Genomic DNA, 80,907 nt, shown 5'->3' on the forward strand with positions numbered 1-80,907 from the left:
CACGCGAACTTCTCACTGTTAGCATGCCACTTGCCGTCGGTGTCGTTGACGCCTTCCGGGCCCTTCTCCAAGGACGTGAGACCGACCTGGACGGGGATCCCGGGACGGCCACCGACCTTGATCAGGAACTTTCCCCGGCCCGGAGGTTCAACGTCGACGCCGCGTGAGTCCCACGCGGGCGGGTCTTGCCAGCCAATGAGCTTCTGCTGCTCCTGCCGGGACAGCGGAATGGCCGAGGTCAGCAGCGGCATTTCAGAGGCGGGGAGGCCGCCGCAGATGACCATGCCGGAGCGTTCGACGAAGCCGCGGGCTTTCATCCGGTCCTCTTCTGCCGGCAGGGCCAGCAGGTCAGACATGGTGTGGGAAATCATGATCTGCCCAACACCTACGGAGCGGTTCAACCGGGTCAGAGCGTCCACACGGTCCACCATGCCCTTACCGGCGCGAAGCGCCCGCCACAGCTCGTCCAGGACCACGAAGTAGTTCCGGCGCGGTTCCAGACCGGCGTCCGCGAGAGCGTTGGCAACGTTGACCGTGCCAAAACCGTAGGACCAGCACGCAAGCAGGACGGCTGCCTGCAGGTCTGTCTCGGTCTCGTCAATGCTGGAGACGTCGAAGACCACGGCACGGTCTCGCTTCATGGGCTGGCTGGTCTGGCGGGAGAAGATTTCCCCCAGCTTCCCGCCACCGGTCAGACCGAGCAGGGTTGCCTCCAACGCTCTGGTTTCCTGCAGGTAGATGTTCATGTCTCCCCGGTCCAGTGCGACCTGCCGGAGCTCGTCCGGAGCGGAGACGATCACGTCCAGAAGGTCCTTCAACACCGGGATGCCCTCAAAACGCTCATCGAGGACCCGCAAGGCCCGGTCCAGGATTGTCTGCTCCTGATCGGTGGGCGGGTTGTTGCGGCTGATCGTGATCAGCGAAACGACCATCGTCAGGCGGCGGCCGTGCGCGTCGGCACGGACGCGTGCGGCGTCCTCAGGGTGGCCGTTGTCTTCAAGGAGCTGGGCGGCTTCAACGGCTTGGCCCGGGTCGAGGATGTTCAGGTACCCGACACCGCGGCCGAGCCGGATGACCTGCCCGCCGAGGGCCCGGACGGCTTTGACGTGCTCGCCCTTGAGGTCACCGAGGATCAAGGGATGAACGCCTTGGGCAGAGAGCCCGATGAACATCCGACGCACGACGGTGGACTTTCCCAAACCGGGCTTTCCGAGGATGAAGGCCGAGGGGTTGGAAATCAGCCGGGCGCGCTGGAACCAGCTGATCGGGTCGCAGCAGACCGTGGCCTGTGTTTCCTCGTGGCGCCCCAGCGGGACACCGATCATGGGCGAGGACGCTCCGGAGGAGAACGGCCACAGCCCGCAGACCTGAACAGTTGTTCCCCGGTACTGCTTCACGGAGGGGACGAGCTGGGCCATGCCGCCGCCGCGACCGGGCCAGCCACGGGCACCAGGACCGGCAGGGCGGGGCTGCTTTTCAGCCTTCTTCGGCTCAGCTTTGACCCGAGTAGTGCTGTGTTTCGAGGAACGGGGGAAGAGTTTCGGGAGGGTCATTACAGTGCATCCTTAATCTCGGACGGGACCATGCTGTGCTCGGGCAGCACCAAGCCCAGAGGCAGGGACGCGGCGAACACCGTGTCCTGCGCACCGTAAGCGGGACGCAGCAACAACCTGGCGCTACCGGAACTCTGTTCCACAGCAGCCACAGCGTCTGGAAGACGTTCCCGATCCGTCACGGTGGCCGTGACGACCACACCGAAGTTCACCAACCCGGCCCCTTGTGCTTCTTCCTGCGCGGTCTGCGCCGCTGATCGCGCATCAACCAAGGCGCGGGCGGACGGGCGGGTTCCGGAGGTGATACGAACGTTGGCGTTGTTCTGATCCTGTTCCACCACGGCAGCGGCCCGAGCCGAATCCATCGGACGGTACAGCAGGGACACGCGCTTGCGGTCAACGTCCCCGTGCGGGGCCAGCAACCGGGACAGGACCGAGGAATTCACCGATCCACGCGGGGCACCTGTCATGGTCCAGGACGCCGAGAACGCGGAATCGTGCCGGTAGTTCTCCCAGTTGGACTGGTGCGCGGTGGGTCCGACCTCGCCCCAGGTCAGGGACACCGGGGACCCGGCAGCATGGGCTTCATCGATGATCAGCGCTGCGGGAGGATCGTAGGCGATCCGTACAACCTCGCAGAGTTCCTGCGCGGTTGTCGGGCGGGCGATCCCGGCCCCGGTGGACTGCAGCCGTGCCGAAAGGCCGGGGATCCGGGAGGCCAGGTCACGGGCGACTTCTTCAGGCGTCCGCTTCTTCGCACCTGTACGGATCGCGGCGTTGAACGTCAACGAAACCCAGGCGCGGACCGTTGCCGATCCTTCCGGGTAGGTGGCCACAACCTCGTTCAGCATCTCCCGGGCGAACGCGGGTGCTTCCGGGTCGATGTTCATCAGTACTTCGTTCCGCAGCCGGTACCCCGAGTCCGGGGCGGTCTCGATCGTGACAGCTGCGGCGTCCAGCCCGGCCTCATCGGCCAGTCCGGCGAGCCAGCCGCCCCAGTTCGCGACCCACGCATCGACTTGCTCAGGGTCAACCAGTGATGCCCCGTCAGGTTCGGTGGAGAAGATCACGGTGAAGTGGCCCGTGGTGGGTACGTGCAGCAGGGCGAACGGGCGCTTGTAGGAATCAGTGAACTCGTACAGGGTCGACTTCGCAGCCAACCCGGGGAGCTGGTACATGCCCCACGGCGTTACGCCGAGCGGGCCGGAACGGTAGAGATTCGTCCCCGAGGAACGGGAGATCTTGAAAGCCAAACGAGTGCCGGCACGGTCAACAACGGACTGGCCATGCTTGTCCTTGACTGTCAGCAACAGCAAGCTGAGACCGGCAAAGGCAAGGACGCCCAGGCCGACGAACAGGCCCCAAATAGCGAAGCTGATAATGCCCGCCAACAACCCGCCAAAGAAGATGACTGTACTGAGCGCGCTGAGGTTGGCCAGCCCGGCTGAGCGCGGTACGCGCCAGTTGCCGTAGGACGGTTCTTTGTATTCGGTGTTAATTGCTGCCACTGGGGCCCTCCCCGGTTGAATCCTGCGCGGTCTTTTCGATTGCCTGTGACGTCGCGGACGCCACCTTTGCTCCTGTAGCTACAGCCACACCAGCCGGGCCAGCTGCCGCTGCTCCCCCACTGGCTGCGGCCGTCCCTGCACTGGCACCAGTTGCCGCTCCTGCGGATCCAGCGGTTCCTGCCGTGCCTGCCTTGGCTGCTCCAGCAGTTCCAGCAGCTCCGCCCGGTCCCGTAGCGCCCGGGGTAGGTTGCCCTCCCCCTCCTCGTGGGCCGGATGTTCCATCGCTGCCCTTGGGCGAGCTGCCGGTTTGCGTGCTCTGGGTGTTCGATGTGCTTGTTGACGATGAAGGGGTTGGGGACGCGTTGCCCCTGCCACTGCCCCCGCGTCCAAGGGAGACGGCCCCTGTGGCAATGGCACCGACGGCTGCTCCCGCACCGGCACCTCCGCCGGAGGCTACGGCCCCGACCATGGGAGTAACGAATCGCATCAGAGCAGGCAGCGCGAACAACGCCACGATCATCAACGTGAAACCAGTGATGGAGCCGATCAAGGCGTCCTGGCCCTTGCCGCCCATGAGCAGGAATGCGACGGAGTAGACGATGGCTGCGGCTGGTTTGTAGAGGATGAAAGCGATGGTCCAGCCCACTGCTTTCTGGAACCACTGCCTTCCCATCTCCGTATTCGTGAACGCGGATGTGGTCGGAAGAATGCCCGCCAGAATCACCAACATGCCACTGCGAACGACCATCAGTACGATCTGCACGAGAGACGCGAGCAGGCCGATGAGACCCAGAACGATCAGGATGAAAACCCCGACACCTGTCTGATTCGTCAAGATCAACAGCTGCATCGACTCGGCAAAGCCCTTGCCGTCCGTGGAACGGTTGATGATCGCGGCAGAAAAGGCATCCGCCGCGATCACCAGGATCGAAATCACTCCTAGGCCCAGGCCGGATACCAAGGTGAGCGTGACCAAGGAACGGAGCAGGTCCTTTAGGGGTGCTCCGCGCTGCTCCCAAATCAGCCTGATACCGCCGAGGATGACGGCCAGGACTGCCAGAGCCAACGTCCATGGCATCAACTCGCTGTTGACCATTGAAACAACAGGACTGGCTGTAGAGCCATCTTGGCTGGTCAGGTTCACCGTTGGAGTTGAAACCCAGAAGGTGGACAGAGTTGTGACCATCTGGCTCATGCCCTCAAGGATGGCTTTGGCCATGTTGCCCATGGCGTCATCAGTGAGACCGGAGATCCAATCTCCAACCGGGTTCCATACCGGCCTCATGCGCCGCTCCAAGGGATGAATCCTGAAAGATCGCGGATCTGGCGCGGTTCTTCCAGGGGTGCACCGTTGTCAGCGACGACGCCCTTCCAGTCCCCGTCCTGCCAGAGAAGGGTTGTACGGACGGATGCAAGAGCGCCGGTGTCAGCTTTGAATGCGAGCTCTACCACCGCTTGGTTCGCTGTGTATGAAACGTTGAACCCCGCAATCTGAACCTTTACGTTTGTCGGCGGCGCGGCCGTTTGCGAAGCCTTCATGCCTGCGTCTCGGCCAGGACCTTTAGCTGCGAGCTGGTCAGCAATGGCGCGTTCTTTTGAGGGATCGCTGCCAAGGGCCCAGAGGTTCACTGCGGCGTATAGCGCCCCTTGCGGAGAGTGGGCGAAGCAAGACCTCATGCCTTGGTCATCGGTCTTGCCCGGGCCGACTTTGGGATCTGTCGGGGCCGCCATAGTTCCAACGAGTTCCCACTTGCTCGCCGGAGCCTTCCCCAATGCCGTTTCGGCGGACGCTGGCAGTCCGCAGACACTCTTGCCGGACACGGCGGATACGCTGGGTTCAGCTGTGGCGGCACTGCTGGATTCTGCCGGGGCTGGTAGGGCGTTTCCCTGTCCTTTGGGGAGCAGGAAGATCACGACGGCTGCTGCGATCAGCGCGACCACCAGCGCGGCAGCAATGATGAAACCGGGTTTGGTGAACGGATTGCTTTCGGTGGTGCTCTCTGTTGACTGGCTCATAGTGAACCTCCCGTTGTTGGTGCTGGATTAGACGAAGGCGCGGACGATGCCTGCGGCACCGGTGATGATGATGCAGCCCAGCAGGACCCAGCCAAGCTTGGCCAGGGACTGGCCGCCTTCTCCGCGCTGGAGCTGGATGACCATGGTGATGCCGACGATGATGACGCCGAGAACACCTAGGACGAGGCCGATACCGGAGGCCCAGTTCAGGACGGTGAGCAGTCCGCCGGCTTCAGCGGGTACGACCGGTGTCGGGTTCGGGATGGTGCTGGTGGTGATTGCGGTGATCGAGTTCATGATGAGTGACCTTTCAGTGGTTGGTGCTTGGGCTGGTTTCGGTAACCAGGGCGGTTACGTCGGTGATGAAGCGTTGGTATTCGCGGGCCGTTGGTGTTGTGGTGGAGTCTCCGTGCCGCCATGCCTCGACCCAGGGAAGAGTCCAGAGACGGGGCGCTCCCCCGCCGACGATGGCCGTGAAATCGCGGAGCGCTTTGGGTGTCTTTCCCGGCGCGTCCGCGAGGACGGCGAGGCCGAGCAACTCCACAGCAGGGGCGGCACCGGAGGCCCATTGCGTCAAAGCGCTTTGAGCGGCGGTGAGGCCGCGCATGTCTGCACGACAAACCAACAGCACGCGGGGCTTGCTGCCGTCCTGCAGGACAGGCCAGCAGTGCCCGGTCGGGCGTGCTCCCTCGAGCAGGTCAGCGGTGCGGCTTTCACCGGCTCCACCATGGCTCCCGACGACCCACAGAGCGGCGGTGCCGGTGATGGTGCGGCTGGCCAGACGATCTGCGGTGTCAGGTTCGACCATGCCCTTGAGCGGTGTGCTGATCACGGCAGCCGGCGGGACGTGCACGTCAGGTGTTTCTTCTTCGATGCTCTCGGCCGGGCTGGTGACCCAGGGGTTCAGGGACAGTTGCATGGTTCCTCCTTCCTTCCGTTCGGTAGTGACTGTTTAGAAGCCTTCGGCGACGGCGGCAGCTGCGGCCAGCCATGCCCGTTGGGTTGCGGGCTGGAGGGCTTCGTAGCGGATGGGGCCGTTGACCAGGGCGGGGTCGTAGGGAATTCGGACGACTGTCCGGACGAACGGCTCAAATCCGTCAGCGATCCGTTGGGCTTCGGCCTTTGCTCGCTTGAGGGCGTCGCCGGTCATGCTGCGCTTGGCATCGGTCGATTCAGAGACGATGACGACGGCGTTGCGGGCCAGTTCAGCGTCGTGGCCACCACGGGATTCCAGAGTCTGCAGTGTCAGTCTGGCGGCCTCTGCGCGGTCCTCGATAGCGGTGACCGGAACGACCAGCTGGTTGGTGTGGTCGATCATCCGACGCCAGTTCGCAGCCCGGGCGGTGTTACCGGAGTCCATGACCACCAGCCGGTAGTAACGGGTCAGCACCTGGTGGGCGATGTCGACTTCCTCGGCGGTGACTTCGTGGTCGCCTTCTTCGTTCTCATCTGAGCGCAGCACGTCGAACTTGTCTGCCGTCTGGTGGTGCACGAACTTAGCGATTTCGGCTGCGTTCGTGGACGGGGACAGCAGTTCCGTGGAGGAATCGATCAGGTCCAGGACGCTGCGGTTGTGCGCGCCCTTTTCCGTGCGCCAGCCCAGGGTGCCTTGGGATTCGTTGTTGTCCCAGGCGACGGTGGCCGCGCCGCTGTAGCGGGCAAGGATGGCAGAGAGCATCACGACAGTGGGTGTCTTGTTTGCCCCGCCCTTGCGGTTGACCACGGCGATGGTCCGGGGACCGGGCCAGTGCTGGCTCACGGTGCGGATATCTTCGCGTTCGGACAGCTCTTCAGGAGAGGGGTCCATGCGGAAACCGAGCCGGGTCAGTGTCCCCCGCCAGCCCTGTGTGGCTGGCTCCAGGACCGGAGCGCTGACCAGGAACGAGGTTTCCTTCAAGCTGCGCCGTGTTGCCGGTTCCTCAGGACCGGTCACAGCGGCCTGCGGTTCTTTTGCATCGATGATCCGCTGCGTGGTTGAGCTGGCAGGCCCGGAGCTGACCTGGATATCCGTCGTTACATCGGCTTCTACGGGCGTGGGCGGCCACGGCTGGCGGTCCACTGCCGCTGCCGTAGCTTCGACGGTGGCGGGCTGTGCGGGAGCAGGGATCGGTTCCGGGGCCGTTACGGGGACTGTTTCAATGACGGCCGGTGATACGGTCTCGGGCGTGGTCGCGGGGGCCTGGGCCCGGCGGCGTGCCGGGCGCGGCTCGTAAGAGACGGATTCGATCTTGTTGTCCGGGTGCACGATCAGTTCGCCGTGTCCTTCGGGATCCTCGATCTGGACCCGTACCGGGCGCTGCAGCGTCTGTGCTTCGCCCACGACGAGGGCGAGGGCGTTGTTCCGGAGGTCTTGCAGGGTATCCCCGTCGGGGACGACGCGGGAGTTACCGGCGACGACGACTTCGGCGGTTCCGTTGTCGCGGACGATGGCCTTGATGTTGGGAAAGGCCAGGACCTCAGTTGATGCAGTACTCATGAACTTTCTTCCTTTACGTGTGAGAGGTGAAGAGGGGTTACCTCTAGGACGCTGGTGGTGTCAGCCGATTGATCTTCCACGGGGCGTCCTTCCCCGTGCGGAGCAGCTGCAATGTGTAGGTCCCGGCGTCGGTCGGGACAGTGGCGATGACGCCGTAGCCGTTGGCTTCATCGACGGTCAGCTTGGCCGGGCCGGTGACGCGGCTGGCTGGAATGTTCGCCGGATCCACCGCTGAGTAGTCGGCGGTGGCCTGCGGGGTGAGCCAGCGGGCAAGATCATTGGCCCACTGTTGTTCCTTGGCCGTCGGGCGGGCGAAGTCGGCCATGGCCTTCTGCGCGACGTCCACGGCCTGATCCTTGCTGGCTTGATCCCAGGAGATGCCAATGGTGGGAGGGACGGTCCCGCCCGGTGCTTGTGGGCCGCTGTCGACGCTCAATGAGACCGGAGCTGAGGGCGTGGCCGTGGTCTCCGTCGGTGCCGGTGTGGTGTTAGACGCTGGTGCGCATCCGGCGCACAGCAGAGCTACCGCTGCAATGAGGGCCAGGGGCTTTTTCACTTCTTCTCCTCTTGGTTGGGCAGGTACAGGAACGCGGAGGGAACACTGCTTTTGACGGTCCGGGTGTAGTAGTTGTGGTCATCCGGGGGCGGGTTGCCGTTGTAGCCTTCCTCGACGTAGGTCCCGTCGTCTTTGACTTCCTTGACCACGGCCACGTGGCCGAACGTCGGGTCCGATCCCCCGGTGCCCGGGGCGTACCAGACGACAGCGCCAACGCGGGGTGTCTTACCGGAGGGCCAGCCCTTGGCATCCCAGCCGGCCTTCCACGTCAAAGCAGAGCCGAGACCCTGCCCGTCCGGGCGGAAGGTCCCGTTGAGGAACTTGAACGGTGCACTGGTGGAACCCATCTGCTGGTTCACCCGCCACAAGGCGAAGTCCACGCACTCGCGGTAGAACATGCCCAAAGGCGAGGCAGCAGCTGAGCCTGCCCCGACCTGCAACCAGGTCGGAGAGTCCTTCCAGGGGTAGTCATCTCCGGCTCCGGACTTGCCCGGGATCCCGCAGTCGCTTCCTTCAACGGAGAACTTCCCGTCCGAGAGGGCCTGGACGATTTTGACCGCTTCGGGCCAGTACTTCTGATAGTGGTACGGGTCGGCGTTGCGCTGGACCTTGTTACCGGCGATGGTCGGTTCCAACAGCTCCCAGCCCGGTACAGCCTGCAGGGCCTTGATGAAGTTCGTGGCACTGATGGTCGGGTCCATGCGGTCCCTGTAGGAGCCCCACGCGCCGTTGTCGCGCTGCTGGAACAGGCCACGGGAATCCGGGCCGGGACCGTCCCCGTAGTCCAGGACACGCAGCCCCGACTCCCCCAGGGCAACCATGATGCTGATGGTCTGGCCCTTCACTGAAAGGTTCAGCGCCTTGCCTGCTCCCATGACAGCGGCGGCGTTCTTCAACTGCTCCGCTGAATACCCATCAACCTTCGTGTTGCCGTCAACGACAACCGACACCGGGCCGCAATCAGCTGCAGCAGGTTTCGCCGGTGCCAGCAGCAGGACGAATGAGAAGATCAGCCCAAAGAACAGGCTGGGGACGGCAATAAGAGCCAGGAGACCCAGCGACTTACGCCGCATCAGGGGCTCCAGCTGCAGGCATCCAGAGACGGAAGTGCTCCAGGCCGTCCTCGTCGTGTGTAAACAGCAAAGCATTCACGGTCCACACTGCACCGAACGTGTTCTTCACAATCCATCCCCTGGGTACTGCTTCCATATCTACTGCCCCCAGCTGCACTAGTAGCGCCTGTCAAACTGCCCAGTTGGGATGCCGTGGCCGGGCTTGTATTTCTTGTTCTCGTAAAGGAGCCTGGGCGCGCTTCCCATTCACTGGCATCTCTACAGCTACGCCGTCGAACGGGTGCCTGGGATCTAGCAAGTGAACAGTGGGCCGCATAACGCCTCCTTAGTGGTGAGGGCCGGAGATGAATGTGGGTGAATAGCTCCAGACTAGCGAATAGTTTAACTAACCGCTAATCTGATGAGGTCTCTTGGGTGGGGATGCGGCAAAATAAGAACCATGCCCCGCTACTCCCGCCCTAAAATCCCATCCAGTACAGAGCGGGCAATTAGCGTGTTCAGCAACTCAACAAAAGTGGCCATTGTTGGCTACCTTGCTAAATCGGGGCCGGCCACCAGGGGTGAAGTGGCCAAGGGGCTGGAAATTGGGGTCCCGACGGCACAGAACAACCTGGTGCAACTGGAGGCCGAGGGGGTACTAATGGCGGATCCGCCGGCCTCAGAAGAGCGGAATGGCCAGCGGGTCAGGTACACCGTCGACGCCGATGAGGTGGCCCGACGCTACTCCATCCTGGGTCGGGCACTTGGCCTCGACGAAGTCCAACCTGAGGACTAGCGGCGCGAGCGAATCCCAACCACAGGCAAGGCATCCGCTCGCGCGAGAGCGCCGCCCCCTGACCGCCGGGTGGGGGTAAATCAAATTGCTGGATCGTAGGCACGCCAATAGCCTACCTTGAGCATGCTCAAGATAAAAAAGCATGCTCAACATGAGTGTGCCGTGAGTGTTCTAGTCGTCTTCGTCCAGGATTCTGGCTATCGCTTGGAACTTCTCAGGTGAGACGCCCTTGAGGCTACGGGCAGCGAATTTCTTCACTCTCTTCTCGCGGAGCGTCTTTAGCGACTTGAGCTGCTTTTCGATGCGTTCGGGAATCTCGGTCTCGAAGTCGTTGAGGTACGCGGGGTTCACCCCGAAGAAGTTGGCCAAGGCCGTGAGCAGTCGTTCATCCGTCACGGTGGCTCCGGTGCCGTCACGCATGTACAGCCAGCGCGAGCGAGACAGAGTCACGCCTTGCTCTTGCAGGCCTCGCCGGATGTCTTCAAACTCGTAGGGCTCTCCCCCACTGGCCACCATCACGTCGAGCAGGAGATTCAGCCGCTCCGACAGGGTCTGACGCCAGGCGTCCCGCGCTTCGTTGAGGTTGGGCGCCACCGTTATGCTCCGAGCAACGACAGGCTAAGCAGGTATGCGAGCCATGCGACGACTCCAATGGCGCTTCCCCAGAGCGACTGGGCAACGTTCTGGCGCTTCAAGGCTGCTCGTGACCAGATAAGGGCCGGCAGCACAATCAAAGCCGCGAACCACAGTGGAGACAGCGATGTTCCGAGGCCCAGCACGATGCCGGTGAAGATGACGGTGTGCACAGAAATGTTCCACCGTGACCGGCCCAGAGCGATGAGCGTTGCTCCGACGAAGAAGGCGATGCCGTTGGCGATGAGCAGCGCAGGGGCTCCCAACAGGGCCGTCACGATCAGGCCAAGGCCAAGCACGCCCGCGCAAGCCATGAAGCTCCTCGTCTTCCTGCGCTCTTCTGGCCAGCCCAAGGACTTGCCGATCCGCGGAAAGACCAATACGCCAAGGAGGATCACGACTGCCAGTGCCGCCAGGGTGGAGACGAGGGCGGGAACGGATCCTGGAGCGCTGATGGCCGTTGCAACCGCTGCCGCCAGGAGCAAGACCGCAGGGTGGAGAATCCGGCTAACGGCTTCTGCCGCAGGTCCTGGGCTGGTTTGCTGGTCAAGCATGTGTGTTAACTTCCATCGTTCGAATTGTCGCCAGTTCGGCTTCAGAGAGTCTACCTTCTAGGGTTGCATCCGATTCAAAACAGTCACGTATTTCGACGCCCCTTCGATGCCTTCGCATGGCGGGGTCCCGGCTCATGATTTCCATCAGCCGGCCGCGGTACGGCCAGATGACGTACTGGTCAATTTCCGGTTGCAGCTTGGCCCACACCGGGCAGAGGTTCCAGAGCTCCCGCCGGGCGATGAAGTCCTTCCTGGCGGAGCCCAGCCACCGGGGAAACGTGGGGATCCCGATGGCCAAAGCGAAAACAATGGCGGCGCTGGCTGTGAAGATCCGTTCCAGCGTTCCGAGGATGTCGGGTGGGGATCCAACCAGATCGGTCAAGGTGATTGTGGCGTGGATCAGCGCGACGGCTAGGGCAAAGCCGGACCCAAGGGCTACGAATGCCAGCGACCGACGCCGGCGCAAAGACTTGAGACGCGGTCTGTAGCGCACACTCAGGCGCATCGCGGAAAAGGCCACTGTGGCAAGGTGCGCAAGCATCAGAAGGCTATAGGTGGCGACCAACGGATTGCTTTCGTATTGCCGCATACCCGAACTGCTAAACGACGGAGCTGCCAGGATGAACAGCATCACTTGGCCGCCATAGCTGGCCGCTGCTATGACGCAAGCAAAAATGACGGGACGCTTTAGTTGCGAAGGGGCCATGGCCCGCCAGATGCCTATATGCATTGAGAGCAGGGTCGCCGTCAGGAAAGCCCGCTGGGCCAAGGCAAGGTAGTTCACACCTCCCAGGGCTGCATCCACGGCATAAAAAATCGGCTCGACAAGGAAGATGGCGGTGAGCGAGCCAAAGAAGCTGCCGTAGATCCACGAACCATGCATCCGGAGACCCCGGGAAACATACATCGCCGCGGACGACAGCAGAAGAACGAAGGCGGCAATGATCAGGACAACACCAGCGAGGGTCAACCGATTACATCTCCAAAGCCCAAGATCTCTTCTTCCCTCTTTCCGGAGCGGATTTGGGCATAGAGGTGGTCCGCCAGCAGCTCCGCCTCTGCTTCGATCCCGGTCCGGAGCTTGGTGTGCCTCCATCCATGGAGCACCTTCCGCGGGTCTAGATCCGGGAAAACGACAGCCAATTCCTCCCCCGTGAGAGGCTCAGGATCATGTTGAAGCAGAACGTGCGAGATCTCGTGCAGGATGTTCATCTCGCCGGCGAATTCTGATCGGTCGCCCACATGAAATAGACGGTTTACGTCCTCGCCCTCATGCCAAAAACCTGACATGTCCACATCCAGCAGGTCATCCCTCCGCGAGAGCTGGATGGGCCTCTCCGTAACCAGTTCAACAAACCGCAGGAGCTTGTCCAGGCTTAGAGGCGACGGCAGTTCCAGTATCCGGGTGAAAGCGGATACTCTGCGGGCTGCTCGACGCCTATCCAGCCCAGAGGAGGCGAATCTCCCGAGGCGGCCAAGGTGCCGCTCTGCAAACTGACTGGATGATGCAATAGGATTTGTCTTGAGCATGATTAACTCTTAACAATCATGATCAACTTAGTATGGAAATGAGGAAGTACATATGTCACATCCTAACTACGGCAAAAGCAGGCTGGATTGACGCGTATGGGTTTGCCAGCTTTTCGAGCTAGCAGAGTGGCCACCACGCGCCGCACGCCTCACATGAAAGGCAATGGGCATGCATTGCTAGCATCAGCGATCGTCGGCGACCGCGGTTTAGTCACCGTCACGCGCTCCGGCGCATGGAAGCTGGCGGTGGCATGCCCAATGCGGGTCCGCATCCCAAGCTGTCCATCATCGGGCACGCCGACGCTCTGGCGTCATGGCAAACCTCCATGCAAGGGCTCCGCCACTTAACTCTGTTTCTTCAACACGCCGGAGGGTGTTTCTGTTTCAATGCCACTGCCAGAAGGCGCGCGATGGTAGTTTCAGTTTCAGAGATGGCCGGTTGTACAGCAGCCGCCAACTTAGGGCCAGGTGGCACTTGGTTCGACCAATCTATTGAAGTAGCGGCGGCTTCCGCGGCCCAGTTCAAAGGACAGGGATGATGGCTCCAGTTACACGTACAGGCAGACGCTCCAAAGGCGACCGCAAATTCGTCGGATTCCGCATCGCAACTCCCAAAGCGGATGCAATGGACCAGATTGCAAAGGCGGAGGGTTACCAGTATGTAAGCGACTGGCTGTCCGATTTGGTTGAGGAACGCCTGGCCAACACCAAGCTGCACGCAGTTCCCCAGCAGGAGGAGTTCCCGCTAGGGCGCTTAGCCTCATAACGAGGAAGGCCCGCACTAGGCGGGCCTTCGAAGCTAGTGATTTACATTCTGGATTGCTTCCCGGCGCTCAGATTGTAAATCGTGAAGGTTGATCCTTTCAGATCTACCTTTGTCTTGCTATGAAACCGGTCTTGGCGGGCCGGCCCTTTGTTGTCCCTCTGACAGGACCTCCTCGAAAGGATTGTTCTCATCGTACAACAGCACGCTCGCGTGCTGCCAGCAGGCAAACCTGCTGGCGTGTCCCGCGACCATTCCCTGGCCTCCGAAGCCGCCCAAGCGTGGGCCGCGCTTGCGCCTCTTCTCGCAGGTCAACCCCGTATTCGGCTGTCCCGAGACGGCGGTAAGACCTATCCCCAAAAGCACGAACGCGCGCTGACTGAGACGCTCCCCACTTTTCCTGCGGCGGTCCGGATCTTCGGAAAAGACGGCACCTGCTCGGCCATCTTCCTTGACTTCGACTCCTCTATTGCAGGAATCGACTGGGTAGAAGCGGATGTGAAGTCCCTCCAATCGTGGCTTCACAACTGTGGCGCCCGGTGGATTGAAGATCACTCCCCCAATGGTGGCCGGCACGTTTACATACCCCTGGAGACAAAGGTTTCCTTTTCCGAGGCCCGTGACGTTGTCGAGGCACTTGGCACGCGATACCGGACATTGGATAAATCACCACACCAAAACCTTCTCCACGGGTGCATGCGCACACCAGGATCACCCCACAAACGTGGCGGGCACCAAGAACTCGCCATGAGCCTCAGCATGGCGTACGACGTTGCCCGACGCCCAAACAAGGTTCAGGTCTGGGAAGCAATACGCCAAGACTTGAACGATGAAATCACCAGCGTACGGGCCCTGAGACTGGAGCGGCCGTCATCCCCGGACAATAGAGATCCGGGAGCACCGCAGATGATCGGGCGGATGTCCAGGGCAATGCAGCAGATGGCGCTGTCGGGCCTTTACGACGCGAACCGGTACGCCTCCGACTCAGAAGCCCGTCAGGCTATCCTGACAGCCGCGGCCGCCGCAGGAATGAAACTCGTCGACGTACAACGACGGGTCCTCCAAGGTGTTTGGCCCGGACTGGCATCGTTCTACGCCCGCTACACCTCCCATCACCGTCTCCCATCCTTGAAACGGGACTGGAACAACGCGGTCGACTACCTACGAAAAAACCAAGGCTCAAGGACAGGGAATAACAATGCCCGTAAATCCCCCACAAGCCAGCCAAGTACACAGCCCCCACTAGGAACCTCGACAGACTTAGATCCCGGCAGCGAGCACCGCTACTTGCGATCCTGGAGAAACGCCCTGCTACTGCGGGAGCCCGCCTACGCTAGCTCCCGAACTGGTCTGGCACGTCGAATGGTTCTAAGAGCTCTGGGAGCGGCAGCCCATATGACAGCATCCCGATTTGTTGAGTTCGGTGACCGCTCAATTGCCGTGGCGACAGGGCTGGATCATACGACCGTCGGCTCTCATTTGAGGGCTCTGCGTGCTGAGAGTGATCCGTTGGTGACGTTGGTAGAACGTGGCCGGGGAACCAAAGGTGACCTGTACATGTTGACGATCCCTGAAGGCCTCCGTGCAGCAGCCGAGGATCTAACGTGGCGAAAAGGAAAGATTCACTCGCTCAGGCCGGTTTTCAGGGAGCTGGGCTTGCCCGCAGCGTTCGTCTACGAAGCGCTGGAGAGCACGCCAGGGCTCACAACGACGGAATTGGTCGTTCAGACAAAGCTGTCCAGAACTGCCGTGAGCGAAAGCCTCGAGGTCCTGGCAGCTTGGAACATGATTTCCAGGAACGGCGCCCGAGCCTGGATGATCGTTGCCACGACCTCTCTCCAAGAGCTTGCAGAATGCTTCGGTGTGGTGGACGCTGTAGCTGCCCAACTTCAGAGATATCGTATTGAACGAATCGTTTGGCGGGAGTGGCTCTCAAAGAACGTGAACACAGTCGCGGAGTTCCTCTCCCCCACGGACGATTACCCATGGGAAACCTTTGAAGGGCCACCAGATGAGTGGAGCCTAGCCGACATGGCCTTCACGAGAGCGACGTGACGCAGGAATCGGCTCCTGTTCAGGAAAACAAGACGGTAAAGCTACTCGTACCCCAGTATTTTCGCGCCATAAGGGACGCCATAAATTCCATTGGAATGCATACCATAATCGAAGCAGGATAGAAACGTAGGCCGGTCGGCAGAGCGGGTTGTCCCTTCCCTGGCGACCGGCCATGAAGCTAGTCTTTGAGATAGAGTCTGTAGACGGTGGAAACGAGTGCACTCCTAGACGGCGCATTGAACTCGACGACCTTCTCATCAAGCCAAGCAGTCTGATGCCCATCCAGTCGCACTTGGATCTGGATACCGGCTTCCCCGCGTCGGCGAGGCACCCGGCGGGGCATGCCTGACAGCGACGGAGTAGTTTCAGGCCTGAACTCCTTAGCGATACTCGCTTCCGACACAGAGTCGAAGGCGTCCAGAAGAAGATCTGCGTATGTTGTTCGCTGTGAGTGCAAGGCTTCTTTCACGGTGGCTAGGAGATCCGGGGCCAGATATACGCCCACATTGCGCAGGGCGCCCAAAACGACCTCGGAGGCTTTGGTACCTGAACTTGATGAGACGTCCTTGCGTTGACTCGTCGAGGCCTGGCTTGTTTTGGATGCTGGTTCTTGGGTCCGGTTCATTCCTTCGATCGCACCGACATGATCCGTAGACATGAATTCCGAGGAAGGAGCGGTTGATTCGGCCTCGGACTCCTGGGCTAGTTCGGGAACTACCGAAATGCGCGTCGACTCCAGAGACCGGTCTGGAATTTCTGGCGTATCCGGAGCTTTCCGCCGCTTAGGGGCGAGGATTCCTTCGAGCTTCGCGCCGCGAGGTGCTGAGGGCGCGAATGCGCTTGCGAGGTTTGGCCGATTGCTGCTCATACGAGCTCCTCGCTTTCGATCGTGTTCAGTCGTGCCAGGATTTCGCCTGTCAGCTGCTCGAACTCTTCTGCCAGTCCCCCAGCATTACGGGAAAAGAAACCATCCGTGGGCTTCTCCCCCGCCCGGAGTGCCTTGAGGCGTTTCTTTTGAGCATCCGTAACTGCTCCCTCAAGTTCGTGGAAAAGTAACCCCTTACGCCGGGCGTCTGCACTTGCACTTTCAAGACTACGGATCCTTGTTTCGAATACTGGGGCTACTTCTCCAAGCATCTCAGCGAGGGTGTCTCTTACACTGCGCTCAAGTCTCATCGACCGTGGTCCGACGCCAAAGAGCACAATGCCGGCTAGCTGCAGCGCTGGGTTCCGGTCCCGCACGGCCATGAACCGCCGTGCGATACGTTCTACCCCGTCAATGCTGGCGTCATCTGACTTCGTTGGAATCACGACGGCGCTTGAGATGGCGAATGCTCCCTCGACCAACACCCTCTCCCCCGGTGGGGTGTCAATCAGGATAAGGTCATAATCGTCGGCCAACGGCGCCAACACTGCGTAGAGCATGTCACCGAAGTCGGCTGCGTCCGAGCGACTGGAACGGGAAACCATTAGACCCTGGATGTCTTCTAGTTCTTGACCACCCGGTATAACGTCGAGGTTCTCTCGGACGTTGTGAAGTACAAGCGGAGTGGTGCCTGCGATCAACGCTTGGAACAGCTCGCGTCCGTTCTGTCGCTCATATCCAAGGTCCCTGGCCAGATCTCCCTGCGGGTCCAGGTCCACCATTAGGACTCTTGAGCCTGCAAGCGCTACGTAGCCACCAACGTTGGCCGCGGTAGTAGTTTTGCCTACTCCCCCCTTGCCGTTGGCGAAAGAGATCACACGTTCAATTGCCCGTGCTCGATTCTGTGTGAAGTTTGCCGGTGCGTGTAGCGAAGATCGTGGCATTTGTTCTAACTCTCCTACTGGTCTGGCACTCTGCCTTCCACTCTATGGGTTGCACCCTGTTCGGCAGGGCAGTGACACACGCGTTTTACCCAGTCTGTCGTTCGGTTGTTGCTCCTGCGATGTCAAAAGCTAGCAGCACTACCTTGCATCACGTGATGCACTCCGTACTCTTACTCATTTTGTGCAACGTGGATTTATAAATGGATTCTTTAGTTGCACGACAAGCTGGTAAATCTATTCAGTTTTATGCTGTTTTTTCGGTGGGATGACATGCCGTAGAACTCGTTTTAGGGTCATCTATAGATCCCATTGCTCACCGCATAGGTTGCTGGCTGACACTAACACTTTATTTAACTGCAAGTATTTACGTTCGAGGAAAAGCGAGGGTTCCCATAAGAATTATGGCAGTCGTTATGGCATGACTGCTCATGTACACCCGGATGGCCTGCCAGGCTACGTAGTCAGTAAGGCCGCTTCGGGTGCCAGGAAGAGAGGTCTGACTCCCTAGAGACGATCCAGATCAGTCGATGGGCAAGGCAGGCCCCCGATTAGTCTGAACCTCGCTCAGGCGCGAGGCGAGCATTCCCATAGTCTTTATGGCACGTGTTATGGCATAACGGATCGGGGGCCGCTTTTCCATACCTGCCCATTAATTCTTGGGTAGTGAAAGACAGCCGTCTTCTCTCTGTGAGGATCCAACTTGGACTCAGGGGTCCGTCTTTCCCCATCTGGCGTGAGCCGACTGCCGGGTGATTTCCAGAGTGGAAGCAATTGCGGACCAAGGAAGTCCCACGGCGCGACTCTTGCTCACAGCGTTGTCCAGCCTTGCTTTGGCCGTTCGAATAGACCTTTGGGCAGCCAGCAATTCATCGATGACCGACGACGCTTCAGCGTGAGCCCGCCACTCCACCTTCATGGCATCTTCGGCGGCGACCGGGGGAGTGGCGAATCCCAGGAATGGAACGTAAGCTCTGTGATCAGCCAGATTCGCTTCCGACTTGGTCGCGACTCTCGTCCAGAACCTGCCCTTCCACCCGCAATTGCAGGACGCCTGCCATCCAACAACATGGTCGTCATCGATAACTTCATGGTCGCGCTTTTCGGCGTCTCTTGGAAACCTTCCGGTGATGCCTGAAACGAGAAGGCCAGATTCTCCCACTTCATGGGACAGACGTCCGTCTGGCGCGACCATGGAGGCCGTACCCTCGTGGCGGCCATCGCCTAAGTCCCACTGCACTGCATGTTCTCCTACTGTTGCTTGCGGTCAGGATATCCTGACAGCGACCCAAGTCTTCTCGGCGCAACGCGGGCGGACTGTTGTCTTGGAAATCTAAAGATTTCCGAGACAGCCGTAGATGCCGGGAAACGTCATCGATGAATGCCGGAAACTCAGGACGCGCTTTGTCTCTTAAAGATGCCTCACCGTGAAACGTCTTAGTTCCGCTAGGTAGGGGTATTTTCAAGGCAGAATGAGGCGCATGAGATTACTGGGGTACACGAGGGTAAGCACGGCGTCCCAGGATGCGCAGCTGCAGCTGGACTCGCTCACCGCCTCGGGTGTGCAACGACGTGACATCTTCTCTGATGTGACTTCCGGCAGCAAGAACGCAAGGGAACGGCCGGGGATGAAGAAACTCCTTGAGTACGCTCAGACTGGAGACACTGTGGTGGTGTGGCGGGTCGATCGTTTGGGGCGTTCCTTGGTGGATGTATTGAACACGGTGGATTTGCTGCGCGACAGGGGAGTGGAGCTCCGCTCGATCTCTGATGGCATCGACCCGGCAACCACTACGGGCCGGCTGATGCTGAATATGCTGGCCACTTTGGCGGAATACGAACGCGAACTGATCACCGAGCGGGTGAATGCCGGCATTGCCGCTGCCCGGGCCGGGGGGACGAGGTTCGGCCGGCCAGTGATGGACCCTGCGGTTGTGGCCGACAAGCTGGCCATCGTCAAGGAGGCCCGGGCGAAGGGTAAAACAGCTGCAGAAGCCGCTGGCCTGGTGGGGTGGAGCCGGGCGACCCTCTATCGTCACCAGCAAACAATCCAGATTGAGGCAGCTATAGCCGCGAGTGACGGGGCAGTTCGGTGACTCTCTGGGAAGAAAGGGCTCGGATGCAAGCGTTGGAAGACGCGATGGTTCCTGCGGTGACCGCAGCACTGCTTGTCGTCCTGCTGGTATGTCTGCTCTGTCTGGTTTTTCCCGCTCTCCCGGGTGCAGTCGCGACCAACTGGCGCCGCTACATCGGCAGAGCGCGTTTCGTCCGCACCGCACGCGGGGCGCTTGCACCTCCCTTAGAGGTGGCGGCAGTTGGCGCCGGAATTGAAGTCCGCCGCCCTCATGGACAGATCTCACTAGTCGTTCTTCCGAACAGGCACGCCACCCAGGTCCTTGCCCTTCTCGGGGGCGCCGATGAAATCAGAATCGACGGCGGGCAAGTATGGCGAGCAGTTCCGCCGCGCAGCAGAAGGGCTCTCTGGGACGTCGTCAATGAATACCGTCACCGGGAATGGGAAGAACAGGAAAGAACCACGCAGGAGCAACGTTTACGGTTGGTCCAGCACTCCAACGACGAGCTGCGGAGGCGGGCAGGACTCAGCTAACCGACGCAGGGTATGTCCCCGGAAGGCTCAACTTTGCCTAGGTTGGTCGGATCTTGGAGCCCAGCAGGGCCTGGGCTCGTGGTTTCAAATTCGCAGAAGACGGCGGCGTTGAATGTAGTGGCCGAAACGTGCGGGCGGCACGCCAGCGCCGGTGAGGTGCAGTAGACCACCTCCGCTGCACAAGGCTGTGCCCATTGTCCGCTCACCAGTGGTGGGACGAAGAACTCAAGGTGAGGGTGGGCTTTGGGTGCAGGCGGTCAGGTGGGTCCCATCGTCCACCTGGGTGCGGGAAAAGCCCGAAGGGTTGAGCTTTTGCCGTGCCCCTGTGGGCGAGGGGCAAGTAACCTCGCCGAGGAAGCACCGAAAGTACTCGTTCAGCATCAGCAAGCAACCGACAAATAAATGAAACCTGTGTCCGCCGTCATGGCCTATGATCTTTTCAGGCGGGTACGCGAGTTATCCGATGGCAGGGATCACCGACTGGATCCCTGACTGTGAAAGAGCTTGGCTCTGACTCGTGGCGCTGTAGCTGTGTTTGTTGTGCGCGTGTCATGTTGCCAGTAATCCCGAGTCGGCGGGGTCTACGAAGGAGCATCATGCCAGCGTCCCGGATTGCCCACATCGCCAGAATCCAATCGAAAGCCACCGGTCACAGCTACAACGCTGTTCTCCACCAACTAGTCGAGCGCAATCCCAGCTCGGGGCTATTGCCTGCTATTCCCTCCCCGGCACAGCAGGAACTGGAGGCCTTGTTCATCAACAAGCTGGAAACCATGTATGTCGAACGCAGCGAAAAGGCTTGGAATCGGCTTAATTTTGGCGTCAAGCGCCTTCACGCCGAAACCAAGCAGTTGACCGTCTTCCTTAGCCCGTCAACCAGCCTGACGCATCTCGCCGTCCAGGTTCTACCTGTGATCACCTCACCGGGCGCCGGCGCTGAGGTCCACGGGATCCCTGGACTTCGCGCTACCGCACATCCTTTGGGGCTCTGTCTCTATCGTCCCGGAATTGACGCAAGGATTGTCCTCGCTGGAATTACCGCGGAAGAGTTCGAACAAGCTCACCATGCGGGCTTTAGTGTGCCGCACAGCCAGGTGCGTTGCGCCGCCACGGCCATGCCTGATGAGTGGGCAATGGAGGAGCGCACGTTTGCGGCCTACTACGGTTCCACTCTTGGCGCTGCCTCTACCGTTGAAAGTGCCTTGCTTCGCCGTATCTGCCTCTTTGGCGTCCAAAATCCCAAGTCGGTGCGAACCTGGCACAACCTTCCGGGTGGAATTTGCGTCGAGCTCTCCTTTGAGGCGTTCTCCTTGGACCAGTTTGACGAGCTGCTGGCCATGCTTACCTCGCCATACCTAAACCCACCAATGGCTCTGCAATCGCGGCACTACAACATTGAGGACAACTGGGGCAGGATTACCCTCAGCTGCGCGGGAACGGAACAGGAAATCGAGATCCGTACAACACTGAGGTAGCCCCTAGAGGCCAGCCAACCAACGGGAACGGATACTCATCTCCCGTTTATAGTCCGGGTCGCCGCGTTCATTGGTGGAGTCAACTGGACGGCTCTGGTTATTGTCTGTGGTCCCTGAAAGACTTCCTGTCAGGAAACCCTGACAGGAAGGTGTACGCGCATGGGATGGACATCCAACGACTACAACCATGAGGGCTGGGTGGCTTTTGTCGCACCCGACGGGCGGCTCTCAGGGAGTTCGACCGGAGCAGGAGTACTTTTCCACGGGATCACCGGCGAATACCCGCATGCAGGGGAATTCAATCCTGATGAGGAGATCGTTCCTAACGACCTGATCATGAGCTGGCGCGGCGCCTGCACATGCGGCTGGCAAGGAGAGCTGTGGCAAAGAGTTCCTACGGCTGCCGACGCTGACCTTGCTACCCGCAAGGAGTACGTTCCAAGCGGCGAGTTTGCCGACGTTTCGGGCGAGGTGGAGGAAGCCGTCCGAGAGGAATGGCTCGTCCATATCGCACCGTCTGAGGCGATCCTCGGTGTTGAGGCAGCTGCGAAGGAGCACCGACAGGCCGGACTCCGCTTGGATAAGACTGTCGCGGCCGCGAAGGCAGCCGGTGCCTCCTGGACCGACATTGGCCGGGCCGCTGGGATCAGCCGCCAAGCTGCGCACGAACGCTGGGCCGCGAAGTAACCCTGCACGGTGTCGTCCGGATCTAGGGTGGGCAGTTCCATTCGGGCAGACGTGCGTTGAGTTCCCTGATGCGGTGAGGGTATTGGCGCTTCTTTGCATGGAGCCGTTGTCTGGCGACCCAACCGGCCAGTGCCCGTTCTTTGGGGTCCCAGGCGCTGCGGTGCGGGTGCCTTCCGTTCTCCTTGACCCATTCGATATAGTCGGTGGCCCGCTTTTGCCAGTGGCGTTCGACGTTGAGCGAGATGCCGTCCAGCCACCCGGGGAAGGACGCATCGAGCGTCTGAATAGCTTCTTTGGCGAGCGGGCCGCGCCTCTTGAAGCCGTCATCTGGTAGCGGCCCATTATCTCCAGCAGCGATGACACGGGCACAGTATCGCACCGGCAAGTCACGAGGATGCAGAGTTTCCTTAAAATGTCGTATGCGGCTGGCATTATGGTTCGGTGTTCCAAAAACTCGCCAGTGAACTGGTCCAAACTGTTTCTTTCAACATGCAGCTCGCGAAACTCCAACTCGACGGTTACGGTCGACGTCGGTTCCGCGCAGGGTTCGACTCCGGGTACAGCATTGGGCGTGATCATGGTTCCCGGGGACTGACGAAATCCTCGAAACCAGGGCTTGCTGGTCATCCGCAGTCGGAGATTGACGGCATTGAGGTCGACCATTTGATGGCACCCTTACTTCGAGCACTTTGGGATTTGGGGCTGGAGACGCAGTTTTCGTGCCAGGGAGACGCTGACCACTACACCGCCCACGAGCCCTTACTGAACTTCAACCGTTCCCAAATCGTATTTGCCGACTACGACCAGGCGTGCAAGTTCGTGCGGAAAACGATGGAACTGATGGACAGTGCCGCCTACAGTGAGGGAGGAATTGACATCACAACGATGGACCCGATGGATGGCGCCGCTTTTCGCGCGGCAGTATGGTTCCCTCCGCAGCTTCTCGAGCCCATCACAAGGCAGTGGGTGGAGTTCGAAAGAACCGTACCTTTGGCTGATGGGCAGCTTCCCCGGGGCTGAGCTGGCGCAAGAAGGCTAGATCTCATCTCACCTGAAGGATCTGACTATTGGGATTGTTCCGGTTTGCGGCGTAGCTTTCCTGTCTTGATTGCCCTTTGGATTTGATCGTATGTCCGGTGCTTCTTGGGATTGAAGTCGCCGTCCACGAGATCCCGCATGAACTGAAACTTCATCCGGGTCCACAGCGTGAGGATCTGCTCTCGGCCGAAGGAGGGAAACGAGTGCTCGTCATCTGTCTTTAGAGGGGACTCGCCCGCGTCTCCGCCCAGGGATTTCAGTAGACCCTTGAAGCGGCGAAGGTCTTGGGCGGAGGAGCGCAGACGTCGCACCGCTGTCTCAGCATCAGAGGCCTTGCCGGGAGCAATCTCTTTAACTTTGTTCACGAATTCTTCCAGCGGGATGGCCACTTCGATATCAACCAGATCACTCACGGCGTCCATTAGATGCCGATGCTCGTCCGGGTCGGGTTCCCAACCGAAACTCCCCGTCTTTACGTCAAATGCGAAGTCCCGGATCAGCTCGGCATGGGTCTCTCTGGCGGTTCGAAGCTGCCGCCCGACCGTTAAGAGCCGGATTGCGTCCCACCCGCTGTCGCTATAGGTGGCTTCCAAGACCAGACCGGTCACCGGCATCACCGCCGGTCCATTAACTGCGAGTTCTTCCTCCATGGCCGCACGATCGTAGCTCCACTCCGCCGGACCGTCTATGCCTGCAAACCAGTCCACGAGATCGATAGTTCTCATAGGCATAATCTCAGGCTCACCATCGCTCGAAGCTGGTACTGGTGCGAGCGGCCGCGTTACGTCAAAGAGAATAGCGACGGGGGGTACCCGCAAGGCCTTGGATAGGGCCATCAGCTCGCTAACCGTGATGTCTTCGCGCCGCCCTGTCTCGATATTGGCTATGACCGACCGGGACATTCCTGAGTCTTCTGCCAGATCTTGGGCTGATAGACCCTCTCGCCTACGGAAAGTACCGATACGCCGACCGATCCCCATCGAAATTTGTGTCATGAAAACACAATATACGGCAATATGTTTCACTGGTACACATCATGCTATTCTCGGTGGTGATTAGAAGCCTGCTGTGAGGCGGGGTGGCTGCAGCAGGGAGGGTATAAAGCGCGTGGGTGGGGTGACGGGAGGCGAATCGAAAAACATTGGGGCATGGGGAGATGAAAGTATGCGCCTTACAAAGGTGCATTCACCCATGTACTTGCTTGGTGCCGCCCTTGCGGACGAGGTGACGGCAGTTCAAGCTCGCGAGGCCATGCTAGGGATTCACAAGAAGGGTCCGAAACTCCATTGGAGAGATCTGGACCCACGAGCCAAGACGCTGTCTGTCGAAGCTGTCGCATCGCTGAGCCTGGACCATATTGTTGTTATCGCCAGCCCTCTGGATCCTCGCCGGCAGGAGCGCGCACGTGCCAAGTGCATTGAAAGGCTCTGCTGGGAGGTGGAGGACCTGGGCGGTACGAGCGTGACGTTCGAAGCGCGGACCCAATCGCTGAACCAACGCGATCGGCAACTGATCCCCAAATTGAGGGGAAAAGGCGCCCTGCCCGTCGGCTTGCGAGTCGATTGGCTTAGGGGCTCCGAGGACCCAATGCTTTGGATCGCCGATCAAGTCCTAGGTGCCATAGGGGACGCTGAAGCTGGAGAGCCCAGATACTTCAAAACCATTCTTGATGACGTCAAAATCTCGCGGATAAATCTCTAGAGAACGCGAAAGCCAGGTCCCGTTATGAACAGCGGGGGTCCTGGCTTCACTTCTTCCACCCCTCGGGATGGAAGCTCACGTTCAGTGTACAACAAACATTCCCTAACTTTCCCGTGGTCGTTGCGTGTGCGAGTTCCCTAACTTTCCTGTAGTCGTGGGGCGTATATGGAGGTGCGGCACAGCCCAGCATGCCGGCACCCCCAAGCAGGTCAAGAGCTCGACCTCATAGCCCTGGAAAGTACCCGGTCTAACATACTGAGTGGACCAGCCGCCGTCGGATATGAAGCTCGAGATCGCCGGCTGCTGTTGTGTGGCCGTTCGCATCGTAGATGGAGGTGGTGGCGCCCGCCGGTGTGGCGCCGCAGGCTCTGTTCGACATGTCCGGACGACTGTGTACCGCGAGCTCCAAAGGCGCATCATCTAGCTCTGTGAAAAGACCGCTATCTGACGGGGTATTTGGTGCAGCGGACTCCTGAAAATGACAATTCGGATGTGTGGGGGAGCGTGCCGCTGGGGGGTGTCCCACTTCTAAGGAAGTGGGACACCCGGCCGTACCAGAACTGTGGGCACGTCGCAGTGGTCATCCGTTGTGGATGTTGGTGGCGTTTTGCGGTTGCAGTATGTGTCGTGAGCGACATGCGCACCCGAGGTCAGGCCTTACGCGGGTTCGGTATTTAGCCCATGCGGCGCTCAGTTTTATCTCCGCTCTAGTGTGATCCCTTCAATTCCGGCCAGGGCACTGTCATACGGCTCTGAGGTCTGTGTGACCAGGGGAACCGCGGCGCTACGGGAGGGTAGGGTATGCAAACCTGCGTAGCGGGGTTGGTGGTCCGGTGTTTTACTTCCTATATGTCTGAATTGCTGAAGCAGCACCCGAACGAGCCCCATGACGAGAGCATTGCAGCCCGGCTGAATTGGTTGCGGGCCGGGGTTCTTGGGGCCAACGACGGAATTGTTTCAGTGGCCGCAACCGTCGTAGGCGTAGCCGGCGTGACCAATGATGTCGCGCCCATCTTGGTGGCGGGTGCCGCGGCGGTGGTGGGCGGCGCAGTTTCCATGGCTTTGGGCGAGTATGTTTCGGTCAGCAGCCAGAGTGATAGCCAACGCGCCTTGATCGAGAAGGAACGCCAAGAACTCCGGGAAGATCCCGAAGGCGAGTTGGAAGAACTGGCGGCGATTTACCGGGCAAAAGGGCTGACCGAGGGGACCGCCCGCACAGTCGCCCGGGAACTGACGGACCACGATGCTCTAAAGGCGCATTTGGACGCCGAACTCAGGATGGACGAGGAGGCAGTTGCCAGCGCCTGGCACGCAGCGTTTGCCTCCGCTACCGCTTTCACCGTAGGCGCCATTCTTCCGTTGCTGGCAATCCTTCTACTCCCTTCGGAGGTGCGTATTCCGCTGACGTTTGTGGCCGTGGTCATTGCCCTCGCGATCACCGGCTCGGTCAGCGCGAACATTGGTGGTAGTTCCAAGAGAAGAGCAACCCTACGGCTGGTTATCGGGGGTGTCCTTGCCATGACCTTCACCTATGGTGTTGGCCTGCTGCTAGGCACCACCGGGATCGTTTAACTAGGGACCAGCGAAGCTCGAACTCCACTGTTCAGGAGTGTCTCCATGATGAGATCTGCGGCCTTCCAGCCCACATCCTCCCGATCCATGGCTTTGTTGTCCTTGCGCCCCTGTCGGGGCTGATGGCAGTCGCCCTCGTGCCCTGTCGGACTAGTCGGAATTGCCTTGCGGGGCCGTTGGTGGTGCTGGCTCTGTATGGTCCTGCTGGCCGTTCTGACCGCAGAGGCAGGGAACAGTTGGAAAATGTTCGGCCAGCCTTGGAATTCAACAAAGACCATGCCAAGCAGGGCAGCTTCTTTCGGATGGTGATGCTTGTCCTCCTGTTTGTCGTGGCCGCGCAAGTCCTCGGTGCATCCTGGCCCATGCTAAGCCGGTGGTCGGCCCTTCGTGGCGTCGGACAAGCATTGCGCGCCCGTTGGCTAGTTCCTGCCACGTCCGTACTCGGAGTCCTGGCTGGGCTGTTCCTGATTTATGAATCCGTGCACAGGACACTCCGGCCCGGCGTCGGTTTGGAGCGTAACCTAACGCATCCGCCCGAGGAGGCGGTGGCCTTCGCCATTTATTCTCACCGCGAGATACGGTTCCAGCCTTTGTGCGGAGCGGAGGAAATCAAAGGGCGTCTGCGGGGCGGTAGCTCGTGCCGCCGTCGGTGGAGACGACGATCCCTTCGGGTGTGGCAGCCCAGATCCAGGGGTTCCCGTCGGCGCTCTTGAGGGCGGCTATGGCCAGTACTTCACTGTCGATTCGTCCTTTCTGTGTCCATGACTTGCCCGCGTCGGCCGAGTAGTAGGTGGTCCCGTCAGGGGCCACGCCTGCCGCCTCGTCCGGAGTGGCGAAGGCGGCGTACTGAACCACCGGGGCGGTCTTGTCCAGTGCCCACGTTGCCCCGCTGTCGGTGGAGCGCTGGATTCCCTCGGTGGTGGTGGCCAGCACGGTGTCGCCGTCGGGGTGCCCGGCCAGGACCGCCGGGGCGAACATGGCCGCCACGGTGTCCCAGGTTTTCCCGTCGGGGCTGCTGCGCAGTTGCCCGTCGAACGCGATGATCCCGGATTTTGTGGTTGTCAGGGCGTGGAAGTCGGATTCGCCTTGTCGTGAGAGTTTCTCCCAGGTTTGTCCTCCGTCGGTGGACTTGATCAGTCCGAGGGGGTTGGGCATATCGGAGCCAGGGCCAGGGTGCCCGGAGGCGTAGAAGACGCCGTCTTTGCCGGCGGTGAAACCCATCAGGTCGTTCGTGCCGCCGATCTTGCTGGCTGGTTGTTTGGTGACGTCGAACAGGCCCTCGTGGGTGGCCAACAGCACCTGGCTGGTGTCACTGTTGACATTCAACCCGTGGACGTGGCTGCCGGGCAGGGGCTTGTCCGTCTGTTCGATGGAGGGTGTTGCAGAGGTCTCCGGACTGGCCGGGGCGCAGGCAGCCAGCGTGAGGAGTATCGCGGCGCTGGCCATAACGGCTCCGGTCCGCTTTGCCGCGGTGGTGAAGAATTGCATGGGAAGCTCCAGGTTGGGGTGGAAACGGGTACGCGAAAGGCGCGCCGGCCCCCTATTCGGTTGGAGGACCGGCGCCACGGTGGGGCTGGTTAGAGAGCGGCCAGCAGCGTCTGCATTTCCTTGATCTCGGTTTCCTGGGCGCTCACGATGTCCTTGCTGAGCTGGACAGCTGCAGTGTCCTTGCCGTCCGTGGTTTCTGTCTTGGCCATGGCCACTGCACCTTGGTGGTGGACGATCATTTGGGTCAGGAACAACTTCGCGGCCTCAACACCCTGGGCGGCCTCCAGTTTGGTCATGTCGTCGGCGCCCATCATGCCGTCCATGCTGTGCCCGGTAGACATCTGGGTGGGTTCGCCCCAGCCTTTCAACCAGCCGGTCATCTTTTCGATCTCCGGTCCCTGCGCGGCCTTGATCCGGGTGGCCAGGGCTGTGACATCGGCGGGAATGTCCTGCTTCTTGAGGATCATGTCACTCATCTCGACCGCTTGGGCGTGGTGCGGGATCATCATCTGGGCGAACATCACGTCAGCGGCGTTATGGTCCGCTGCCGCGGCTGGGTTTGAAGCGCTGGAGGAGTTGCTGCCGTGGTCCATGCCCGGCATTGGCGTCCCGGAGGAACCGGAACCACCGGAGGAACCGCAGCCGGCCAGTGCGATGGCGGCGGCGATCGCTGTTGCGGCGACAGGCAAGAATTTTTTTGTATTCATCTTCATCAGGTCCTTCTAAGGATTTGGGGGCGCTAAGGCGCCCTCAGAACGGGGTGAGGTTTGTCAGGAGGGCGCTGATCAGCCGCGGCGGGGCTGGGGCGCAAAGGAAGGAATGCCCTGGGCTGGGCCCGGGCAAGCGGAACGATTACGTTCTGCTGATGGACAACTCACCCGGTGACGGACTGCCGGGGCGGTAGGACCAGGGAATGGGAGCTGCGATTGTCGAGGCTGCGGACTGGGCCGTGATGGAGACCGTGTCGTCCGGTACGGGCGCCGCCAGGGCGCCGGTCGCGACCGTGGGGATGCACGAGGCGCTCATGGAGTGCTGGCTTGAGCAATTCCCGGAGCAGGAGCACTGCGCAGGGGAGGGCGCAGCATTCACCGCGGACAGCTTTTGCAGCGCGGCAGGTCCCGATGATGGTGAGACCGAATGGCTGGCGTGCCCGGACACGGGGAGTCCGGGTGTTGGGTGTTCGGACATTGCCGGGTAGGACCCGGTCGTATCCGTCATGCCGACGGAAACCATGGCGGCCGTGTGTGCAGAGTGGGTCCCTGTCATGACGTGCATGCCAAGGATTCCCGTGATGAGGGCCAAGACCGCTGTCAGCAAAGAGGCCGTGAGCAGGGCGGAGCTCATCATGGTGCGTTGTGCGGCCATGCGGGTCTTCCTCCCTGTGGGTCTGCTGTCTTTAGGCTACCGGCACCCGGCGCCATACCTTTCCGGGGGCAGCGGTGCCGGTTCACTGTTGGGTCAACGAACTTGGCTGGGGTTCAGTTTCACCCGGCGGAGCAGCTGGGCGTTGAGGGCGACCACGATGGTGGAGATGGACATCAGGACCGCCCCGGCGGCGGGGGACAGGACGATCCCGGCGAAGGCCAGCACACCGGCGGCCAAGGGTACGGCGATGACGTTGTATCCGGTGGCCCAGACGAGGTTCTGCCACATCTTGGTGTAGCTTGCCCTGGACAGGTCCACCATGGACAGCACGGCCCTGGGGTCGTTGCCTGCAAGGATGACCCCGGCTGATTCCATGGCCACGTCGGTGCCGGCGCCGATGGCAATGCCAACCTCTGCCCGGGCCAGCGCCGGGGAGTCGTTGACGCCGTCCCCGACCATCGCCACCTTCAGGCCGCGGGCCTGCAGTTCGGCGACTTTCTTGTCCTTGTCCGCAGGCAACACTTCGGCGAAAACCTCGTCGATGTTCAGTTCCGCACCGACCGCCGTGGCTACCTGGGTGGCGTCCCCGGTGATCATCGCGACTTTCACGCCTCTGTTCTGCAAGGCTGCTACGGCTTGCCGGGACTCGGGCCGGATGGCATCCTCGAGACTGACTGCCCCCAGGATCCGGTCGCCGTCGATGACGTGCAGCACAGCTGCGCCACGGCCCATCCACTCACGGGTCGAGGCCGCCAGCGTCTCATGCTCGGTGATTCCGAGTTCGCGCAGCAGTGCAGGGCCGCCGACTTGGACGGTGCGGCCATTGATCGTGGCCCGCACGCCACGGCCCGTCATGGACGTGAAACCCGTCGCTTGCGGCAGCGTGAGGCTTTTCTCCTTCGCTGCCCGGACGATGGCCCGGGCGACAGGGTGTTCACTGTCGGATTCAACGGCTGCTGCCAGAGCCAGCAGCTCATCGGTTGTCCTGCCATCGGTGGTGGCGGTGTTCCGGAGCTCGGGTTCGCCCTTGGTCAGGGTGCCTGTCTTGTCGAACAGGACGACGTCGATGGTGCGCATCCGCTCGAGCGCGATCCTGTTCTTGATCAACACCCCGGCTTTGGCGGCCTGTTCGGTGGAGATCGCGATCACCAGCGGGATGGCCAGGCCCAGGGCGTGCGGGCAGGCAATCACGAGCACTGTAACGGTGCGGGTGACGGCTTCGGGCAGGCTACCCAAGAGAATCCATGCGATGAAGGTGATGACACCGGCGATGGTGGCGAAGTAGAACAAGAACGCCGCCGCCCGGTCCGCGAGGGCCTGGGCCTTCGAGGACGAGGCCTGCGCTTCAGCAACCAACCGCTGGATGCCGGCCAAGGCCGTGTCGTCACCGACTGCCGTGACGGCGACCCGGACGGTGTTGTCGGTGGCCACGGTCCCGGCCACGACCGGATCACCCACTGCGCGGAGCACCGTTTTGGACTCCCCGGTGATCATGGACTCATCGAACTCGGCTTGCCCGTCCGCGATGGTGCCGTCGGCGGGCATCCGCGCCCCGGACCGGACGAGAACAATATCCCCGGGGTTTAGCTCAGAGACCGGGATGGTTTCGACGCCGGCATCAGTGACGCGTTCGGCCTCGTCCGGCAGCAGAGCCGCCAGGGCGTCGAGGGCGCCCTGCGCGGAGCCGAGCGCCCGCATTTCGATCCAGTGTCCGAGCAGCATGATGGCCACCAGGAGCGCCAGCTCCCACCAGAAGTCCAGATCGAAGTTCCCGATCTTCAGGGTTGTGGCCCAGGACGCGGCGAACGCGACGGTGATGGCCATGCTGATCAGCAGCATCATGCCCGGCTGCCGGGATCTTAGTTCATTGATGCCGCCCTTGAGGAAGGGCATGCCCCCGTGGAAGAAGATCACCGTTCCCAGAACGGGCGGGATCCAGGCGGACCCCGGGAACTCCAACGGCATGTACCCCAGGAGGTGCCCGAACATCGGACTGAAATACACCACCGGGACCGAGAGAGCCAGGGTCAGCCAGAACCTGTCCTTGAACATGGCCGTGCTGTGACCGGCGTGCTGACCGTGGTTGTGCACGGCATGATCGTCCGAGGCGTTGTGTCCCTGAGCATGCGCCTGGTGCTGATGCGGTGATTCAGGCGTCCCGGGAGTCTGGTGTGGTGCTGCTTGGCCGGGGTCTGCTTCGGTGACCGGCGAAAGGTGGTGATCGTGGTGATGGGTGTGCTCTGTCATGGTGTGCTCCTCCAGGTGCGGCCCGCGGCATCGCTTGAGGCGGTGCGGACGCACGTGTTTGGGCTAGCTGTTGGTCAAGCTGTAGCCGGCTGATGTGATGGCGTCCCGGATGGCGGAAGGTCCAGCGGAGCCGGTAATGACCAGGCGGGAAACACCGCCTGGGACGAGTTCAACAGCCGCGCCGTCTACGCCATCCACGGCCTTGACGGCCTTTTCGACGCTGGCCACGCAGCTGCCGCAGGTCAGTCCTTCCACGTCGTATTCGACACCCATTTTGGCGGGCGGAGTGGCGCTGGCCTCGGTGGAGCAGCAGCTGCAGCCCGGGGAGGACGCAGAAGTAAGGGGCAGTTCGGTGCGTGAAGGTGTTTTCATGTCAGTTCCCTTATGTGCAGAAATGCGACGGGTGCTGTGGTTGAACGGTTGTAAAGAGGCCAACAATCATTTGGTCCTCCGCGACATACCACTCACTGACAACAATGAAAAGATACCCCTGGGGGGTATGCAAGTCAAGTAGTGAACCATCATCAGTTGGTCCGGATGGGGTGCGCAAAGGGTCGGTATTCGGCAGGCGGGGGAGGGGCAGTCTGCAGTTTTGGGCGTGACTGTCCGGCGTCGCGCCGGGCTACGCGTGAACCACGCCGGCAGCGACATTTCCACCACGTGGCCCATTGTCTTTCTTCCGTCAGGAGTCGATGCGATAGGGTCCAGGGCGGAGTCCGCGGGTTCAGGGCAACTGCTCCCGGTCAGAGGTCCGTAATGCCCATGCCGGCGTCGTCCAGGCAGGGCGAGCGTTTGCCAGCGGGTTTTCCCATGGACCGCAGGCAGGTGCATTGGGGTCCCTTGACCGCCGGAAGGCCGGTCCAGACGAAACGTTGCATGCGGTTGTAGTTTCCGAAGTCCAGGACTGCGCCATTGATCCGGTCAGCTAGTTCGTAGCTGACGGAGATGGTCGCCGGCCCGTGCGCCTCGGCAAGGGTTTCGAGCGTGCATCCGATGAACTTTTTTGGTCGTGTTCTGGAGAAGTAGAGTCCCTGGGTGCGGCAGCCGCCGGAACCCAGGTAGCAATGGAGGGAGCCGCCAAACACAGCAATCATTTCAAGGGCTTCGGCGGTGGCGTGGAAGCGGCCGTGTCCTGGCACCGTCACAGTTGCGAGTGCCTTCGTGGGGAAGGTGTTCATGGAGTCCTTGGGGTTTGCTCCCCGGGCAGCAGGAGCAGTGGGGCGGCCGGCGTGTGGCGGCCGGTCAGTTTTTCCATGCCTGGGAGCGTAGAAGCCGCAGGCCGTTAAGGGCGACGATGACGGTGGAGCCTTCGTGTCCGGCGACGGCCAGCGGCAGTGGCAGCCTGGAAACCAGGTCCCACGTGACGAGAACGGTGATGAAGGTGGCCGCGATGGCGAGATTCGCGATGACGAACCGGTGGGCCCGTTTTGAGATCGCGATCAGTGACGGCAGGGCCTCGAGCTCGTCGCGGACGATGATGGCGTCGGCCGTTTCCAGGGCGAGGTCGGAGCCGTGCCGTCCCATCGCGATTCCGGTGCTCGCAGCCGCAATGGCGGGGGCGTCGTTGACGCCGTCGCCGATCAGCAGAACCCGGTGGCCGACCTGTTCCAGTTTGTGCACCGCTGTCGCTTTGTCGGCGGGCAGCAGGCGTGAGCGGACGTTGTCTATGCCGGTTTCGGCGGCGATCTGGGCTGCCGCCCGGTGGTTGTCTCCGGTGAGCAGGTGAACCGGGTTGCCCGTGATCTGCCGGAGCCGTGTGACGGTTGCGGCCGCGGTCGGGCGGAGCCGGTCAGCAAGGGTGATCCGCCCTGCCGTGGCCCCGTCGATGATGACGTAAACGACGGTTCCGGCCACGGTGGCATCGGCCTCCACGGCGGGCCGTTCCACCCGGACCTGCCGTCCGTCGACGATGCCGGATACTCCTTGGCCGGGGACGGCCTTGAATTCTGCTGCTGGCTCCACGGTGAGGCCCTTTCCCGTGCGTCACGGAGGATGGCCCGTCCGAGCGGGTGCTCGCTGTACTGCTCGACGGCGGCTGCCATCCCCAGGATCTGTGCGGGGTTGGGGTCGGCGTCCAGGGATTCGGCGGACGTGACCTTCGGGGTTCCCTCGGTGAGGGTACCGGTCTTGTCGAAGGCGACGACGGTGGTGCGGCCGACCTGTTCCATCACGGTGGCGGATTTGACCAGGACGCCGTGTCGTCCGGCGTTGGCGATGGCAGCCAGAAGAGGCGGCATGGTCGACAGGACAACGGCGCACGGAGAGGCCACGATCATGAACGTGATGGCCCGCAGCAGGGCAGCCTCCAGGCTCTCGCCGAAGGACACGGGCAGGAAAAACACCAGCAGGGTAGCCACAATGACACCGACGGAGTAGCGCTGTTCGACTTTTTCAATGAACAGCTGGGTCTTGGCCTTGGTGGCGGAGGCTTCCTCCACGAGGGTCACGATGCGGCTGACCACCGAGTCCTTGGCGGCCTTGGCTACCCTGACAGACAGAGCGCCGCTACCGTTGACAGTTCCGGAGAGAACCTCGTCGCCTTCGCGCCGGATGATCGGAGTCGATTCCCCGCTCATCGCCGCCTGGTCGACCTCACTGACTCCCCGGATGACGGTGCCGTCAGCGCCGATCCGTTCACCCGGGCGCACCAGAATCATATCGCCGACCTGCAGTTCCGCGGTGTCAACCTCCTCTTCGAGGCCGGTCCCGTCCAAAATCCGGGTCGCCCGCTCGGGGGCCAGACCCAGCAGGGAGCTGACGGAGTCAGCGGTTCGTTGAGTGACCAGGGCTTCCAGGGCGCCCGAGGTTGCGAAAATGACGATCAGCAAGGACCCATCAAAAATCTGGCCGATGGCCGCGGCAGCGATTGCTGCGACGATCATCAGCAAATCCACATCCAAAGTCTTCTCCCGCAGCGCCCGCAAACCTGACAAAGCCGGTTCCCAGCCGCCGGCCACGTAGCAGGCCAAATAGAAGCACCACCACAGAAGCTCCGGCGCCCCAGCCAGCTGCGCAACCCCACCCGCCAGGAAAAGCACTAAAGCAAGCGCGGCCCACCGGACTTCAGGCAGCCGCGCGCCGGTTCGGAAGATCGACGGCGGCTTGGGCAGAAGCCTGCCCGGAGCAGCCTTGCCAGGAGAGGCAAGCACCTGGCTCACGAGCGCACCGTCGCTTCCGCGGCCGGTGTCTCCACCGTCATATCGATACGGTGATGGGCCGGCTCGCCTCCCAGAGAATGCTCGGCCTGGAACACGGCATCGGCCACCAGTTTGCGCGCGTGCTCGTTGGCCAGTCGGTAAAAGACCCTGGTGCCGTCCTGCCGTGCGCTCACCAACCTGCCCAGACGAAGCTTTGCCAGATGCTGTGAGACGGCCGTCGGGGACTTGTCGATGATGTCCGCGAGATGGTTTACGGACATTTCGCCCTCCCTGAGCGCCAGGATGATCCGCACCCGCGTAGCATCCGCGAGCATGGCAAATACCTCGACCGCAAGCTCTACATACTGGCTGTCCACACTAAGCCTGCAAGTGTTCTTATCTTCGCTCATATGAAGATTATAGCCATAGAAGCCCTTTGCCCGGATTCCCTCCGTTGAGGCGGAGGACTGAGGCGGAGCCGACCGCCGGTACTGCCGGAGGCGGGAGCTTGAAGATGACGGAAAGAGCCGCCTATTATGAGTGCATATAAGTGCACGTATGTACCTAAAGGGTGTGGTGGGATGTTATCTGTTTTGCGGGATGTTACTTATCGACGGCTGTTCGCCGCCCAGGTCGTGGCTCTCATCGGTACCGGCCTGCTCACCGTGGCTCTCGGACTGCTGGCCTACGATCTGGCCGGCCGGAACGCCGGGGCTGTGCTGGGCACCGCCCTGACGATTAAAATGCTGGCCTACGTCGGTCTGGCCCCGGTGATCAATGCCTTGGTGGCCCGACTGCCGAAAAAGCCTGTTCTGATCGGGGCTGACCTGATCCGGGCCGCGATGGCATTGTGTCTGCCGTTCATCACAGAAACCTGGCAGATCTACGTGGTGATCTTCCTGCTGCAGTCCGCTTCCGCTACTTTCACCCCGGCCTTCCAATCGCTGATTCCCACCATTTTGAAAAGTGAACGCGACTATACCCGGGCATTGTCCCTTTCAAGACTGGCCTATGACATGGAGGCCTTGATCAGTCCGGCCGCTGCGGCGCTGTTACTGACGCTGATCAGTTACAACAACCTGTTCCTCGGCACGGTTGCCGGGTTCGTGTTCTCCGCTTTCATGGTCACGATCACGGCCCTGCCCCGCCTTGCCGCCCCCGCCGGTCCAGTGAGCTCCCTGTGGCACCGGACCACCTTGGGTACACGGATCTTCTGGCGGAACCGGCGCCTGCGTTCACTGCTGGCACTGAATCTGGTTGTCGCAGCCCCCACGGCCCTGGTGCTCGTCAACACTGTGGTCTACGTCCGTGAGGTCCTGCACCGGCCCGACACCGATCTAGCCCTTGCGTTGGCCTGTTTCGGCGTCGGGTCGATGATTGTCGCGTTATCCGCGCCCGTGGTCCTGGACCGGTTCGGGGACCGGGCCGTGATGCTCACAGGTGCCGCCGTGATCCCAGCTGTGCTGGCCGGCGCGGTGTTTCTGCCTTTACTGGGGGTCGGTGGGGTGGGATGGTGGCTGCTGTTGGCGCTCTGGTTCCTGCTCGGTGCCGCGAATTCGACGATCCTCACACCCTCATCCCGGCTGCTGCGCGATGCCTCCACCGAGGAGACCAGGCCCTACGTTTTCACTGCGCAGTTTTCCCTGTCTCATGCCTGCTACATCCTCACCTACCCGCTGGCAGGGTGGATCGGTGCAGCCGCGGGACTGGGCTGGGCTGCGCTTGCTCTGACATTTATTGCGATGATAGGTAGTGCAGGTGCATTTCTGTCCTGGTCGCCGCGCACCGCCGCGGCGTTCCGACACCCAGCCACTGAGGAGCAGACCCTTGAGCAGCAGGACCGGCAGCGCGTTGAGCCCTAGCAGCATACAGGGCGCAGGTTCTGGGGAACCGTCCCTGGTCCACCCGATCACCCCGGATCCGGAGCTGCTCGAAACGGCTGCCGGTACGCTGCGGATGCTGGCCGAACCCACCCGGCTGCAGTTGCTCTGGCACCTTTCCAACGGCCCTAAGACCGTCACTGAACTGACCGGCCTCTCCGGGGCTCCACGGACCGTGGTCAGTCAGCACTTGGCCAAACTCCGGCTCAGCAAACTGGTGGACACCCGCAAGGACGGCCGCCATATCATCTATTCCCTCCATGACGGGCACCTGATCCGGCTTATCCGCGAAACCATGAACCACGCCGACCACCTGATGACCGGAGAACCGGCCCACGGTTAAGGCACCCTTCTGCCGATGACCGTTAGCGTCGCGGGCGCTGTCCACACGGCGCCTTCACAGCACGTCGGCTACATGCCCGTTGTTATCGGGGCCGGCGGTCGGCGCTGGTCAAGGTCGGGGCGCACTGCTCCCGGCAGCATGCCTGTCATTTCCGGCCCGTGGGCTCAGAGGACGGCGGATGGTGTGGTGTGCCGTGAGCGACACCGCGGACCTGAACATCCCGTACAGGACGCCCGCAGTTCCAGCCAAGGCCAAAACGATGAGGGCAGCGAGGGCTAGGAGCAGGAACATCAGAAAGGAAATGCCCAACGTCGTGCAATAAACCAAGGTGAAAGCGAACGTATCCGATCCGGTCACGAGCCTGGTTTCCCCCGCCGGGCCGGTGCGGCAGGTCCCGCATAACCGCTGGCCTGCCGGAGCGGACAGAGTTCGGCCACCAGCGCCCGGAGTTCGGTAGGGCGGAATGGTTTGATCAGGTACCCGCTGGCGCCGGCTGCAATTCCGGCGAGTTCATTTGCAGCCTCGGCGAACGCGGTAATCATGAGCAACGGCGCGGAAGACACGCTCCGCAGTTGCCGTGCTACTTCGCGGCCGTCGACGTCTGGCAGGCCAAGATCCAAGGTAATCAGCGCCAATTGCTGCCGTGAAGCGGCCAGCAGCCCCGCGCTCCCGGTTTCCACGGTGTGGACCTCGAACCCCTCAGCGGAAAGGATGAGACTGATCAATCCTTGAATATCGGCGTCGTCCTCGATGACCAGACATGCACCGCGTGTGCTCATTCCGCCCCCCATTTCCTCCGGCCATTCTAAGAGACCGTTTCTTCACCGGCGCCTCTACCCGGCATTGAGCTTCGCCGGGGTCCGGACTTCCTTGACGTTGATGCCCCGGTGGGCCACCGAACGAGGCTGTGGCCCCTGCCAGGAAGGGGCCGTAGGCTTGGCAGGTTGTTGCACCCCTTCGTTCATTTCTTCCGGCAGGATCCCATGGCTGCATTGGTCCCCACTGATTCGTTTATTCCCTCACCGACCCTCAGCGCCGTGCACCTGGGGCCGCTGACCATTCATTTCTATGCCCTATGCATCCTGGCGGGCATCATCCTGGCGATCTGGCTTACCTCCCGGCGATGGCAGCAGCGCGGCGGCCAGCCGGGCCAAGTGCTTGATATCTGTCTCTGGGCCGTGCCGGCGGGGATCATCGGCGGACGGATCTATCACGTCATCACGGACCCGGAACTCTACTTCCTTCCCGGCCGGAATCCCTGGAACGCGTTCGCGATCTGGGACGGTGGTTTGGGGATCTGGGGCGCCGTCGCCTTTGGCTGTCTCGGAGCGTGGATCGGGTGCCGCCGGCCGGGAGTATCCTTCGTGGCGTTCCTGGACGCGGTATCCCCTGGAGTCCTCTTTGCCCAGGCTCTGGGCCGGTGGGGAAATTGGTTCAACAACGAGCTCTACGGGGATCCGACAACGCTGCCGTGGAAACTTCAGATCCATCGGATGGACCCCGCGACTGCCGCGGCGGCAACGGATCCCTCCGGAGCGCCCATTGTGCTGGGGTACTTCCAACCAACGTTCCTCTATGAGTCGCTGTGGTGCCTGCTCGTCGGATTGGTCATCATGGCCGTTGATTCGCGCACGCGGCTCGGCGCCGGGAGCGTGTTCGCCCTGTACGTCGCAGGCTACTCGGCCGGACGTTTCGCCTTCGAACTGATGCGTTCCGATTACGCCAACCTGATTCTGGGGCTGCGGGTAAACACCTGGGTCGCAGGCCTGCTGGTCCTGGCCGGCGCGGCAGCCTTCGCAGTGCTGTGCCGCAGGGAACGCTCAACAGCCAACCCAAGTCCGCACCGAACGGCCGGCCTTGCCGGCGCAAAGGGCTCCGGAACCGGTTAGTGCGGGACAAGCGAAACCCTGCCCAGCAGCGCGCTGGCCCGAATGAGGTCGGCCGCGGCTGCGGATTCGTTTTCAGTGTTGGTTCAGGGGTTCCTCTCAGCTGGCTCTTATCCCTCCGGTGGGACACTCGGTCCTAACGGAAGGGAGAAGCCATGGACAGGGCAGTGAATTCACGGGTCCGGGCGCTGGATGCGGTTCGGCGGTCGACGGTGACGGCGATGGTGTTGGCAGGGCTGACGACGGCCGGTATCAGTGCCGGGCTGGCCTCCGCGCAGAATCCCTCCACCGCTCAGACGGTGAGCGTGCAACAAAACCCGGCTGCACCCGTTGTCCCGGCCCCGGGAGGGGCTTTCGGGAGCGTGGCACCGGCGCGGAACGCCCCGGCCCGCGCCCTCCCGCATACCACGACCAGGGCATCCTAGCCATGGACGCGGTCCAGGCCACATGGTTTCCCGCGATTGGCACGACTGCCGGTGTGCACGCGACGGAACCCGGAAGCTTTGACGAAGCGGTTAGGACCGCCGGGCAGTGGCTGGATCGGCTGGATCGGGCCGCTTCGCGGTTCCGACCCGATTCTGAGCTCCGGGCAATCAATACCCGCTCGGCCCGTGAACCGGTGACTGTTCTCCTGAGCCCGTTGCTCGGCGAAGTCCTTGACGCTGCGTTTCTCACGGCGGCCCTGACCGGCGGCCTGGTCGATCCCACCGTCGGCGCTGCCCTGCTTCACGCCGGTTACGACGATGACTTGGACGTCGTCCAGAACCGGGACGGGTGGACAATGGCCGGTGAACCCGAACCGGCACCGGGCTGGCGGCACATCAACTACACCCCGGAAACGAGGGTCCTGACCCTCTCCGCCGGGACGGTCCTCGATTTTGGCTCCAGCGCCAAAGCCTACGCCGCCGACTGTATCGCCGGGCTGCTGGCACAGACCCTGCCTGGCGGTTTCCTGGTCGACCTGGGTGGGGACATCGCCGTGGCCGGCACCGTACCGGAGGGCGGCTGGCAGGTCGGCATTGAATATGACGGCGGCCGCATCGCCCAGGTCATTACCCTCACGAACCAGGCACTGGCGACCTCATCCACCCGGCACCGGGTGTGGGCCAGCGGGTCCGGGACCGCACACCACATCATCGATCCCCAGACCGGAGCCCCGGCAGAGCGGATCTGGGCCGAAGTGACCTGCCTCGGAGCGACCGCCCTGGAAGCAAACGCCGCGTCCACCGCCGCAGTCATCATTGGTCTGAAAGCACCGGCGTGGCTGCGCGCTCACGGCATCGACGCCCGGCTGCACGGCATGGACGGCTCGACCGTGATGACCGGGAACTGGCCCTCGGACCACCATGTCGCCGGGGCCCGCTGATGCCTGCGGTCAACGAAGTTTTCTGGTTCCTTTCCCGCGCGAGCGGGATCACGACCTCCGTCTTATTGACCGTGACCTTCATCCTCGGAGTGATGACCTCAGGACGGCGCCGCCCAGAAGGCATCGGCAGCACCGTCGTGACTGGCCTTCACCGCAACCTGGCTTTGGGGATGATGCTCCTTCTGGTGCTCCATGTTCTCACCGCCGTGGCCGATGGCTACGTCGACATCGGATGGGTCGCGGTCCTGCTGCCCTTCACCTCCGGCTACGAACGTGCCTGGACCGGGCTCGGCGCCATCGCTTTGGATCTCCTGCTGGCCGTGACCCTGACCTCTGTGCTGCGCCACCGCATCCCGGAACGGTGGTGGGCTCCGGTCCACGCCCTGACCTACGTGCTGTGGCCTGCAGCGATCGTGCACGGCATCATGATGGGCACCGGGAGCGCATGGATCCTGCGGGGCGTTGGCCTGGCGTGCCTGATCGCAGGGGCGGCGGCCATCGCCTACCGGCTAATGAACCGGCAGCCCGACGAAACCCGCCGCGGCGCCATCGGCAGAGAACCATGGCGATGAACCTCAGGACACTGGAAGCGGCCGGCCTGACCGGGCGCAGCGGTTCGGCATTCAGCACGGCACGTAAAGTCGGTGCGGCTCGACAGAACGGTGCCGAACTAATTGTTAATGCCTGCGACGGGGAAATCAGTGCCCTGAAAGACGCCCATGTTATCCGGCACCATCTGGCATGGGTCCGGCACGGGGCTGCCCTGACCGGACTGAGGCACGTGACCTACGCAGCCCACACCGGAACAGAGACCGAGGAGCGCCTACGCGCCGCCGGTCTCTCTGTGCTGCCCGTGCCGGCCCGCTATGTCGCCTCCGAAGCCAGTGCTCTGGTATCGCTGCATCACGGGGCTCATGCCCGCCCGATGACCAAACGCCGCCGCCTGATCGAGGGAGGACGCACCCCCGATGGCAAGAGAACCCGCCCCGTTCTGGTCCTGAACGCCGAAACCGTGCTCCGGATCGCCCAGATCGAGGTCTTCGGCCCCGCCTGGTTCCGTTCCTTCGGCACCCAGGTCGAACCCGGCCCGCGCCTAATCACCATCACTGGCGCCGTCAAGGCACCGGGAGTGTATGAAACCGAATCCGGGCTGCCACTGAGCCGGGTCGTTTCACTGGCTGGAGGCCCGCTTCCGGGTGTCCTGGCGATGAACATCGGCGGACTCAGCGGCACCTGGATCGACGCATCCAGGATCGACTCTCTGAATTACAGCTCTGCATCCCTGGCCACCGTCGGCGCAACCCTCGGGCCCGGCGTCATGCACCTGCTGGACCGCTCCCGTTGCCCGGTGGATACGGTGAAGGACATGCTTGACTATGCCGCCGGGGAATCTGCCGGGCAATGCGGGCCCTGCATGTTCGGGCTCCCCGCAGTTGCCCGAGACTTCGCTGAACTGGCCGCAGGCACCGGCAGACCCAGTGCAGCAACTGCCCTGCGTCAACGGTTGGGATTCCTGGTTGGCAGAGGAGCCTGTCACTTCCCTGACGGGATCGCAGCGTTCACGCACTCCGCGCTGGAGGTCTTCACCGATCACCTCAGCGCCCATGCCGCAGGCTACTGCCCTGGCCACGAGAGCCGGGTCCGGAGATGATCCTTCGTTTCCGCCGACAGGTTCTTCCGGAGTACCCGGTTCTGGCCGTGGACCGGACCACCTGCACCGGGCACGGGGTGTGTGCGACCATGCTCTTCGAACACATCACACTCGATGACTGGGGATACCCGGTTTTGCACGGACCCATCCCGCGGGCCCACACCTCGGAACTGGCGTTGCGGTACTGCCCTGCACGGGCCCTGTACTGGCGGAACGGGAACGACTAGGGAAAAACTGACACCCACCTGGCCCGGAAGACGCCCACGCCACATTCTTGCGTGTAATCAGCGAAGCGTCCGGCCGGGTCTCATGCGTGGATGTTGGCGTTAGGTGGCGGCTTTTTGTGTTCGCTCTGTGTCGTTAGGTGCCGATGACGATGATGCTTGCTGCTGCTTCTAGGACGTCATCGGTGATGGTTTCGAGTTGGTTGGTATTGGGACCCGGGTGATCTGTCGGAATGGCCGTTCGAGGAGCCGGAAGTTGCCACGGGCAATGGATTCTACTGCGGCGATTGCCTGGGCGTCGGTGACGTCAGCCTGGTCGAGGGTGCGGGCCGAGGCGTTTCCCGTGTCGGTCCAGAACGAAGAGGAGCTCGTCTTTGACGCGCTCGACGGTCAGCTCGCTCTCATACTCGGCCAAGGTGGCGGGTAGTTCAGCATCAGCCGACCGTCGAGGTTGCCGGGTCAATACCTTCTGAGATGAATCGGACCTGGACGCCGCGTTCCCTCTGCGGGTTCACGGTGTTCAGTACGTCGATCAATGACCGGCCCAGCCGATCGACCCGCCAAACAACGACAGTGTCGCCCTCCGCGGCATACTCGAGGAACCTCTGGATCCGTTGTTTGCAAGGACACTCTAATTCGACGCTTTGCCCAGGTCGGCGAGGGCCTTCCGGAGGCGGGTGCCGGCGTCGTCGGCTACTTCTTTGATTGATGGGGCGGCGCTGAGCTGGACCATGGTCTGAGGGTCGATGGCTTCCACTGTGGTCACGTCTGCATCCTTGTTCCGGCGCACCACCACATTGCATGGCAGCAGCGCACCGATTTCCGGCTCGGCGGCGAGGGCGCGGCTGGCGAGGGCAGGGTTGCAGGCGCCGAGGATGACGTAGTTACCGACAGCGTCAGCCGCTTCGACACCTAGCTTGGTTTCGAAGGTGGAGCGGACGTTGATCTCCGTGAGGATCCCGAAGCCCTGGTCCGACAGGGCCTTCCGGGTACTTTCCAGGGCTTCGGCCCACGGAAGAGCGGTGGTCGTGCTGAGTGTGTACGTCATGGTTCTCCTTGGGGAGCTCGGAAGTGGGACGGGTCAGGCGAGGGAGAGGAAAAGCTTTTCCAGGTCCTTCTTGTCCATCGTTGCGTCTTTTTGGACTATGCACTGCTCAAGGCCCGTGGCGATGATGGCGAACCCGGCCCGGTCCAGCGCCTTCGATACGGCGGCAAGCTGAGTGACGACGTCCTTGCAGTCCCGGCCTTCTTCAAGCATGCGGGTGACAGCGGCCAACTGGCCCTGGGCTCGCTTCAGACGATTGATGACAGGGGTGAGTTCTGAGGGATTGAGTTCCACGGGATTCTCCAAGTGTCGGGGGCTTGCCCCCATCGTATACCCCCTAGGGTGTTTTGACTACCCCCGGGGGTATCTGAAATACTCGGTGGGGTATCCACCCACCCCCTTCCGAGAGGCCATCATGACTCCCCCTTCCACGGCGCCGGCCGTCACCGCACTCGCCCCTGAAACCCTCACGTCCTGGTTCAAAGAGCACCAGGACCTCGTGGTGATCGATGTCCGCTCCGCCGCCGAGTTCGAGTCCCTGCGCATCCGCGGCTCCTACAATGTGCCGCTGCCGCTTTTGTCCGAGCACACCGATGAACTCGCCGCCCGGCTGGGTCCCCGCGTTGTGCTTGTCTGCCAGTCCGGCGTGCGCGCCGAGCAGGCCCGCCAGCGCCTTGCCAAGGCCGGGATCGACACCGCCTATGTTCTGAGCGGCGGCACACCCGGCTTCGCCGCTGCTGGAGGCGACGTGGTCAAGGGCAACGACCGCTGGGACCTGGAGCGCCAGGTCCGCCTGGCCGCCGGTTCACTGGTAATGCTGGGTCTGGCAGGCGGCAAGTTTGTCTCCCCCAAGGTCCGGATGCTCGCCGGCGCCATCGGCACAGGTCTGACCTTCTCGGCCGCGACCAACACCTGCGCCATGGGTAAGGCCCTTTCGGCCATGCCGTGGAACAAGGCTGCCAAGGAGCCCACCCGCGAAAGCGCCTTCCTGCAGCTTCCCGTTCCGGCCCAACAGGACGCCGCGGCATGATCCCGGCCCTGGGTCTAGGGCTTGTCGTCGGAATCGTCCTGGGTGTGGTGGGTGGCGGTGGCTCCATCATTGCCGTTCCTGCGCTGGTGTACGGCGTGGGCATGAGCCCCGTCCAGGCCATCCCGACGTCGCTGCTGGTGGTGGGCATTTCGTCGCTGGCAGCGCTGTTTCCCCGGATCCGGGAGGGCCTGAACTGGCCCGTCATCACACTGGTAGGGGCCGCCGGCATTCCGGCGGCCTGGGCCGGCGCGGCCGTCGGCAAACTCCTGGATCCGAACGTCCTGATGCTGGCGTTTGCCGTAATCATGGTGGCCGCGGGCGTCCGGATGCTGAGCAAACCGCGCGAAATCGAGGGAATCTGCAGCACGGGACCCAACCGGGCTTTCCGGTCCTGCGCCCCGAAGGCGGTGGGCGTTGGACTGCTCGTCGGATTCCTCACCGGGCTGCTTGGCGTGGGCGGCGGCTTCCTCATCACCCCCGCGCTGACCATCTTCCTGGGCCTGCGCATGAAACAGGCCGTCGGAACGTCGCTGGCGATCATCGTCATCAACTCCGCAGCCGGATTCAGCGCTCACGCCGCCGGCTACACCATCGACTGGGCCACCACCCTGGCGTTCGCGGTCCCGGCCATCCTGGGATCCATCGTCGCGGCACGGCTTGCCCGCCGCCTGCACGACAAGCACATCCGCATCTCATTCGCGGTACTCATCTTCGCCGTCGCGGCGTGGGTCACCGCCAGCACCGTCACCGCCTGACACCACAGAACAGGAGCACACCATGGGACTGATCGAATCGCTGAAGAAGGCCTTCAGCAAGCCCTACACAACGGTCTCCATTGCACAGGCCAAGGAACTCCTGGGTTCCGGCGCCACACTCATCGACGTCAGGTCCACCCGGGAATGGCGGACCGGCCGGGCACCGCAGGCCAAGCACGTCCCCCTGGACAGACTGCAGGTCAGTACCGCGGGGATCCAGAAGTCCCGCCCCGTGATCGCCATCTGCGCCTCGGGAGTGCGGTCCGCCTCTGCCGCCAAACTCCTCGCCGCGAAGGGCTACCACGCCTACTCGGTGCGTGGAGGCATGGCCGCCTGGCGCCAAGCCGGCGAACCCGTCCGCTAGACGGCACCACCCCCAACCACCAGCCGAAACCATTTCGAAGGAGAACCACCATGGCTGAAATCACCATCACCGAAACCGCGCAGCGCCGCTCCACCGCTCGGATCCTGGACGTCCGCGAGGACTTCGAAGTCGCCGAGGCAATGATCCCGGGCGCCCTGCACATCCCCATGGGCCAGCTGCAGGCACGCCTGTCCGAATTGGACCCTGCCGTCCCCATCATTGCAGTCTGCCGGAGCGGAAACCGTTCAGCCCGCGTCGCCGACGCCCTCAACGATGCCGGTTTTTCGGCAGACACCATGGCCGGCGGCATGATCGCCTGGACCCGCGCCGGACTCCCCACCACCTGACCCCTGCAGTCCCGCCACGGCAACAGCCGGGCCATGCCCCGGCGGGCCCGCACAGTCTCCTGCAGGCTGTTCCGCAGAAGATCGGGGAAGGGGCCGCAGCCTCGTTGCAAAATACCCCCAGGGGTATCTATGCTGGACTTAGAACAACCTCCAAGCCTTATCAATCGAAGGAGATCACCAGATGCTTATCGAGCGTATTTACGATGAAGACCTCGCCCAGGCCAGCTACCTGATCGGCTGCCAAGCCAACGGCACCGCCGTGGTTGTCGACGGCCGCCGCGACATCGCCGTCTACCAGGAACTGGCCGCGAAGAACGGCATGAAGATCAGTGCCGTTACTGAAACCCACATCCACGCCGACTACCTTTCCGGCACCCGCGAACTCGCCGCCGCCACCGGCGCGAAGATCTACGTCTCCGGCGAGGGCGGCCCGGACTGGCAGTACGAATTCGACGGCGAACGCCTCTACGACGGCGACACGATCACCATCGGCAACATCAGCATCCAGGCCGTGCACACCCCGGGCCACACCCCCGAGCACCTGTCCTTCCTGGTCACCGACGGCGCGTTCAGTGACCAGCCCGGCTACCTGCTCTCCGGGGACTTCGTCTTCTCCGGAGATCTCGGCCGGCCGGACCTGCTGGACGAGGCAGCCGGCGGCATCGACACCCGCTTCGAAGGTGCAAAGCAGCTCTTCGCCAGTCTGCGGGACAAGTTCCTGACTCTGCCGGACTACGTGCAGGTCCACCCCGCTCACGGTGCCGGCAGTGCCTGCGGCAAGGCCCTGGGCGCCATCCCGTCCTCCACCGTGGGCTACGAGCGGCTCTACTCCTGGTGGGGGCCGTACCTCGCCGCGAATGACGAACAGGGCTTCATCGATGAGCTCCTCGACGGCCAGCCCGACGCGCACGCCTACTTCGGCCGGATGAAGCGGGAAAACCGTGAAGGTCCCGTCGTGATGGGTGAGCGCACGCCGCTGCCCGAACTCGCAACCGGCATCCTCGCTGCAGGCCTGGCAGAGGACACCCTGACCTTCATCGACACCCGCTCCAACAGTGAGGTCCACGAAGGCACCGTAGCCCGTTCCCTGAACGTGCCGGCAGCCAAGGCCGTGGCCAGCTACGGCGCCTGGGTAGTGAACCCGGAGACGGATAAGAACCCGCTGGTACTGCTGGCACAGGACCAGGAACAAGCTATGGACATGTGGGACCACCTGGTCCGGGTCGGCATCGACAACATCGCCGGTTACGTCACCAGCATCGAAGGGCTCCCGATGACTACGCCGAAGCTGATCCAGCCAGAAGAGCTTCAGGGTTTTGACGCCGCCATGGTCGTGGACGTCCGCAACCGCAGCGAACACATCGCCGGAAACATCCCGGGCTCGTACCAGCTCAGCGGTGGCCGTGTCATGTGGCACCTGGACAAGATCCCCACTGACGGAACCATCGTGACCTACTGCCAGTCAGGCGTCCGGAACTCTGTCGCAGCCAGTGCCCTGCGCCGGGCCGGATACGACGTCGTCGAACTCGCCGGCAGCTACGCAGCCTGGATTGCTCAGCAGAACTCAGTCGCCACGGCCTGACCAGCCGGAACACCTCAAGACCGCCCGGGCAGGGCCCCACCTGCCCGGGCACCTTTATGCCCCGGCACGAAAGGGAGTGCTCCGGAATGACCAGAAAAATGGCGGCAAACAGTGTCGCTTCCATCGATGCTGTGCTGGGCCTTCGGCAAAACCTGGCACAGTTCATGCTTCTGGTGGCAGTCAACGCCTTGGTGGGCGGCACGCTGGGCCAGGAGCGCACCGTGCTGCCCCTGCTCGCTTCCCAGACATTCAACCTGGACCTGTACACCAGTGCTCTGACTTACATCCTCGCCTTCGGCCTGTCCAAGGCCGCGACGAATTACTTCGCGGGAACGCTCTCTGACAGGTACGGCCGCAAACCCGTCCTGGTCGCGGGCTGGCTTGTAGCAATCCCAGTCCCGCTCATGCTCATCTTCGGCCCGTCGTGGGGATGGATCGTTGCGGCAAACCTGTTCCTCGGTGTCAGCCAAGGCCTGACCTGGTCCACGGCCGTGATTATGAAGATGGACCTGACCGGCCCGAAACAGCGCGGCCTTGCCATGGGTCTGAACGAAGCGGCAGGCTACCTCGGAGTCGCCGTCACTGCCCTAGCGACCGGGTATATTGCCTCCGCGTACGGGCTCCGGCCAGGCCCGTTCCTCTTCGGAGCCGCCTACATTGCCCTCGGGTTAGGCCTGTCAGTTTTGAACGTGCGCGAGACACACCACCACGCCAGGACGGAAGCCTCCCAGCACGTCAGTGCACACAGCAGTGCCCATGCCGGCCTCACCACAGGCCAGGTTTTCACCCTCACCAGCTTCAAAGACCGCTCACTCTCCGCAGCCAGCCAGGCAGGACTGGTGAACAACCTCAACGACGGCCTCGCCTGGGGCCTGTTTCCTGTCTTATTCGTCAGCTCCGGGCTAAATCTGAACCAGATAGGGATCCTTGCCGCCGTTTATCCCGCGGTCTGGGGAGCCGGGCAGCTCTTCACCGGCGCCGCCTCAGACCGGTGGGGCCGCAAATGGTTCATTGTGGCCGGCATGATCGTCCAAGCCGCGGGACTCGCGCTGGTCGCCGCCTCCCGCAGTTTCGGGCCCTGGCTCATCGCCTCAGTCCTCCTCGGGCTCGGAACGGCCATGGTCTATCCCGCACTCCTTGCCGCCATCGGGGACGTAGCCAACCCCACGTGGCGGGCCCGTTCCGTCGGCATCTACCGGCTCTGGCGTGACGGCGGCTTCGCCGTAGGGGCACTCTTGTCAGGTCTTCTCGCTGACTTGTATGGGATTCCCTCAGCCATCGCCACCGTCGCTGCACTCACAGCCGCCTCCGGCCTGGTGGTCGCCGTTCGAATGCGCGGCAAAGACCACATAATCGGGGTGGACACTGGCCCTTAGCCCGACACGTCAGCCCCGAATGACCCCTGCACGGACGGACTAGTGTCAGCGGTCAGCGGATAGGCAGTCACGACACATAGCGACAAACAAAACGCCGCCAAGCACCCCAGGCACACGCCGTGTTCTATTCTTTGGGTGCGGAGACGTCCTTGGCGGAACGGCGCCGGCGGGCGTGCCATAGAAGAAGGCCGGCAAGAACGATCACCGCCATGGCCAGCGCGGTTCCTTGCCCGGCCAGCCGGGCAATGCTCTGGTACGAGTTACCGGCGAGGAATCCCAGCATGACCGCGCCGGCTCCCCAGATGAGCCCGCCAGCTGCATTGAAGGTCAGGAACCGCAGGTAAGGCATGCGCGCCATCCCTGCCAGAGCGGGCATCACGGCGCGGAAGAACGCCGTGAAGCGGCCGATGAACACGGCCGTACCGCCCCTTCGACGCAGCAGCTCTTGGGCTTTGGCCACCTGCGGCTCCTTGCGTGCAACCATACGAAGGCGCATGATTCCAGGTCCGAAGAACCGTCCTATCTCATAGCCGACAGTGTCGCCGGTGATGGCCGCGACCACGACCAGAACGATCACCAGCCACAGCGGAAGCCGCCCGTGGCTTGCCAGGACCCCGCCGAGAATGGCCGCTGTTTCCCCCGGGATCACGAAGCCCAGGAAAAAGGCGTCCTCGGCGAAGACCAGAGCGAAAATCAACAGCGCCGCCAGCACCGGGCTGAGGTTCAGAATGCTGTCGACAAACTGGGACACCGGACGTCCTTTTCTCGTGATTTCCTCTACCTGGTTCAACGTTGGAACCGGCTGAGGTTCCCGTCCGGGGGCTGCCTGCGGCACATCTGCTTCAACCGCTGGCACCACCGTGGGAGGCCGCCTACAGCCTTTTCCCATCGGCGAAGACGCTTCGAGTGCGTGGATCATCGGCCGGGTACAGCCGCCGCTTTCGGGTCTTGGGGGTGTTGAGGCTTAGGGCTGTACGGGCTCGAGCGTGGCGGTCAGGCTCTGTTCGTGGCTGTCCCGGATGAGGGTTACGGTCACCGACGCGCCGGCGGGTTGTTCGTGCACTGCTGCAGTGAGTTCGGCGGTGTCCTGGACCGGGTGGTTGTTGATTCCTGTGATGACGTCGTCTTTCCGGATGCCTGCTTTTTCTGCTGCTGATCCGGAGGTGACTTCGGTGACGGCGGCGCCACGGGAGAACACGGAGCCCTTCGCCGCGGCGTCCGTGGTGGCTTTGATGCCGAGCTGACCATGGGTTGCGGTCCCGGATGCGATGATCTCCTGGGCGATTCTCTTGGCATTATCGATCGGGATGGCAAAGCCGATCCCGACGTTGCCTGCCTGTGTGCCGGCAGTGCCGGCGGAGGGGGATGCGATGGCGACGTTTACGCCGATGACCTCGCCCCGGGCGTTGACCAGGGCTCCGCCGGAGTTGCCCGGGTTGATGGCCGCGTCGGTTTGGATCACTTCCAGGCTGGGGTTGCTGCCGGACGCCTGTGAGGGGATTTTTGCGGTGCTTCCCGAGGCGGTTTGCGCCGGTGGTGGTGGTGCCGCGCTGATGGTCCTGTTTAGGGCCGCGACGATTCCTTTCGTCACCGTCCCGGACAGGCCCAGCGGTGTTCCGATCGCAACGGCGGTGTCGCCGACATTGATTTTTGACGAGTCTGCCAGGACTGCCGGGATCAGGGAGGGGGCCTGGATGCGGATCACGGCGAGATCCGCGAGCGGGTCCGCGCCTACCAGGGTCCCGGCGTAGACGTGGTTGTCGCTGCTGCGTACCTGAATGACCGGTGTGCTTGTGGCGCCGTCAAGAGTGACCACGTGTGCGTTCGTGAGGATGTCTCCTTTGGCGTCGAGGATGATCCCTGACCCGATGCCGCGGGTGGTGCCTGAGCTGACGGCGAGGGTGACGACGCTCGGTGTGGCCTTCTGTGCTGCCGTGGCGACGGTATCGCTGGTACCGGTGTTGTTCACCACTATCCGGGATGTTCCCGGCGAGGTGGACACCCCGGCCGTTGCCGGGCCGTCCAACAGCGCGTCGGCGCCGGCTGCGACCGTGCCACCGACGAGGGCGGCAATGACCAGTGAGGCGGCGAAGACGGGGGTGCTGCAGCGCCATTTCCTGCCGGTCGGGCCGGGAGCCGGGGGCGTCGGTGGACGGAGGTTAGTGACCGGTGGGGCGAACTGGGAGGGATCGGCATGGGCCGCGTCATCCCACGGGATGGAACCTTGACCCGGGTACACCCACGGGTCAGGGCCGGGGCCTGACTGCGCCGGATGAGGCCCACGGGGGCCAGCGGAATCTGGGGTGTGTGTCATCAAGTCCGTCCCTGTGACTGTGCTGCAGGGGATTCCCTGCAACAGGAAAGTGGGGTATCCGGCACCGGCAGGTGAAGCCGGCGTCGGGAATGGGGCAACCGGTACCCCGTCAGGTTTAGGGTCGTTATTCTCCGGAGGAAGCGGTGCGGTTCATCAGGTGCTCCAGCAGCGCTGCTTCGGGCCGGTCGGGGTTCCGGGAAACACATTCCTCCAACTGCTCCCGGTTTCGTTCGGCCCCGGCCGTGGTGTCGGCCAAGATTTCATCGATAAGTTCCCGCGCCTGCTCCTGCAATGTCGTTTTTGGGTACCTGGCGGTGGAGGAAGGAACAGAGACCGGCCCGCCCCCGCTTCCTTCCTCCACATCGTTTGGTTTCATCAATTTCCTGTGCCCGGAGGCCTTACTTGGTGCCCGGAGTACTGGTGTCCGGTGTTTCGTTGGACTCCGTTTCGGTAGTGTTTTCGGCACCCTTCTGACCGTTCTCCTGTGAGTCGGCCGTTTCGGTGGCAAGTACGGTGGCGTTGCCGGCGTCGATCTTCACTTCGTGCACGGCACCGGTGCTGTCTTTGACCGTCACTTCGTACACCAAGGATCCGTTTTCGTCACCGAGGTGGGAGGCCGTGGCAGTGGAACCGGGCAGGGAAGCCGCAGCGGCCGTTTCAGCGGCCTTGGCATCGATGGTCGCCAGTGCGGTCAGGTTCCCGGATTCTTGGGCGTCGGATTGCTCCCCTGCCGTTTCGGGGACGGTAATGGAGCCTTTGAGCTGTGGTTCCTGCTGGCCGGCATCGGACTTCCCACCATCGGCTGTGCTGCCGGTGGCCGGCGACGTGACCGGAGGCCATGGTGTGGTGCTGGCGTTGGCCGCTGAAAGCCCGACGACCGCGGTGCCGCCAACGAGTGCCAACCCGGCAAGTGCCCCGATGAGGGTCTTGCGTTTGGGTGAGGTGTTGTCCATGATCGTGCCTTTCGGAGAGTCGTAATCAACGCCGCCCGGGTCCGGGTGGTTTCTTCGGCGCCTACAGCCAGTCTCGACCGCGGGCCCTTAGAGGACGCTGAGGGGTCCTGAGAATTCCCGGCAGCCGGACACATGCGGAGAGTACTCAGGACACGCGGCCGGCAACCGCATGAGAGGCCAGGAGCGCGCTGGCTCAGTAGGAGAGGCTGGTGTCACCGCACCGTCCAGGCGGTCTCCTTTTTTGCTGCGCCGGGTACCCGTGTCGGGGCGATGTCGCCGGGATCAGAGGACGAACGCAAAGACGAGGCCGAGGATGGCAAGTGCTTCTGTCAGGGCAAGTCCGAGGAATGCGATGGGTTGAAGAATTTTTTGTGCTTCCGGCTGGCGGGCCACGCCGTTGATATAGGCCGCGAACACGAGCCCGACACCGATGCCCCCGCCGATGGCGGACAGGCCGTAGCCGACGAGGTTGAGACTGCCTTTCATGGTTCTACCTTTCAGTCGCCCGTTTTCGGACGTGGAGTTCATGGTTAGAGTGGCGGCCGGTTCTGTGCCCCGGCTCGGGAACCGTGCACCGGTTTCGTTCCGCCTGTTGCTTTGGCTGGGGCCCGGCAGGGGGCGGGTCCGGGGTTCAGGTTCAGTCTGTTTTTTCGCCGGTGCCCTGGGCTTTGGTGGCTGTTCCTTGGGCGGGGGCGTAGCCGCTGGCGGCGGCTTCGATGCTGATCTTCACTTCGTTGGCGGAGCTGCGGTAGAGGCTGTATTTGTTCTCCGGGTAGTGCCCGGTGCCGGTGCCGTTGTCGAAGTAGATGGTCGTGGCCTGTCCGGGGGTGAGGGTGAGCCCGTCAAGTTTCTGGTAGTAGGACTCCGTGGTGCCGGTGGTGGTGTCTTTCATGGTGTAGTACACCTCCAGCCCGGTCATAGGGGCGGTGCTGGTGTTGGTGAGCGTGAACTGGAGCCGGTCTGCAAGGGCTGCCTTGGTGGTGGGATCGACGTTGTTTTCGGCCATGACGTCCGTGATCGTCAGCCCGGTTTTGGTTCCCGTGGCGGTGATGGGGTTGGTGGTGACAGGCAGGACAGTGGCTGCGGAGGGGGTGGCCGAGGGCGCTGCTCCGGGCTGTGCCGGGCCGGTGATGGTGGCCTGCATGATCAGGACGGCGGCCACCAGCACCGCGACGAAGGCTCCCAGGCTGAGGAGTGCTTTTTTCATGGTCAGGTGACCTTTCTGAGTAGTTTGGTGCGGGTGGCTGCGAGGAAGGATCCTGTCAGTGCGGTGATGAAGCCGGTCATGAGCCAGAGGGTGTTGTTGAACGTCCCGGCCCAGATTAGGTTGAAGGGTTGCCCGTTGTATTGGTCTTTGATGCCGAGCCAGGCGAAGAGCGGGCGTTCGAATTGTTTGGTCATGGAGGTTTGCTCAATGAGGTCCCGGGCTGTTTCGTATCCGCTGAAGTTGGCCATGATGGCCTGTTCGTGGGTCTTATCGACCTGCAGGCTGGCGAAAAGGCCTCCGGGGATCTGGTTGTCAGGGTCCATGGTGTCCCCGATCTGGGGGATCACGAGCACCACGACGAGCCAGATGACCAGGGCCAGGATCAGGCCGGAGGCAGGGGTCCGTGTTAATGCTGCGACGGTGAATGCCAGCAGCGACCACATGGTCAGGTACAGGGCGGTATGGGCCGCGGCAACACCAAGTCTGACGTAGTCATCGCCTTGCAGGGGCGCGTTGGCCAGCAGCAGCAGAGTTGCCGTGATCACAGCGAACAAGGCCCCGGCCACCGCTGTCCAGAGGATGCCAACGGCCAGGATCTTGCCTCCGGCGAAGGTGTAGCGGCCCAGCGGGCGGCTGAAGATCAACTGCAGGGTCCCGTTGCCCCTTTCCTTCGCCACGAGCCCGTACCCGAGGATCACCGCGAACAGGCTGCCGACGATTTCCAGATATTCCATGCCGCCCCGGAGCATTTGCAGGGCCGCCAGCTGCGGCGGGGCGGTCCCGGCCGTCCCGCCGCTGCTGCGCAGCGCGGCCACATAGTTGTTGTAGTCATCGATCTTGATCCGGAAATCCGCTGCTGCGACCAGGACCGAGAGCATAACAACGGCGGCGAGGAACACGATAAGAGAGACCAGGGCGCGGCTGCGGGTGAGGTCTTTGAGTTCCTTCCCGCACAGAATCAGGGACTTAGGCATGAAGTTCGCTCCTGATCCGTTGCCGGTTCGTGGCCAACAGCACCACACACACCACGGCGAGGACGGCTCCGAGGATCAGCACCGGAGCCGCCACGGAGCCGGACACGGCCTGATCCTGGAGAATGATCGCGGCGGCGTGCTTGAACTGCTCACCCACGGACAGAGGGCCGGTGAAGCCGCTGGTGACCGCGAAGAAACCCATCGGGGTAGCAGCCGGGGCCGGGACTGGGTTCAACAAAGACACCGGCAACGCTGCGGTCCCGGCCAGAGGCAGGATGAAGATCACGATGCTCCACAGGACAATGGGGGCCAGCAGCGCCGTGGTGGTCGATGATGTGTGAAGGCCGCTGAGCATTCCCAGTACAAGGAAGGGCATCAGGAACAGCCACGCCAGGGCGTAGAGGCCCGCAAGCCGCAGGGATTCATCCCAGGTCGGCGGGGCGCCTGTGACGATGGCGATCCCGGTGAAGGTGAGGATGGCAGCTGCCGCCAACAGGAGGGCGAACAACGCCGCGAGACCGGTGAGTTTGGCCCCCAGGTAGGTGGCCGGGCTGATGTTGCGTGACAGGACCAGATCGGCGGTGCGGGCACGCCGGTCCCGGGTGGTGGACTGAACGCCGGTGATGATGGCCAGCAGCGCCCCGATCACAATGATGTAGATGACGTTGTTTCGTGCGTAGTAGAGGGCCGGCAGCCCGTCGAAGGGGTTGTGCGCCGTTGTCAGACCCTGGGCGGCGACTTCGCGGTAGACGTCGCTGACGGTGGTCTTGGCGCTTGAGCCGATGAACGCCGACGCCGCGGTCATGCCCAGAAACACCGCCAGGACACCGCGGGGCAGCCGCTCACGGGAGATCGCGGTGATTTCCTGTCGGAGAGTCACCGTCCAGATGTTCACGGCCGGGCACCGGCTTCGATGTGCAGGTAGATGTCTTCCAGCGATTCCTGGTCCGGGAAGGCATCCAAGGTCGCGGCCACGGAGTTGTGGTAGATCAGGTTGCCCGAGCTGAGGATGCCGATGCTGGTGCAGGTCTTGGTCACTTCGGCTAGTAAATGGGTGTTCATGAAAATTGTGATCCCGAATTCCCGGTTCAGGTTGATGATGATTTCACGCAGTTTCGCCACGCCCTGCGGGTCAAGGCCTGAGGTGGGTTCGTCCAGGAACAGGACCGAGGGTGTGTGCAGGATGGCCTGGGCGATCCCTGCACGTTGTCTCATTCCCTTGGAGAAGGTTCCCAGTCGCTCCCGGCCGTGACCGGTGAACTCCACGGCCTCCAGTGCCGCTGCGACCATCTGCCGTGGCCGGTCGACACCTGAGAGTCCGGCGAAGAAGAGCAGGTTCTCCTCCAAGGTGAGGTTTCCGTAGAACTGCACGTTTTCGGGTAGGTACCCGATGTTCCGGCGGACTTGGGCTGCTTCTTTGTCGATGTCATACCCACAAATCCGCCCGGACCCCGAGGACGCTGGAAGCAGCGTCGTGAGGATGTTTACCGTCGTGGTTTTGCCGGCTCCGTTATGACCCAGGAGACCGAAAATCTCGCCCTCGGGGACACGAAGGGTCAGGGGGTTCAGCGCGGTGTCCCTGCCGTACTTCTTGGTCAGTTGCGTGGTTTCGATTGCCATGTCCATGCGGCAACCGTAAAACCGGGCCGCTAAGAGCGCCCTGAGAGAACCGCAGGCCAGGGCTCAAATGCTTCCGGAGTCGAAGCGGCCCAGAGTGTGCGGGGCCGCCTCAAGATGTTCGCGCTCATCATCGACCAGCCGTTCCTCGCGGTGCAGTTCCTGCGGGAAGCCCTGCGGAATGACCGGATCAGCAGGTCCATGGGCTAGGCTTGCCGGGCCGCGGCCCCCGTTGGGGGCACGTACCGGCGCGGTCGCGGAAACCGGAGCCGCGGATGAGGCCCGGTGGTGGGAGTGTTCGGCCCCGGCGGCAGCCCCGATTCCAAGAGCCGAGACAACGGCCAGGGTCAAAGCGGCGGTCAGAGTCGCACGGAGCTTCTTCATACCCCCACCCTTTCGTGGTTTTGCTGAGAGAGGGCTGTGCGCAAGTTGTTCGAACGACGGGGGTGACCGATCCTTGGATCATGAACCAGGACAGCTCCGCGCCCGCTGCACCCGGGGACGCAGAACCCCGGAAACGGTGGGGCATTCGTAAACGCGCCACCGCAACCGCGATGGCAGTTGTTGCAGCGGCCTTGGCGGTGGGGGGAATCATTTTGCTCGTGTTGCTGCAGACCTCGTTGATCGCCGCCACGGAGAGCGCGGCCAGGCAAAAGGCCCAGGATGTGATTACCCAGATCAATGATCAGGATGTCTCCGAAGCGGCCCAATACATTGCCTCAACGGCCCATTCGGGCCAGATTGTTCAGATCCTGGACCCGGCCGGCAAAGTCCTGGCCGCCTCTGTTCCGGCGGCGACGAAAGAACCGCTGTCGGATTTACGGCCCGGCCCCGGACAAACCCTGACCCGGGACGTGACCAGCCTGCAAAGCATCGGTGATGAGGATGAATTCCTGATCATCGCCAGCGGGGCACAGGACGGCACCGGAACCTATACCGTGCTGGTGGCAGCCACCGTCCAGGTTCAGGCGGATACCGTCGCGACAGTGGGATGGTTCGTGCTCGGAGCCACCCCCGTGCTGCTCGCCGTTGTCGGCGCCGCAGTCTGGATGCTCGTGGGCCGGTCGCTGCGTCAGGTCGAGCGGATCCGGGGCCAGGTCGCAGCAATCAACGCCCAGCGCCTGGACGGACGGGTGGAGGTGCCACCGACCGGAGATGAGATCCATGCCCTGGCGTTGACGATGAACGAAATGCTTGAGCGGCTCGAAGCCTCCGACCGTGAGCAGCGCCGGTTCGTCTCCGATGCCAGCCATGAACTACGCAGTCCCTTGGCGACCTTGGGCGCCGGGGTGGAAATCGCTGCCGCCGACCCCTCCGGGGAAACGTGGAACGGAATGAAAGATGTCCTGGCCGGGGAAACAGCCCGGATGCGGTACCTGGTCGAGGATCTGCTCACCCTGGCCAAAACCAATGACGGGACGTTCTCGGCAAAGCACACCGATGTTGACCTCGATGACGTGATGGACCAGGAAATCCGGAGACTCCGTTCCACCAGCCGCCACCGGATCACCGCTCACCTGAGCCCTGCCCGGGTGAGCGGGGACGCCCGACGCCTAAGCCAGGTAGTACGCAACATACTGGACAACGCCGACCGCCACGCCCACTCCTGCATCGCCATCGGGCTGGCCGCCGGACCCGCCGGCGCCGTGCTCACTATCGACAATGACGGCCCCCCGATCCCTCTGCCGGAGCGGGAACGGGTCTTTGAGCGTTTCGTCCGACTCGATGAAAGCCGTTCCCGGGAAAGCGGCGGCAGTGGACTCGGACTGGCCATTGCCGCCGGGATCATGGCATCACATCATGGGACGGTCCGGGCCACCGAAACAACGGAGGGGAACTGCCGTTTTGAACTCACATGGCCCCCCGCGGCCGACCCTTCCGGACCCGACCCCACCCGCAGGTCCTGACTGCGGAAAGTGCCCCGAACCGCGGCGCAACGTAACCGGCACCGGGGCCGCGAACACTCAAAAGGAAACTCTCAAAAGTGGTCTGCGCCCCGCTCCGGGGCGCGTCAGGTCCCGGATGTGCCCGCTGACCTGCCGGGCTTGTCCGCGGTGATCTGGTACCCCATGCCCCGGACCGTGGTGAGGGTCTGCACGCCGAAAGGCCCGTCGATTTTGCGCCGCAGATAGCCGATGTAAACTTCCACGACGTTGTCGCCGCCCTCGAACGCGGGGTCCCAGACGTTGTCCAGGATTTCGTTTTTGGACACCACCTGATCGTGCCGGCGCATCAGGTACTGCAACAGCCCGTATTCCCGTGGCGTGAGCCCGATCAGTTCGTCGCCGCGTCGGACACTGCGGCTGACCGGGTCCAGGCTCAGCGTTCCCAGTGTGAGCACCACTGGCCGTTCCGGGGCGCCGCGGCGCATGAGCGCCCGGATCCTGGCCACCAGGACGAGGAAGCTGAAGGGCTTGGTCAGGTAATCATCGGCGCCCAGATCAAAAGCGTCCGTCTGGTCGTACTCGCCGTCCTTGGCCGTCAGCATCAGCACCGGGGTCCAAATTTTGCGTTCCCGGATTTCTTTGAGGACGTCGTAGCCGTTTTTCAGTGGAAGCATCAAATCCAGCAAGATCACGTCATAGGGGTTCTCGGTCGCTGCCCAGAGCCCGCTGACCCCGTCATGGGTGACATCGACCACGAAACCCTCGTTGGTCAAACCCCGGCGGACGGTCTCAGCCAGCATTTTTTCATCCTCTACCAGCAGGATTCGCATCTCCTGGCTCCTTTCCTCGTTGGAAGGAAGTATCACGGACCCCACCTGAGCCAAACCTGAGGAACAAACGGGGAAGGTTCTCTCAGCATCTTCTCAGCGCCGGGCCGCCAAGGTGGAGGCAACACCCTCCTACACCTCTAAGAGTCTGGATTACGCCGTGGACCTTGCCGCCTCCCGCCAACCGGGGACATCCCTGGGACTACGGTCCTGGTGGTGGATCCCCGCGGGCATCGTCATCTATGCGGCCGCCGTCGCCGGGGGACTGACCGCCAAATCCTTTGGTCCTTTCACGCCGGAGCTCGGGCTCGACATCGCCTTAAGTCATGGCCGCAGCGCCGCCCTGGTCGGCATCAGCGAACTGATCAATTTCGGGATCAGCCCGCCGGGAGCGATCATCCTGTCGTTGCTGCTGTGTTCCTGGCTTTGGTGGGGCAAAGGCAGGCCGCTGCAGGCTGCGGCGTTTGGTTCGGTCGTTGCCGTCGGATGGCTGAGTTCAACTGCCGGCAAAATCCTCGTCTCCCGCTCCCGGCCTCCTGGTGAGGCTGTGACCGCCCTTGTACCGGAAACACGGCTCGATAGCTTTCCTTCTGGTCACACGGCCTTTGCCATGGCCATGGCCCTGGCCTTTGTGATCGTTGTGGCACGCACCCGGGCCCAGAGGATCATTGCTGTTGGCCTCGGAGCAGCGGGTGTGGCTCTGGTCGCTTTCTCCCGGCTCTACCTCGGGGTCCATTATCTGAGCGATGTGGCAGGGTCCGTGGTCATCAGTACCGCAGCCATCCTGGCGTGGTTGCCGCTGTGGAACAATCTGATAGCACCACGCCTTGCCCGTACCGCGCTGATAGGTCGTCTGGAGCGTGGACGGCCCAACGGTCCATAACCGGACTCCGGGAGGAAAGCCAGTGACAACGCATCTGGATAGCCCGGACGCGGCACAGCGGAGGCGGCGTCTTTGGCGCAGGGTCCTGGGCAACGTTGCCGCGGCGCCGGTGAGCATGGGTTGCGTGCTGGTTTTCTGGGTCTCGGGGGCCGCGGTTGCGGGGTTCGCTGATGGGTCCCGGGTTTCGCTGGCCGCGACGGCCCGTTCTTTCCCGGACCATTGGTGGGTGCTGTTCAGCTCGGCTTTCTGGGCCCGGAACCTGGCGGGCTACCTGCTGGGTACTGTGCTGCTGCTGACGGTGGGGGTCCTGGTCGAAAGACGCATCGGCAGCCGGCGGTTCGCAGCGGCCGCGGTGGCTGGGCAGGTTCTCGGAGTGGCTGCTGCGACGGGCTTCGTGGCTGCCGCAGCAGGGGTTATGGGTGATTGGACCCGGCAAATGAGCGGGCACCTTTTCATGGGACCTACCGCCCTGGTTTGCGGGGCACTGATGGCCTCGACGACGTCCATGACGACGCTGTGGCGGCGCCGCGTCAGGCTTGTCGTTTTTGCGCTGCTGGGGTTGCTTGCCCTGTACAACGGCGGTTTCGCCGACCTGGTCCGGCTTTTCGCCGCGATCGCTGGTGCTCTCGTAGGACCGGTGCTCTCCGGCCGGAAGCCCCGGACACCGCATCCTGTCAGCTCCCGGCACGAGGGGCGGGTGCTGATCGCCCTGCTGGTCGCCATCACGGCCATCGGACCGGTCGTTGCCGGCCTGGCCCCTCACGCGGTCGGCCCGTTGTCGGTGCTGCGGTTTCTTTTCACGAACATCCAGCCCGTTGACCCGCAAACCCTGCAAACCCTGTGCACGGACCCAGCCCAAGCCAAAGACTGCGCGTCCGCCCAACTGCAGCTACGTGCCGGGGCGGGTGGAACGTTCATGGCAGTCCTTCCCTCATTCCTGCTCCTTCTGCTCGCTGATGGACTGCGACGTGGCCGCCGCTTTGCCTGGGCCGGGACGCTACTCATCCAAGTTGCGCTCTCAGCCATGGCCCTGGTCACCATCATCGGCGTCCTGCAACCCACTGCCCCGGACACCGCCGCCACCGAGGGCCTCGCGGCCATGGACGCCGCCGTCTACGGCCATCCCCTCACCCTGGCCCTGCCCCTGCTGGTGCCGGTCATGCTCTCGGTCCTCCTGCTGAGCAGACAAAGACTGTTCCCTGTCCACGCCCCGCACGGGACCTACCCGCGCCCGGCGGCCCTGATCGTAGCGCTGGCCCTAGTCTTGGGATTGGTCTATCTCGGGGCAGGCCTGGCCACGGCCAGGGATTTCACCCCCGCACCTGGGGCGGGCGAACTCCTGGCCGACATCCCCGACCGGTTCCTGCCCCTTGGCTATATGTTCGACCTTTCACCCGCGTTTGTTCCTCAAAGCACCGCGGCGGTGGTTCTGTATGAAGGGATTGGCATTGTTTTTTGGGCCATCACCGGAGTTGCCTTGCTCAGGACCTTCCTCCGGCCGGCCCACGACCGGTACAGCCTTGATGAAGCCCGGGCTCGGGCCATCATCAAAACCCACGAAGGCGGGTCACTGTCCTGGATGACAACGTGGCCCGGCAACAGCTACTGGTTCGCCTCCTCCGGCCAGAGCTTCCTCGCCTACCGGGTCATCGGTGGCATCGCTCTGACCCTGGGACCCCCTGTCGGCCCCGGCAGTGCACAGGAGGAGGCCTTTGACGAATTCACCGCCCATTGCGCCCTTAACGGCTGGAGCCCGTGCTTCTACTCCGTTCCACAGGAACTGAAGGATCACGCCGCCGCCAGCGGATGGGCAAGCGTTCAGGTAGCCCAAGAGACCATCCTTGACCTGGAAAACCTAAGCTTCAAAGGAAAAAAATTCCAAGACATCCGCACGGCCATGAACAACGCCACCAAGGCCGGCGTCCGGGCCGAATGGACCAGCTACCCCGCAGCAACCCTGCCGATCCAGGCACAAATCCAGGAAATCTCCGAAGAATGGGTCGCAGACAAAAAAATCCCCGAAATGGGCTTCACTCTTGGCAGCCTCGATGAACTCAACGACCCCGACATCCGCTGCCTCATCGCCATCGACAACGACAAGAGAGTCCACGCCGTGACCTCATGGTTGCCGGTCTACCGTGACGGCGCCGTTATCGGCTGGACGCTTGACTTCATTCGCCGACGCACCACCGGTCTACGCGCCAGCGCCGAATTCCTCATCGCCTCCGCGGCGATCACCCTCAAAGAAGAAGGCTGCGAATTCATCAGCCTCTCAGGAGCCCCGCTGGCACAACCACCCTACAGCGACCGCACCACCGACCCGCCACCGGCCCCGACCGGCATGGACCGGCTCCTTGACCAACTCGGCACCACCCTCGAACCCATCTACGGGTTCCGGTCCCTGCTCGGCTTCAAAGCCAAATTCCAACCCCGATACGTGCCCCTGTACATGCTCTACCCCGACCCCGCAGCTTTGCCGGCCATCGGAAACGCTGTAACCCGCGCCTACCTCCCGGAAGTGCGCTTCGGACAAGGAATCTCCCTCGCCCGGACCCTGCTCCGGATCCTACTGACCAAGACGCCAAAATCCCGGAAAAACCCCTCACCCCGGCCGTGATCTCCCCGAAGGACGCCCCGCCGGTCCCCGGGACTGCCACCTCCCTGGACGCACCTCTTGCCGGCGGCCATGAGGGAACCTGAGAATTCCACAGGAATCTCTCAGGAGCGCCGCCATAGCCTGTCCCCATGGACATCACCAGAACCATTTCCGCCCTCGGAGCCGGCCGTGTCGGGACGGGACTGCTCCCGGACTGGGCAGACCCTGCCGTCATACTTCACCAGCCCGCCCTGGCACCCTGGCTCCTGGTCATCATCGGTGGTGTCGTCTTCGCCGAATCCGGGCTGCTTGTGGGGTTCTTCCTTCCGGGGGATTCACTCCTGTTCACCGCGGGCCTGCTCGTGGCAACGGGGACCCTGAACATCAACATCTTCCTTCTGGGGATCATCGTGTTCCTGTGTGCGTTCGCAGGCGATCAAACCGGGTACCTGATCGGAAAAAGAACAGGACCAGCCCTGTACAGAAAGCCCGACGCGAAACTGTTCAAACAAGAACACCTCACCAAGGCCCACCAATTCTTCCTTCGCTACGGCGGACGCGCCGTCATCCTCGCCCGGTTCATTCCGATCGTGCGGACCTTCACCCCCGTCATCGCCGGAGCAGCGAACATGAGCTACCGGACATTTATCCTCTTCAACGCAGTTGGAGCTCTCCTCTGGGGCATGGGGATGACGCTGCTCGGATTCTGGCTCGGCCAGTACGAATGGATCGGCAAGAACATTGACATCATCTTTATCGCCGTAGTGCTCCTATCGGTGCTGCCAATGATCATCGAAATCGTCAAAACGCGCCGCCGACGTACACGGCGGCCGGCCCAGGAAAGCGACTCCCACCACCCGTAGACTGCCGCCGCTCCAAACAACCCACCTCAAGAGTACCGCAGTCGGCCCGCGACGACTTGCGTTATCAGCCTCAACTCGTCTTCTGTCCCGGGAACGCCGATCGGATTCCCGCGCACAAGCGCCACATCGGCTACGTCGCCCGGACGGCACGCTCTTCTGCACTTGACAGGCCGACAAAACACAGCCGTCGCCTGGATTCCGGAAAGCTCGACGGGCGGCCGGCAACAAACGCGTGACTGGCGCGCCTAGGCCCCCGCGACCCCGATCTATGCCCCTGGACTCGCCGTCCTCTACGCTCGGCGCGTACCTCCGAGCCGCCACCCGCCGGCCGGTAGCCACGGTGCAGCGAGAGTGGGTTCAAAAAGTTTCAAAACGGAAACGAATAGGATTCACGTAATGGACTTTTACGCATGGCTCTGCCTCTTCTTAGGACTTGTGTTGCTGCCCGCAGTAACGTGGCACGTCCGCAGGAGGAGACAACGCCTCTTAGGCCGGTTGCAAGACAGAAACCGGCGGTGGTCGGCCCGATTTCGCGAGGACGCCGCAAACTCTCATGACAAAATAGGGCGCGGGTTACGCGAGCACAGGCCCGACATCGCCAAAGAAACCGGATCTGGCACAGCTTTCATGGCCTAACAACTCAGCAAGTCACTCTGACGGGGTGCCGGCAGGGTGAAAACATCATCGCTCCCGAATACCGGCGCTTACATCTCTGCCCGAGAACGAACATCGCCACCAACTTAGCCATGCATCGCTCTGACGACCGGCCTTACTGCAATGCCCGCAGCGGCCAGGACGGACATGGCCTGGCCCAGAGGCGGCGGGTTCGAGAAGCATGGCGCCCCGGCTGCGGCCTCCAATTTGCTTGACGATGTCCAGTGAAGAAATCCGTCCCATTTGGGTTCTGAATATAGGACGCCCGGCAGTGCGCCCGGTCTGGGAAACGTCTTGACGAGTTTCGCCAGGGCAACCGCAACCGGTGGTTGCAGTGCCCGCGGGATGGACTCGTCCATGCGCCCAGCCTAAAGGATCAGGACCAGAACGGACCTTCGCTGAGCTTCGGCCTGTAAAAGCTTCTTTCTGCCTTACACGCGGGCCGGATCACAGCAGAGAGTCTTGTAGACCTCGCCATGCTTGAAATTGCCGTCGGAAATAGAATCCGGGGCGGGCGGCCACACGGCGGCACGCCCTACTGGGCATGGTTGTCCTTCGGACCTTCGGCCGTCTCGTTCATGATGCGCCCGATGGTGGCAGCGATCGCCCGCACTGCCTCAGGGTCTTCGACCCACGAGCTGCCGTTGCGGCTGCAGGCACGCAACGATGTCACCTTGGACGCCGCGGTAGTCTGCCGCAGCTCCGCCCAGGCGGCCTCCAGGTCGGCCGATTCGTCGGCGGTCAGGGTCCTTCGTTCCTCGACTGTCCGCACAGCCACGGACGGCTCCGGTGCTTTGCGGCGCCTGCTCAGAATGTTTCGCAGTCCCACGTGCCACCTCTCCTTCTGACATAAGTGTCCCGCCTGGGATTGGGGGAAACCAGGCGGGACAGGTTCACCGTACCAACCCAGTCTGACAATGCGCGGGGAGAAGCATGCTCGCGGGGCTCGCACTCCTTTTGGGCGTCCACTCCGCTTCGCTCCGTGGCCGGCTGTTGGGCCCGGTCCCGACGTCGCAGAGCTCCGCCGTGCCCGGTCCTGTTGTGTCTACGACGTTTTTTGGCTGCTGTCCTTCGGATTGCACGTGTCCGCTCCACCCCGTCTAGCCCCTCCGCAGGCTCCGGGGCCTGCGGTGCAGGAATTTCCCTCCGGCGCTCCTGCGTCGCTTATTTCCTCCGGGAATTTCCTGCACCTTGCCCAAGGGTAGACAGGCCTCCGTCGGCCACAGCTCCGCAAGCTTCGCCAGCAGCCAAAAAACAACGGAGGGAGAGGGGAACTGGCCGGTCACCATTGGCCACCCCACCCACCACCAGCAAAGGACCGAGGACAATGACCGAAAACCGCACCATCGCCAACAGCCCGGCCCAAGCCGTGGTCTTCCTCGAAACCCTCGCCGCAATCGTTGAGAAGTCCCCCGTGGCCTACAGCGCCAGCGCAGCCGAAGACCTCGCTGCACACATCCGCGGCATGGCCGAAGCCGTCAACGCCGAGGCCCACGTGAACCCAGCCGTACTGGGCACCACCCGGCAATACGCGGCGCTGGACTGGCACAACGAAGCTATAGCCGTCCTGTTCGCCGCAGAACACCGCCCAACCTTCCACTAACACCAGCCGATGGACCGTTCGCCTTTCGTGGGAGGACGGTCCCCCGGAAATCAGGAGACGAGACCATGGCTGAAAGCCTCGAAGTACAACAAACCGCCGAAGAGATCGAATGGTTTCCCGCGCGGGAACTGGTGGACGCTATGAAAACCGAAGGCCTGGAACTTCAAGTCGGACAGACCGGCGGCGGTACAGCCACCTTTTTCCTTCAGGAGGAAGGCCGCCACACCTTCCTAATCGGCCCCGGATCCTTCAACTGGAATGACCCCTTGGAATCCCAGTTCACCACGGCAGAGCTCTACTACGGACCGGATCACTACGACGACGCTGGCGAACCGATGGAGTTCGCCGACGATGAAGAGAAGACCATCACGCCGCGAACCCCGATGACGGATATCGCCGAAGAAATCGCCACCAACTTCCGTCGATTCAACACCCGAGATTCAGCCAGCGCCGCATAAGCCGGGTGGGCCGTTCGCCTGTGTGGGCGGGCGGCCCGCCGCCCAGGACGAACCACAGCAACCAATCACCAGCGGCGGACCGCCGTTCAACGCCACCAAGCACACGGCCGCCAAAAGGCGCGCCCGGCCTGCCTCCAGAAAGTCTCTGACATGGGACACCATCTGAAATCGCAGCACCGTCCTGTTGCCGACATGCGTTCCCTGGCTGAATAGTCATTCACATCAAGGGAAGGAATGTTTTGTGGCCATCGCGACCAGTCCGAGCATCAAGTACAAGTGCGGGCATACCCAAATGCAGCGGCTACTACGCGGCCCGACCGTCTGAACTTTTTCCGGAACAGGAGAATGGACGGGAGTATTGCTACTCCCGTCCAACTATTTCTATTGAAAGACTACCAACGACCTAGAGCGAAGCGTCGGTTGAATCGCTTCTCCTTTACTTGTTGGCCGTTCCCTGGGCTGCATCAATTTCTGACTGGGTTGGGGGCGTGACTGTGAAGGTTCCCACTTTGGTTTTTCCGGTTTGGTCGTAAAGGTCTATTGTCACGGTCTTGCCGGCGTTTTCCCGTTGCCATGCCACGGCCTCGTCGGGACTCTTGAATTGCGGCTGGTAGTTCAACTGCTTCGTATAGACGTAGCCTTTGGTGCCATCGTCACCGACGGCAGCGATGAGGTCGGGCTCTGTTTCTGGCGAGATGGCTTTCGCTGCTGAACCATACGTCAGGCCCGAGTCGTTGCGCGGATATTCCGGGGCCGGACCTTGCGGGAGGTCCATTCTCTGTTCGGCAGCGGTGATTGTGCCCTGTACAGCTACGGCGGCGGTGCCCCCAAGAGCTAACGATGCCAGGATTGCGGCCCCGGTTGAGATCCGGACGATATGTTGTTTTCTCATGTTGTTCCCCCTAGACTCCGTTGACCCAAGTGCTCTGAGGTGCGTAGTAGTAGTTATAGCCAGAACCGTTCCATGCGCCCGTTACTGACCATCCGTAGTAAGCGCTGGGCAGGGCACATCCGCTACCCTGCGTGACAACGGCGAAATTGCTAGACCAGCTTCCGGTGTAGATATTGCCCGTTTGCTTGCAAAGCTCACCGGTTGCCAGAAATAGCCGAGCATTGGCGGACATGTATCCGGCAGGTACCGACGAGGTTGACGTGGGGGCAACGGCTGCGACGGCGTAGGTTCTCGTCGATGCCCAGGCCTCAGACACGTTCTTGTAGCTGTATCCGTTGACTGGTCCGTAAAATCCATTCAGTCCAGTGCCTGCATTGGCCGCCGTGATACCAATTAGTCCAGCGAATCCTACAAAGAACGCGCAAGCGGCAGCAATTAGTGAATTATGCCATGGTCTTTTCATGAAAATCCCCCAAGTCGATTTGCCATCCCCATGATGGTGGCTCGAACCTATACGAAGAGAGGCTTCAACACAATGGTCAATTTGTGATCTAATTATCCGGGTGCCTCAAACGTGCCTATCTGAGTTTCGCCGTCTTGGAGAAAGACGGGAATTTGCCGTGTTGGGCGAGGCGTCGAAAAGTTCTTTGCAGCATCGGCGGGGCTTGTCGGCTGTGGCCCTTCCAAGTCCCGCGAGAGTACGTATCCGCTGGCGCCGTTTGTTGCCACAACGGCGACCAGGTCGGGTGGGATCGGACTGTCACCCTGGACTCCGTACGTCTGACCCTTCTCATTTACAGGCCACGCCGGCACGGTGGCGTAGGTGGGTGAACATGGCCCAGCCACTTGGCATGGCAGGGCGATCCAACCCAGTTGGCCTGTTGAAGCCAAAGCTCCGGCTCCAAGGGTCAGCGACCCAGCTATGACCACCCCTACGGCAACTGCCCGCGCGCTATGCCTGCGAACCTTTGCTGTGTCGTCTCGGACATTCTGGAGCAGAATGTTGCGAACGGCTTTACGTCGCGCTTCGTCAAACTGGACTTCAGGATTCATGAGAGGCTCCTAACCAAACTGATGTCGGGAGATGTTGATCCGACCATGTCGGCGAGTCGGGATTTGGCTCGATGGAGACGCGATTTCACGGTTCCGTGGGGAATCTTGAGCACCGTGCTGGCCTCCTTCGTCGTGAGGTCTTCAAGTACGCAGAGAGTTAAAATCTCTTGTTCCCTCCGGGTTAGCCGGGCGAATGAGTGTCGAACGATTCGTTCGATTGAAACGCTGGAAATTCGATCGCTAACTTCATCTGCAGGATCAGGCTCATAGTCGACCGCCGGAAGCTGAGAGAGCATCTGTTGGTGCCTTCGTCGCGATCGTTCCCAATTTCGGACTGTGTTGTTGGTAACAACCAAGAGCCAGGCAAGTATCGATTCGTTGACCATCCTGACACTCCGGCGTTTCCTCCACGCCTCCATGAAAACCAGAGCAGTCACGTCCTCGGCGTTCTCTCTCGAACCCACCACGCGAAGACTATGACGAAATACTCGACGGTAATGCCGATCGAAAACTTCCCCAAAAGCCTCGGCGTCTCCTTCTTGAGCGCGTCGCCACAGTTCCTCATCGGTACTCATACCTAATAATGTCCGGTACCACGACTTTGGTTCCAAAACAGGTGATTGTGTCAACGTGATCGGAGCCCACTAGGACGGCCCGAACGGTACCCACCCGTCGGACGTCCGGGGATGATGTTGTGAGGGTGTCTAGGGGTTCTTGGCGTGGTTTCTGGGTCTGTGAAAACACTGCCGCGGGTTGGGACGATACCCGGGGTCCCGGTTGTTGGAAGCTGGCGTCTGGCGGAGTAGTGCGTCAGAGGTAGCTGCAGATTTGTTCGGGATCGCAGCTTGCGTCGGTCCCGGACGCGGCAGTGGCGTGAAGGCCGGCGACGATGGATCGCAGCGCCATTAGTTCAGAAATCTGGTGGTCCAGTTCGGCCAGCTGGTTGGAGAGAAGGTCTTGGACGTGGGCGCAGGGGGCTTCTCCGGCGTCACGGAGGCTAAGAATTTCGCGTATTTGGGTCAGGGCGAGGCCTGCGGCCCGTCCGCGGCGGATGAATTCGAGCCTGGCCACGGAGTCGTCATGGTAGTCCCGGTAGCCGTTAGAGGATCTTTTCGCTGCCGGGAGAAGCCCGCTGTCCTCGTAGAAACGCAGCGTCTTGGTTGTCATCCCTGCCGCTGCCGCGGCCTCACCGATACGCATCATGAACTCATTTCTTAGCAGGCGGCCAGGACGGCGATTCCTTGACATTCCAGTGTAGGGGAAGGTTGAGAATGGGATGCAGAGCTGGTCTTCGGTTGAAGGCTGCACATGGCGGTCGGTTGAGCAACAGGTGTGCTGGCGGCTGCTTCCCTTCCATCTTCAGGAGTCCCTCGTGTCGGCAGCATCTTTCGATTATGACCTGGCCATTATCGGTTCCGGCGGGGCTGCTTTCGCTGCGGCCATCCGGGCAACCAGCCGTGGCAAGCGGGTGTTGATGGTGGAGCGCAGCACTGTGGGAGGCACGTGCGTGAACACGGGCTGCATCCCGTCCAAGGCCCTGCTGGCCGCCGCGGAAGCCCGCCATGTCGCCCTCGATGCTTCCGGACGGTTCCCCGGTATCAGCACCTCCGCAGAGCCGGTGGATATGCCCGAACTGGTCGCCGGGAAGCGCTCACTGGTCGAATCCATGCGGTCAGAGAAGTATGTGGATCTCGCCGCGGGCTATGGATGGAACCTGCAGCGGGGGACGGCGGTGTTCGCCGGAACCGCAGCCGCACCGGTTTTGAACATAACCGCCCCGGGCGGAACCACCGAGACAGTCAGCGCGGAACACTACCTGGTCGCGACCGGCTCCACCCCCTGGATCCCTGAAGTGCCGGGAATGGACGAGGTGGATTATCTGACGTCCACGAGTGCGATGGAGCTGCAGGACGTTCCCGCTTCGATGCTGGTGGTGGGCGGCGGGTATGTGGCGCTGGAGCAGGCGCAGCTTTTCGCCCGGCTCGGCACGGAGGTGACCATCCTGGTCCGGTCCAAGCTCGCCTCGGCCGAAGAGCCTGAAGCCGGGCATGCCCTCGCCGGTGTCTTCGCCGATGAGGGCATCCGGGTCGTCCGTCGAGCGACAGCGTCCTCGGTCCGGACCGATGAGGTGTCGGGGGACGTGGTCGTGGATGCTTCCGTCTCAGGAGGAAACGAGGAATTCAGGGCCGCGCGCCTGCTCATGGCAACAGGCCGGCGCCCGGTCACGGAGGATTTGAACCTTTGCATGGTCGGCGTTGAAACCGGGGACCGCGGGGAAGTCCTGGTCGACGGGAGCCTTCGCAGTACTAATCCGAGGATCTGGGCCGCGGGTGATGTGACGGGTCACCCGGAGTTCGTTTATGTCGCCGCCGCGCACGGGGCCCTGATGGTGGAGAACGCCTTTGAGGGTGCCGGGCGTGAGGTCGATTACCGGCACCTGCCCCGGGTCACGTTTACCAGCCCTGCCCTGGCCGCTGTCGGGATGACGGACAAGGAAGCGAACCAGGCAGGGATCCGGTGCATGTGCCGGGTTCTGCCGCTCAAATTTATCCCTCGCGCGCTGGTGAACCGTGATACCCGCGGCTTCATCAAGATCGTTGCCGACGCGGACACGGGTCGGATTGTAGGGATCACTGTCGTGGGTAAGGACGCCGGGGACATCGCCGCCGCAGGGATTTACATTCTGGAGGCCGGGATGACCGTTGATCAGGTCGCGAATCTCTGGAGCCCCTATCTGACCATGGCCGAAGGCATCAAGATAGCAGCCCAGTCCTTCACTACTGACGTCTCCAAACTGTCCTGTTGCGCGGCATGAAGTGGTCAACGACAACCTATGTGTTCGTGGGGCGGGCGGCCGCGGCTACCTTTTAGTGCGCGTTCCTTGTCAGGCTGTGGGCGAGGCGGTAGGAATCGGTGCCGGTTTCGATGATGGTGCCGTTGAACGTCAGCCGGTCAACGATCGCGGCGCAGAGGCGCGGGTCGGTGAATGTCTTGGTCCAGCCGGAGAACGACTCGTTGGAAGCGATGGCGATGGAGTTCTTCTCTTCGCGTTCGGTGAGGACCTGGAAGAGGAGTTCGGCGCCGCGCCGGTCCAGTTCCATATAGCCGAGCTCGTCAATGCAGAGCAGGTCCACTCGGCCGTATCTGGCGATGGTCTTGGCGAGGACTTTGTCGTCGGCGGCTTCGACGAGTTCGTTCACGAGCCGGGTGGCCAAAGTGTATTTGACCCGGTATCCCTTCTCCGCCGCGGCGGTGCCCAGCCCGATAAGCAGGTGGGATTTGCCGGTTCCGGAGTCCCCGATCAGGCATAGCGGTGCACCTTTTCGAATCCATTCGCCGGTAGCGAGGGTATGGATGGTAGCGGGGTTGATGTTCGTGTTCGCGTCGAAATCGAAATCACCGAGCCATTTATCCCGGGGAAAGTTCGCGGCTTTGACGCGTCGGATTGAGGAGCGACGGTCCCGGTCATCGCATTCGGCCAGCAGCAGCTCGGCCAGGAAGCCTTGGTAAGAGAGTTGTTCCTTCCCCGCGACGGTCAGAGCTTCGTCCAGAACCGCCCGGATGGTGGGCAGGCGCAATCGGCGGCATGCTTGGTCCACGGCCGCGACCGCGGCCTGCTCAGTCAGACCGCGGCGCCGTCGCAGGGTTGGGGTGATGGTGGTGGCCGGTGCGGTGGGGCTCATGAGATGTTTTCCTTCGACGCGGTTCCTGCGGAGTGTTCGGTGCGTTTGGCCAGCAGCTCGTCATAGGCGCTGATCGCCGGGAGCGGCCGCTTGTCTGGAGGGAGCCCGGCGATGACCGCCGCCGGGTCCATCAGCCGGCGCTGGGTCAGGCTGACAACTCGTTGCACTTTCGCTTCAGCATGAGCACCGCGATGACGGTCAGGACGGGACCCACCAGCAGGGATGCTGGAGGCATGTCGGCGGCCTTCAACCGCCACGACGTCGGCACTGACGGCACCTACTCCAAGGGCTGCGGTGATCCCTGCCTCGATGTCTTCGGCTTCCATCGATCGGTGCAGCAGCAGGACGTCAATCAGTTCACGGGTCCCCGCGGCATCACCGTTGACCCTGCGCGAGGCAGACCAGAAGGCGTCATGGGCGCTGGTGAAAGCACCCGACTCCCGCGCCCTGGCCAAAGCAGTGGAACCAGGCAAAGCGCCGGGCTTGGTCTTGAGGACCTCCAGATAATGGTCCAACTGGACCGACTGCCCGCCCTTGGCAATAATCCGCTGGTGCCGGGCCGCCACCGCGCGGCCGTCGAACACCACAACTTCGGATGCCCGCAATGAAACCCGGACCCGCCGACCGATGAACCGTGCTGGCACCGAGTACTTCACCATCCGCACGGTGATCATTGAGGACCGGTCCACTCTCGGGTTCAACACCAGACCGGGATCGAACTCGTCGGCCGGCAACGGTGCCAGGAACGGGCGCTCGGCGGCGAAGTCCTGGCCGATAGTGCGGATCCTGCCATCAATCCGCCGCTGATCGTCTTGAACCTCCCGGCTCCGGATCCAGTCGTTGAGCTCATCAAGGGACCTCGCCACGGGCATCGGGGTCAGCCGGTTGCGGCGGAACCAGCCCACCTCGCCCTCGACCCCGCCTTTCTCGTGAGCGCCGGCAAGACCTGGCTGGCAATAAAAGGCATCAAATCCATAGAACGAGCGAAACAACACCCACCGGTCATTCTCCAGGCGGTTCCGCCCCTGACCGAACACCACGGCCCTGACGGCACTGGTGAGGTTGTCATAGCGGATATGTTTGACCGGCACGCCGCCGATCTCGTTGAACGCCTCGACGTGGCCTTCCAGAAACGCTTCCTGGGCCTGGGTGGGGTAAATCCGGTGGATGGCTTTGCCGGAGTGAGAAAGCCGGAAGATGAACATGTGGCATTTCGTCTTTACCCCGTCCAGCACGATCCAGACTTCACCGAAGTCCACTTCCGCTTCCGCGCCCGGGGCGTGCTCCTGAGGAACAAATACCTCAACCCGGCGGCCGGCCTCCACATCGATCTGCGCCCGGCGGACCCGAACGTAGTCACGCACCGTCGAATACGACAACTCGTCCGCTCCATGCTCCTCGATGAGCCGGGCAAGAATCCTCCGGGCAGTGTGACGCTGCTTCCTCGGCGCCGTCGTGTCCTCGACGAGCATGGCGTCGATCGTCGGTTTATAAGGATCAAGCCGCGGCGAGGACCGTACAGGAGTTTTACGCTCTGGCGGGACCGGGGAACTTAACGCCTTACGCACGGTTTTCCGCGCCACCTGGTGCCTGCGGGCAAGCTCCCGGATTGACGCGCCCTCCACCCGGGCATCCCTCCGAATCTGCGCGAACAACTCCACTCTTGACCCCATCCCGGCCCTCCCGTCGTCGATCCAACACTGGATGGATCAACGTTCACAGGTGGGTACCATTCAAGCCGTCATTAGGTTCGGCATGTCCGGCTGGTGGGTACCGTTCGGGCCGTCCTAGTGGGCTCCGATCAGACTGTCATACTCAGCTCACCCACTTTTGCTGTTCTTCGTTCGGGAAAACACTCATGCTAGCTCTCCAGTCCTAAAGCTTCGCCCGCAGATGTGGCAACACTACTCGCGCACTGACAGAACTATGTTGTAAAAGGACTCTCCTCAAACGATGGGGCCACCAAGACCCGAGCGTGTCCGGGAGGGTGCGACCAGACCTTTGATGGAACAAGCTTGGACGACATCGCGGTGAGGGGCCGCCGAGGATAGCTTTTGCCGCTTCAGATAACGGCCCCGAATCAAGTCCTGCAGTACGTCTTCGACGGGCACGGCCAACCGCCAGGTCCCGCGTCCGCCATCTGACTGCCCTGGCAACAGGTCGGTTGCGTTGCCGGAACCGCGCCTGCACCGATCAACCAGAACATAGACCTGCCGCAGGGACACACCCAGCTGCGCTGCAGCTTCGGCCGCAGCGCTGAGCCCTATTACGTCCCGCTGCGACAGGGGAGTGATCACGGCGGCGGTTCGGACCGCGGTATCCCAGTCCTCTTCGGTCATGGCCTATAGGCCATGACCGAAGAGCGGAACATCGTTGTCCGTCATTTCGTCACCGCGGGAACAGGGCCGAGAACAGAACACCCATACGAAAAACCTAGTCCAGAGCCGTGGGACGCGAAATGACTCGTTTGTGCAGCCGGCTTCGATTACTACGTGGTCATAGGCGGTTGCGCACACCGCGGAATAGAGAGGACATCAGTGCAAGCGACTGCGAACAATGACAGTTCGTGTCAGTTCGGATGGGTGGGGGAGTGTCCCACTGAGGGTGTCCCAGTTCTAAGGAAATGGACACTGATGGTTAGGTTTGTCCCACCCAGCGGGTCCCTATTACGCCTTACGGTGGCCGAATGCATCAAGTTAACCGACTCGCGAGGAATGGGCCGGATAATGCCCATTTTCGCGGATAGCCATCATTGGTATCTGGCAGGCAGATCTGTGGGCTGGGTATGGAGAGCGCATGTCTCCACGAGGACGTCCCAAGCTTTGGCCCTGTCGTCGTTTATGCCTCTCGACTTCGCCCACTGACCGGGAGTCATGGTACTCCCGGGCTCTCCGAGGTAGAGGTTAAGATCGGCGTACTCGGAGATTCCGACCCTCAGGGTGCTGTCTGCGACCCTGTACGAAAGCCTCTTGAGGTCTTCGAACAACACCTTGAGGTCCTGCTGGTTAAAGATGGACTCCGGGTGTTGGTGCCACCAGGCGTGAACGCCGATGGCTCTGATTTCGAGACAAGTCTCGTCATTGGACAGCGGGTGGGTGCCAGAACTGCCGTGGAAAACCGGGCCGTGTACGCCGCCGGCCGTGGCTTGCCCTGTTGCACTCCCGGTCGTTGTCGAGGACGCAGAACTGATTCCGTTAGTCGTCGTCTCAGTGCTGATTGTTCCGCTTGCCGTGCAGCCCGACAGGGAGAAAAGAATGACAGCTGCCAGGGCCTTGGCAGCACCGTGGGTCAAAGGATTTCCTTTTGATTCGCGCCATTGTTTAAGGCGAAGTCTACGCCCGGCCCCAATTCCGAGGAAGACAGCGACCGTGAGCAGCGCAGGCGGTTTCAGACGCTCTCACCAGGGTGTCAAAATTCCTCAGGCTGCCAGGCTCATCAGAGGACGTGCAGTTTTCTTGTGAGCTATCAAGCCGGCGATACCGAGATGCTCGTTGACTAACCCAGTCGGCCCCGGGAGCTGGCCACTGAGGTCCACCGCGGGTGGCGGCTGTGAGTGGTTGCGCCTGTAAAGGCTGGTGTTGGCTTGGACACTTTGGCTGTAGAGGATCGGTCTGAGAATGTTGAGCAGCTGCGGTGGAACATAAGGCGGGTCCGTGGCGAGGCTAAGAGAAGCACAGCAGTTCCTAGGCTGCCGTTGACGGCCACGGTACGCGGGAGTCTCGGCTCCGGATTCAAGACAGCGTTCCGCCAATAGCGTCACACTTCCAGGGAAGCGGGACGCTTCATTTGCGCTCTTGTTACTTGCCAGCCGCCCGGAAACCCGGCCGGGAAGTGCTATTGAGGAGCAAGGGCTGCACACAGGTCTGTCGCTGTTCCATTGAGCGAGAAGGACGTGTAGACGAAGGTGGACGATTCCATCGTCACGCGAGTATGGCCGTTGACGCTTAGGAGCAGGCCTGGGTATTCGACCAGTCCATAGGGCCCTTGGTCTCCAGGAAAGAGGGTCATGAACAGCTGACCACTGGTCTCAAATACAATGTCGCCTTCCACTGAAGAAGGCCAATCCGTGGCATGGAAGCGGCTGCGATGTACGACCGACTTTCCGGTGTCCACATTGGTGAGTGTTGGGTCGGCGATGTCGTGCGTCACGATCCGTCCATCAGCGAACTCGGTGATCGTCACCCGGACACTCTCGGCTTCTGCGGCGACGGGGAATGTACAGCCTTGACCCGCCGGTATTACGAAGGGCTCCGGAACTGTGATGACCGTTCGAGTTGGCTTCGCGCCTTCCGCAGCCGAAGCGGGGCACATCACTCCCACCGCCGACATGAGCACGACAACCAGAAATGTGCATCCTAGCCGTCTGGCTACGTTCATGACCTGTTCTCCGCCCTTGGGACGACAGCGCCACCGCGTGTAGGTGGGTCCGTTAACTCTAGATTCCTCCCCACGAGGCAACATGTCGATGGCCCGGCGCATGCAGAAGCGACGACCGCGCAAATCGCAGAGTCAGAGTTGGTGGGGAGAATCCCGTTACTTAGGAAGTGGAACGGATAATAATGCGGCGTTTAGAGTGCCGCACGCCTGAGGAAGCGGCTAGTCTAGGCTTCACTGGCGAAGGGGAGCTATGAAACCAATCACTGTGGACGTCGGCAAGGGCACGCTGGAACTCGATTCGGAGGGAATTCTCCACCTTGTGTGGAAGCCGTCCACTGTTCTCGAAGCTGATGATGTCCATGCAGCCATGGCAAGGCTCAATGAAGTGGCCGACGGCGCCGAGTATCCGATGCTGATCGACATAACAAACACCAGAGCCGTAACTCGTCCAGCCAAGGCCGTTTTCAGTACCAAGTGTGCTGCGTCGCGAATTGCCCTGCTTGGTTCAAATCCCGTAAATCGGGTTGTCGCAAACTTTGCTATGGCACGCCGAACCCTCCCATGTCCCACCCGGTTTTTCGCCTCCCGCGGCGAGGCCATGACCTGGCTTCGCGGTAGTCCGCTTCCGTAATTCCACTGGTCCAGAGCACCCCAACCTGGCGTGCCATGAGGAAGATGTGTGGAGCTTTCCTGACTGCTGCTTCTTCGGACCGGAACATGGCGGCGACTTCATTGGTCCCCAAGCCAAGCCGCAGGACGACGATGCAACCTCCACGCACACTAACCCCGGCTCCTGCTGTGACCAGAGGAAGAAGCCCAGGGCCTTCGTTCGGGCACAACGAGCGCCGGGGTGTCCTTCCGGAGGGTTTCGCCATGTAAGAAGCCGGGCCGCGCATCGGACATGATCCCTGAAGGCCGGGAAAGGGAGTTATCGTCCAGAGCGCGAAGTAGTTGGGCAGGATGCAGCTCCATGGCAGGTTCGAATCCACGGACTTCGATTCGACGGGAAGTGTCCCATCAAGGGGTGTTCCAGTTCCAAGGAAGTGGGACGGGAAACTGTGTAGCGTGTAGGGAGCCTTCACCGACTTGCTGGTGCGTTTCAGGACGACAGAGTCCTGGACAGGAACTTTCGGGTAGGTTTCTGGTCATGCGAGCAGCTGCAGATCCCTGGGTTCCTGAGGTCATTGGTAGATATTCCCTGTTCAGGCAGGCCACCAGGCGTCATGCGCCATCGGAGCTTATCCCGGCCGTAGCGGCGGCAGCAGCGAAACGCGCCTACGACAAACCTGCGCAAAAGCTGAAAGGGATCCATCCCTGGGTTTACGCTGCAATGGCGCGTGACTGCATGCTGTACAGCAATGAGAGACGGTCCAAACCCGTCGATGACAATGCTCTTCGGCAGATGCACAACTACTTCCTCGACTCACCCGGGTGGGATCACTCGCAGGAATCCACGACCAGTATCTTTACCATGTTGTTGGGGATGGCCTATGAGCAGACCTGGTATCAAAAAAATCCGAAGAACGAACTCGCACGGTCCTACCTGCTCTACACAAAGACGGAAACGCCAGGGCTTTGGCAGCCGGAAGCAGATGAATGGCAGGAGGTGCTGGGCGCACCGTTCCAAACCGCTCTGACGGCGTCCTTCATCCTCTACGCCCTCAGTTGCTCCCATGCCGGAACGTTTGATCCGAAATGGCCAGAAAGCCATGGCTACTCGAAGTTTGAAGGTCTTATCCCTGCCAAAGAACTTCTGAGGGTATTGGACTTGTTGACCACGACCGTTGAACAGGCGAAGGACCGTGCCAAAGAAATGCCGGTGCCGGCGGGACGTTACGCGTTCAACCCCTTAATCGAACGCCCCTTCGTTGACCTGGGGGACGGTCTGCGGTACGCGCCACAGCCGCACTTCGTCCTTCGGGCTTTTGAGACGCAGAACGTGTATTACCGGGCCATGGCTCGATGGGGTGACCGCTTCGGGCAGGTTTTCGGAAGCAAGGTCGAAGCGTACACGGGCATGCAACTCCGGCACACCGGTGAGCAAACCGTCATCCCGGAATTTACGTGGGAAAAGAAGAAAGCCGGGGTCATGCGGTCCTCGGACTGGTTTGTCGTTACTCCAGCTGCCACGATCCTCATCGAGTGCAAATCGGCGCGCATGACACTCGAAGCGCGTGCCGGCAATCAGAAGGCAGAAAGCCTCCTCGATCAGTACGTTGGAAAGGCATACCGGCAGCTGGCCAAAAACGCTGAGGAACTTAGAGCGGGAAACCCGAACTTCAGCCACATCCCCGCCGACCGACCACTGATCGGTTTGGTTGTCACGGCCGAACGGATGTTCGGGTCCAACTCCGACCGAATGCGCAGCAGATTCGGCACCCCATCGCTCCCAGTCCTGACAGCCTCATTGGAAGACGTTGAAACTCTGTCCTCGCTTCCCCCCGAAACCTTGGGCGAAGTCCTGACCGAAATTCTGGAAGATGCTCATCTGGCAAACCAGAGCCTCACGGATGCGGTCGTAAGAGTGATCGGACCCGAAGCAATACCGAAGAACCAACTGATCGAAGACACCTTTAACGAACTCACGCCCTTTTCCCGCGTAGAAGAGGCCCTCAATCGGGCCGGGGACACAAGCCCGGGATTCCCAAGTGGAGCATAACTGGGTTGAGCTCGACTAAGAAATAGTGCCGTACCGCTAGGGGAGACGGCCGCCCGAGGTTTGGATGCTTCTATATTCGTCAAGCAAAAAAGCCTTGGGGCGCTTAGGCCTTCTTTCGTATGACAAGACCCACCGAGAGCAGTGCGGTAGCGTCATTGGCACGGTATGCGCGACTGGGGGAAACAGATGATGAAGCTCAAACTCACGGCAACGATTGCACTGCTGACGGTTCCACTACTGCTGGGAGGCTGCGCCAGCAATGGGTATGGCATTGCTGCGCTGAAGGCTCCTGCAGGACCGAAAGATGTCGTCCCTGAGGATGTCAAGCTTCCTTTTCTGGAACAGGTTGATGCTACAACTCTTCGTTTTCTGGTCGAAGAGGACGGTCGACAGTACTTTGCAGCGCAGAGTACCGACGGCGCCCAAGCCTGTCTGGCGGTATTCCATCTCGATCAGCAAATCACCGATTACGCGGGATGTGCAGTTGCAGCCGGCAGCTCCAGCAATAAGATCGTGACCGTGAGCGGGACAGATAGAAGACCCGCAGCCCTGGTGCGAGACAACGCTGACACCGCTCAGTTGGAGTCTGAAGGCTTGAGGCGCATTCATCAGAACGTGTATGTAGGCGAGTAACCGAAGAGTCCAGCTGGTACTAATACTGCGCTGACCCTTGGGGTATGGATTTCGAGGGTGCCGCATCTTCGGTCTCTCCCTTTAGAGTTCTGTAAATCTGGCGGCTGATGTATCGCTTAAGACTGCGGATGATTTCCTTCTTCGTGCGACCCTGGCTTGTTCGTTTTGCGACGTAGTCTTTGGTAGCTGGGTCGCGGTTCATTCTGATGAGGGCGATGGTGTAGATCGCCTTGTTGAGTTGCCGGTCACCGCCGCGGTTCAGCCTGAATCTGGTGGTGCCACCTGATGAGGCAGGAACGGGGCACGTGCCGGCCAGAGCTGCAAATTCGGCCTCCGAGCGCACTCTGCCGGTGTGCGACCAGGCGGTGAGGATGATTGCGGCAAGCACTGGGCCGATTCCGTAGATATTCAGAAGGGCAGGCTGGACTTGCTGCACGAGCGTCTCAAGTTCTGCGTGGTTTTGGGCCATTTGTTCCCGCAGAGTCAGGATTTGCTTTGCTAACTTGACGGCTTCGCGGCGGCATGTTTGAGTTCCGAATTCCTCCTCCCGTTCCCTCCAGGCTGCGATGGTGTTGATCTGGGTGACCGTCAAGGGTTTGCGGGCATCCATGCCGAGGTCCACGATGCGCAGGAGGGCCGTCAGAGCGTTGATGGCTGCTGTGCGTTCGCGGGCCATAGATCGGCGCGCATTAGTGAGGACCCGTAGTGCCATCTGGTTCTGGCCCGACCGGGGTTCCCGAAGTCGGTCCATAGGGATGCTCAGGGTAGCTCGTGCTGCGCGGGTCGCATCGATGGAATCGGATTTGCCCTGGTATCGGCCCAGTTGTTGGTTAGGGACGGGTGCTTCGGTGACTTGGAAGCCGGCGTCGGATGCTTGTTGCCTTAGTTTGGCGCCGTACGATCCTGTTCCTTCCATGGAGAGTAGAACCTGCTCAGGAGAAGCGTCGGTGCGGCGCAGAATCCAGGACAGGGCGCGGTTGCCTCCGGTTGCGGTGGCAGGGAATGTTTCGTTCGCTCTTTCTCCACCGCTTGCGGTGTCGATGATCGCGAGGGTATGCGTTTTGGCGTGCGTATCAATGCCGACGACGAAGTCGAAGTGCTCTGCCACAATCATCTTTTCCTCCTGGGTGCCGGGAATGGAAGCCCATCGGTGGGTTACTGCGTGGCAGGTCTGTAATGGGCCACACCCGGTGGGCGGGTGGGCATGCTTCTAATCAGGCCAGCGCTGTAGACAGAACCGATGCCGGGCCCGGCCAAGGCGGACATATCCAAGAAAGCGCACTCCGGAAACTCAATCCGGAGGCAATACCATGGGTGAGCCACACCCTGGCCAGGCCACAGCATCAGACTGCCAGCTGCTCACGGAGCAACCGGGTAAAGACTTACAGACCATGGGGGTCTATTCCGAGATTTACATGTGCACAGCCTCGGGTGTACCTGATTCAGTTTGGGTTGGTCGGTACGAGCACTCCGATGAGCATTAAGACGAGCCAGAGGGTGTAGATGGTTCCGGCGATGAGTATGAGGATAAGGATTCGGGCTACCCAGTCGACGCCGCGGAACTTGTTGGTGTTCCTGTAGTCGTTTATGTGGAGGGTGACCAAGGGGCCGATGACGAGAGCGAGGGTGGTGAGGCCGGCGAGCAGTACCCACGCGTTTTGCCATGGTTCGTGTTGCCCGGTGTAGACGCACCAGATGGTCAGCGCTTCTCCTGCGCCGATGAAGATCAGGACGATGGCCATGCCGACGGACTGAAAAAAGTTCGTGTCTCTTCCTACCCGCCCGGTTTCGTCTGTTTCGTCCGGTTTCCCCCCGTACCGCATTGGCACGCGTTGGAGGACCTTCGATTCGAAAGCTGCCGCCAGCAGAAGCACCGGAATGACCTGGGCCATCAGGGCATGAAAGTTGTTCACACATGAAATCTTGACAGACCACTCAGACAACCCCGGGCATCAGCTTGGGGATTTGTGGGCAGAATGGTCTCATGTGCGGCAGATATGTAATGTCCAAAGCAACGAGCGATCTTCTGAGTCATTTCGAGGCGAAGGAAGTTGAGGGCAGCCCGCCGGGGCCGAGCTGGAACGTCGCCCCGACCCAGAACGTCCCCATCGTGGCCGAACGCTTGGATGAGGGCGCCCTTGACCGGCGCCTGCTTATCGCCCGGTGGGGCTTGGTGCCGTCCTGGGCCAAGGACACCAAGATGGGTTCCAAAATGATTAATGCCCGGAGTGAGACGATCCTGGAGAAGCCTTCCTTCCGCTCGGCCGCGGTGAAGCGCAGAGCCATCTTGCCTGCTTATCCGGTACAGCT

The 80,907-nt window shown here is 61.9% G+C and carries 87 protein-coding genes and 4 pseudogenes; 34 read left to right on the plus strand and 57 right to left on the minus strand.

All coding sequences use genetic code 11. From position 1 onward, the window contains the following. From EU811_RS21680 to EU811_RS23620, 10 genes are all read right to left on the minus strand, one after another. A partial coding sequence (locus EU811_RS21680; RefSeq protein ID WP_142940343.1) for a helicase HerA domain-containing protein occupies window positions 1-1,553 on the minus strand: 1,553 nt, incomplete at its 3' end. Continuing rightward, window positions 1,553-3,061, minus strand: coding sequence for an SCO6880 family protein (locus EU811_RS21685; protein ID WP_142940344.1), 1,509 nt, complete (start codon window positions 3,059-3,061; stop codon window positions 1,553-1,555). The genes EU811_RS21685 and EU811_RS21680, both read right to left, overlap by 1 nt. Beyond that, window positions 3,048-4,346 (minus strand): hypothetical protein, encoded by a 1,299-nt coding sequence (locus EU811_RS21690; RefSeq protein WP_142940345.1) that lies wholly within the window; start codon window positions 4,344-4,346, stop codon window positions 3,048-3,050. Before EU811_RS21690 ends, EU811_RS21685 begins: the two co-directional genes overlap by 14 nt. After that, window positions 4,343-5,077, minus strand: coding sequence for a hypothetical protein (locus EU811_RS21695; protein WP_142940346.1), 735 nt, complete (start codon window positions 5,075-5,077; stop codon window positions 4,343-4,345). The genes EU811_RS21690 and EU811_RS21695 overlap by 4 nt, the downstream gene beginning before the upstream one ends. A 27-nt stretch (window positions 5,078-5,104) precedes the next feature. Beyond that, the gene (locus EU811_RS21700; protein WP_011777317.1) at window positions 5,105-5,374 is read right to left on the minus strand and encodes a hypothetical protein; all 270 of its coding nucleotides are present in this window, start codon (window positions 5,372-5,374) and stop codon (window positions 5,105-5,107) included. Between the two features lie 13 nt (window positions 5,375-5,387). Then, window positions 5,388-5,996, minus strand: coding sequence for a DUF6668 family protein (locus EU811_RS21705; protein WP_142940347.1), 609 nt, complete (start codon window positions 5,994-5,996; stop codon window positions 5,388-5,390). Between the two features lie 33 nt (window positions 5,997-6,029). Then, window positions 6,030-7,553, minus strand: coding sequence for a chromosome partitioning protein ParA (locus EU811_RS21710; protein WP_142940348.1), 1,524 nt, complete (start codon window positions 7,551-7,553; stop codon window positions 6,030-6,032). 43 nt (window positions 7,554-7,596) lie between these two features. Further along, window positions 7,597-8,109, minus strand: coding sequence for a hypothetical protein (locus EU811_RS21715; RefSeq protein ID WP_142940349.1), 513 nt, complete (start codon window positions 8,107-8,109; stop codon window positions 7,597-7,599). Beyond that, window positions 8,106-9,182, minus strand: a complete 1,077-nt coding sequence (locus EU811_RS21720; RefSeq protein ID WP_142940350.1) for a CHAP domain-containing protein — start codon at window positions 9,180-9,182, stop codon at window positions 8,106-8,108. The genes EU811_RS21715 and EU811_RS21720 overlap by 4 nt, the downstream gene beginning before the upstream one ends. Further along, complete coding sequence (locus EU811_RS23620; protein WP_160147684.1) at window positions 9,172-9,318, minus strand: hypothetical protein; 147 nt, start codon at window positions 9,316-9,318, stop codon at window positions 9,172-9,174. The genes EU811_RS21720 and EU811_RS23620 overlap by 11 nt, the downstream gene beginning before the upstream one ends. A gap of 357 nt (window positions 9,319-9,675) precedes the next feature. Between EU811_RS23620 and EU811_RS21725 the strand changes: the two genes are divergently transcribed. Next, window positions 9,676-9,957, plus strand: coding sequence for a helix-turn-helix domain-containing protein (locus EU811_RS21725; RefSeq protein ID WP_142940351.1), 282 nt, complete (start codon window positions 9,676-9,678; stop codon window positions 9,955-9,957). Between the two features lie 171 nt (window positions 9,958-10,128). Here EU811_RS21725 and EU811_RS21730 read toward each other — a convergent pair whose 3' ends face one another. From EU811_RS21730 to EU811_RS21745, 4 genes are read right to left on the minus strand one after another with little or no spacing between them, the layout of a single operon-like run. Continuing rightward, window positions 10,129-10,551 (minus strand): hypothetical protein, encoded by a 423-nt coding sequence (locus EU811_RS21730; protein ID WP_142940352.1) that lies wholly within the window; start codon window positions 10,549-10,551, stop codon window positions 10,129-10,131. A 2-nt stretch (window positions 10,552-10,553) separates the two neighbouring features. Beyond that, entirely contained in the window at window positions 10,554-11,144 is a 591-nt protein-coding gene (locus EU811_RS21735) for a hypothetical protein (protein ID WP_142940353.1), read from the minus strand. After that, complete coding sequence (locus EU811_RS21740) at window positions 11,137-12,114, minus strand: hypothetical protein (RefSeq protein WP_142940354.1); 978 nt, start codon at window positions 12,112-12,114, stop codon at window positions 11,137-11,139. The genes EU811_RS21735 and EU811_RS21740 overlap by 8 nt, the downstream gene beginning before the upstream one ends. Next, a complete protein-coding gene (locus EU811_RS21745) occupies window positions 12,111-12,674 on the minus strand; it encodes a hypothetical protein (RefSeq protein WP_142940355.1) in 564 nt (187 codons plus the stop codon). Before EU811_RS21745 ends, EU811_RS21740 begins: the two co-directional genes overlap by 4 nt. A gap of 625 nt (window positions 12,675-13,299) precedes the next feature. Here EU811_RS21745 and EU811_RS24450 point away from each other — a divergent pair. Next, window positions 13,300-13,440: a hypothetical protein gene (locus tag EU811_RS24450; RefSeq protein WP_238703514.1), complete on the plus strand. Its 141-nt coding sequence runs from the start codon at window positions 13,300-13,302 to the stop codon at window positions 13,438-13,440. 210 nt (window positions 13,441-13,650) lie between these two features. Next, a complete protein-coding gene (locus EU811_RS21755; RefSeq protein WP_446698076.1) occupies window positions 13,651-15,492 on the plus strand; it encodes a MarR family transcriptional regulator in 1,842 nt (613 codons plus the stop codon). 178 nt (window positions 15,493-15,670) lie between these two features. Here the strand turns inward: EU811_RS21755 and EU811_RS21760 are convergent, their stop codons facing one another. Together EU811_RS21760 and EU811_RS21765 are read right to left on the minus strand one after the other, a co-directional pair. Beyond that, a complete protein-coding gene (locus tag EU811_RS21760; RefSeq protein ID WP_142940357.1) occupies window positions 15,671-16,360 on the minus strand; it encodes a hypothetical protein in 690 nt (229 codons plus the stop codon). Then, window positions 16,357-17,301 (minus strand): ParA family protein, encoded by a 945-nt coding sequence (locus EU811_RS21765; RefSeq protein ID WP_079581673.1) that lies wholly within the window; start codon window positions 17,299-17,301, stop codon window positions 16,357-16,359. The genes EU811_RS21760 and EU811_RS21765 overlap by 4 nt, the downstream gene beginning before the upstream one ends. Window positions 17,302-18,151: 850 nt before the next feature. Here EU811_RS21765 and EU811_RS21770 point away from each other — a divergent pair. Both EU811_RS21770 and EU811_RS21775 read left to right on the plus strand, forming a co-directional pair. Next, window positions 18,152-18,436, plus strand: a complete 285-nt coding sequence (locus EU811_RS21770; RefSeq protein ID WP_142940358.1) for a hypothetical protein — start codon at window positions 18,152-18,154, stop codon at window positions 18,434-18,436. Window positions 18,437-18,779: 343 nt separating this feature from the next. Next, a complete protein-coding gene (locus EU811_RS21775) occupies window positions 18,780-19,394 on the plus strand; it encodes a recombinase family protein (protein ID WP_142940359.1) in 615 nt (204 codons plus the stop codon). 263 nt (window positions 19,395-19,657) lie between these two features. Here EU811_RS21775 and EU811_RS24455 read toward each other — a convergent pair whose 3' ends face one another. After that, entirely contained in the window at window positions 19,658-19,807 is a 150-nt protein-coding gene (locus tag EU811_RS24455) for a hypothetical protein (RefSeq protein WP_207597710.1), read from the minus strand. Between the two features lie 695 nt (window positions 19,808-20,502). Here EU811_RS24455 and EU811_RS21780 point away from each other — a divergent pair. After that, window positions 20,503-21,381: a hypothetical protein gene (locus EU811_RS21780; protein ID WP_142940360.1), complete on the plus strand. Its 879-nt coding sequence runs from the start codon at window positions 20,503-20,505 to the stop codon at window positions 21,379-21,381. Window positions 21,382-21,540: 159 nt separating this feature from the next. Continuing rightward, window positions 21,541-22,068: a hypothetical protein gene (locus EU811_RS21785; RefSeq protein WP_142940361.1), complete on the plus strand. Its 528-nt coding sequence runs from the start codon at window positions 21,541-21,543 to the stop codon at window positions 22,066-22,068. Window positions 22,069-22,090: 22 nt separating this feature from the next. Here the strand turns inward: EU811_RS21785 and EU811_RS21790 are convergent, their stop codons facing one another. Beyond that, entirely contained in the window at window positions 22,091-22,453 is a 363-nt protein-coding gene (locus tag EU811_RS21790) for a helicase associated domain-containing protein (protein ID WP_142940362.1), read from the minus strand. Between the two features lie 56 nt (window positions 22,454-22,509). Between EU811_RS21790 and EU811_RS21795 the strand changes: the two genes are divergently transcribed. Next, the gene (locus EU811_RS21795) at window positions 22,510-23,088 is read left to right on the plus strand and encodes a hypothetical protein (protein ID WP_142940363.1); all 579 of its coding nucleotides are present in this window, start codon (window positions 22,510-22,512) and stop codon (window positions 23,086-23,088) included. Between the two features lie 44 nt (window positions 23,089-23,132). Here the strand turns inward: EU811_RS21795 and EU811_RS21800 are convergent, their stop codons facing one another. After that, window positions 23,133-24,101 (minus strand): helix-turn-helix domain-containing protein, encoded by a 969-nt coding sequence (locus EU811_RS21800; protein WP_142940364.1) that lies wholly within the window; start codon window positions 24,099-24,101, stop codon window positions 23,133-23,135. Between the two features lie 169 nt (window positions 24,102-24,270). On the opposite strand from EU811_RS21800, the gene EU811_RS21805 reads away from it, so the two are divergent. Both EU811_RS21805 and EU811_RS21810 read left to right on the plus strand, forming a co-directional pair. Next, complete coding sequence (locus EU811_RS21805; RefSeq protein WP_142940365.1) at window positions 24,271-24,807, plus strand: hypothetical protein; 537 nt, start codon at window positions 24,271-24,273, stop codon at window positions 24,805-24,807. An 849-nt stretch (window positions 24,808-25,656) separates the two neighbouring features. Then, entirely contained in the window at window positions 25,657-26,379 is a 723-nt protein-coding gene (locus tag EU811_RS21810) for a VIT1/CCC1 transporter family protein (RefSeq protein ID WP_142940366.1), read from the plus strand. A 609-nt stretch (window positions 26,380-26,988) separates the two neighbouring features. Here the strand turns inward: EU811_RS21810 and EU811_RS21820 are convergent. From EU811_RS21820 to EU811_RS21855, 9 genes and pseudogenes are all read right to left on the minus strand, one after another. Continuing rightward, complete coding sequence (locus tag EU811_RS21820) at window positions 26,989-27,867, minus strand: F510_1955 family glycosylhydrolase (protein ID WP_142940367.1); 879 nt, start codon at window positions 27,865-27,867, stop codon at window positions 26,989-26,991. Between the two features lie 89 nt (window positions 27,868-27,956). Continuing rightward, window positions 27,957-28,574: a DUF305 domain-containing protein gene (locus EU811_RS21825; protein ID WP_142940368.1), complete on the minus strand. Its 618-nt coding sequence runs from the start codon at window positions 28,572-28,574 to the stop codon at window positions 27,957-27,959. A 145-nt stretch (window positions 28,575-28,719) separates the two neighbouring features. Further along, on the minus strand, window positions 28,720-29,232 hold the full coding sequence (locus tag EU811_RS21830; protein WP_142940369.1) for a hypothetical protein: 513 nt from the start codon (window positions 29,230-29,232) through the stop codon (window positions 28,720-28,722). A 93-nt stretch (window positions 29,233-29,325) separates the two neighbouring features. Then, window positions 29,326-31,479 carry a copper-translocating P-type ATPase gene (locus EU811_RS21835; RefSeq protein WP_142940370.1) on the minus strand — a complete coding sequence of 718 codons (2,154 nt, stop codon included), beginning with the start codon at window positions 31,477-31,479 and terminating at the stop codon, window positions 29,326-29,328. A gap of 63 nt (window positions 31,480-31,542) precedes the next feature. After that, window positions 31,543-31,851 (minus strand): heavy-metal-associated domain-containing protein, encoded by a 309-nt coding sequence (locus tag EU811_RS21840; RefSeq protein WP_142940371.1) that lies wholly within the window; start codon window positions 31,849-31,851, stop codon window positions 31,543-31,545. Between the two features lie 371 nt (window positions 31,852-32,222). After that, window positions 32,223-32,657, minus strand: coding sequence for a peptidase (locus tag EU811_RS21845; protein ID WP_238703516.1), 435 nt, complete (start codon window positions 32,655-32,657; stop codon window positions 32,223-32,225). A gap of 64 nt (window positions 32,658-32,721) precedes the next feature. Then, window positions 32,722-33,647 (minus strand): annotated as a pseudogene (locus tag EU811_RS24625) (HAD-IC family P-type ATPase). Beyond that, a pseudogene (locus EU811_RS24630) lies at window positions 33,624-34,361 on the minus strand (HAD-IC family P-type ATPase); the annotation flags it as partial. The pseudogenes EU811_RS24630 and EU811_RS24625, both read right to left, overlap by 24 nt. 272 nt (window positions 34,362-34,633) lie before the next feature. After that, window positions 34,634-35,026: an ArsR/SmtB family transcription factor gene (locus tag EU811_RS21855; protein WP_142940372.1), complete on the minus strand. Its 393-nt coding sequence runs from the start codon at window positions 35,024-35,026 to the stop codon at window positions 34,634-34,636. A 171-nt stretch (window positions 35,027-35,197) separates the two neighbouring features. Between EU811_RS21855 and EU811_RS21860 the strand changes: the two genes are divergently transcribed. Then, window positions 35,198-36,478, plus strand: coding sequence for an MFS transporter (locus tag EU811_RS21860; protein ID WP_142940373.1), 1,281 nt, complete (start codon window positions 35,198-35,200; stop codon window positions 36,476-36,478). Continuing rightward, complete coding sequence (locus EU811_RS21865) at window positions 36,444-36,839, plus strand: ArsR/SmtB family transcription factor (RefSeq protein WP_446698077.1); 396 nt, start codon at window positions 36,444-36,446, stop codon at window positions 36,837-36,839. Before EU811_RS21860 ends, EU811_RS21865 begins: the two co-directional genes overlap by 35 nt. A gap of 108 nt (window positions 36,840-36,947) precedes the next feature. Here the strand turns inward: EU811_RS21865 and EU811_RS21870 are convergent, their stop codons facing one another. Both EU811_RS21870 and EU811_RS21875 read right to left on the minus strand, forming a co-directional pair. Continuing rightward, window positions 36,948-37,196 carry a hypothetical protein gene (locus EU811_RS21870; protein WP_142940374.1) on the minus strand — a complete coding sequence of 83 codons (249 nt, stop codon included), beginning with the start codon at window positions 37,194-37,196 and terminating at the stop codon, window positions 36,948-36,950. Then, on the minus strand, window positions 37,193-37,618 hold the full coding sequence (locus tag EU811_RS21875) for a response regulator transcription factor (RefSeq protein WP_142940375.1): 426 nt from the start codon (window positions 37,616-37,618) through the stop codon (window positions 37,193-37,195). The genes EU811_RS21870 and EU811_RS21875 overlap by 4 nt, the downstream gene beginning before the upstream one ends. 204 nt (window positions 37,619-37,822) lie before the next feature. Here EU811_RS21875 and lgt point away from each other — a divergent pair, with 204 nt between their 5' ends. After that, window positions 37,823-38,728 carry a prolipoprotein diacylglyceryl transferase gene (gene lgt, locus EU811_RS21880; protein WP_142940376.1) on the plus strand — a complete coding sequence of 302 codons (906 nt, stop codon included), beginning with the start codon at window positions 37,823-37,825 and terminating at the stop codon, window positions 38,726-38,728. Between the two features lie 133 nt (window positions 38,729-38,861). Here lgt and EU811_RS23630 read toward each other — a convergent pair whose 3' ends face one another. Next, window positions 38,862-39,014, minus strand: coding sequence for a hypothetical protein (locus tag EU811_RS23630; RefSeq protein WP_160147686.1), 153 nt, complete (start codon window positions 39,012-39,014; stop codon window positions 38,862-38,864). Window positions 39,015-39,152: 138 nt separating this feature from the next. On the opposite strand from EU811_RS23630, the gene EU811_RS21885 reads away from it, so the two are divergent. From EU811_RS21885 to EU811_RS21900, 4 genes are read left to right on the plus strand one after another with little or no spacing between them, the layout of a single operon-like run. Then, entirely contained in the window at window positions 39,153-40,091 is a 939-nt protein-coding gene (locus EU811_RS21885) for an FAD:protein FMN transferase (protein WP_142940377.1), read from the plus strand. Beyond that, window positions 40,091-40,663: a ferric reductase-like transmembrane domain-containing protein gene (locus tag EU811_RS21890; protein ID WP_142940378.1), complete on the plus strand. Its 573-nt coding sequence runs from the start codon at window positions 40,091-40,093 to the stop codon at window positions 40,661-40,663. The genes EU811_RS21885 and EU811_RS21890 overlap by 1 nt, the downstream gene beginning before the upstream one ends. Beyond that, on the plus strand, window positions 40,660-41,742 hold the full coding sequence (locus EU811_RS21895) for an NADH-ubiquinone oxidoreductase-F iron-sulfur binding region domain-containing protein (protein ID WP_202979342.1): 1,083 nt from the start codon (window positions 40,660-40,662) through the stop codon (window positions 41,740-41,742). The genes EU811_RS21890 and EU811_RS21895 overlap by 4 nt, the downstream gene beginning before the upstream one ends. Then, window positions 41,739-41,969 (plus strand): ferredoxin, encoded by a 231-nt coding sequence (locus tag EU811_RS21900; protein WP_142940380.1) that lies wholly within the window; start codon window positions 41,739-41,741, stop codon window positions 41,967-41,969. The genes EU811_RS21895 and EU811_RS21900 overlap by 4 nt, the downstream gene beginning before the upstream one ends. Window positions 41,970-42,102: 133 nt before the next feature. Here EU811_RS21900 and EU811_RS24460 read toward each other — a convergent pair. The 4 genes and pseudogenes from EU811_RS24460 to EU811_RS21915 form a co-directional block, all read right to left on the minus strand. After that, window positions 42,103-42,342: pseudogene (locus tag EU811_RS24460) on the minus strand (AAA family ATPase); the annotation flags it as partial. Beyond that, window positions 42,343-42,577 (minus strand): annotated as a pseudogene (locus tag EU811_RS24795) (recombinase family protein); the annotation flags it as partial. It abuts the pseudogene before it with no gap. Between the two features lie 20 nt (window positions 42,578-42,597). Next, window positions 42,598-43,014, minus strand: a complete 417-nt coding sequence (locus EU811_RS21910; RefSeq protein WP_142940381.1) for a DUF302 domain-containing protein — start codon at window positions 43,012-43,014, stop codon at window positions 42,598-42,600. A gap of 33 nt (window positions 43,015-43,047) precedes the next feature. Then, window positions 43,048-43,305, minus strand: coding sequence for a metal-sensitive transcriptional regulator (locus EU811_RS21915; RefSeq protein WP_011777016.1), 258 nt, complete (start codon window positions 43,303-43,305; stop codon window positions 43,048-43,050). Window positions 43,306-43,426: 121 nt separating this feature from the next. Between EU811_RS21915 and EU811_RS21920 the strand changes: the two genes are divergently transcribed. From EU811_RS21920 to EU811_RS21945, 6 genes are all read left to right on the plus strand, one after another. After that, a complete protein-coding gene (locus EU811_RS21920) occupies window positions 43,427-44,041 on the plus strand; it encodes a rhodanese-like domain-containing protein (protein ID WP_142940382.1) in 615 nt (204 codons plus the stop codon). Continuing rightward, entirely contained in the window at window positions 44,038-44,796 is a 759-nt protein-coding gene (locus EU811_RS21925; RefSeq protein WP_142940383.1) for a sulfite exporter TauE/SafE family protein, read from the plus strand. Before EU811_RS21920 ends, EU811_RS21925 begins: the two co-directional genes overlap by 4 nt. Window positions 44,797-44,818: 22 nt before the next feature. Continuing rightward, the gene (locus tag EU811_RS21930; RefSeq protein ID WP_142940384.1) at window positions 44,819-45,160 is read left to right on the plus strand and encodes a rhodanese-like domain-containing protein; all 342 of its coding nucleotides are present in this window, start codon (window positions 44,819-44,821) and stop codon (window positions 45,158-45,160) included. 50 nt (window positions 45,161-45,210) lie between these two features. Beyond that, window positions 45,211-45,507: a rhodanese-like domain-containing protein gene (locus tag EU811_RS21935; RefSeq protein ID WP_142940385.1), complete on the plus strand. Its 297-nt coding sequence runs from the start codon at window positions 45,211-45,213 to the stop codon at window positions 45,505-45,507. Window positions 45,508-45,688: 181 nt separating this feature from the next. Further along, window positions 45,689-47,089 (plus strand): MBL fold metallo-hydrolase, encoded by a 1,401-nt coding sequence (locus EU811_RS21940; protein ID WP_142940386.1) that lies wholly within the window; start codon window positions 45,689-45,691, stop codon window positions 47,087-47,089. Between the two features lie 86 nt (window positions 47,090-47,175). Continuing rightward, the gene (locus EU811_RS21945; protein WP_142940387.1) at window positions 47,176-48,465 is read left to right on the plus strand and encodes an MFS transporter; all 1,290 of its coding nucleotides are present in this window, start codon (window positions 47,176-47,178) and stop codon (window positions 48,463-48,465) included. Between the two features lie 124 nt (window positions 48,466-48,589). Here the strand turns inward: EU811_RS21945 and EU811_RS21950 are convergent, their stop codons facing one another. The 10 genes from EU811_RS21950 to EU811_RS21995 all read right to left on the minus strand — a co-directional run bounded on the left by EU811_RS21950 (window position 48,590) and on the right by EU811_RS21995 (window position 55,914). Further along, complete coding sequence (locus EU811_RS21950) at window positions 48,590-49,216, minus strand: DedA family protein (protein WP_187697284.1); 627 nt, start codon at window positions 49,214-49,216, stop codon at window positions 48,590-48,592. A gap of 213 nt (window positions 49,217-49,429) precedes the next feature. Next, the gene (locus tag EU811_RS21955) at window positions 49,430-50,779 is read right to left on the minus strand and encodes a S1C family serine protease (protein WP_142940388.1); all 1,350 of its coding nucleotides are present in this window, start codon (window positions 50,777-50,779) and stop codon (window positions 49,430-49,432) included. A gap of 124 nt (window positions 50,780-50,903) precedes the next feature. Beyond that, window positions 50,904-51,155: a hypothetical protein gene (locus EU811_RS21960; protein ID WP_142940389.1), complete on the minus strand. Its 252-nt coding sequence runs from the start codon at window positions 51,153-51,155 to the stop codon at window positions 50,904-50,906. 22 nt (window positions 51,156-51,177) lie between these two features. After that, the gene (locus EU811_RS21965; protein WP_142940390.1) at window positions 51,178-51,732 is read right to left on the minus strand and encodes a PepSY domain-containing protein; all 555 of its coding nucleotides are present in this window, start codon (window positions 51,730-51,732) and stop codon (window positions 51,178-51,180) included. 282 nt (window positions 51,733-52,014) lie between these two features. After that, complete coding sequence (gene atpE / locus EU811_RS21970; RefSeq protein ID WP_142940391.1) at window positions 52,015-52,218, minus strand: ATP synthase F0 subunit C; 204 nt, start codon at window positions 52,216-52,218, stop codon at window positions 52,015-52,017. Between the two features lie 151 nt (window positions 52,219-52,369). Further along, window positions 52,370-52,939, minus strand: coding sequence for a hypothetical protein (locus EU811_RS21975; RefSeq protein ID WP_142940392.1), 570 nt, complete (start codon window positions 52,937-52,939; stop codon window positions 52,370-52,372). A gap of 2 nt (window positions 52,940-52,941) precedes the next feature. After that, entirely contained in the window at window positions 52,942-53,913 is a 972-nt protein-coding gene (locus tag EU811_RS21980; RefSeq protein ID WP_142940393.1) for an ABC transporter permease, read from the minus strand. Beyond that, window positions 53,906-54,793 carry an ABC transporter permease gene (locus EU811_RS21985; protein ID WP_238703517.1) on the minus strand — a complete coding sequence of 296 codons (888 nt, stop codon included), beginning with the start codon at window positions 54,791-54,793 and terminating at the stop codon, window positions 53,906-53,908. The genes EU811_RS21980 and EU811_RS21985 overlap by 8 nt, the downstream gene beginning before the upstream one ends. Window positions 54,794-54,804: 11 nt before the next feature. After that, a complete protein-coding gene (locus tag EU811_RS21990; RefSeq protein ID WP_238703518.1) occupies window positions 54,805-55,539 on the minus strand; it encodes an ABC transporter ATP-binding protein in 735 nt (244 codons plus the stop codon). A gap of 57 nt (window positions 55,540-55,596) precedes the next feature. After that, entirely contained in the window at window positions 55,597-55,914 is a 318-nt protein-coding gene (locus EU811_RS21995) for a hypothetical protein (RefSeq protein ID WP_142940395.1), read from the minus strand. 80 nt (window positions 55,915-55,994) lie between these two features. On the opposite strand from EU811_RS21995, the gene EU811_RS22000 reads away from it, so the two are divergent. Next, complete coding sequence (locus EU811_RS22000; RefSeq protein ID WP_142940396.1) at window positions 55,995-57,437, plus strand: sensor histidine kinase; 1,443 nt, start codon at window positions 55,995-55,997, stop codon at window positions 57,435-57,437. Between the two features lie 104 nt (window positions 57,438-57,541). Here the strand turns inward: EU811_RS22000 and EU811_RS22005 are convergent, their stop codons facing one another. Then, window positions 57,542-58,246, minus strand: coding sequence for a response regulator transcription factor (locus tag EU811_RS22005; protein ID WP_142940397.1), 705 nt, complete (start codon window positions 58,244-58,246; stop codon window positions 57,542-57,544). Between the two features lie 112 nt (window positions 58,247-58,358). Here EU811_RS22005 and EU811_RS22010 point away from each other — a divergent pair, with 112 nt between their 5' ends. From EU811_RS22010 to EU811_RS22020, 3 genes are all read left to right on the plus strand, one after another. Next, complete coding sequence (locus EU811_RS22010; RefSeq protein ID WP_238703519.1) at window positions 58,359-59,126, plus strand: phosphatase PAP2 family protein; 768 nt, start codon at window positions 58,359-58,361, stop codon at window positions 59,124-59,126. A gap of 22 nt (window positions 59,127-59,148) precedes the next feature. Beyond that, entirely contained in the window at window positions 59,149-61,743 is a 2,595-nt protein-coding gene (locus EU811_RS22015; protein ID WP_238703520.1) for a bifunctional lysylphosphatidylglycerol flippase/synthetase MprF, read from the plus strand. Window positions 61,744-61,871: 128 nt separating this feature from the next. Then, window positions 61,872-62,585: a DedA family protein gene (locus EU811_RS22020; RefSeq protein WP_142940398.1), complete on the plus strand. Its 714-nt coding sequence runs from the start codon at window positions 61,872-61,874 to the stop codon at window positions 62,583-62,585. Between the two features lie 1,189 nt (window positions 62,586-63,774). On the opposite strand, the gene EU811_RS22030 is transcribed toward EU811_RS22020, so the two are convergent. Then, window positions 63,775-64,068, minus strand: a complete 294-nt coding sequence (locus EU811_RS22030; protein WP_142940400.1) for a hypothetical protein — start codon at window positions 64,066-64,068, stop codon at window positions 63,775-63,777. A 498-nt stretch (window positions 64,069-64,566) separates the two neighbouring features. Here EU811_RS22030 and EU811_RS22035 point away from each other — a divergent pair, with 498 nt between their 5' ends. After that, window positions 64,567-64,842 carry a hypothetical protein gene (locus EU811_RS22035; protein ID WP_142940401.1) on the plus strand — a complete coding sequence of 92 codons (276 nt, stop codon included), beginning with the start codon at window positions 64,567-64,569 and terminating at the stop codon, window positions 64,840-64,842. Between the two features lie 65 nt (window positions 64,843-64,907). Further along, window positions 64,908-65,300, plus strand: coding sequence for a hypothetical protein (locus tag EU811_RS22040; RefSeq protein ID WP_142940402.1), 393 nt, complete (start codon window positions 64,908-64,910; stop codon window positions 65,298-65,300). A 436-nt stretch (window positions 65,301-65,736) separates the two neighbouring features. Here EU811_RS22040 and EU811_RS22045 read toward each other — a convergent pair whose 3' ends face one another. The 3 genes from EU811_RS22045 to EU811_RS22055 form a co-directional block, all read right to left on the minus strand. Continuing rightward, window positions 65,737-66,192 (minus strand): hypothetical protein, encoded by a 456-nt coding sequence (locus EU811_RS22045; RefSeq protein WP_142940403.1) that lies wholly within the window; start codon window positions 66,190-66,192, stop codon window positions 65,737-65,739. Between the two features lie 1,049 nt (window positions 66,193-67,241). After that, complete coding sequence (locus tag EU811_RS22050) at window positions 67,242-67,820, minus strand: RNA polymerase sigma factor (RefSeq protein ID WP_142940404.1); 579 nt, start codon at window positions 67,818-67,820, stop codon at window positions 67,242-67,244. A 235-nt stretch (window positions 67,821-68,055) separates the two neighbouring features. Continuing rightward, complete coding sequence (locus EU811_RS22055) at window positions 68,056-68,445, minus strand: heavy metal-responsive transcriptional regulator (protein WP_031216440.1); 390 nt, start codon at window positions 68,443-68,445, stop codon at window positions 68,056-68,058. Window positions 68,446-68,617: 172 nt separating this feature from the next. Between EU811_RS22055 and merA the strand changes: the two genes are divergently transcribed. Further along, window positions 68,618-70,060, plus strand: coding sequence for a mercury(II) reductase (gene merA / locus EU811_RS22060; protein ID WP_011691634.1), 1,443 nt, complete (start codon window positions 68,618-68,620; stop codon window positions 70,058-70,060). 52 nt (window positions 70,061-70,112) lie between these two features. On the opposite strand, the gene istB is transcribed toward merA, so the two are convergent. The 5 genes from istB to EU811_RS22085 all read right to left on the minus strand — a co-directional run bounded on the left by istB (window position 70,113) and on the right by EU811_RS22085 (window position 75,110). After that, entirely contained in the window at window positions 70,113-70,928 is an 816-nt protein-coding gene (gene istB / locus EU811_RS22065) for an IS21-like element helper ATPase IstB (RefSeq protein ID WP_011691635.1), read from the minus strand. After that, window positions 70,925-72,601: an IS21 family transposase gene (istA, locus tag EU811_RS22070; RefSeq protein WP_011691636.1), complete on the minus strand. Its 1,677-nt coding sequence runs from the start codon at window positions 72,599-72,601 to the stop codon at window positions 70,925-70,927. Before istA ends, istB begins: the two co-directional genes overlap by 4 nt. 273 nt (window positions 72,602-72,874) lie before the next feature. Beyond that, the gene (locus EU811_RS22075; protein WP_142940405.1) at window positions 72,875-73,267 is read right to left on the minus strand and encodes a hypothetical protein; all 393 of its coding nucleotides are present in this window, start codon (window positions 73,265-73,267) and stop codon (window positions 72,875-72,877) included. A gap of 410 nt (window positions 73,268-73,677) precedes the next feature. Further along, complete coding sequence (locus EU811_RS22080; protein ID WP_142940406.1) at window positions 73,678-74,220, minus strand: hypothetical protein; 543 nt, start codon at window positions 74,218-74,220, stop codon at window positions 73,678-73,680. Between the two features lie 542 nt (window positions 74,221-74,762). After that, entirely contained in the window at window positions 74,763-75,110 is a 348-nt protein-coding gene (locus EU811_RS22085) for a hypothetical protein (protein WP_142940407.1), read from the minus strand. 445 nt (window positions 75,111-75,555) lie between these two features. Between EU811_RS22085 and EU811_RS22090 the strand changes: the two genes are divergently transcribed. The 3 genes from EU811_RS22090 to EU811_RS22105 all read left to right on the plus strand — a co-directional run bounded on the left by EU811_RS22090 (window position 75,556) and on the right by EU811_RS22105 (window position 78,597). Further along, window positions 75,556-75,936, plus strand: coding sequence for a DUF7793 family protein (locus EU811_RS22090; RefSeq protein ID WP_165450225.1), 381 nt, complete (start codon window positions 75,556-75,558; stop codon window positions 75,934-75,936). A gap of 339 nt (window positions 75,937-76,275) precedes the next feature. Beyond that, window positions 76,276-77,964: a hypothetical protein gene (locus EU811_RS22100; RefSeq protein WP_142940409.1), complete on the plus strand. Its 1,689-nt coding sequence runs from the start codon at window positions 76,276-76,278 to the stop codon at window positions 77,962-77,964. Window positions 77,965-78,150: 186 nt separating this feature from the next. Beyond that, complete coding sequence (locus EU811_RS22105; RefSeq protein WP_142940410.1) at window positions 78,151-78,597, plus strand: hypothetical protein; 447 nt, start codon at window positions 78,151-78,153, stop codon at window positions 78,595-78,597. 19 nt (window positions 78,598-78,616) lie between these two features. Here the strand turns inward: EU811_RS22105 and EU811_RS22110 are convergent, their stop codons facing one another. Both EU811_RS22110 and EU811_RS22115 read right to left on the minus strand, forming a co-directional pair. Continuing rightward, a complete protein-coding gene (locus tag EU811_RS22110) occupies window positions 78,617-79,711 on the minus strand; it encodes an IS110 family transposase (protein WP_142940411.1) in 1,095 nt (364 codons plus the stop codon). A 328-nt stretch (window positions 79,712-80,039) separates the two neighbouring features. After that, on the minus strand, window positions 80,040-80,510 hold the full coding sequence (locus tag EU811_RS22115) for a hypothetical protein (RefSeq protein ID WP_142940412.1): 471 nt from the start codon (window positions 80,508-80,510) through the stop codon (window positions 80,040-80,042). A gap of 89 nt (window positions 80,511-80,599) precedes the next feature. On the opposite strand from EU811_RS22115, the gene EU811_RS22120 reads away from it, so the two are divergent. After that, the coding region (locus tag EU811_RS22120) for an SOS response-associated peptidase family protein (RefSeq protein ID WP_238703521.1) at window positions 80,600-80,907 on the plus strand (308 nt) is incomplete at its 3' end.

It is taken from the genome of Arthrobacter sp. TS-15 (genome assembly GCF_006964045.1).
Lineage (GTDB): Bacteria > Actinomycetota > Actinomycetes > Actinomycetales > Micrococcaceae > Arthrobacter.

Bases quoted from the DNA above. Each gene is read 5' to 3' on its own strand.
- EU811_RS22035 (WP_142940401.1), top strand. From the start codon at position 64,567: ATGACCGAAAACCGCACCATCGCCAACAGCCCGGCCCAAGCCGTGGTC.
- EU811_RS22055 (WP_031216440.1), bottom strand. From the start codon at position 68,445: ATGCGTATCGGTGAGGCCGCGGCAGCGGCAGGGATGACAACCAAGACG.
- EU811_RS21920 (WP_142940382.1), top strand. From the start codon at position 43,427: ATGACTCCCCCTTCCACGGCGCCGGCCGTCACCGCACTCGCCCCTGAA.
- EU811_RS21890 (WP_142940378.1), top strand. From the start codon at position 40,091: ATGCCTGCGGTCAACGAAGTTTTCTGGTTCCTTTCCCGCGCGAGCGGG.
- EU811_RS22000 (WP_142940396.1), top strand. From the start codon at position 55,995: ATGAACCAGGACAGCTCCGCGCCCGCTGCACCCGGGGACGCAGAACCC.
- EU811_RS21695 (WP_142940346.1), bottom strand. From the start codon at position 5,077: ATGAGCCAGTCAACAGAGAGCACCACCGAAAGCAATCCGTTCACCAAA.
- EU811_RS21945 (WP_142940387.1), top strand. From the start codon at position 47,176: ATGACCAGAAAAATGGCGGCAAACAGTGTCGCTTCCATCGATGCTGTG.
- EU811_RS21805 (WP_142940365.1), top strand. From the start codon at position 24,271: ATGCGCCTTACAAAGGTGCATTCACCCATGTACTTGCTTGGTGCCGCC.
- EU811_RS24450 (WP_238703514.1), top strand. From the start codon at position 13,300: ATGGACCAGATTGCAAAGGCGGAGGGTTACCAGTATGTAAGCGACTGG.
- EU811_RS22105 (WP_142940410.1), top strand. From the start codon at position 78,151: ATGATGAAGCTCAAACTCACGGCAACGATTGCACTGCTGACGGTTCCA.
- EU811_RS21800 (WP_142940364.1), bottom strand. From the start codon at position 24,101: ATGACACAAATTTCGATGGGGATCGGTCGGCGTATCGGTACTTTCCGT.
- atpE (WP_142940391.1), bottom strand. From the start codon at position 52,218: ATGAAAGGCAGTCTCAACCTCGTCGGCTACGGCCTGTCCGCCATCGGC.
- EU811_RS22090 (WP_165450225.1), top strand. From the start codon at position 75,556: ATGAAACCAATCACTGTGGACGTCGGCAAGGGCACGCTGGAACTCGAT.
- EU811_RS21925 (WP_142940383.1), top strand. From the start codon at position 44,038: ATGATCCCGGCCCTGGGTCTAGGGCTTGTCGTCGGAATCGTCCTGGGT.
- EU811_RS21980 (WP_142940393.1), bottom strand. From the start codon at position 53,913: ATGCCTAAGTCCCTGATTCTGTGCGGGAAGGAACTCAAAGACCTCACC.
- EU811_RS22110 (WP_142940411.1), bottom strand. From the start codon at position 79,711: ATGATTGTGGCAGAGCACTTCGACTTCGTCGTCGGCATTGATACGCAC.
- EU811_RS22075 (WP_142940405.1), bottom strand. From the start codon at position 73,267: ATGACCGAAGAGGACTGGGATACCGCGGTCCGAACCGCCGCCGTGATC.
- EU811_RS21760 (WP_142940357.1), bottom strand. From the start codon at position 16,360: ATGAGCAGCAATCGGCCAAACCTCGCAAGCGCATTCGCGCCCTCAGCA.
- EU811_RS21825 (WP_142940368.1), bottom strand. From the start codon at position 28,574: ATGAATACAAAAAAATTCTTGCCTGTCGCCGCAACAGCGATCGCCGCC.
- EU811_RS21690 (WP_142940345.1), bottom strand. From the start codon at position 4,346: ATGAGGCCGGTATGGAACCCGGTTGGAGATTGGATCTCCGGTCTCACT.
- lgt (WP_142940376.1), top strand. From the start codon at position 37,823: ATGGCTGCATTGGTCCCCACTGATTCGTTTATTCCCTCACCGACCCTC.
- EU811_RS21855 (WP_142940372.1), bottom strand. From the start codon at position 35,026: ATGAGCGAAGATAAGAACACTTGCAGGCTTAGTGTGGACAGCCAGTAT.
- EU811_RS21930 (WP_142940384.1), top strand. From the start codon at position 44,819: ATGGGACTGATCGAATCGCTGAAGAAGGCCTTCAGCAAGCCCTACACA.
- EU811_RS21820 (WP_142940367.1), bottom strand. From the start codon at position 27,867: ATGCAATTCTTCACCACCGCGGCAAAGCGGACCGGAGCCGTTATGGCC.
- EU811_RS22040 (WP_142940402.1), top strand. From the start codon at position 64,908: ATGGCTGAAAGCCTCGAAGTACAACAAACCGCCGAAGAGATCGAATGG.
- EU811_RS21875 (WP_142940375.1), bottom strand. From the start codon at position 37,618: ATGAGCACACGCGGTGCATGTCTGGTCATCGAGGACGACGCCGATATT.
- EU811_RS22020 (WP_142940398.1), top strand. From the start codon at position 61,872: ATGGACATCACCAGAACCATTTCCGCCCTCGGAGCCGGCCGTGTCGGG.
- EU811_RS22100 (WP_142940409.1), top strand. From the start codon at position 76,276: ATGGCAGGTTCGAATCCACGGACTTCGATTCGACGGGAAGTGTCCCAT.
- EU811_RS21835 (WP_142940370.1), bottom strand. From the start codon at position 31,479: ATGACAGAGCACACCCATCACCACGATCACCACCTTTCGCCGGTCACC.
- EU811_RS21840 (WP_142940371.1), bottom strand. From the start codon at position 31,851: ATGAAAACACCTTCACGCACCGAACTGCCCCTTACTTCTGCGTCCTCC.
- EU811_RS21885 (WP_142940377.1), top strand. From the start codon at position 39,153: ATGGACGCGGTCCAGGCCACATGGTTTCCCGCGATTGGCACGACTGCC.
- EU811_RS21955 (WP_142940388.1), bottom strand. From the start codon at position 50,779: ATGACACACACCCCAGATTCCGCTGGCCCCCGTGGGCCTCATCCGGCG.
- EU811_RS22005 (WP_142940397.1), bottom strand. From the start codon at position 58,246: ATGCGAATCCTGCTGGTAGAGGATGAAAAAATGCTGGCTGAGACCGTC.
- EU811_RS21860 (WP_142940373.1), top strand. From the start codon at position 35,198: ATGTTATCTGTTTTGCGGGATGTTACTTATCGACGGCTGTTCGCCGCC.
- EU811_RS21705 (WP_142940347.1), bottom strand. From the start codon at position 5,996: ATGCAACTGTCCCTGAACCCCTGGGTCACCAGCCCGGCCGAGAGCATC.
- EU811_RS21940 (WP_142940386.1), top strand. From the start codon at position 45,689: ATGCTTATCGAGCGTATTTACGATGAAGACCTCGCCCAGGCCAGCTAC.
- EU811_RS21895 (WP_202979342.1), top strand. From the start codon at position 40,660: ATGAACCTCAGGACACTGGAAGCGGCCGGCCTGACCGGGCGCAGCGGT.
- EU811_RS21775 (WP_142940359.1), top strand. From the start codon at position 18,780: ATGAGATTACTGGGGTACACGAGGGTAAGCACGGCGTCCCAGGATGCG.
- EU811_RS21995 (WP_142940395.1), bottom strand. From the start codon at position 55,914: ATGAAGAAGCTCCGTGCGACTCTGACCGCCGCTTTGACCCTGGCCGTT.
- EU811_RS21910 (WP_142940381.1), bottom strand. From the start codon at position 43,014: ATGACGTACACACTCAGCACGACCACCGCTCTTCCGTGGGCCGAAGCC.
- EU811_RS21720 (WP_142940350.1), bottom strand. From the start codon at position 9,182: ATGCGGCGTAAGTCGCTGGGTCTCCTGGCTCTTATTGCCGTCCCCAGC.
- EU811_RS23620 (WP_160147684.1), bottom strand. From the start codon at position 9,318: ATGGAAGCAGTACCCAGGGGATGGATTGTGAAGAACACGTTCGGTGCA.
- EU811_RS21965 (WP_142940390.1), bottom strand. From the start codon at position 51,732: ATGGACAACACCTCACCCAAACGCAAGACCCTCATCGGGGCACTTGCC.
- EU811_RS21990 (WP_238703518.1), bottom strand. From the start codon at position 55,539: ATGGACATGGCAATCGAAACCACGCAACTGACCAAGAAGTACGGCAGG.
- istB (WP_011691635.1), bottom strand. From the start codon at position 70,928: ATGAGCCCCACCGCACCGGCCACCACCATCACCCCAACCCTGCGACGG.
- EU811_RS21845 (WP_238703516.1), bottom strand. From the start codon at position 32,657: ATGAACACCTTCCCCACGAAGGCACTCGCAACTGTGACGGTGCCAGGA.
- EU811_RS21960 (WP_142940389.1), bottom strand. From the start codon at position 51,155: ATGAAACCAAACGATGTGGAGGAAGGAAGCGGGGGCGGGCCGGTCTCT.
- EU811_RS21975 (WP_142940392.1), bottom strand. From the start codon at position 52,939: ATGAAAAAAGCACTCCTCAGCCTGGGAGCCTTCGTCGCGGTGCTGGTG.
- EU811_RS21765 (WP_079581673.1), bottom strand. From the start codon at position 17,301: ATGCCACGATCTTCGCTACACGCACCGGCAAACTTCACACAGAATCGA.
- istA (WP_011691636.1), bottom strand. From the start codon at position 72,601: ATGGGGTCAAGAGTGGAGTTGTTCGCGCAGATTCGGAGGGATGCCCGG.
- EU811_RS21900 (WP_142940380.1), top strand. From the start codon at position 41,739: ATGATCCTTCGTTTCCGCCGACAGGTTCTTCCGGAGTACCCGGTTCTG.
- EU811_RS21785 (WP_142940361.1), top strand. From the start codon at position 21,541: ATGGGATGGACATCCAACGACTACAACCATGAGGGCTGGGTGGCTTTT.
- EU811_RS21830 (WP_142940369.1), bottom strand. From the start codon at position 29,232: ATGGCCGCACAACGCACCATGATGAGCTCCGCCCTGCTCACGGCCTCT.
- EU811_RS21935 (WP_142940385.1), top strand. From the start codon at position 45,211: ATGGCTGAAATCACCATCACCGAAACCGCGCAGCGCCGCTCCACCGCT.
- EU811_RS21810 (WP_142940366.1), top strand. From the start codon at position 25,657: ATGTCTGAATTGCTGAAGCAGCACCCGAACGAGCCCCATGACGAGAGC.
- EU811_RS21700 (WP_011777317.1), bottom strand. From the start codon at position 5,374: ATGAACTCGATCACCGCAATCACCACCAGCACCATCCCGAACCCGACA.
- EU811_RS21735 (WP_142940353.1), bottom strand. From the start codon at position 11,144: ATGCTTGACCAGCAAACCAGCCCAGGACCTGCGGCAGAAGCCGTTAGC.
- EU811_RS21780 (WP_142940360.1), top strand. From the start codon at position 20,503: ATGCCAGCGTCCCGGATTGCCCACATCGCCAGAATCCAATCGAAAGCC.
- EU811_RS22050 (WP_142940404.1), bottom strand. From the start codon at position 67,820: ATGAGTACCGATGAGGAACTGTGGCGACGCGCTCAAGAAGGAGACGCC.
- EU811_RS21745 (WP_142940355.1), bottom strand. From the start codon at position 12,674: ATGCTCAAGACAAATCCTATTGCATCATCCAGTCAGTTTGCAGAGCGG.
- EU811_RS21710 (WP_142940348.1), bottom strand. From the start codon at position 7,553: ATGAGTACTGCATCAACTGAGGTCCTGGCCTTTCCCAACATCAAGGCC.
- EU811_RS22045 (WP_142940403.1), bottom strand. From the start codon at position 66,192: ATGAGAAAACAACATATCGTCCGGATCTCAACCGGGGCCGCAATCCTG.